Source organism: Bradyrhizobium erythrophlei, assembly GCF_900129425.1.
Classification (GTDB): Bacteria; Pseudomonadota; Alphaproteobacteria; order Rhizobiales; family Xanthobacteraceae; genus Bradyrhizobium; species Bradyrhizobium erythrophlei_C.
In genome coordinates, this window is the sequence record NZ_LT670817.1 from 3,368,294 (window position 1) to 3,478,325 (window position 110,032).

Sequence of the window (110,032 nt, forward strand, 5' to 3'; positions counted from 1 at the left end):
GGTCAGCACATCCGCGGTGATTTCGGCATCCCATTGCTTCAGACGGCGCATGCCGTCGGGGGCCAGATAGGCAGCGATAAAGGCAACCAGGATCGCCACCACCAGCGTGGCATAGAGAAACGGGCGGAACAGCCGGAGCGGCGAGAGGCCGGCGGCGTTCATGACGATGATCTCTGAGTCGGTGGCGAGCTTGTTGAGGGTGTGCGAGATCGCGATCATCAGCGCGATCGGCGAGATGACCAGCACCAGCGCCGGAATCACCAGACTGGTGACGCCGAGAAAGGTGATGATCGTCTGACCCTGGCTGGTCATCAGGTCGATGCCGCGCAACGCCTGCGTAATCCAGATCACCCCTGTGAGGCTAATCAGAACCAGCGCAAACGACGCCAGCGTCGTTCGAAAAATATACTTGTCGATCGACCCCATCGCTACCGCACGATCCCCGCCCCCCACGACCCGGAACTGCAGCCAGCGACCCATCCTGAAATCAGGATCCCCTTGGGTCGTGCTGCGGTCCGTCCAGGCCGCTCACTCTCTCAGTACCATCCCTTTGATCCGTCAACAAAATGGCTGAGCCATGGCACCCTTAGGATAGGGTTAATAATTCATCCGATGTGGCCCTTTTGGCACGCTAATGCTTGGCAGCGCAGCGGCTGACAGGCCATAGTACCCGGGAACGTGCTCTTGACGGAGGTGAGCTACCGCCGAAGAGAACATTCCGAAACCGCCCGGCGGGTTCCCGACCAGCGACAGCCCTGATTTTTGGAGGATTTGCCTATGCCCGACGCCGTCAAGGTCGGCTTCGTCCCGTTTTCCACCGCCCCGGGCGCCATTTTGGTGGTGTTCTGCGACGACACGTTGAAGTTCGGCGCGGCGACCCGCAAAGCGCTGGGCGCCGCGGCCAACATCGTCAAACGGGCGGCGGAAACCTACCAGTTCAAGGGCAAGAGCGGGTCCACGCTCGATATTCTGGAGCCCGAGGGTCTAAAGGCCTCGCGGCTGATCGTGGTCGGTGCCGGCAAGCTCTCGGCGATCAAGGACAACGATTTTTTCAAGCTTGGTGGCGTAGTGGCCGGCAAACTGCGTGCGGGCAACAATGCCGTGACCATCATCGCGGAATTACCCGACGGAGCTATCAAGCCCGATCAGGCGGCCGCGGTCGCGTCGGGGTTGCGGCTGCGCGCCTACAAGTTCGACCGTTACAAGACCAAAAAGAAGGACGGCGAGGACGCCGCACTGCGGGCCGATATTTCGCTCGCCGTCGATGATGTGACCGCTGTGCGAAAGGCCTTCGCCCCTGACGCTCACATCGTCGATGGCGTCATCACCGCGCGCGACCTCGTCAACGAGCCACCTAATGTGCTGTTTCCGGTGGAGTTTGCCCGCCGGGCCGCCCAACTGCGAAAGCTCGGCGTTGCCGTGGAGATTCTCGACGTCAAGGCCATGACGAAGCTCGGAATGGGCGCGCTGCTCGGTGTCGCCCAGGGATCGACGCAGCCCGGCCGCACCGTGATCATGCGCTGGAATGGCGGCAAGCGGGGCGAGCAGCCGGTTGCCTTTGTCGGCAAGGGCGTCTGTTTCGATACCGGCGGCATTTCCATCAAGGGTGCCGCCAGCATGGAGGACATGAAAGGCGACATGGGCGGCGCCGCCTGCGTCGTTGGGCTGATGCAGGCGCTGGCCGCGCGGAAGGCCAAAGCCAATGTGGTCGGCGCCATCGGCATTGTCGAGAACATGCCCGACGGCAACGCGCAACGCCCGGGCGATATCGTGACGTCAATGTCGGGGCAGACTATCGAGATCATCAACACCGACGCCGAGGGAAGGTTGGTGCTGGCCGACGTGCTCTGGTACGTGGCGAAGAAGTTCAAGCCGAAATTCATGGTCGATCTGGCGACGCTGACCGGCGCGATCATGGTGGCGCTCGGCACCGAATACGCCGGAATGTTTTCCAACAACGACGAATTGGCCGAACGGCTGACCAAGGTCGGGCTCGCGACGGGCGAGCGGGTCTGGCGCATGCCGCTCGGGCCGGAATACGACAAGCAGATCGACTCGCAGTTCGCGGACATGAAGAACACCGGGACCCGCAACGGCGGATCGATCACCGCCGCGCAGTTCCTGCAGCGCTTCGTCGACGACACGCCGTGGGCGCATCTCGATATCGCGGGAACGGCGATGGGCGCCCCGAAAACCGAAATCAATCAAAGCTGGGGTTCGGGCTTTGGCGTTCGCCTGCTGGAGCGGCTGGTCGCGGAGTATTACGAAGCCAAGCGATGACGGAAGTCCTTTTCTACCATCTGCAAAACATGGCGCTCGAAAACGTCTTGCCGCCGTTGCTTGAGAAATCGCTGGAGCGTGGCTGGCGGGTCGTGGTGCAGTCGACGTCGCAAGAGCGCGTCGACGCGCTCGATGCGCATTTGTGGACCTATCGCGACGATTCGTTTTTACCGCACGCCACTTGGCGCGCTGGCGACGTGTCACGCGCGGGCGCCGGCGATGCGCAGGACCAGCCGATCGTGCTGGCGGTGGAAGAGGGGAACCCGAACCGGGCCAATGTCAGGTTTCTGATCGACAATGCGGCCTTGCCGGCGGATTCGGACGCCTATGATCGGATGGTTCTGGTCTTTAATGGTGACGACGGCGAGGCGCTCGCGGCAGCCCGGGTCGCCTGGACCGACTGCAAGGCGCGGGGCTTCGAGGTCACCTATTGGCAGGCCGACGAGCGCGGCCGGTGGCAGCGACGGGAATAGCGATATCGGGCAATTAATGATAATCTGAAGTTTCGGCCGGCGAACTGTGCATAGTCACGGTCGTGCCGCAAAGTGATGGTGGGACAAGCGCTTAAGCGACCGGGTGGGAACCTAGTTCATCGTGCGAGACAAATACTCTCATCGAAAGCGACTGCTGGCGCTGCTGCTGTTCGCCCCTCTCGTCGCGGGCTGCTCGGGCGCGTCCGACATGTTTTCGTCGGATCTGCTGTCGAAGGATGCGGAATGGTTTTCGCGTCCCGGCAGGCTGTTCATCAGAAACATTGAAGCGCCGCCTCTCTCGCCCAACAAGCCGGTCACAGCCGAGGATTTGGTTACCGCGGAGGGCTATTGCGCGGGAATGGCGCCTCCCGGCAATCCCACAGATGCCAACGCCCTGACCGAGGGCGCCGCGGCCGCCCCCGTCGTCCCCTCGACCACCGGAACGGTGGCGCTGGGTCATACCGAATGCGACGTCGTGCGCGGCATCGGCGCGCCCGCCAGCGTCAATCTCTCCAACAACGGGCGCGGCGATCGGGTGGCGGTCGTCACCTATCTGCAGGGGCAGCGCGCCGGAATCTATACCTTCACCGCGGGACGCCTGACATCGATCGAGCGCGGACCTGAACCGGTGGAGCAGCCGAAGACGGCAAAGTCCAAGGCGAAGAAGAAGCCGGCCGCGACCTGAACGTTGCTCCGCGGTCTTGGTAAAATGCCTCAGCCGGTCGCTTCGTCATATTGCGAACTCGCCGCCAGCCATTCTTCCTCGGCGCGCAGCAGGGCGCTCGCTGCACCGGCCCGCGCCTTGCTGAGCTGGGCGGCCTGCTTCGGATCGCGCTTGAACAAGTCCGGCAGCGCCAGCGCGGTATCGATCTTGGCGATGATGCCGTTGATGCGCGCGATCTCGGCCTCGGCGTCTGAAATCTTCTGTTTCAGCGGTACGCGCTTTTCAGCCTTGTTGCGCTGAGGCTTGTCGCGGCCGTTGCCGCGTTCATCGCCGCCGCGATCGCGCGAATTGGTGCGCATGCCGCGCGCCGACAATACCATGCGCCGGTAATCGTCGAGGTCGCCGTCATAGGTCGTGACCGCATGATTGGCCACCACCCATAATTGATCGGCGCAGGCCTCGATCAGATAGCGATCATGCGAGACCATGATGACTGCGCCGGGAAATTCATTGATCGCCTCCGCAAGCGCGGCACGGCTGTCGATGTCCAGATGGTTGGTCGGCTCGTCGAGGATGATCATGTTGGGGCCGAAGAAAGTCGCAAGTCCCAGCAGCAGCCGGGCTTTTTCGCCACCCGACAGGCTCTTGACGAGGGTATCGCCGGCCTTGCCCGAGAAGCCGATCGCGCCGGTGCGCCCGCGCACCTTGGTTTCCGGGGCATCCGGCATCAGCTTGCGAACGTGATCGTAGGGCGAACCGTCGAGGTTGAGCTCATCGACCTGGTGCTGCGCGAAATATCCCACCGAGAGTTTCTCGGCACGGGTGACGTGACCGGAGAACGGCGGCAGTTTGTTGGCAAGCAGCTTTACCAGCGTCGACTTGCCGTTGCCGTTGGAGCCGAGCAAGGCGATGCGGTCGTCGGTGTCGATGCGCAAGGTGACGCGATTGAGCACGGGCTTTTTCGGATCGTAGCCGACCGAGACATCATCGACCGCGATGATCGGCGGCGACAGCATCTTTTCCGGGACGGGAAATGAAATTTCGCGCACATCCTGCGTCACCAGCGCGGTGATGGGCTTCATCCTTTCCAGCATCTTGACGCGAGACTGGGCTTGGCGGGCTTTGGAGGCCTTGGCCTTGAAGCGATCGACGAAGGCTTGCAGGCGTTTGCGCTCGTCGGCCTGCCGTTTTGCGTGCTTGGCATCGAGCATTTCGCGCGTGGCGCGCTGTTCTTCGAACGACGAGTAGGTCCCCTTATAGAGCGTCAACTTGTGGCGATCGAGGTGCAGGATCTGATCGACCGAGGTGTCGAGCAGGTCGCGATCATGGCTGATGACGATCACGGTGCGAGGATAATTTGCCAGATGATCTTCAAGCCACAGGGTGCCTTCGAGGTCGAGATAGTTGGTGGGCTCGTCCAGCAGCAGAAGATCGGGAGCCGCGAACAGCGTGGCGGCGAGCGCAACGCGCATCCGCCAGCCGCCGGAAAACTCCGAACAGGACCGCGCCTGATCGGCGGTGGAAAATCCGAGGCCGCTGAGGATCGCCGCGGCGCGGGCAGGGGCCGAATGGGCGTCGATGTCGACCAGCCTGGTCTGAATTTCCGCGATCCGGTGGGGATCATGGGCGGTCTCGGCTTCCCGCAGCAGGGCATCGCGCTCGAGGTCCGCCTTGAGCACAACTTCGATCAGGCTTTCCGGCCCGTCGGGTGCTTCCTGCGCCAGGCTTCCGATGCGCCAGCGTGGCGGAATGGCAATGGTGCCGGACTCGGTCGGCAGTTCACCGCGGATCGCGCCAAACAGCGTCGATTTGCCGACGCCGTTGCGGCCGACAAAGCCGACGCGTGCCCCCGGCACGATCTGTACCGAGCTATTGTCGATCAGAAGCCGTCCGGCAATCCGGACCGATATGTCGGTGATTGAAAGCATGCGGGGTTGTCACCGGAGCCGCCGCCAAACGCAACCCCGTTTGTGAACGAAATATCGCCTCCGCGATCACATATGCTGAAATACAGCCAGCTAATTCGCCGACCTCAGACGATCCTCGCCGTCGCGTTTGCGCAATTCATCCATCAGATGCTGGAGATGGGATGAAAGGCCCGAAGATACGGGACGAAGGTCCTTTTGCAGCCTTTCGCCCACGGCATCGCAGATCGACCGACTGGTCTTGCGATCGATTTCTTCGCTGTTGTCGGTGATTCGGCAGTTCATGACCTCGTTTCCGTTCCGCTTTATGTCCATTCAAGATGATGCCGGACCAAGTCGCAGGCACTGGAATTGTTTCCCGATTGGGACCGATTGCATGGCTTTCTAGTAAAGATTGCATGAATTTTGGGGGCGGTTCCACGGGATCGCCGTCAGATATAAGCCCCGGCACGACGGGGCCGGGGCTTTCGAGGCAGGGATCGGACGATTCAGATCAATAGCAGCGGTTGATCAGGCGCCAACGGGGTCCCCAAGGCGTCGGGACCAATCGGCGCACATAGCAGCCGCCGTAGCCATAGCCATAATAGGCCGGCCCGCCGACAAAGAAGCGGGGACCGCCCCAGCCGCCATGCCATCCACCGTGCCAGCCATGACCGCCATAGTGACCGCCGAAGGCGGAGGCTGAGGTCGGCGCCAGCGCGGTCGTGCCCAGCGAGGCCGCGGCAACCGCGATGAGCGAGAGTTTGCGTAACATGGTCTTCTCCTTTGAGGTTCGACGCCGTCGGCGCCACCGGTGAGGTTGGGCTCCTAATGCCCTGAACTCGGGGGCCGCTCGGTCGATCAAAACCTAGGCTCAAGAAACTGAACGAAGCCCGGACGGTCGTTTCAGGAAGGGTTCATGTTTGTGAAATTGCTGTAATTCCTGATATCAGTCGGCAGCGGACGCATTCCGTCGGATCGCTTGCCGTTCGCCGGCTGCGCCGATATAAGCGCCGCAACTCCCATCAGCGCTTCTCGAGGAAGAAATCATGGCGATTGAACGCACCTTTTCGATTATCAAGCCCGACGCCACCGCGCGCAATCTGACGGGCGCGATCAATGCCCTGATCGAAAAGGCCGGACTGCGGATCGTCGCCCAGAAGCGCATTCGCATGACGCGCGAGCAGGCCGAAACCTTCTACGCCGTGCACAAGGCACGCCCGTTCTTCGGCGAGCTGGTGGACTTCATGATTTCGGCTCCGGTGGTGGTCCAGGTTCTCGAAGGCGAGAACGCCGTGCTCAAGCACCGCGACGTCATGGGTGCGACCGATCCTTCCAAGGCGGCCGAGGGCACGATCCGCAAACTGCACGCCAAGTCGATCGGCGAAAACTCGGTGCATGGTTCCGATGCCCCGGAGACCGCGGCCATCGAGATCGCCCAGTTTTTCTCGGGCAACGAAATCGTCGGTTGATTGGCGCCGGCGTCGGCGCGCAATTTGGTCGATGATGCAGCGGGGAGGCCGCTTGCGCCAAAGGGGTAGGCTGTGAACTGGCTGCTGCAGGTCGTTGATCCCGCAAATACCGACGCGTTTTTCACGCAATTTCAGGCCGACATGCAGACGCCGGCGTTTTGGCTCGCGGTCGGCAAGATCATCTGGATCAACGTGTTGTTGTCCGGCGACAATGCGCTGGTGATTGCGCTTGCGTGCCGGGGACTGCACCCCAGGCAGCGGCTGTGGGGCATGATCATCGGCGCCGGCATCGCGGTGATCCTGTTGATCGTGTTCACCGGTATCGTCGCGACGTTGATGGTTTTGCCGTATCTGAAGTTGGCCGGCGGCCTCGCACTGCTGGCCATCGCTGCAAAGCTTCTGGTACCGGAAGATGAAGGCGACGACGTCACTGCGGGCACGAGTCTCTGGCACGCCGTTCGAATTGTCGTGATCGCAGATATCGTCATGAGTCTGGACAACGTCATTGCAGTCGCCGCTGCCGCGAACGGTCAGCTTCCGCTGTTGATCCTGGGCCTGGCTATCAGCATTCCCATGATCATTGCCGGCGCGGCATTGATCATGATGATACTCGACCGGATGCCAATTCTCGTTTGGCTGGGCGCGGCGTTGCTGGGCTGGATCGGAGGCGGCGTGATCGCGACCGATCCCGCCATTGGCCCGCGGCTGCACCAGTTGCTCGCCGGCGACGTCAGTCTGAATATCGACACCACTTCATCGCTATTCGGGTTTGCAGAGCATCTCCGGTTCGACGGCGAGATCGACGAATTTGTGCTCGCATTGTTTGGCGCGGCCATTGTGCTCATCGTCGGATCGATGTGGAGGCGCCGCAAGTTGCAAGAGACGGAAACGCCTGCGGCGGTATGAGACGGCACGTCGGGCCGTTCAAGGCCCGACGCGCTAATCTCCCACATGACTGCCTTCCAGATTCGCGACAAATAGCCGCCAGACGCCCCCGCTGTTTTGCGATAGCGAGGGGGAGTACAGCCGCTCGTGGAGGTCGGATTGAACTGGCTCTCGGAATTTTTCAATCCTTCCGCGATCAGCGCTGTATTCACGCAATTCAACGCTGAAATCCATCACCCGCAATTCTGGGTGGCCTTCGCTAAAATCATCTGGATCAATGTGCTGTTGTCCGGCGACAACGCGCTGGTGGTCGCGCTGGCGTGTCGTCGACTGGAACAGCGCCAGCGGCTGTGGGGCATGATTCTAGGCTCGGCTGCGGCGGTAGTATTGCGCATCATCTTTACCGCTGTTGTCGCGACGGTGATGGCACTGCCGTACCTCAAGCTCGCCGGCGGACTGGCGCTGATCGTGATTGCCGCAAAACTGCTGGTGCCCGAAAGCAGGGACGAGGACGGCGTCAAGTCAGCGTCGCATCTGTGGGCCGCGGTACAAATCGTGGTGGTCGCGGATATCGTCATGAGTCTTGACAACGTGATTGCGGTCGCCGCCGCCGCCAATGGCAGCATTTCGCTGCTGATCCTCGGACTAGCAAGCAGCATTCCATTGATCGTCGCCGGGGCGGCGCTGCTCATGGCGCTGCTCGATCGTCTGCCGGTTCTGGTATGGGCCGGCGCGGCCCTGCTGGGCTGGATCGCCGGCGACGTCATCGCGACCGATCCAGCGGTTCATCCGAGGCTGCAGAGTCTTTTGGATGGTTCGGTCGGCGTGGAACTCGACGCGTTGCTGGCGTTATTGGGAGTGGCACCGCTTTTTGTCGGCGGCGAAGGGGCGGGGGAAGTTGCTTGCGCCGTGTTGGGCGCTATCGTTGTACTGGTGGTGGGGTGGATCTGGCGAAGGCGCAGTCTCCAACGCATCGAACAGGGGATATAACGGCGCCGCTGCGTTAGCCAATCTTCAGGCGGCGGTCTCAGCGCCTCACGATCGATCCAGATCGCCCGACCAGCCGCGCCAGCTGCTTGAAACGGCTGCCGACGCGATCGGCGACGAGGTCGACCATTCGGTGCTCGAACACCAGCATCAGCTTGCGGCCCTGGCTTCGGAAGTGGGTTGCCGGCAATACGCCGGGCCGCGCCGCCGATATCAGATGGGCGACGCGAAAGGCCGCGCCGAGCAGGCGGGCACGCTCGACCATGGCCGGCGGCACCAACTCCCGAATGATCGCCGGCGGTTCATTTTGTTCGCCCAGGCCGGCATAGCGGTAGAACACCGACAGCGCGACAAACGCCCGGCCTTGATGGCTGATGCAGCCGAAATTTCCATTGGTGATGAGATTGAGCGTCTGCTCGCCGCGGTAATCCGGATGTACCCGCCATCCGATGTCGGACAGCAGGCAAGCGGCATGGCGCAGACGGCGATCTTCGTCGGTCTCCCGCAACTTGACGACCCGTGCCAGACGATCGGTCCATTCGATCAGTTCTTCGGCATGGCGCGCCGACCGCGACAACAACTCGTTCAGCTCCTGCGCGGCGCAGATCAGGCCGTCCTTGGAGCGTTCGTTCTGCGGCAGCATCTCGTAGAGCAGGCCCTCGCGCACCCCGAAGGTCGAAAAGACGATGGTCTTCGGTTTGGCGACCCGGATGATGTATTCGAGAACGAGCGCCGCATAGGTCAACAGCGGCCGTCGTGCGTCGGCGACGACTTCGATGTTGGCCAGCATGTTCGCCGAGGCCAGACGGCGCAGGCGCCGGGCGAAATCGAGCGCTTGCGGCGCCGATATCGAATAGCCGTGCATCACCCGCAGCGGATAACCGCTCTGGACGATATGGATGCGCGCCAGCGCCCGCCACGTTCCGCCGACCGCGTAAAACGCCCGGCCGCCGCCGGCCTTGAGCTGGGCCACGTCGGAAAGTTCGGTTTTGACGATACGTTCGGCGCGTTTCAGCGATTTGTGCGATAAATCCTGTAACGCCAGACTTCCAAGCGGCAGCGTCACCCCGCTGTGAACGCGGTTGCCTCGCACGTCGATCAGTTCCAGCGAACCGCCACCGAGATCGCCGACAATGCCGTCCGGCTTGTGAATGCCTGACACAACGCCGAGCGCCGACAATTTCGCTTCGCGCGGACCGGACAGGATTTCGATCGGGACGCCGCAGATGCTTTCGGCCTTGGCGATGAAGTCGGGGCCGTTGGTGGCGTCGCGGCAGGCAGCGGTGGCGATCGCGTGCACGCGGCCGACTTTCATCACCCGGCACAGCGCACGAAAGCGCCTTAGCGACGTCAGGGCCTTGGCGACGGCGTCCGGCGCCAGCAGCCCGGTGGTCTGGACCTCGCGGCCGAGGCCGCACAGGGCCTTCTCGTTGAAAATCGTGACGAGGCTGCGCGCCATCGATTCATAGACGACGAGACGCACCGAATTCGAGCCGATGTCGATGACCGCGACGCTGGGTGCGCGCTTGCGCGGTCGCTTCACCGGAAAGACCCCTTATGATGAATGCTGGCGTTCGGTACGGCGCGTGAGGCGGCGCGGCGAAGATTCCTTGAGCGACTTTCCACGGCCTGACAGACTCGGATTCGTCATGAAATAATTGTGCAGGTTGAAGGGCTCCTCGCCCTTGGCGGCCTTCATACGCGTTGACGATCCATCCGGCAACAACTGCCAGCTCTGTTCGTTATCCTTCAGATTCGCGACCATGATCTGCTCGAGAACCTGCTGATGCACCGTGGGATTTTGCAGCGGACAGAGGATTTCGACACGCCGGTCGAGGTTGCGCGGCATCATGTCGGCCGACGAGATATACACCGCCGCCTTGGCGCCGGGCAGCCCTTGTCCCATGCCGAAGCAGTAGATTCGGCCATGTTCGAGGAAACGGCCGATGATCGATTTGACGCGGATATTTTCTGACAGTCCGGGAATCCCGGGCCGCAGGCAGCAAATGCCGCGCACCACCAGTTCGATCGACACGCCGGCTTGCGACGCTTCGTAGAGCGCGTCGATGATATCGGGATCGACCAGCGAGTTCATCTTCATCCAGATCGCCGCCGGCCTGCCATGATGGGCATGGCTGGTCTCGCCGCGAATATGTTCGAGCATGCGCTTGCGCAGGGTGAGCGGCGATACCGCCATCTTCTCGATATCGCTCGGTTCCGCGTAGCCCGTGATGTAGTTGAAGACCCGCGCGGCGTCGCGCCCGATGATCGGATCGGACGTGAAATAGGACAGATCGGTGTAGATGCGCGCGGTGACCGGATGATAGTTCCCGGTGCCGGTATGGACGTAGGTCGTGAGGCTGCCGCCTTCGCGGCGCACGATCAGCGACAGCTTGGCGTGGGTTTTCAGTTCGAGAAATCCGTACACGACCTGTACGCCGGCGCGTTCGAGATCGCGCGCCCAGCGGATGTTGGCTTCCTCATCGAACCGCGCCTTGAGCTCGATCAGCGCGGTCACCGACTTTCCGGCCTCCGCGGCCTCCGCCAGCGCCCGCACGATCGGCGAGTTGTTCGAGGTGCGATAGAGCGTCTGCTTGATGGCGACCACGTCGGGGTCGCGGGCGGCCTGCTGCAGGAACTGCACCACGACATCGAACGATTCATAGGGATGATGGACGATCAGATCCTTTTGCCGGATCGCGGCGAAGATGTCGCCGCCATGATCGCGCACGCGTTCGGGATGACGCGGCACATAGGGAACGAATTCGAGATCGGGCCGGTCGAGCCGGGTCAGTTGCGACAACTCGTTCATCGCCAGCACGCCGTCGACCAGCAGCACCTCGTCGTCGGTGGTGGAAAGCGCGCGCTGCACGAAAGCGCGCAGTTCCTCCGGCATCTTGGCTTCGATTTCGAGCCGGATCACCGATCCCCGGCGCCGCCGCTTCAGCGCGGTTTCGAACAGCCGAACCAGATCTTCGGCCTCTTCCTCGATTTCGAGTTCGGAATCCCTGATGATGCGGAAAGCACCCTGGCCTTTGACGGTATAGCCGGGGAACAGCCGACCGATGAACAGTCCGGTGGCCTGTTCCAGTGTAATCAGCCGCACCGCGCCGTCCTTGCCCGAGGGCATACGAATGAAGCGATCGATCTTGCCCGGCATACGAATGAGCGCGTTCATCGGCTTGCCGTCGGAATCCCGTGCCAGATGCAGCGCGATGGTAAATCCAAGGCTCGGGATGAACGGAAATGGGTGCGCCGGATCGATCGCGAGCGGCGTCAGCAACGGGAAAATATTGCGGAGGAAATGATCCTCGATCCAGGATCGCTCGGTCTTGCTGACGTCGCGGCCATCGACGAGGATGATACCCACCTCGGCGAGGATGCCGCGCAGATCGCGCCAGATCGCCTGTTGATCGGTGGCGAGATGGGAAACCGCTTCGTTGATGAGGACGAGCTGCTCGGAGGGGGTGAGGCCGTCCGGACTGCGCTCGGCAATGCCCTCGCGCACCTGGGCCTTGATGCCGGCGACGCGGACCATGAAGAATTCATCAAGGTTATTGGCGGAAATCGACAGAAATCGCACCCGCTCGAGCGCGGGATGGCCGGGATTGACCGATTCCTCCAACACCCGGCGGTTGAAGTGGAGCCAGGAAAGCTCGCGATTGATGAAGCGTTCGGGGCTGGAACCCATCGCTGGGCCAACCTCTACATCCAGTTCTTTCTCTTTAATTACAATAGCTTGCGCGGATTCCATGAAGCTTTGATCCATCCAATGCAGACGGTAGCGCGATTCCGGACAACAACAGCGCAAACCATGTGTTATCGCGATGACGTTTCAATGACATTGATGTTCCCGCCGCCCGCGCCGTCAAGATGCGAGACAGCCTTGCAGATCAACTATTGCGCAGCAATTCAGCCGCCAGCGCCCGGGTCACCGGCCGGCCGAGCCGCAAGGCTTCGGTGTCGAGGAGTTCGACGGCCTGCCGCACGGCCGCATACGACCGCTCGATCCTGGTTGTGAGGTAACTCACCACGGTCTCATCGACGCTCAGTTGACGGTCTGCGCAGAACTTGACGATCAGCGCGCGAAACAGCTGATCGTCAGGCGGCAACAGCGATACCGTCGGCACGGCGCGCAGACGCGACCGCAGATCGCGCAGCTCAACCTGAAACGCCGACGGCGGCAGCCGCGCGGTGATCAGAACGAAGGCCTCTTCTTCCCGCGCCAGATTCAGCAGGTGGAACAGCGCCCGTTCATCGAAGTCCGAAGATTTCAAATCCTCCACGACCAGTGCCCCGGTCGCCAGCGCCCCGGGCACTGCGGTTGCGGTCAGCGCATGCGCCGATGTCGAGCGTCCGCCCGCTTGCTCGGCCCAAATGGCGGCGAGATGGCTCTTGCCGGAACCTTCCGGTCCAACCAGCAGCATGGTCCGGTTCGGCCAGTCGGGCCAGCTGTCGACCAGTGCCAGGCCTGCGGCGTTGGCCGGCCCTTCGAGAAAATTATCGCGCGTAAGGCTCTCGGCATGCGGCAGCGCGAACGCCAGCTGACGGGGTTGAACGCGGCCTGCCACGCAAGTCTCCATGCCGGAAATCGACCGGCGCACGGTTACACGGTCTAGGTTGCTTCGATCGTGCTCATGTGCCGCACCCACTCCACGAGATAGAGGGATACGGAAACCAAAGTAAACACCGTTACAAAGCCCATCAGGATCAGATCATACGGCGTCGGGTTGAAGCCGAAGCCGAGGGCTGCGAGCACCAATGCCGCGAATGCCACCTGTGCTGCCGTGTTGAGCTTGGACACCATCAACGGCTTCATCGGGATCGGCTTGCCGAACAACCATGACACAATCACGGCGGTGACGATCATGATGTCGCGCGAGACCACGAGGATGACGATCCAGCGCGGCACCGCGCCCCAGATTCCGAGCGCCACGTAGATCGAGACCAGGAGCGCCTTGTCCGCCAGCGGGTCGAGCAGCGCCCCCAGGTCGCTTGCCATATTGAAGCGTTTGGCGAGAAAGCCGTCGACCGCATCGCTCACTCCGGCGATAACGAAAATCGCGAATGCGATTTCCATCTGGCTGGAGGCGATGGCCCAGACGATGAACGGCACCAGCAGGATGCGGCCCAGGGTAATGATATTCGGAATACTCACTCGGCGCTTCCCGGCTACCGGCCCGACTTCGCGAAAGATCCGGCCCTTTGCAGCCCGAACCGGTTCCTGTCTACATAGTATAAGCGCGTGCCGCTTGCGAGCCATTGCGCATGAGCGGAATCCGACGTAACCAGCCGCCATCATCTGGAACAGGCCATGATCGACCGCAAAAACGGGCTCACTTACGCGGATTCGGGCGTCGATATTGATGCGGGCAATCGTCTGGTCGATCTCATCAAACCGATGGTTCGTGCCACCGCCCGCGCGGGTGCCGACGCCGAAATCGGCGGGTTCGGCGGGTTGTTCGATCTCAAGGCCGCGGGCTTCAAGGATCCGGTGCTGGTCGCCGCCACCGATGGCGTCGGCACCAAGGTCAAGATCGCCATCGAGACCGGCCTGCATGGCGGCATCGGGGTGGACCTGGTGGCGATGTCGGTCAATGACCTCGTGGTGCAGGGCGCCGAGCCGCTGTTTTTTCTGGATTATTTCGCGTGCGGCAAGCTCGATCCAGAGGCCGCCGCCGCCATCGTGGCAGGCGTAGCCGAGGGCTGCCGTGAATCCGGCTGCGCGCTGATCGGAGGCGAGACCGCAGAAATGCCCGGTCTCTACAAGGACGGCGACTACGATCTCGCAGGCTTTGCGGTCGGTGCGGCCGAACGCGGCACGCTGTTGCCGCGGCCCGATATCGCAGCCGGCGACGCGGTGATCGGTCTTGCCTCCTCGGGCGTTCACTCCAACGGATTTTCGCTGGTCCGCAAGATCGTCGAAACCTCCGGCCTTGGTTTTGGAGCGCAGGCGCCGTTTTCGCCGGTCATGACGCTGGGCGGCGCGCTGCTGGCGCCGACGCGGCTCTATGTGAGGTCGTGCCTGCGCGCGATCCGCGAGACCGACGCGGTCAAGGGTCTTGCGCATATCACCGGCGGCGGCTTCACCGACAATATTCCGCGCGTGCTGCCCAAGCATCTCGGCGTCGGGATCGACCTTGCGCGGCTTCCGGTGCTGCCGGTCTTCAAGTGGCTGGCAGAGCAGGGGGGCATCGCCGAACTCGAACTGCTGCGCACCTTCAATTGCGGCATCGGCATGATCGCGATCGTGAAACCGGACGCCATCGAACAGGTCAGCGACATTCTCACCGAGGCCGGCGAGAGCGTCGCGCTGCTCGGCGAGGTGATCCCCGCAGAGGGCGAGCATCGCGTGGTTTATAACGGTCATCTCGATTTGGCGTGGTGAGGCCATGAAGCGCCGTGTCGCAATCCTGATCTCCGGACGCGGATCGAATATGGTTGCCCTGATCGAGGCATCCAAAGAAGAAGCTTTTCCGGCCGAGATCGTCGTTGTGATTTCCAATCGCGCTGACGCCGGCGGTCTCGAGAAAGCAAAGTCGAGCGGCATCGCGACACTTACCATCGAGAGCAAGCCGTTCGGGGCGGATCGTGCGGCGTTCGAGGCGGTTCTGCAGTCGGCCCTGGACGAACACCGGGTCGACCTGATCTGCCTCGGCGGTTTCATGCGGTTGTTGACCGCCGCATTCGTGCAGCGCTGGTACGGCCGCATGCTCAACATCCATCCCTCGCTGCTGCCGTCGTTTCCCGGTCTCGAACCGCAGGCGCAGGCGTTGCGCGCCGGCGTGAAAATATCCGGCGCGACCGTGCATTTCGTCATTCCGGAAACCGACGCGGGTCCGATTCTGATGCAGGGCGCAGTCGCGGTGCGCGTTGACGATACGCCGGAGACGCTGGGTGCGCGGATCCTTGAGATCGAACATCGCATCTACCCCGACGCGCTACGGCTGGTCGCCAGCGGCCAGGTCCGGCTGGAAGGCGATATCTGCAAAACGACGGGCAGCGCTGGCTTTGATGATACGCTGATCTCGCCCGCCTCAGCCTAGGGCCGGTTGCGCTTCGGGCGCGGTATCATCCGGGCGCGCGCGGCGGCTGCTCGCATCATCTGTTACGAAATAAACGGCTGGCAAATAAAAACCCCCGGCGAGGGCCGGGGGTGCACTGACCGCTCGCGCGGATCGCAATGAAGTTTAAGAGACCTTCAGGTTTTCTGCGGAGCTCTTGCCGCGATTTTCCACAAGGTCATATTCAACAACCTGATTTTCGTTGAGGGTGGAGAGTCCGGCACGCTCGACCGCCGAGATATGGACAAATACGTCCTTGTCGCCGGCCATCGGCTTGATGAACCCATAACCCTTCGTCGGGTTGAACCACTTGACGGTGCCTTTTTGCATCGCCTGTCTCCTGGTCTAGACATAAAAAAGACGCGGCCACGCTTTTTGCGTGCCACGCCACAAGCGGGCTTCCGGGTGTCTGCTCAATTTCCTAGTCGCGAAACGCACAGTAGAACGGCCGCCTAGATCCGTTTGTACCCGATATTGCAACACGAAATTTGCTCGTTAGCAAGCTTCCGCCCCGGCTTGGCATATCGCGTCAGTGGTGCGATCGTCCCCTTACGACCTGTGGCGGCAGAACAACAACGTTCAGCAATCGCTGCTCGCGAAGGACCATGACCGATTGACGCTCCCGGAGAACTCAGGGCAAATCGGCGCCGGCCGCCGGGGATTTTTTTAGGTATTTGTCGCGTTGGCGCAGCTTTTGGGAATAGCATTGATGTGCTGCGCATCGCGGCCTTCGCGAGCAAGGAAGACCAGGATAGGCGGCAGCCTCGCGACGGCCATCGCCACGGTTTTGGTCCTCATCCTGGCCAATGCCGCTGCGTCGTCTTCGGCGCAAGCCCAAACGTCTTCGCCGGCTGCGACGCTCGCTGCTAGGCCAGCGCCGTCACCGACGGCCGTTCCAACACCAACGGCCGTCAATTCCGATCTCTCGGCCGGCGCCGCCGTGACCAACCTCGGCAGCAATTTCCTGGAGCGCCTTGGAGACCAGGCAACCAATGGTTTCGGCCGCGCCTCGCGAAACAATCCGGGCGGCGGCGGTGGCTCCGAAGCCACTGACGAACCGCGTTTCCGGACCTGGGGGGAAGCCTACGGAATTTCGGCGAGGGCCGGCGCGCAAGGCGATTTTGTCGGCGACCACCGCCAGACCTGGGGCGGCGTCGCAGGGCTCGGCGCGCTGGTTGCACCGGGCGTCAACGTCGGCTTTTCAGTTGACCAAAGCCGTACCGCGATCGACGTTCCCCTGGCGCTGCAGTCGGCGACGCTCGATCTCACCCAGTTCGGCTTCAACGCCTCGGTGGATAAGGGGCCGTGGACCTGGGCTATCGCGCTGGTCCATGGATTTGGCAACGTCAATTCGAGCCGCGACACCGGCTTCGGCATCGCCAGCGCCCGCTACAGCGCCCAGACCGACGGTGCGCTCACCGAGCTCAGCTACTACTGGAACATGGACCAGAGCCGCATCGTGCCGAAGGCGGCGTTCGAATATGTGCGCTCCGCGACCGGGTCGCTGCAGGAGGCCAGCGGTCTCGATCCGTTGACGGCGAGCGGTGCAACGGCCGAGCGCTCCCGCATCCTGATGGGCGCGGAGATCGGGCACTACTGGATTTTCGACCGAAAGATTTTCGACCTGTCGGCTTACGGCAAGTTCGTCGACAATGTCTCGCAGGATTTCAGCGCGATGACGGTCAGCCTCGGCACCGAGAGCATCATCGTGCAGGGTATCGGCGAAAGCCGGTATGGCGCGGATGCCGGCGCGTCAGCATCGCTCAACCTGAGCAACACCGCGCGCCTCTACATCAACTATGACGGCAAGTTCCGCACTGCGCTGCAGTCGCACCAGGGGACGCTAGGCGTCGAATTGAAGTGGTAGCGCGGCTGATCGGCGGCGTCCTGGATCAATCCAGGTCGCTTCTCCTGGCCAGCCCGGCGGCCGCGTATCCCTGAAGACCGAAGTTGCGTCTCTGCTCCGCCATCAGCGGTACGAGATCATTCGGATGAATAAACTCATCGCGGAAACACGGGTACGCCTTTGGATCGAATATCTTCTTGAGCCAATCAATTACGATCTTGTGTCGATCGGAGTTGCGAAACTCCTTGTGGTAGGTAAGCCACAAATCCATGTGATAATTGATTCCGAGATCGATCGGAACCAGAGGCGCGCCGAGCGCCATTACCGACGTCGGCAGAAATCCGATCCCGGCGCCTCGCTCGATAGCGTAGAGAACCGCGACACTGGAATTTGTCGATATGCCGACGATCCCTTCCAGCGATTCCAATCCCAAAATTCGCGCATAGCCGGTCTCGTCGAGTTGCACGCCATGTTGCTTGACGATCCGGTGATTCCTGAGTTCGGAAAGAGATTTTGGCAGCCCGAAGGCATCGCGGTATGCCTCGGACGCGAATGCATAAATGTGGAGCCTCCCGAGCCTCGTAACAATGAGGTCCGGATTTGTCGGTCGCGCGAGCTGGATGGAGATATCGGCCTCCAGGCGCGAGACGTCGGCCTGTTCCATCGCGCAGCGAAGATCGACCATGATATTTCGGTAGGTTTTCTGAAAATCGATCAGTCTGGGGAGGACCCAGGAAATGCCGGGTCCCTCTGTCACGGCGACACGGACCGAACCGTTTATCTCCGTCGACATCGATGCGCGACGAAAGATGTTGAAGCTGAGACGTTCCATCTGTTCAACATCGAACAGTAATGCCCGTCCTTCGTCGCTCAGCGACAGGCCCGATTGGTCGCGCAAGAAGAGTTTGAATCCCAGTTCTTCTTCGAGCCTGTCGATCTTGCGCATCAGCGTCGTCCCGGTCAGCCCGAGCACTTCGGCGGCATTCCTGAAACTTTGATGACGTGTGCAGAGAAGAAACGCCCGCAAATCTTCCCATGACGCGTTGAGATTTTCTTCGATTTTCCTGCGCTGCATTAGTGCAGCACCCCGCTGCAAACCTTGCTGCATACCCGTTGTCCCCGTCAGGTATGATAGTCGATACACGCATGGGACCATAGATGGATAGTGTTCTGCGAGGAAGTGGGGATTTTGTGCCTCGACATGAGTTGGACAGCCTGTCGCCAACCTCGTCGATCACCGTGCATCTGGCGACGGTTCCGCAACTGACCGATCTGGTCGCCATCGCCCATCGGGAGATTCCAGGGGTCAGCATTTCGGAAGCTGGGCTTGCTCAATTCCTGCACCGCGATCCGGAGGCGATTTTTGCCTTCGAACGGGCGGGAAAGCTGCTCGGCGGAATCGCGTTCCTGCATCTTAACGGCCGGGGCCTCGAAGCTCTTTTGCTCGGCGGCATCGATCTGAAGTTCCCAAGCCATGAATTTTTGGCGCGGCACGATGAAGACGTCTCGGCTATTTATGTCTGGGCCCTCGTATGCCACGGGCGTGCCGTTGCCGGATTGGCAAACGTCGCGCGACATCTGAGGAAACCGCGATTTATCAGCGCTGATCATTTCGCCCAGCCATCGACAACAGCGGGTCGCGATCTGCTGATCGCCATAGGCTTCGAGCCGATATCGAGCTTCCAGCCCGACCTCTGGCGTTACCAGCGGCCATGGAATCGTGGTTCGTCCGACGTGCGGGCGATCACATCAGCAAGGAGTTTTGGAGATGCACGGCACTAGACGTCCATTGTCGGCCAAACCGGATTCGCGCTCGATTTCGATCCGGATCGCGCGCGATCCCAACGACCTCATGCTAGTGGCCGCCATTCGCGCTGCCGTCTATCTGGCCGAACAGGATTGCCCGATCGACGAGGAATTCGACGGCAACGATCTGGTCGCGGCGCATTTCATCGGATTTATTGGAGCTGAACCGGCGGCCTGCCTTCGGGTGCGATTTTTTGGCGAGTTTGCGAAGATCGAACGTCTCGCGGTCCGTCATCAGTTCCGCCGGTCGCGCATATCGTTCAAGCTGGTGCAGGCGAGCTTCGAATACATCAAGCGCAAGGGGTTCAAGAAGGTCTATGGCCACGCGCAAGACCGTCTGGTCAACTTCTGGTCGCATTTCGGCGCCAAGCCGCTCGGCCACAACCGCAAGCTCACTTTTTCCGATTTTTCCTACACCGAAATGGTCCTTGATCTCGAACCGGTCGCCGATGCCATTACGCTCGATAGCGATCCCTACGTGATCATCCGGCCCGAGGGCGATTGGGACAGGCCCGGCGTTCTCGACGTCTCATCGGACCGCGGGGCGTCTTCTCCGCTGCGCACGGCGTGAATTTCGCGGGCACATGACCAGGAATCAAAAATGATGGCTTCCATGCATGACGATCCGCCGATCCTGGTCTGCGCCGATCTTCAGACCGAGTATCTTACCGAAGGCCGCAGCCACGTCATCTCGGACGCCGAGGCGATTACCTCGCGCTGCCTCGAATTGATGACGCTTTGGCGCGACAACCTCTGGCCGGTGCTGCATCTGAAACGGATCGCCCATGCCGCGTGGTTCAATCCGGCATCGAACCTGACGGATTGGATCGCGGAGCTTAAACCGAGACCGGGAGAACTCACCTTCGAGCATCCGCTGCCCTCGGCCTATAGTTCAACGCGGTTCGCCGAATACATGTCGAACATGAGAAACATTCGCTGCGTTGTGTCCGGATTTTCGCTGGATGAAACCATTCTGTCGACCGCCGTCGACGGGTTCCACCGCAGCCACCGTTATCAGATCGTCAGCGATGCCGTCGCCTGCAGGCGTCCCGGGGTCGGCGACGCCGCTTCATACAAGCAGGCGGTCGTCAAGGTGATCAGCAACTTCGCCGCGATTCAGGAAAGCGCCGAGTTGATCGGAGCCGGCGGCAAGATCGCGGTATGACGAAGTTTCGCGGGCGCCGGAGCAGGGACGTCAGTTTCGATCGACCCTGACAACCCGGCCCTTTTCGATCGCAAGCGCCAGCCGGCCATGTTTCAGCGACAGCGCCGCCTCGCCGAACAGTTCCCGGCGCCAGCCGCGCAGCGCGGCGACATCGGCATGATCGTCAGCCGCGATCTGTTCGAGATCGTCGACGGTGGCAATCACCTTGCTGGCGACGGCGTGGCGTTCCGACGTCATCCGCAGCAGAACCTTCAACAGTTCGACGATTGCCGCGCCGTTTGAATTGCCGCGCGGCTTTTCGATTTTCGGCAGGCCGGCGGGATCGCGGGCGACGCCGCGCTGCACGGCTGCGACGATATCGGCGCCCCATTTCGAGCGGTCAAAGCCCTTTGGCAGCGAGCGCAAATTGGCGAGCCGTTCGAGGCTGGTCGGCGCGTGGGTGGCGATGTCGCCGACCGCATCGTCCTTCAGAACGCGGCTGCGCGGCACGTCGCGGCTCTGCGCCTCCTGTTCGCGCCACGCCGCGACTTCCATCAGCACCGCAAGCTCCTTCGGCTTGCGGACGCGGGTCTTCAGCCGCTCCCATGCGCGTTCGGGGTGAAAGTCGTAGGTTCTCGGCGAAGTCAGAACCTCCATTTCCTCGCTGACCCAATCGCTGCGGCCGCGTTTTTTGAGATCGGCGTCCAGCGCCGCGAACACGTCGCGCAAGTGGGTGACGTCGGAGACCGCGTAATGCGTCTGCTCGTCGGTCAGCGGCCGGCGCGACCAGTCGGTGAAGCGGTGGGTCTTGTCCGGCCGATGGCCGGTGATGCGCTCGACCAGCTGGTCGTAGGCGATGGAGTCGCCGTAGCCGAGCACCATGGCCGCAACCTGGGTGTCGAAGATCGGGTGCGGAACGATCCCGGCCTGGTGCCAGACGATTTCGATATCCTGACGGGCGGCGTGGAAAACCTTCAGCACGTTCTCGTCGGCCATCAGGGCGAAGAACGGTTTGAGATCGATGTCTTTGGCGAGCGTATCGACCACGACCGCTTCGTCTGCGCTCGCCATCTGCACCACGCAGAGCAGGGGGTAATACGTCGTCTCACGCAGGAATTCGGTATCGACGGTGATGACCGGGTGTTTCGCGAGGCGGCTGCATGCCGCTGTCAGTTCCGAGGTAGTGGTAATCAGATCCATGAACGGTCCATTAACGCTTCTGAAAGGGCGTTCTGCCGAAAGCGCTTATATGTCAAGGGTCCTGCGACGAATTCGAGGCTTGCATTTGCGGCGGAACCCGGCTTTTTGCCGGGACTCAGGCCCGGAACGCGGCCGGCGACGGCCGGATCCTTGGTTCCGAAAATGGGGTTCGATCAGTAGTCGCTGACGCGCCGGCCACGCGGTCGCCGCGCGGGAACGGCAAGCACAACGAGGCAAAGCGCGAGCATCGCCACGCCCATGAATTCAAACACCAACGCGTCCACGACAATTCCCCCAACAAACCGGTAGATTTGTAAGGAAGCCATTGACCGTCTGTTAATTCCCGGCCCATGGGGCCGGAAACGGTGGCGAATGTTGGGCGGGAGGGTTAACGATTCACGTGCCGCAAAACGTTTGCAGCACGCGTTGATGCGGTTCGGGCGGGTCGCCATAACCTGACAATGCCGGCTGGTCTTCATACGGCTTGGACAGCACCGCCAGTAGCTCTTCGAACAGCGCAAAATCGTCCCGGTTCACCGCGGCTTCGATCACGGCCTCTACCCGGTGGTTTCTTGGAATGAAGGCGGGATTGACGGCGCGCATCGCCGCCCGCCGCGCGGCGGGATCTTGCGGCTCGTCGCCGATCCGCTGCCGCCAGCGCGCGGCCCATTCGTCATAGCCGGTGGGGTCGGCGAACAATTGCCGGACACCGCGACCGTCGGCTGGATCGAGCGCGGCGTCGCTCAAACGCCTGAACGTCAGCGTGAAGTCGGCCTGATTTTTGGCCATCGCGTCCAAGAGGTCTTGCGCCAGCGCCGGGTCACCGTCGCGCACGGTGAACAGTCCGAGCTTGCTTCGCAGGCCCGCCTGATAGGCGCTGCTGAACCTTTCGGCGAAGTCGGAGAGGGCCGACTGGGCCTCTGATATCGCCTTTTCCTGATCGTCGGAAAATAGTGGCAACAGGCATTCAGCAAGCCGCGTCAGGTTCCAGAGCGCGATCCGCGGCTGGTTGGCGTAGGCGTAGCGGCCCTGTTCGTCGATCGAGCTGAACACGGTTGCCGGATCGTAATGGTCCATGAAAGCGCATGGGCCGTAATCGATGGTCTCGCCGGAAATCGAGGTGTTGTCGGTATTCATGACGCCGTGGATGAAGCCAACCAGCAGCCAGCGTGCGACCAGTTCGGCCTGCCGTCCGATCACGGCCTCCAGCAGCGCATGATAGGGGCGGTCAACGTTCGCCAATTGCGGATAGTGCCGGCCGATGACGTGATCCGCCAGTCGCCGCACGCCCTCGGTGTCGCCGCGCGCCGCGAAATACTGGAACGTTCCGACCCGAATGTGGCTGGACGCGACGCGGGTGAGGACGGCACCGGGCAACGGCGTCTCGCGCAGCACGCTCTCGCCGGTCATGACGGCGGCGAGCGATCGCGTCGTGGGAATGCCGAGCGCGGCCATCGCCTCGCTGACGATGTATTCGCGCAGCACCGGGCCGAGCGCCGCGCGGCCGTCGCCGCGGCGTGAAAATGGGGTCGGGCCGGATCCCTTGAGTTGAATGTCACGGCGGACCCCATCCGCGTCGATGACCTCGCCGAGCAGGATGGCGCGACCGTCACCGAGTTGGGGCACGAAGTGACCGAACTGGTGCCCGGCATAGGCCATCGCGATCGGTTCGGCCCCATCGGGAACGCGCTTGCCGGCGAGGATTTCGGCTCCTTCCGGGCTCTCGAGCCAGTCCGGATCGAGGCCGAGGTGCTTCGCCAAAGGGCGGTTCAGCTTGATCAGCCTCGGCGACGCCACGGGTGTCGGTGCGACCCGCGCGAAAAAGCTCGCCGGCAGCGCCGCATAGGTATTTTGGAAGGGGAAATGGACCGTCATGGGCCTCAAGATAGGCATGGCCAGGAATTAGACAATCGGTTTGCCGGCCCGTCCAAGGGCGCTGTTGTTTTTCCGTCACTTTTCGACCTTCGGGCATTGGCGGAGGGCTTCGTTTTTGACCTGCAGTTGGTTGCCGCGCCGGTTCGCCTCGGGTAAACCCTGACGCGCTTCGCGGGCTAGGCCTTGGCCTCCCGATTCATCCTCCGACATCGGCTTCCAGGATTTCCATGCATCGTTACCGGTCCCATACCTGCGGCGCACTTCGCGAGAGCCATATCGACCAGACGGTTCGGCTGTCCGGCTGGTGCCATCGCATTCGCGACCATGGCGGCGTGCTGTTCATCGATCTGCGCGACCATTACGGCCTGACGCAATGCGTCGCCGACCCGGATTCGCCGGCCTTCAAGGATGCCGAGAAACTGCGCTCGGAATGGGTGGTGCGGATCGACGGCAAGGTGCGCCGCCGTCCCGCCGGGACCGAGAATCCCGATTTGCCGACCGGCGCGGTCGAGCTTTACGTCAGCGAAATCGAGGTGCTCGGGCCGGCCGGCGAACTGCCGCTGCCGGTGTTCGGCGAGCAGGAATATCCTGAGGACATAAGGCTTAAATACCGTTTCCTCGACCTGCGTCGCGAGAAGCTGCACCAGAACATCATGACCCGCGGCGCGATCGTCGATGCCATGCGGAAACGCATGAAGGATCAGGGCTTCTTCGAATTCCAGACCCCGATCCTGACGGCGTCGTCGCCGGAAGGGGCGCGCGACTTCCTGGTACCCTCACGAATCCACCCGGGGAAATTCTACGCGCTGCCGCAGGCGCCGCAGCAGTACAAGCAGCTTCTGATGATGTCCGGCTTCGATCGCTACTTCCAGATCGCGCCCTGTTTCCGCGACGAGGACCCGCGCGCCGACCGGTTGCCCGGCGAGTTTTATCAGCTCGACCTCGAGATGAGCTTCGTCGAGCAGGACGATGTTTTCGCAGCCGTCGAGCCGGTGATATCGGGCGTGTTCGAGGAGTTTGCCAAGGGCAAGCCCGTGACAAAGTCCTGGCCGCGGATTCCGTTCGCGGAAGCGTTGCGCAAATACGGCAGCGACAAGCCGGATTTGCGCAATCCGTTGGTGATCCAGGAGGTCTCCGAGCATTTCCGCGGCTCCGGCTTCAAGGTGTTCGCGCGGATGCTGGAAGATCCCAAGAATCAGGTCTGGGCCATTCCCGGACCCGGCGGCGGCAGCCGCGCGTTCTGCGACCGGATGAATTCCTGGGCGCAGGGCGAGGGCCAGCCCGGGCTCGGTTACATCATGTGGCGCGAGGGCGGCGAGGGCGCAGGTCCCCTTGCCAACAACATCGGCCCCGAGCGGACAGCGGCGATTCGCGCGCAACTCGGACTGAAAGAGGGCGATGCCGCGTTCTTTGTTGCCGGCGATCCCGACAAATTCTGGAAGTTTGCCGGATTGGCGAGAACCAAACTCGGCGAAGAGTTGAACCTGATCGACAAGGAGCGGTTCGAACTCGCCTGGATCGTCGACTTCCCGATGTACGAGTACAACGAGGAAGACAAGAAGGTCGACTTCTCGCACAATCCGTTTTCGATGCCGCAGGGCGGTCTGGATGCATTGAACGGGCAGGACCCGCTGACCATCAAGGCGTTTCAGTACGACATCACCTGCAACGGCTACGAGATCGCCTCCGGCGGCATCCGCAATCATCGGCCCGAGGCCATGGTGAAGGCGTTCGAGATCGCGGGCTATGGCGAGAAAGACGTCGTCGAGCGCTTCGGCGGCATGTACCGCGCGTTCCAGTATGGCGCGCCGCCGCATGGCGGCATGGCTGCCGGTGTCGATCGCATCGTCATGCTTCTGTGCGGCACCACGAACTTGCGCGAAATCTCGCTGTTTCCGATGAACCAGCGTGCCGAAGACCTGCTGATGGGCGCACCTTCAGAGGTGACGCCGAAGCAGTTGCGCGAGCTTCACATCCGACTCAATCTGCCGCAAAGCTGATCTCCCATGAGCCAGTCACCGAAGCCTGAGTCGGGGAAGCCGCGGAAGGAATCCATGGCGTCCTATTCTGAAGACCTCCATTCCGCGGCGCTCGCCTATCACCGGCTGCCGCGGCCGGGCAAGCTTGAGATTCAAGCCATCAAGCCGCTCGCCAACCAGCGCGACCTCGCGCTGGCCTATTCGCCGGGGGTGGCTGCGGCCTGCATGGCGATATCAGCCAATCCGGCGGAGGCCGCATCGCTCACCATCCGCGCCAATCTGGTCGCGGTGGTCTCCAACGGCACCGCGGTGCTTGGGCTCGGCAATATCGGACCCCTGGCATCGAAGCCGGTGATGGAGGGCAAGGCGGTTCTGTTCAAGAAGTTCGCCGGCATCGACGTGTTCGACATCGAGATCGCCGCCGACACCATCGAGCGCGTGGTCGAAACCGTAGCCGCGCTGGAGCCGACATTCGGCGGCATCAATCTGGAGGACATCAAGGGTCCGGAGTGTTTCGAGATCGAGGCGCAGCTCAAGGCGCGCATGAAGATCCCGGTATTCCACGACGATCAGCATGGCACCGCCATCATCGTCGGCGCCGCGATCACCAATGCTCTGTTGCTCAATGGCAAGAACCTCAAGGACGTCAAGATCGTGACGTCGGGGGCAGGGGCGGCGGCGATCGCCTGTCTCAATCTGCTGGTTTCGCTCGGCGCGCAGCGCAAGAATATCTGGGTCTGCGATATCGACGGCGTGGTGCACGAGGGCCGCAACACGCTGATGGACCGCTGGAAGTCCGTCTACGCGCAAAAGACCGACAAGCGCACGCTGGCGGAGGTGATCGGCGGCGCCGACATTTTCCTCGGTCTGTCGGCGCCAAATGTGTTGACGCCTGACATGGTCAAGCAGATGGCGGACAAGCCGCTGGTGATGGCGCTGGCCAATCCGACCCCGGAAATCATGCCGGATGAAGCCCGAAAAGCGCGCCCCGATGCGATGATCTGCACCGGCCGTTCCGACTTTCCCAATCAGGTCAACAACGTCCTGTGCTTTCCGTTCATCTTCCGCGGCGCGCTCGATGTCGGCGCCACCGCGATCAACGAAGACATGAAGCATGCCGCGGTCGAGGCGATCGCGCAGCTGGCGCGCGATCCGCCGTCGGATGCGATCGCGCCCGGCTTCGACAGCGGCGAAGTCCAGGGTTTCGGCCCGGGCTCGCTGATTCCGAGCCCGTTCGATCCGCGGCTGATCCTGCGCATCGCGCCGGCGGTCGCAAAAGCGGCGATGGAGTCGGGCGTCGCCACCCGGCCGATTGCCAACTTCGAGGACTATAGCGCGCAACTGGAGCGCCTCGTGTTCCGCTCCGGCCTTGTCATGAAGCCGGTATTCGCCAAGGCGAAGACCCAGCCGGTGCGGGTGATCTATGCCGAAGGCGAGGACGAGCGTGTCCTGCACGCGACCCAGGTCGTTCTGGAGGAAAAGCTGGCGCGGCCGATTCTGGTCGGACGTCCCTCGGTGGTCGAAGCGCGGATCAAGAAGTTCGGGCTCTCCATCAAGGCCGGCCAGGATTTCGACCTGATTAATCCCGAGGACGATCCGCGCTACCGATCCTACGTTCAATCCTATATCGATGTCGCCGGCCGGCATGGCGTCACCCCCGATGCCGCGCGCACGGTGGTGCGCACCAATGCCACCGTGATCGCAGCCCTCGCGGTGATCCGCGGCGAGGCCGATGCGATGATCTGCGGCGTCGAAGGCCGCTACATGAGCCATCTGCGCCATGTCCGCGAGATCATCGGCTTCCTGCCCGGCGTGAGCGATTTCGCGGCGCTGGCGTTGATGATCACCAGCAAGGGCGCCTACTTCATCGCGGATACCCAGGTGCGGCCGAACCCGAACGCCGAGGAGCTTGCGGAAATGGCGGCGCTGGCGGCGATCCACGTCCAGCGATTCAATCTCAAGCCCAAGATCGCCTTCGTCTCGCATTCCGATTTCGGCAGCTATGACACCGAATCCTCGCGCAAAATGCGCCGCGCCACCGCGCTTCTGAAGCAGAACCATCCGGAAATCGAGGCCGACGGGGAAATGCAGGGCGACACCGCGCTGTCGGAAGCCGCCCGGGCGCTGATCCTGCCGCATTCGAAGCTCGAAGGCGTCGCCAATATCCTGATCATGCCGAACCTCGATACCGCCAACGTCGCCTATCAGATGATCAAGTCGCTGGCCGACGCACTCCCGGTCGGGCCGATTCTCATCGGCCCGTCACGTCCGGCGCATATCCTCACCCCGTCGGTGACCGCGCGTGGCGTTCTCAACATGACCGCGGTCGCCGCCGTCGAGGCCCAGGAGCGAGCCAGCCGCCAGCAGCCGAGCCTGTTCGGCTAGATCGATGAGAGCGTTGTGAGTTCCGGTCGCGCGGGGTTGGCGCGCTGCGGTATCGATTTGACTGTTTGAAAAGCCGAAGCGGAACGCCCATAATCGTTCCATCGTATTGCGACTTTCGCATTTGCAGCATTCAGTGAGGCCGACCATGCCAGCGTTTATTACTTTCGGACGAATTTTGTTCGCGGTGCTGTTTATCTACTCGGGCGCAACCAAGCTTTTCGCCATTCAGGCCACTTCCGAGTTTATCTCCGCCAAGGTCGTCATTCCGGCACTGCTTGCTCCCTATGCGACGCAGCTGGAAACGATGACGGGAATGTCGACGCCGCAAATGCTCGCGATCGCCGTCGGAGCGTTCGAGATCATCAGCGGATTGATGATTGCGCTTAATTTCGGTGCGCGGTTCTTTGCCATTATTTTGATTTTCTTCGTGGCCGCGGCCACGTTCTACTTCCACGACTTCTGGAATCAGTCGCCGCCCGAAAACGCCAAGACCCTGATGGAGGCCTTGAAAAACCTGTCGATCATCGGCGCCTTGTTCATGATCGCAGGATACGGCCGGGTGTCGCGGGCGGTCGAACCGGCCTATGAGGTCTAAAGCAAGATGATTCTAATTTGAATCGGTGTGCCCTTCACCTCTCCCCAGCGGGGAGAGGTCGATTTGCGCAGCAAATCGGGTGAGGGGGGTGCTGCACCACCGATACACGGTAACCCCTCACCCGGCGCTACGCGCCGACCTCTCCCTATGGGCCCTATGGGAGAGGTAAAGTTCCGCTGCGTCGCAGCTCAATCTAACTTCCTCTCATCACGCTTAGGCTGCGCGCCGCCACGGCGTGACGCTGACGCCATGGGCGGCGTCGAGGATTTGGGCATCACCGGGGCTCATGCCGTGCGCGGCCAGAATTTCCTGCGGTGAATGCCGGGGCACACCGGGGAAGCATGGTTCACCGCCCGGCAACAGCACGAGCGGCGCCTGCGACAGCCAGAACGTGTCGTAGCGGTCCATAAACATTCCGAACACGGCCGGCCCGCCAATGATCGCGACGGTGCCGGAACGCACCCCAGCCAGCTCGCAGGCGAATTCAAACGATGTTCCCGCGGGATTCCACAGGGTGGCCCTGGGATTCGACGGGTCGGGCGCGATTGTGCCGATGCTCCGGGTCAGGACAACCCGCTTTCGCTGCGGTGAATTCGCCTGGCCTTCATGAGAATGCCGGCCGTGCACGATCAGGTCGGCGCGATCGAGGGCGGCCGTGAAGAACCGCTTGTCGCCCTCGAACTTCAATTCCTCCGGCATCACGCGATCGGCGTTCGCCAGCATGCCGTCCGCCGAGACGATGACGTAGCCTTCAATGCGCAAGCCCGGCATCGATATCGTCGCGCGCGGCGAATTCTATTCCGAAATCGTCTGCACGACGCTGGAAACCGGACGGCCGCTGACGGTGGGCAGCTTGGCTTCCTTCAAAAGCTCTTCGTCGTACTGCGGCAGCGTCTGCACGGGCGCCTTGGGGATCATTTTGACGACCTTGTAGCCGCCGGCTTTGAGTTGGCGCAGCAAGGCGGGCAAGGCTTCCGCGGTGTGCTTGTGGAAATCGTGCATCAGGATGATGCCCTTGCCCTTCTCATTGAGCTTCTTCATCGTGACATCGATCACCTGCTGCGCGTTGCGTGCCTTGAAATCGAACGAGTCGAGGTCGCAGGAGAACATCGCGATATTCCGGGTGCCAAGATAGGTCACCATTTCCGGCGGATGCTGCAGCGCCGGGAAGCGGAAGAACGGCGCCGGCGAAACGCCGCCGAGCGCCCATTTCACCGCGCTGAAGCCTTTTTCGATCTCGTCCTTGCGCTGGTCCTCGCTCAGCTTCTTGTTGGTGAGCGTCGCGTGCGACCAGGTATGGGATCCGATGGTGTGACCGGCTGCGAGGACCTGTTTCAGGATTTCCGGATAGTAAGTCGCGTGCTTACCGATCGGAAAGAAGATGCCGGTGGTGCATTCGTCCGCCAGGGTTTTCAGCACCGAGGGCGTATTGGCCAGCCATGGGCCGTCGTCGAAGGTCAGCACCACTTCGTGGTCGCGGAGGAAATCGAGTTGCTTGAAGTGTTCGAAACCGAATCCGGGTCCGCCGGTGGTGTCGATTTCAACGGTGCGGGCAATCCCGAGCGCGTCGGGATTTGCGCAAGCCGCTTTTGCCGGCGCTGGCGCCGCGGCGGGAATTGGCGCCGCTGCGGGAGCCGGCGAAGCCGCGGCCTGCGGCGTTGCCGCGCTTTTGGTAGCAGGGGTCTGCGACCATGCTACGCCTGATGCACACAGCGCAACCGCGCCAGCGAAGATCAAACCTGCCGCAATACGCATGTCGTTTCGTTCCCTAAGGTGATCCCTGCTCGAACCCGGCTTTTCGCCCTGGTGCCCGAGCGATTCCTGCCCCTGATCATATTAGCCTAGTCGCACCTGCGCCGCCACGGCAACGGCTTTTATACAGGCGGTCGATTTGCTTGTGGGGTGGGTCAATTCCCGCGCGTCAGGAGTCCGCGAGCGCCCGCGCGATTGCGGTTTTAATTCGTGTATCCGATGGTTCGACCGTCTCGGGAAATGCCTCGGCAATGTAGCCGTCGCGGCCGATCAGATATTTGTGAAAGTTCCAGTGCGGAACATCCTTCGGCCGGGCTTCCGCGGCCCATTTATAGAACGGGTGCGCATTCGGGCCCTTCACGATAACTTTTGCCGCAATCGGAAAAGTGACGCCATATTGGTGCTGCGCGGTCTCCGCGATCTCCGTGGCGCCGTTCGGCTCTTGCCCGAAATCGTTCGAGGGAACGCCGATGATCATCAAGCCTCGATCGTGAAACTGGGCCCACAATTCCTGCAATCCGGCGTATTGTGGCGTGTATCCGCACAACGACGCGGTGTTGACGACCAAAAATGGACGCCCGGCATAATCGGCGAGCCTGATTTCTCCGCCGGCCAACGCCGGAAACGAAAAGGCATAAGCGGTGATCCGGCTCATCGCACCCTGGGCGAGCGCCCTCCGCGCCGAGACCGGGCCGGCGATCACGGCCAGCGCCGTCGTGATGATGGTCCTGCGGTCGATCATGGCGGCCTCTGATGGTACGATGATAGCTGAACCGGCGAGCGACCGCTTCTCAACAAGCCGTTATGGTTGGGCCGGTGAAGGCGGACACCAGGGCAGCGGCAGTAGCGGCATGTAATACCGGTTCCATTCACATATGGATTCCGGCCCCCTGCGCATGAAGGCGTATTTTATCGGTTCGGCCTGACCGACAGCGATATGCAGTCCGAACAGAGCCATGGCGACCGGGTAGGTCCATTTGCGGAAACGCAAATCGGGCAAGGAATCCAGCAGGATCGCGCCTGCGAGGATAATCAGGGGGTCGGTGAAAATAAAATATTCGGATTTCAGCCCGCGCCGCACCCCGAGCGCATCGATCCCGATCGCGGCCAGCAGCAGCACGAGGGCCTGAATTGCCGCCTGCCTTTCGCCGCGCCGCCACGCGTAAACGATGCCGGGGACGATCAGCCAGGTGAGAAACACGGTCGGACGCGGCGAGGAGTGCAGCACGAAGCTGTAGCGCGCAAGCACCGATCCGACGCCATCGAGCAGGAGCAGCAAAATTCCGGAGAGGCCCGACCCGTGCGCGGCCGCGGCCGTGCTCGCGTCGGCAAAGGTCAGCATTTTCTCCAGCGGATTGAATACCGCGATCACGTTGCTGGCGTTGTATTCGAGGTCGAGCGCGAGCAATGCGATCAGGGCGCCGGCCGCGACGGCAAACATCGACGCCAGCGTCTCCGCCGCGCTGACGCGCCAGATCGCGGCATAGGCGATCATGCAGGCGCCGATCAGGAGCAGCAGCGCTATTTGATAGATGCCGAAGCGGCCGAGGACCAATGGATTGAAATGCGCGGCGGCGAGCAGGGCGCGGTCATAGCCGACGGCAAGGAGCGGTGAGGCGGCCCATGCCGCGGCGATGGCCGCAATGGCCGCGATAACAGCAGCCAGCCAGGCCGATCGGGTGTTGTTCCAGAATGCGACGCTCGCACTGGTCGTGCTTCCGAACGGGATCACCAGGAGCGGCAGGGCTGCGATCAGCAAAATCGCCTGGACCTTGTTTTCAAGACCCAGCACGCACAACGCCGCCGCGACCGCCATTCCGAGCGGACGGGCGACACCGGCGCTGCGGCCGACCACGATCAGGATCATCAGCGCAAAGATCAGGGGACAGGCGGCAACAAGCTCGCTGCGCAAAATGCGCGAGTGCACGGCGATGCCGCCGGAGAAAGCGAAGGCAAAGGTTGCGACCAGCGCGACGCGCCAGTCGCGCACGATGCGGCGAACAAGGGCCGCGAAAATCAGCACGCAACCAGTCGCGATCAGCCAGGCGAGGACGCGCCCGGCGCGGACGACGCCGGTCATGGCGGCATCGAATGCCGGGGCATCGGAAGCCGGTGGAATGGTCGATAACGAATAGGGGGCGAGCAGGCCGAGCGCGTGCAGCAGCCGGAACCAGGATTTCAGCGACAGGATGGTCAGATAGGCGGTGTGATCGAAGAACAGCTGCGGCTTGTCGTCGTTGAGGGCAAGGCCGTTGTAGATCACCATGAAATCCATGTCGGCGTTGCGCCAGTAAATCAGCGCATAGCCGAACAGGAAAAACGAGGCCGCCATGCCGGCGACGATCGCGATCAGCCCCCCGCGCCAGCCAAGGAAGGTGAGCCGGTCGAAGGCATCCTTGGCCGTGTCGATTGGCGGGTCGGTTGCTACCGCCGCGATTGGAAACTGTTTCATGCCGGCGGTCTTTTAGCCCAGCCGCCGCCCCAAAGCGACGGGCGGCCGATTGACCGGGGTTTCGGAGAACCGTTCAGCGCAGCGAAACGATGAAATCGGTGCCTTCGCCGGTTTCGCCGCCGCCGATGCCTTGATCGGAAACGATGATCGAGCCGCCGGTCGACAGTGCTTCGACAATGCGTGCCATTGCATCGGCAGGGATGGTGAGGCGGTCCAGCGCTTCAGCGGGGCTGTCCGGCAACGGCATCGCCTTGATCTCGACCGCACCCGCTATCTTCCGCCGTCGCGACACGCGCTCGTCCTCGTCGCGCCGCTCGGCGTGCCTCGCCGGCGCCGGGAGCGAGACCACCGACCAGTGCAGCACGTTGGCATCGTCCTTGTCGACCTGCGCCGTAAACACGTGCGTTCCCAGCGGCCGGTCGCTTGGCGCGATCGTCACGGGTGCCTCGAACAGCGGCGCGAAATTCTGCCGCACATAGAGCTTGGAATCCTTGCGGCTGATGAACACCGCGATTTGACCGCTGCGCTTTGGCGCCGCCGCCGCCGCCGGATCGGCTTTCGAGGGGGCTGCCTTGTCCGGCAGGCGCGTCTGGTCCTTTGTCACATCGGCAGCGCCGCTGCCGGCGTCCGTTACTGCCTCGACGGCGCCGTCAGGCTTTTCGCCGGATTTGGCCGCGTCGGGTTTCGGCACCTCTGCCGTGACGTCATCGGCCTTGACGTCACCGGCCTTGCCTTCGAGCTTGGTCGCGTCGGGCCTGTCTCCGTCCTTGTTGCTTTCGCTTGCAGACGTATCAACCCTGGCAGCGTCGCCGCTTGGTTGTGTGATATCGGCGGTCGCTGCTTCCGGTGATTTGCTCTCGGCCGGCTTTACGTCGGACGAAGCGATCTCGTCGTGCTTCGCGGCGGCCGGTTCGGATTCGGTGCTCGTCGTATCATCGGCCTTAACGGAAACGGCGTCCGCGGCCGCCGACGGCGCGGCGTCAGTTGCGGCCACCGTCTCATCGCGCGGCGGTGCATTGTTGCCGGAGGGAGTTGCGTCGGTCATCGTGACCGAGGTTTCGGTTGCCGGCAAAACGCCGGCATCCGCGGTATGGGTCTGTTCGCGCAACGGCGGCGAACCCGGCGGCCCGTCCAAGACAGCCTTCATGACAGCCTTCACGCCATTGTCGTGGCCGACGGCCGATCTCAGCTCAAGGTTCGTCTCTGCAATGGCGGGCATCGACGCTACGGCAGCGGCCATGGCCTTGTCGGCTTTGGCGGCAGGAGGGGTCTCCGCCGGCGGCTCGTTGGCGGCAACCGGCTGCGGCATCGCCTTCTGGGCCGCCAGCAGCGGATGCGAAAAACTGGCAGGGGTCATCTCGCCGGGGGTGACGACGACCCGCGCGCCCATCCTGGTCCAGTTCCACATCTTCATGGCAAAGGCCATCGGCATGCGGATGCAGCCGTGGGAAGCCGGATAGCCGGGCAGCACGCCGGCGTGGATGGCGATACCGGACCACGTGATCCGCTGCATATAGGGCATCGGCGCGCCGCTATAGATGTTGGAATGGTGGAGCTTCTGCTTCTGGATGACGCTGAACACGCCCATCGGCGTCGCGTGGCCGGCCATGCCGGTAGAGATCGGAGTTTCCGCAAAGAGTCCGTTGGCGTCGTAGATCCGCATCTTTTGCTTGTCGATCGAGATCGAAATGATCAGCGGTCCCTGCGGCTTGGCCGATTCCTTCTCGATCGCCCCGGTCTTTTTTCCCTGGTGACGGCGGGTTTGCCGCCGCTGCGGAACCGTCGGTCCGGGCTGCGAAACTCCGGGATCCGAATCCGACCAATAATAAAGCGCAGCCTCCGCTTGCGAGCCGGTTCCGATCGCGGCGGCGGCGGCTAAAACGGCCATTCGCCACAGCCGCCCGGTCGCAACAGAAGCCCCATGCCCGCCCACGCCTATCATTCTCGAATCCTTAGCCATTTGATATTTAGTGTTGCAGACGAGATACGCGTTCACCAGCGTATGGTTCATCTTCCCCGATGTTTTCACCCCAGCGTAGCAAAAAAGCCTCATATTCAGTTAAACGGGAGAGACTATCGGTTCCCGGCTGACTTTATGCGGGCTTTCTTCCCGCCTAAATGTGAAGGCCTAGCCGATGGAGATATGCATGACACCCCAATCCTTAAGCCAACATGACGTGAGGTGGCGATGCCGGGTTTTGCTGGTGCTTGCGTCGATACTGTGGCCGGCTTCGCCGGTGTTCGCCGCCGATGAACCGGACTTGATCTTCCGTCGCTCGACCGTGTTCAAATGGGTCAGCCCGAACGACAAGCTCGCGACCTATGGTGTCGACGACCCCGAGGTCGAGGGCGTGGCCTGTCACTTCACGGTGCCTGAGAAGGGCGGCTTCAAGGGCTGGCTGGGGCTCGCCGAGCAGGTCTCGGATATCTCGCTGGCGTGCCGCCAGATCGGTCCGATCCATTTCAAGAACAAGATGGAGCAGGGCGACGACATGTTCCGGCAGCGGCGCTCGCTGTTCTTCAAGAAGATGCAGATCGTCCGCGGATGCGACGCCAAGCGGAACGTGCTGGTCTACATGGTGTATTCGGACAAACTGATCGAGGGCTCGCCGAAGAATTCGACGTCCTCGGTGCCGATCATGCCCTGGGGCGCCACCGATACCGCGGTTCAGAAATGTGGGGAGTTTTTTCAGTGAGGGATTCCGGGTTTACCGCTTGACCGGCGCAGGGGCGCGCCCGCGCGCCGGTTCAGGCCGGGCTTTGAGGTCGCGGCAGCCCACCAATTGCACGAATTTTTGCGGGGCCGATTGGTTGCCCCGGCCGCTGTCGGCGCATTGCTGCAACATGGCGCGGCAAATTCTCGGACGCAGCGCGGAGGAGCTGTCCGGCTTCGCCAGACGTTCGATCGCCGGCGAGCCGGCTTTGCGGTTCCGGGTCTTATTGCCAACATCGATGTCGCCATCGCCCACGACTAAAATCCTTTGTTGAAATTGGGTCACGACGGGCAAATGCTGCGAAGCACCGTACGTGGTTTGATTAAGTCGGCCGCAACGGCGCTTTGGTTCACGCCCGCCGAGCCGTGCGGGCTTCTCACCAGAGACTCAAAAAACATGGCTTCAAAGAAAGCAAGGCTAGCATCGCGAACAAGCTAGCGAGAGCAACGATGCCAGCAACGTTCTTTCTGGCGTGCCTTGCGGCGATGGAATTGGAAGGTGTGGCGTTGGAAGAAATCTAAACCTACTTAGGTTGATTATACTGTGGCGGATCGATTCTGCTTCCCGGGTCAAGTTCGACGTTGACGTTGTTTGGGATGAGCCCGAAACCGCGCGCCCACATCAAGGCACCCGTGACCGCCTCATTATCGCTATCCATTCGGATCGAACCCCTTACAGTGTTCTCGCTGAATTGAAGGGGGGTTGTGCCGTTGTAAACAAAGGTCACGTTTTCAAACGTACACCGCTGAAAGTTCTTGCCGTCTAAAATGACCCTTTCGTTTCTAAAAGTTTTCCCAAATACCGACGTCGGACTGTAATTTTCTGGAAATTTTATAAGTTGGGATGTTGCCGGATTGCCGTCGCCTGACAGCCAGGGGAAAGCCGCTCTAGCAGCAAGGATCGCCGATCCAAGCGCGAAAAGCACTATTGGTGCATAAGCCCATTTTGGGCTGCTAAATATGGCTGGCAAATGCTCAAACATGGTGGGGCTGTCCTTGCCAACAGCGCCGATTGCCAAGCCAAAGGCCGCAATTCCTAAGCAGCCGTAACTGATCCAGTCCCAAAAGCCCCAATGTGACATAAGAAAATCCTCCCCCTGGGCACCGTACCCTAGGGGCGGCTGAGTCAGAACGGCTAGAGTTTACCGAATGGAGTTTTCCCGCTAGCGTTCGCCCCCTGGTTGAGGGGCCAATATTGCAGCGCCGTGAAAAGCTATTTTGGCTGGTGGCCGGTTTTCTGCTGATTCTCGGGGTCATATCACTGATCCCGACGCACTATGAGATATGCAAAGAAGGCGCAAAGACCGGCGAGGAAGCCTGCCCCTCCTATCGCTTTGCGCCATTCCTCGTCATTCAGATCGGCAAAGCTCTTGACGCCCTTAGTGTGGCTATCACGGCCCTCGCGACTATAGCCATCGCTTGGTTCACTTGGTCCCTTAGGCGCTCCACTGATAGACTCTGGGACGCTGGCGAGCGGCAATTGAAGTTGTTGGCCGAAACCTCCGCCGCTCAGTCCCGCGACATGCAGCATTCCATTAAGGCCGCGATCGATTCCGCCAAAGCCGCCAACAGGTCGGCGAAAGTCGCTGAGGAGGCATTGGTCGCAACTGATAGGGCTTGGATTTCGATTAAGGCCAAAGTTACTCAGCCACTCATTTTTAAGGGCGATAAGATCACTATTGGTGTTGATTTTGAGATGGTAAATGTCGGCAATTCGCCAGCAACCCACGCCCAGTTGTTTACTGAACTTTGCCGCGACATCATCCAAGCCAGACGCAAGGGTGAAGAAGCGGCAAGATTGTCTTCGAGTTCGATGCTCAATATGGGGGTCGTTCTGTTTCCAAAAGAAACCAGGGAAGAGGAGACGCGCGACCTCGGAACATCGCTCAGTGACTTTAAGGCCACTATCAGCGCTATGAATACAGAAGAAAATCCTTGCGACGCCGCGTGGCCCGCTATTATGGCGTGCGTCACCTATAGGCTGGCTGGCAGCTCTGATATACGTCACACAGTCATTTTGTTTGAGGTTACACATCGCGATCCCGTCCATCCTGGATGGGACGGAAGCGAGAGCGAGACTGACCCTTATTTCCTTAGGTTGATTCAAACCTTCATGAGCGGCCAAGTCACCTGAAAATAGGAAAAGCGCGGCCCAAAGCCCGGTGACTTTCGGACCCCGGTGGCGTTTGCGCCATAATACCGCGCCCCTGCGCCTCAGCTGACCACCTCGATCGGCCATTGAACGACCGCGACTGGCCCAATGACCGACAGGATTCGTCGTGCCGGGACCGATCTTGGACCTCCGGCTGGCCCAATCGGAAGCCCGATCGGCGCCGTTCTATGGGCTGTCCTCGATTGAAATCACCAGGCTTTCTTGAAAACTGTTTCGTCGGGTTTCGGCGATGAAACAATTCTCCCCGTCACGAAACCATTTTGCGCTTTTGGCGCAGGCAATTGGAAACAGCGGATGGTTATCAAGCTGACAACAACAACGGCGGACAGCGCCGGCGTCGATACCGGAGACAATCAAATGCGAACCCTCAGCTTTATGCTTGCCGTCGCGTTGGTCCTGGCCGGCCCTTCGATGGCCGGCTCATTGGATAGCAGCCTGCCGGGCATCGGCACCTTTGCCTATAACGGTTCGCCGATCGTTGCTTCAGCGCCAGGGGCTCTCGTGGTTGCGGCCCGTTGAGGCGCAGCCGAACCGATCATTGCCGGGAAGGCGCTCATGTTTTTTCGTATCGGCGTAGTCGCGATTGCCGCTTCCATTATTTCGGCTGGTTCTGCGCAGGCACAGGTTCGGTCGCCGATGAAGCTGCCCGATCCGCGCGCAGAATTCGTTCGGCTGTGCGCCCCCCATATGCTGGGACGCTGGGCGCATCCCGAAACGGTTTGCGGCTGCCTGCACGACCATGCCGCTGCCGCCGTCGAAGACAGCGACCTTCGCGAAGCCCTGCTGCGCGGTATCAGCGAGACCGGGGTGCCCACCATCGAAGCCGAATGGGTGCCGCCATCGAAACAATCCGAAATCGGCGCAACGTTCACGAAGATTGCCAGGCCGACGCTGCAATGCATGTTCGAGCCGCGCAATTAGGCTCGCTCCCCGAAACCGAATATTCGGGCACCGTGGGCTCATGCCTCAGCAATGACGACGTTCCGACCAGACGCGGTTATTTTGACTTGGGTCCCAGCCGAGGGATGCATTTTTCTGCGCGGACGATTCCCGTCGGGGACATCTTCGCACCCGAGATTTCCTTGATCTTGCCGGCCGGACAGGTTCCATCGTCGACTTTGATGCGCTGGCCCAGTTGCAAATTGACGATGTCCTGTTGCCGCGACACCTGACCTTCCATGGCAGAGGATGATCCGGGCGCGGATAGCGCGAAACCGGCCAGCGACAGGATCGAAAGAAGCTTGATGTGCGAGATCTTCATCATCGACGGCGCGCCCGGGTTCACTTGTTTTGTATCTTCAGTCCGTTCGGGCCGACATTGATCTGCAGGCCCTCCGGTTGCTTCTTGGTCTGGTAGAGATTGTAGCCGAGCACGCCTACCACGACGATCAGCGCACCGATGATGAGAAACATGATATTGCGATTGCCGGGCATCGGTGTCTCCGTGGGTCGCTGATTTCACCGTGGATTGTATTGGCGCGCTTGCGATTCTGAAAGCGATCTAAACCCCTGCAAATCCCCGAAAACTGTGGTTTGATCCGAACGCGTCCGCGTCTTGAGGCGTGCGCCAACGGGGAACCACCACGCAATGAGTGCCAGCGACGCAGAACAGAGAATCCTCGACGCGGTCGACGCCGGTTTCGACGCGCAACTTGCCACCACAAGGGATTTTGTCGCGATTCCCTCTACCCGCGGCGCGGAAGGGCCGTGCCAGGACATGATCGGTGATCTCCTGCGCCAGCGCGGCTACGAGGTCGACGACTGGCACATCGATGTTAGGGAACTCAGGGATCTGCGTGGCTTCGGCCCGATCGAGCATGATTTTTCGAAGGCACGCACGGTGGTCGGCACCTACCGTCCCTCCAGCAACGCCGGAAAATCCCTGATCCTGCAGGGACATTGCGATGTGGTGCCGGCCGGACCGCTCGAGATGTGGGAGACGCCGCCGTTTTCGCCTGTCGTGAAGGACGGCAGGATGTATGGCCGCGGCGCCTGCGACATGAAATCCGGCACCATCGGCGCGCTCCATGCGCTCGACGCGATCAAGGCCGCGGGCCTCAAGCCGACCGCGCGGATTCATTTTCAGTCCGTGATCGAGGAAGAGAGCACCGGCGTCGGCGCGCTCTCAACCTTGCAGCGCGGCTATCGCGCCGACGCCTGTTTCATTCCGGAGCCGACCTCCGGCAAGATGGTGCGCTCGCAGGTCGGCGTGATCTGGTTTCGCCTGAAGGTGCGCGGTCATCCCGTGCATGTGTTCGAGGCCGGCGCCGGCTCCAACGCGATCACGGCGGCCTACCACCTGATCCAGTCGCTGGAAAAACTCGAGGCCGAGTGGAACCAGCGCGCCAAAGTCGATCGCCATTTCAAGGCGGTGACGCATCCGATCAACTTCAATCCCGGCATCATCAAGGGTGGCGACTGGGCCTCCAGCGTGCCGGCCTGGTGCGACGTCGATTGCCGGATCGCGATCCTGCCGGGCTGGTCGGTTGCCGACCACCAGGCCGAGATTCTTAGCTGCGTGTCCGCGGCGGCACGCGATCATCGCTTCCTCTCGAACAATCCGCCCGAGGTGGAATGGTCCGGGTTTCTGTCGGAAGGCTATGAGCTGAAGGAATCCGCTGCCGCGGAAGCCGCGTTCGGCAACGCCTACGACGCGGTCTATGGCGGCGCCGTGAGCGATCTCGTGTTCACCGCGCTCACCGACACCCGCTTCTACGGGCTGAATTACAACATTCCGAGCCTGTGCTTTGGCGCCAGCGGCGCGGCGATGCACGGCTTCAATGAATATGTCGATCTGGATTCCCTGCGTAAATCGACCAAGGCCACCGCATTGTTCGTCGCGCAATGGTGCGGTGTGGAGAAGATGTGAAACCTCGTGGTGAGGAGGCGCTCTTGCGCCGTCTCGAACCAAGCGGCCACGGAGCTATCTTCATCCTTCGAGACGCGGTCAGATGGCCGCTCTTCAGAATGAGGGGAGTGGCCGCAGCGCCTTCACAATCGCATCCAGCCCGTCGGTGAGGGCGGCGGGATCGGGCTGCAGGATGATCGTCTGGGCGAGGGCCGGGCGGCCGACGCGATCGCTGCCAGACGGCGAGTTGATCGGCCCGCCCCGCCACAGCGCCTACCGCGCGAGCGGTTTAGTCCCTTGGCACTTTTCGGACCTGGCGATTACGTCTCGCGATGTCCGCTCATCAAGGGATGAACGGACGTAGCTCAGACGCTGCCCGAGGTCCGAGTTTGGACCCAAAGCGGTCATCAGCCGCCGTATTCGGGAACAAGGTTGATATAGATCAACACTTGATGAAGTGCATCGAAAATGATGCTCGCAGTCTCTTCGCTAGAAATAAGCTTCAGCAAAGTTAGTCAGTCGTTCAATCACTGATATCATATGGAGACGCGCAAATGAGTAAGCTTGTCTCGGTAGGACTGATCGCCGCGGCCATGTTCGCTAATCCGGCCATGGCGGCGTGGTACGACAAAAACGGCGCAGCCGTCCATCCCTCCCGCGTCGTTCACTGCATCCGGGCCCCAGACGTTGGCCAGTTTGCCGGAGGTCCGTGGAATAGTCCTCCCTGCGAACCGGCAACCCGGGGCTCAGGCACCAGGGCGGCGTGGCACGACAGAAACGGCGCAGTCATCCCTGCCTCCAGCGTCGTTCACTGCATCCGGGCTCCAGACGTTGGCCAGTTTGCCGGAGGTCCGTACAATAAGCCTCCCTGCGAACCGGCAACCTGGCGCTAAGGCGCGCCAGGTAACACTAAAAAGCGCGTATGGGTGGGCGAAAAGCCCGGTCTGTCCGGCGCTGCCTTCTTCGACCTCTACACCGACCCGTGCGAAGAGAGCGGCAAGATGCTGCCAACGTTCCCTGAAGGGAATGTTCAACGTCAGGACGGTTCGCTGACGCTGTACGGCGGCGCCAAATCGCCGGGCGTAGACAGGGAGAGCAACTGGCTGCCCGCGAGTGGCCCGTTCTCGCTTTACATTCGCGCCTACTGGGCCGGGGAGCCCCATCCTCGATGGTCGGTGGAGACCGCCGCTTGTCAAGCGAGTACAATAGGCAGTTCACTACGGCGTGCGCGACGTGGTTCCGAGATGCGAACGAGGACGATATATCGAACGTCGGTTGTTGGCACTTTTCGGACATGCCCTGGTGGTCTGACGACGTCTGCTCCTGCGGTGCAAGCGGACCTCGCAGAATCCACGATCGGCGCGGGATGGCGGCACCGCTTGCTCGCATAATGGGCGGGTTTCGTGGCGCAAAGCGGCCCTAGAATTCCACACGCAAGACCTTCGCCGGTCGAACGATCCCGTCTGGTGGCGGCGACGTGGTCCCTCCGTCGGTTGTAAAATAAGCCACTCGGCCGTACTGTTTAGGGCCTCGACCCCAGGCGCCACTTGATGGCCCTAGTAGTTGCTCGTTTAGAGGCTCACCCGCCACGCTGTGCCTCACGTTGCCGTTATCACTCGTTTCTAATGACACGCGATCAATTGTATTCTCTCGATGCGTCGTCACATATGCGACGCCGGCATCTTCTTCGATGCAGAAGTCATCAAACATCCCGCCACCCGCAATGAGTTCAGGCTCACCAACGGGATCGTGCGTATCTGGATCGACACGTACGCGCATGAAAAGCTTCTTCGCTGTCGAGGTATAATAGAGATAGTTAGTCCTCGAGGCATAGCGCACGCCGTTGACGCCCGGTTGTTCGGGTTTCATGCTCCCCGGATAGTAAGCCATGCTCTCATGCTTGAGCCAAGGGCGGGCAGTGACCTTGGCGCTATCGGTGGTCAGGTCGACACGCCAGATCAGGCTTGCAAAACAATCGGCGACAAGCATGACGTCGGCGGCAATCATGCAACCACCGTTGAGCGCGCGACGCGGTTCGGGAAACTCGAGAATAACCCGTGGGTCGACGGTCATGCCCGGGCTCCACCCGCGCATATCAATGCGATTCAGGTATGACAGGTGAGAGGCATAAATATCCGAAGTGCCGACATGGAATATATCGGGCTCGGCCTCGACAATGCACATCGGAGACTGAGTGAACGTATGCATTAGCACCGGTTCGACCGGCAGATCTCCGGTCGGCGGCGGAATGTACCACAGCTCCTTGCGATTGAGCACGCTGACGAGAATGGAATTATCAGCCCGCACCGCAAGGTTCTCGAGGAAATAGTGATTCGGGAAGCAGGCGACGGTGGTGAGCCTCGCCTGTGACGCATACTTCGTCAGCATGGCCGTTCTCCATGGATGAACTACCAAGGCTTCAAGCGCTTCCTCATGAGGGTCGTTGGGCTTGCGAGCCAGGAGCCGGGATTTCGAATGCATTCAACAGCGCGCAGACGGTGTGGTAGATACCGATGAGATATGTGATTTCCACTAATCCACGCTGTCCGAAAGCATGCTCGGCTGCACTGTAAAGAGCCGCGTCAACATGGTGCCCGGCTGAAAGGTGCAGCGCATAACGTTGCGCGATCTTCTCCTGTTCGCTCAGTTCATCCGGTAGGCCACCGCTCGTCAGCGTTCGGATTGCGTCCTCCGAGATGCCGGCCCTTCGGGCTGCCGCGGCATGAGCGTAAAGCTCGTAGTTCGATTTCCACACCGCGCCGACGGCGAGGATCACCACTTGGCGGACTCGCTGGTTCAGCGACGTGTTGTTTTGCTCGGTTTCCTGTAAATCCAAAAAGCTTGAGGAAATGGCGGGGCTGAAGAGTATCGGATTGAACGGACCTATAAGTCTCCCGTCCTCAAGCTTACTCTGGAAAGGAACGGCGCTGGCCCATGGAATCCATGTCCCATTTAGCCGCTCATAGGTTTCTTTTTGCGCTGTCGACAGCGTCGAGGGATCTAACAAGGGCAGGCGACCGCCCAACGTTTCGGTTTGAACTGACATAGTGGTTTCTCCTTTTGTCGACGAACCGGTGGCTGCGGCTCGAAAGTGAAGTCGACTTCAACGTTTCAAACCAATGGCGCTGGAGGGAACGTCGTAGGCCGCGAGAGTCAACGATACGGAGGTGAAGTACCCGATGAGTACCGTCAGATCCGTAAGACCCGCGTGTCCCAATAGCTTTACCGCGCGTCTGTAGAGACCTGTGGGCACGACCCGCGGCGCTATCAACGCGCAGGTCATTTCGTAGGCGACCTGCTGTCGGGGATTTTCAAAGGACGTGGGCAACCCGGCTATCAGAGCTTGCACCTTTTCTGGGGCAAGCCGGCCCTTTCCCCAATCATTTCGTGTTCATAATTCGAATAGGCTGCGTGCCACTTACCATTGATCAAATTGACGACAATCTCCCGTTCAGCATCCGACAGCGAGGAGTGACTCTGTTGGAAGTACTTCCCCACGGGGATCATGATCTCCAACAGCTTAGGATTTTGGACCCAGATCTTGTGTGGGCCGGGCACCTCGCCGCGCTCTTCGACTTCAAGGTCATAACCCGTTCTTTGTTCGGGGCTCATTTGATCAAGTGGAATCTCTGTGTATCGGCCGAACGTACCGAACGTTGAAGCCGTCCGTTCGACTTCCTGCAAATTGCCGACGTTCTGCGGATCGTCCTGCGCTGGTCGTGTCATCGTCTGTGCCATAGCCGGTGCCTTTCTTCTCAAGCCCTGATCTTCGAGCGGTTAGCGGTCACTCGTTCCTCGGATTCAAAGCGGAGGCGAGATGACCGGGCTTCGCGCTCTCGCGCACTTTCCAAGGTGTTGACCGAAGTCCAATACACAAATAAAATATTTCGATGATGTTCATATCAGTTTGTTATCGGGAATTGGGCTGAAGCCGTGGATTTTCGGCAGCTTCGTTATTTTGCTGTCGTCGCCCAACACGGCCATTTTGGACGGGCAGCATCTACGCTGCATGTCGCTCAACCCGCCCTAAGTCGTCAAATCAGGCTTCTTGAAGAAGAACTCGGTGTTCAACTCTTTGAGCGGCATCCGCGGGGAGCCTCCCCCACTGAAGCAGGCCTTGTGTTGTTGGATCGTGCGACGTTCATCTTGCGCTACCTCGAGCAAGTGCGAAACGACGTGACCGCAACCCAGCGCGATCCACGCGGTGCTGTGGCACTCGGCATGTCGCCGGGTCTTGCACTCACGCTGGCGCTTCCGCTCTTCGAGGAGATCAGCTCGCGTTTTCCTGGCGTCCAATTGCAAATCGTCGAGGACTACACGGAAGCCCTACACGATCGTCTCCTCCAAGGGACGGTGGATCTGGCGATCCTCAATGGGCCGCATCTGGAAACACCCAATCTCGTGACCACGGCGCTGATGGAAGAGCAGATCTGCCTGATTGGCCTCGCGACAAATCCGCACCTACCCAAGCATTCGATTGACGTTCGTGCGCTGTCAAAGATTCCTCTTGTTCTCGCGGGCGTCGCCAAGGCCGGCGTCAGGGAAGTCGTCGAAACGGCTGCCGCGCGTGCAGGCGTAAAGCTTGAGCCAAAGCTCGAGGTACAGTCCCTGGAGGTAGCAAAGAGAATTATTTCTCAGGGCAAGTTGTGCACGGCGCATTTCGCCGCGCCGACCAAGGCTGATATTGATAGTGGCCACCTTCGGGCAGTGCCGATCAAGGGGATGTTTCTCCCCAGGTTCATCGCGCGTGCTTCGGATCGTCCACCGTCGCGCGCAACCATAGTCCTCGCCGAGATTATCCAGGCGGTGTCGCGCGAACTGGTTGCCAGTGCGCGATGGCCGCATGCGAAGCTCACTATCGAATTGTAAGATCGCGCAATGGTGTATTCTGTCGCAATGGTGCCGGCTCGGCGTTCATTTCTGAATTGGTGCGGGCAACACTTCGATGTGCAACAGGCAACGAGCATAAAGGGCGCGGTGAGGATGCCTACTATCGCCGAATAGTCCGCGATGCACGCCCGGTTGAATTCGCAGAACTTCGCGATGAATGGTCAGAGCGGCTCAACTAATTTGTCAATGACGGACGCGTCATCCGCTAGCCTCATTGAAAATAATTCAACAATTACTGCCGTTCACCAAAACGAATAACCATTGACGTGTTAGGACGCTTCTCTCAAGGAGCAATGGAACGGCCAGGGCAGGGGCAATCGCCGCTGCCCCGGGCTAAATCACGTCCAAACCGTCGGCCTCCAATCGCCGAAACCGGACAACCGGGCATTTCCGAAATTGCCCCGTAAGCGGACATGCTCCGAAATGCCAAAATCGACGCGAATGACCCAAAGCGGTCATGTTGCAGAAAGGTGTTCGCGAAGCCCACAAATGCCCGCGTTTCAGCGGCGTCGCCCGCGCATTGTGAGGAGTCGCAGGATCACTTCTGCTCCCGCATGATCGATGCGGCGCGCACGCCTGATGGCGTCTCGCCGAAGCGCCGGCGGAACATGCGATTGAAATGGGAAACATCACCAAAGCCGACCGCAAACGCGATATCGATGATCGCCAAATGCAGATGGTGCGGGTCAGTCAACATCGCGAAGGCACGTTCAAGCCGGCATCCTGCAAGGTGCTCGGTGAACGACTTTCCGGTCCCCTCTAACAGTTTTTGCACGTATCGCCGCGACATACCGAGCGCCCCGGCGACATTGTCCAGATCGAAATTGGGATCGCTGAAGCATCGCGCGACCTCCGCCAGGATCGCCTGCAGCCTGGCTGCCTTCACACCACGCTCCATAACGAGGTTTGCGGCTCCGGCGGTCGGCCCGAGCGTCGCGGCCACGAGATCGAGGAGATGTACGGCGATGGCGGAGGCCAGTTCAGATGACGGAGGTTCTTCGAGGGATGCGAGCGACCGCAGGTAGCCGTCGAGGAGGCTAAGCGCCGGTCCGGGATGCACCGCCCGACCTGATAGATCTTCCGGATGCGCAACCAAAGACTTAAGGGCGGCAGCCTGCACAGTCACGTATTTGACGCTGGCGCCACGCGGCGCAAATACTCGCAGCGGCCTTCCCCGGTCAATCAAACAAGCGGCGCCGGCATCATAGACACGTTCGTGGCCAGCATTTGCAAATTGGACCGGTCCAGTCTCGACGATGTTCAGTCCGAATTGGTCACGGCTATTCTTGAGGTGGTGTTTGTGACGGATAAACTCCGCCGGCGTGGCGACAAGGCTACAAACGCCAACCGCGCCGAGCGGCAAGTAAGTGACGTTGATGTGCGGGCGGCCGCCGCTGTGATCGATCACGTCCAACGCGAGGTTCTGCCGCGCAAACTCCTCACGGAACGTGGAGAACCGCGCGCGCTCCGGCAGCATCTCAGTCGACCATCGCAAAAGGTGAGATGACGTTGCCATCTCGGCCTCCGTTTCGGTGCCCCACCACGTAAGAAGCGACTGAGCCGCTCGAACGAAATCTGCAAATTCCTCGCATAACGGCGAGACGTGCAACACACAGTATATCGCATCGCGCTTCGCTGCATATATGAGGTGGATTACAGAGGGGGAGGTAGGTCCTCAAAAAAAATGGCGAGGAATTTCCCGCCGAGCTTTCGATTTCACCGATTGAAGATGGCGAGAGCATTCCCTTCGTGGGTCGCCTGCGCGACATGACCGAGCGCGACGGGTTGCGCGCTGCACGGGGTGAGTTGGCACGCACCCCGCGCAGATTGTGGCGGCCAACGAGATCGCAGCTTCACTCACGAGAACAACCAGCCTTTAGGAGCAATCGTCGCAAATGGCGGTGTCGGCTTGTTGTGCGCAGGAATCGATCAGCGGTTGGAAGCGGCATAGTCGGCATGGCCCTTCTCGACCGCCCACGACACTTGCTCCGACGTCGGCTGTCAGGGGTAACCCCGACATGGACGGCAACGGTGCCAAATCGCCGCTCGTGACGCGACTCGGACATCGCCAGCTACAGGACGGCGGCCCATCTCCGAGTTTGGAGATTATTCTCCCGGCAATCCTACTCGTTTGAGAATGTCGCGGTAACGGGCTCAGTCGGCTGAGACCACCGGGGCTGCCGCCCGGGTTTGATGCTGATCAACTTCAGCAGCGTCGCGGCGACGATCATCAACAGGATTCCACCAAGACTGAGCACGACCTGCATCGCAAGCCGATCCGAGATGTCGAGCAGGTGGCTGGCGAGCGCAAAGAGAACGCCGAGGCAATAGATTGGCAGCGAGTTCTCGCCACAGCACCTCGCGCAGCGCATCACCGGCGACGATAGCCCTCGCCAATCGCGAGGAACGAACCATATCGCCACAATTGCAAGACCCAAAAAATGCAGCAGTCGCAACGGACCGAGATTCGATTTGTCCAGCGGGAAAAGGAGCTTCGTCAGAGTCTGCGGGACCAGCGGTTCCAGCGGCTTGATGCTCCAACTCAATGCGATGATTAGGCTGAAAGCCAGATAGAGAACCGCAAGGACCAGCGACGTGCGCGAGGTCACCCATGGCCGGAATTTCTTCCCCTCGACGACATACCACGCGCCCAGCACAATCAGAAGCTGCCAAGCCAAGGGATTGAAGAACCAGACGTTGTTGGGCCAGGCGGGAACGCTCCAGCCGAAGACGTGCACGAGCGAATAAAGTAACAGCGAGGCGCCAAGCGTCACGTTTGGTGCTCGCAGCAGCAGCCACAGCAGCGGCGCGAACAAAACGTGATAGATCACAAAAACCGGCAAGACGTCGGTGTTCACAGGACGGTATTGCAGGATCGCAGCATGCACGAGCGTCGCGCCCGGATGTTCCAACAGAATCCGCGTATTGCTCTCGTCGGCAAGATGATCGCGGCCTGCGAGGTAAACCATGATGACGCAAGCCAGCGTGAGCAGCAGAAATGCGGCATAGATGTCCCATCCTCGCCGCAGCGAACGGCTGATCATGCCGCTCCAGCCCTCGTGCTGACGTGCCCTGCCGTAGGCCAGCGCGCAGGTCACGCCCGAGATGAACATGAATACTTCCGCGGCATCGCTGAAGCCGTAGTTTCGCAGTGTCAGCCAGCTTCCGATGCTATTGGGGACATGGTCAAGAAAGATCCACCATAGCGCGATCCCGCGGCAGGCATCGATGCGCACGTCGCGGCCAGACCCCTTGAGTTCGGGCGGTGTCTCGCCGACCAATGGGTTGTGAGTTCGATCATGCATCTGGTTGCCCTGTCCGGCGTGCGCGCACGCGCTCTCGGTCTGGTCGATGAGACGCTCGCGATGCTCCGGGACGGCGCGGGTACCGAGCGGGTCGCCGACCGAGCGATGCGGTTACGAGTCCCGGCTACCCTATGGTTGGGGCTTCTTTCGTCGCGGTTGCATCGCCCCAACCGCTACCCCGATCACCGGGGCCGGCAGGATCGCCGCCATCCCAATGCGCTTCCAGGATTTCGTCGCCAGCAACCGGGATCAGAAGCTGCTTTCGCATTTCGGCGAGGCGGGCACGGCAGTACTCGCGGTAAAGCAGGTCGAATATGGTGGACATGATCGAACCCTCGCTTGATCATCATCGTTGACGTCCCACGCGATAGATTTCGGCCATTTCACCCGCGGCGGAAAATGAATTGTGCCGGAGGGAGTTTGTGTCCGACGAAATCTGATGACGATTTCGCGCCCAGAGCAGGAAACGAAATCGGTATCAGAGGACATCCAAGTGCTGCAGATCAATCTGCACCGCGGATCGTTGAGTTCGATCAATCGCGAACCAGGTCGTAAAGCTGGCTTGTGCTTGCGGCCGCCAGCGATATTAAAATGGACCCGATGGCAGCAACGAGAAATTGAGCCATCACGGCCATCTCCTCTTAAAGGAGATTTTTAGCGTCACGACTTCCGCAATCACTATAGGTCTGATTTTCTGGCCGCCACGTGAGCCAGTTCACGTCAGCATCGATCACTGGTAAGTGAGACTAGCAGGCAGACGGTGTAGCTTCTTGGACTTATGCGTACCGCTCAAGGGGAAGGTCGGTGCGCGAACTGCAAATTAAATTACGGATATGCTGCAGCTCGATGAAGGCACGACGGACCCCTGTCGAAAGCACCGCCAGCGTCAAGACCGCAAATATAAGGCGAAGTGAACCGCTAAACATGGGCAGAGTCCGCCTTTGGCACTTTTCAGACGTGCCGTAATGTCCGAGTTGAGTCCGGTATGAGCGTCAAAGCGGACATCGGCCGATCACACTTAATTTCTAGCCTCGCACGGTGCGACGGACCCATACTCCGCCATTTTCGTTGAAATGATTCCTGAATTTCGGTCACTCACAAAAACGATCTACCATTAGGTGTTAAGGGACGCTTCTCCGCCGTTGCGCCTCAGCCGCATCTGCAACGGTGTTGCGCCGAATCTCAGCATCGTTTTGCGCGAAGTGCGGCGCAACATCGCTAGGAAAAGCGCGGACCAAAGGCAGAATTATCACTTTTGACTGCCCATGAAAGGCGGTTTACATACCCCAGGACTACAACCTATGCGGTTCAGGGGAGGACAATGGCTTGGCAGAGGTGGTCAATCTTGATGCGCTCATTCCGAGGGAGGATTTCATCGCCCCTCCGGACAACGCCAGCAGCAGTGCTGGCGAACTCGGCAAACCTTCTGCGTCGGCAACTGACTTAACGGCCAGGGAATCGTTTTTTGAAACATTAAGAAAGCCGGATTTTCAAAGGGAAACGGCAGCGTGGACGCCGGGGGCCGTCTGCGACTTCATCGAAGCTTTCGTGAGTAATGATCTTATCCCATCGGTGATTTGTTGGCAGTCGCCACTGTCGAATTCACCAACTTACTAGCCAATAATCTCACGCGCGTTTGGGGGTACAAGCTATTCGACGGAGCGCTTGATGGCTTCCAACTTGCTTCGATTCGTCCTCAACGCAATTCTGACCAATCCGCAATATCAAGATCCAGCGAAAATCGATATGGGCCTTCTTCTTAGGGGTGATGAAACACTTGCCGTTCCCATCGAACCAACCCACGCAGCGCCGGACGGCGAAGTGGAAAACACCATAGGGTAGCCTTTTGATCTTCGCCGGCATGCTGTGGCAATCAACCGACAAGCGTGGAGCGCCGGGGAGCGCCAATTGATGGTGCTATCCGATACCGCCAAGAGGCAATTGCGGAGCTATGTTACGGTCGACGGGGTAATCAGGACGAAAGACCCAGGCGATCTAAAGGGCGAGGGGTTTGCGGTCCTGATTGACGTTAAAAATAGTGGTCAAGGTTATCCGATGGGCATGTTCAAAACTGATGGCGAGGGGAATCTGGCTACCTAAGATTAGCCCGCTTTCCTGGTTGGTCAGTCGCATTTGGTGAGCGAAAATAGCCAAGCCCTGAAAATACTTGGCTTTTTGCCCTTGACTGGCGGAAGGGGTGGGTTTCGAACCGACGGTAGAATTGTGCCTGCGACAAAACAACCCGGCGGGCAATTTTCATTTTCGCCGTCGCGCAAATCACCTTTACGACTCACGCCATCCTGTCCCCGAGGAAGGGGCGTTGGCCATCGTCACCGAACGTTGGGATGGGATGTGGTGGACGCGGCGGTGTCGGGCGTGAAGTTTGTCCGCAGGGCGGGTTTCCGTGAGCGGACGACGGAGCGCAGGACGTACGATGCTGAAGCGTACGGTGAAGTCGTGTGGTCCTGACGCCTCAGTGGTTGGCGTCAAGTCTTGCGGAGGTGCGAAAGCCCGACCGGGCCGAGTGCCAGATTCCGTGGGGCGACGGAGACAACAAAGCCCGATTCTCCGGGGAGAGCGCGAAATAAGCCGTAAAGCCATTGCGCAGGGAATGTCGGATCGCCTCCGCTGCCCTGTATGCTCGTGTGCATTTTCTTCTACCTTTTGCACACGGGACCGCGGGTGCAGCGCGCATCCGGCATTCCCTGCTCCCTCTTTTTCGAGGGACAACGAAACGCAAGCCTCGGGCAAAACCGTGCCGCGAGAATGCGGAGGTGTATCCGCTGTTTGACATTCGAATCGAATTTCCGCCTCGATGTTCAGGCGCTTTGTGGTGCGGGCCACAGCGCCTTCACAATCGCATCCAGCCCGTCGGTCAGCGCCGCGGGACCGGGCTGCAGGATGATCGTCGATTTGATCTCGATGATGCGGTCGTTGCGGACAGCCGGAATATCGCTCCAGCCCGGCCGCTTTCTGATTTTGTCCGGAACCACTTTCTTGCCGCACCACGACGCCAGGATCACATCCGGCGCGGCGGCGCGCACGACATCGGGAGCAATGATCCGGTCTTTCGCGGCCTGTTGAAAGCGCAGCTTTGGCAGCACGTCTTCGCCGCCGGCGATCTCGATCAGTTCGGAAACCCAGCCGATGCCGCTGATCAAGGGATCGTCCCATTCCTCAAAATAGACTTTCGGTCTGCGCAAGGGCCGGGCGGCCGACTCGATCGTTGCCAGACGCCGCTCATAGCTGGCGGCGAGTTGATCGGCCCGCTCCGCCGCATCGACCAGCGCGCCTACGGTGCGGATCATCGCCAGGATGCCCGCGAGGTCGCGCTGGTTGAAGGCATGGACGGCGACACCGGCGCGGATCAACCCGGAGACGATGTCGGCCTGCAAATCCGAGAAGGTGAGAACGAGATCCGGCTCGAGCGCCAGGATCTTCGGAATGTCGGCCGAGATGAACGCAGCGACCCGCGGCTTCTCTCGTCTGACCTGCGCCGGCCGCACCGCGTAGCCGGACACGCCGACGATCCGCTCCTGCTCGCCGAGCAGATACAGCGTCTCCACGGTTTCTTCCGTGAGACAGACAATCCGGCGGGGAGGGAATTGGCGCATGACGGACGATATGCAGAATAATCATTCGCTTGTCACGGCGGCCATTACCCACAACGTCATTGCCGGGCTCGACCCGGCAATCCATCATCTCAAAAAGTTCTGGTGATTAGTGGATACGCGGGTCAAGCCCGCGTATGACAATTTGAACAGATGGGAGAACCACCGACTATGACGCCGCTGGAAAAAGTCAATTCGATGAAGATGCCTTTCGCGGAACTGAAGGGCGTGACGTTCACCGAAGCCGAGCGCGATCGCGTGGTGGCGCGAATGCTGGTGCGGCCGGACCTCTGCACCCTCGGTCACGTCATTCACGGCGGCGCGATCATGGCGTTCGCGGATTCGGTCGGCGCTGCGGCGACCGTGATCAATTTGCCGGATGACGCCAAGGGAACCACCACGATCGAGAGCAAGACCAATTTCATTGGTGGCGCGAAGGAGGGAACGATTGTTATCGCGACCGCGACGCCGGTGCATCGGGGACGGCGCACCCAGGTCTGGCAAACCCGCCTGGAGACCGAGGATGGAAAACTTGTCGCGGTGGTGACCCAGACGCAGATGGTACTGCTGTGATCGATGCCCGTATGATTACGGATATGCCATGTTGTTAACCACGCGGTCGTGACCTTCTGCCGTTATTTGCGGCAGGAAGCGATCTTGAATTTTATGCTGCGATGCACAATATCCTTGTTCTAGGGATTCGACGCCTCCTCGAGGGCTTCCAAGAGGAGTTGATACGTGAACCACGAAGACATTTCCCGCTCATTGGCCGCCAGGGGCACCGTCCGGACGTTACGCCAGCCGGAAGAATTGCCGTTGCTGCGCGATCATCTGTTGCGGCTCGATCGGGACAGCCGTTACGACCGCTTCCATGGCTTCATGGATGATAGCTTCATCGAACGCTATGCCGAGAAATGCGCCGACGATGGCACGGTGGTCATCGCCTACATCGAGGGCGGCGTGGTGCGTGGCGCGGCCGAACTGCATCCGCCGGATCAATCGCCTGACTCGTTACCGGAGATCGCGTTCAGCGTGGAGGCGTGCGTACGACGGCAGGGCGTCGGCAGCATCCTGTTTCGAAAACTGATCGCGGAAGCGCGTTCCAAGGGCTACCACTCGCTGCGGATTACCACCGGCGTACAGAACCAGGCGATGCGGGCGCTCGCCAACAAGTTCGGCGCGCATCTGACGTTCCGCCACGGCGAATCCACCGGAAATATCGATCTGACGGCGCAACCGCAGCCCGAACCCGTAAAGCCTGCGATCGTGACGCCTGCCGATTTGGCGCGTGCCATGATCGGCTTCAACCGGGCGTACTGGAAGCTGCTTTTGCGAATGTACGGCTGGGGCCGGACCGCCTGATAACGGCGCCGGCAAGCGGCCATTCACTCGATTTTCGATCGAGCGAATTGCCACGGGGCGCTACTTAAGTGCCGGTGCGCTTGTCGTTGCCGAATTTCCTGACGACCCGGCGTTCGACCACGACCGAGCGCTGCGCGCCTTGTTCGCCCGCAATCACCCGCGTCGAAGACCGCGCGGAAAGCCGGCCGGCCTTCTTCACTTCGGCAATGACGGATTCGATCGGCAGCCCCATCAGCGAAGCGGCGATTTCGGCCTGCGCTTCCTGATCGTCGGTGATCCCGATCGCGGCGAAAATGGCTTCATCCAGCGTCGGTGGATCGCGCCGGACGCGCCGCGGTCCATATTTCGTATTCCAGTCTTCACTCATTGGGGCCTCTCGTCTGATCCGGAATACCTAGAGCCCGCTATGTTGCATTGCAATATGAATTTGGTGTGGCAATCCAGCTATGCGCCGAACTGTTTCAGAGATTTTCCAACCTTTCGGCATCGTAAATCTCGATCGTCGTGTTGCCGGCGGCAGCCGACTGCAGCGCGCGAACAAAATTGCGGGACGCCGGCACAGCGAAATGGGCCAGCAGGGCGGCGCGATCGACCCATTGTTCGACAAATACGAGCCGCAACGGATTCTCGCAATCGGTGTGCACGGCGTGGGAGATACAGCCGGGCTCTTTGCGCGAGCGATGAACATGATCGAGACAGAGTTCGAGAGCTTCATCGATCGAGTCTTCCCGTGCGGTCACGCTGCCTGTCACCAGGATCATGCTGTCTCTCCGCCGCTTTTGATGTTCGTCATCCTCAGGAGATTGTATCGCTGGCGCCGGCAAAGTCGATCGGCTGTTGCGGCCAGCGCTTCAGCGCGGCGCGTCCCGCATCGGTCAGGACATAGATGCCGCGCTCGGCGCGGTCGAACCAGCCATAGACGTTGTGCAGCAGAATTTTCGGTGCGTCGGGAATCTCTGGCTTGAGATCCCGCACGCGCCGCGGGCCCTCCGACAGCGCCGATGCGCAGGCTAACGCCTGCTGGCGATACGCGGTCATGATCGGTGAACGCGTGCTTCCGCCCAGCGCCGGGTCGCCCTTGCGGCGCCGATGTTCGGCGACCAGGCGCGAGCGCTTCTTCGGGTTGCGGCGCGGGCTTGTCGTGGCCGGCTTGACGAGCACCTCGACGTCGCCGGTATTGGTGACCGCGAGCATGCCGAAGCCGAGCCGGCGACAGAGATTGCGATAGCGCGCGTCGCTCTCGCGTCCCTTGCCGCGCGCGGACATTTTTGCGGCGAGCCAAACCTCATCACAGGCGCCGGCGCGATCGACCGCCTGCAAAACCAGTTCAAGATTGAATGTCAGCTTCAACTCGCCGATCACGACGACCGGCGGATCGCCGCCGCTCAGCGCCACGAGATCACAGCCGCCGACTTCGCCCTTGACCGTGAAGCCGAGCTTTTCGAGGAAGCGTTTGACGGGCAGATAAAGCGCAGTTTCCAAGGGTCCAAGCTCCGGTGTCGCCTGCGCGACTCAGTGCCAGAGTCTAGCCTGATTTGCATGAGAGGATTTGATCAAAGGGTAGGGAAGCGGTTACCATGCGTCCCGGGACCAGGCAGATAACGTAGGACTGATTTCACTGCGAAATCCGAGGATTCGCAGGTCGCGCCGCAATTCGTCGATGCCGGAGCGGCTTCAGATGCTGCGGGGACTTTACAAGATCGAGATGCACACGGTGCATGGTTCGCGCCGCGGCGTTGTTTATGTATATGACGGCAAGATGATGGGCGGTAATTCGGCCTTCGCCTTCATCGGCAGCTACCGGGATTCTGGTAACGGCGATGTATTGGCCGACATATCGACATTGCGCCACAACGACGATCCGAATTTCCAGCCCTTGTTCAAGACCGATAAGATCAGCCTGACACTCAAAGGCAGGCAGCAAGGCCAGCAATATCATTTCGAGGGTGGTACGACGCAAATGCCCCGCATTGCCGTCACCTCGGTGATGACCCCCATTAGCGAAGAGGCCGCGCCTCCCGTACTTTCGGCCGGAACCGGTGGCATCAAGAACGGCCTTTATTCAATTCACATCCGGATGCTGGACGGCATCGACGGCGGCAACACCGGCGTGATGGTGCTGCACGATGGCGCGATCCGCGGCGGCGATGGCTTCTTCGATTATATGGGGTCCTACACCAGCGCGAACGGCAGATGGAAAGGCGAAATCGTCAACCACGAGCACACGCCGAGCCAGGGTGAGCGCCCGGTGTTTGGCGGCTATGAGGTCGGCATCGGCTTTTCCGGCACCTACACCGATGAAGGTGCGGTCGCGGAAGCCACGGCGCTCGCGGGCAAACGCAGCATTCGCTTCAGCGCGGTGCTGAAGAGGCTAGCGGAGGCGTGAGGCCTAAACCCGCCCGGTCACCGGGAGCAGCGCGCCGGTAACGGCGCTGGCCGCATCGCTTGCCAGAAACAGCATCACCTCAGCCAGTTCTTCCGGTCTTACCCATTTTGTGAAATCAGCCGTCGGCATGCTGGCGCGGTTGACTGGGGTGTCGATGATTGACGGCAGAACGGCGTTGGCGGTGAGCTTGCCTTTCCATTCCGCCGCGAGCGCCTCGGTGAGACGATGCACGCCGGCTTTGGACGCGGCGTAGGGCCCCATGCCGATGCCGGCCTGCAGCGCGCCCATCGCGCCGACGTTGACGATCCGCCCGGCGGGGGAGGCGACGAGGTAGGGGAGTGCCGAGCGAGACGCGTTCAGCGCGGTCAGGACATTGAGTGCATACATGCGCTGCCAGGTTCCGGTCTCGCCCTCGGCGATCGCCTCAAACGCAAAGCCGCCCGCAATATTGATCAGCACGTCGAGCCTGCCAAAAAGCGCGGCGACGGTGTCGATGGCATTTTTGGCTTGCGCCGGATCCGAAAGATCGACGCCGCCGAGTTCGATCCGATTTTCCGTCGCCGCGACTTGCGTCGGCGCGTGATCCACCCCGGCCACGCGCGCGCCCCGGGCCAGCGCCGCTTCCGCGACCACCTTGCCCAGTGCGCCCGAGGCGCCGGTGACGACAACGACTTTTCGGTCCATGATTGGATCTCCGGGGCAAAGGCGCCAAGGGCGAGGGTGTTACACTATCGCCATGCGAAATTCATTTGCAATGCTGTAGAAATTTGCGGCCAAATGCAGGTTCGCGAGGGATCGCACTGCGCAAGCGGATACTTGGGATATTCAGATGTCTGACGCGCCACGGCCTTGCGACACTCACCCCGATATTGTCGAATTCAAATATCCGCTTCCGCGCCTCGCGCAGAGTCTCAAAAGCCAGCGTAAGGTCAAGATCGTGGCGATCGGGTCGTCATCGACGGCGGGCGAGGGCAACATCGTGCCTTTTCCTTGCCGGCTTGAGCTCGCCTTGAGGGGGCAGTTTCACGGCCGGATGATCGACGTGCTCAACCGCGGGATCGGCGGCCAGGAGGCGCTGGACGAACTGTCGCGCTTTGATCCGGACGTAATCGGCGAGGCACCTGCGCTGGTGATCTGGCAGGTCGGCACCAATGCGGTGTTTCGTTTGGGACAATACAGTTTCGACGACGTTGCCGCGTCGATCGCGACAGGACTCGACCGGATCGCGGGTTTCGGCATGGATGTGGTGCTGATGGATCTGCAATACACCACGGCCATCGTGGGTCCCGACAAGATCAAGGCCGCCGAGCAGATGGTATCGTTGATATCGGCCGCCGCCGAGAAGGCAAACATCAACGTGTTTCGGCGCTTCGCCCTGATGCGGCGCTGGTGTTGCGGCGACGGGATCCCGATTGCCGAACTGATCGATCCAACCGACCCCGATAAGCTTCATATGAGCGATTGGGCTACCAATTGTGTTACCCAGGCGCTCTACGGCGCGATCGCCGCTGCGCTTCGGGCGACTGCCTGAGACGCTGCGGCCGCGCGTGATCGTTAAAATTTGCCGGAGTTTTGTAAGCGAACGGCAGAACCATCCCGCTATACGTCGGGGGCGCTCGATCCAGGGACTGGGAGACACCCACGATGAGATATCTGCCTGACCACGGTTTGCCGCTGATTCAGCTGAAGGAGCAGCGCCGGGATTTGATTGTCGCGCTGCAGAACCGCAATGGCCCGGTCAGCGGCTGGGAGTTGATGCAGATCGCCGCGGTTCAACAGGCGATCTCGGCATTCGAAGACGTCATCGCTGACCTCGACGCGGAAATGGAAGCGGCGGCGTAAGGCAGTTCTTGCCTTTGTCTTGTCGCTTGTCCTGACCGGACGAGCAGGGTCAGGACTCCAGATAGCGCGCCTCTAATCTGGCGCGTTCTCCCGGCATGAGGCCCAGCCCGTCCCGCAAATAATTTTCGAGATTGCCGTAGTCGGCGCCGATGGCATCGAACGCGGCGGCAAGGAACGAGGCTTCCACCGATCCGAGCACCTGACGGACATCATCGGGCAGATCGCTGCTGGCGGAGGGATCGCGCCGGTAGAAGCGATTGGTGAGCAGATAATCCTGCGCAATCAGATCGTCCGGCACGCCGAGCGCATGCAGGATCAGCGCGCAGGCGAAACCGGTTCGATCCTTGCCGGCGGTGCAATGAATCACCAGCGGCGCGCGGTCCTCCAGCAGATGAGCGAACAGGGCGCGGAAGCTGGACGTGTTCTGACGCACATAGTTGCGGTAGGAATCGCGCATCACATCCAGTGCATCGGCCGATGACAGCGCGGCGCCGGCGGCGAGCCGCGCGTGCAGCGCCGCCACCACGGTCGGCTCGATCGGCAGCGAATGGACTGCAATCTCCGTTAATCCGCACATCGCCGCAAGACGCTCCTCGGTGCCGCGGAAATCGAACGCGCTTTTCAGGCCCAGGCCACGCAAAATCGCAATATCGGCTTCGGTGACGTGGCCGAGATGGTTGGAACGAAAGATCTGCCGCCAGCGCAACCGGCGGCCGTCTTTGCCGGGATAGCCCCCGAGATCACGGAAATTGCTGGCGCCGGCAAGATTGAAATGGCGGACGGGAGGATCTGACATGGGACCAGCTTAAGCGACCTTCTGCGGCGGAGAAATGACTGACAGGCGTATCGCTTGCTTTGCTCGCTCTGGTCTATACTTGACCCTCAAACGGGGGCAAACATGAATCGCAAAGCTGTCATCATTCTCCGCGCGGCATTATTCGCCACGGCAATTGCGACCGGTTCATCGCCCGCGTCAGCACAGACGTTCCAGAGTTATCGCTGCAGTGACGGCACCCGGTTCCTGGTCGGATTCTTCGAATACGATAAACGCGCGTTTCTGCAGATCGATGGAAGGGCGGTGACGCTTGCCCGGCGCCTGGCTTTGTCAGGCTCGCGCTATTCGGGTGGCGGCGTCACGTTGAAAATCACCGGCGCAGGCACCACGATCAGGCACGCCAAACGGCCGGCGACGGCGTGCGAGCTGACATGAAAAAAGGCCGAAACATTTGTTTCGACCCTTTCAGCATCCTTGATCTTCCACCAGACACCAGCGACAGATCGGCAGCGGCCTTGCGCTTGGCGTCAACGTTCACGCACCGGCTTGGACTCCTCGATCGCCGCCTCGTGATACCAGCTGCTGCTGGACGCGGCGTCGTAGATGCGTGATGGAGTCAGATCGGTCGCGGTCTTGGCCTCTTCGCGCCGACGCCCGCCGCGGCCCCCGGGAGGGAATTGGTAGATCGTTGCCGACCCGTGATTCAAATTCGTATTCATCTGTTGTGCTCCTTAGGTCGCGGTACATCAACTGATGCTGCGCCCGACTCGTTCTCTTGCGGTTACTGAAATTGATATCGTCCCTGCACTTCGCTGGTGCAACCTGATCAAAACGAAATCATTCGCTGTGCAAATTATAGGCATTTCCCGGTTTGCATCCTGGAAAGCAACCATGCACTGGCTAACGCTTGGGCCATAGCCAAGGTTGCGGGATCGCCCGGCTTTCTGGACAAATGTTGCGAACGAACGGCGCGGCTTTAATCGGACCGCCAAAACAGGCTGCGGACTGCTGGATAATCAGGCGTAAATCTGTTCCGAGCCGCTCTCCTTCGGTCCCGCCGACGGCCGGTCCCGCGCGGCTTTGCCGCACCCCGAATGCTGGCTTTGGGCGGGTCGGGACGCCGGATCGTTTTCCTGTGGGGCGCCGTCCCGCACTGCAGCGACTGGCACTTTTATTGCTTGGCAAGGACTGGCCGATGGTGGCCGGGTACGTCTGTGGTGACCAATAGGCTTCGGATTCCCACCTTTTGCATCATCAACTCATGAGAGAACTCAATGACAAAGTATAAGCTCGAGTATATCTGGCTCGACGGATACACGCCGACGCCGAATCTGCGCGGCAAAACACAGATCAAGGAATTCGATTCGTTTCCGACGCTGGAACAGCTTCCTCTCTGGGGCTTCGACGGAAGCTCGACCATGCAGGCCGAGGGTCACAATTCGGATTGCGTTCTCAAGCCGGTCGCGATTTATCCGGACGGCGCGCGCCCCAACGGCGCGCTGGTGATGTGCGAAGTCATGATGCCCGACGGCAAGACCCCGCATGCCTCGAACACGCGCGCGACCATTCTGGATGATGAAGGGGCCTGGTTCGGCTACGAGCAGGAATACTTCTTCTATAAGGACGGCCGTCCGCTCGGCTTCCCGTCAAGCGGCTATCCTGCACCGCAGGGGCCATATTACACCGGCGTCGGCTACAAGAACGTCGGCGACGTCGCGCGCAAAATGGTGGAAGAGCATCTCGACCTCTGCCTCGCCGCCGGCATCAACCATGAAGGCATCAACGCCGAAGTGGCGAAGGGCCAGTGGGAATTCCAGATCTTCGGCAAGGGTTCCAAGAAGGCCGCCGACGAAATGTGGATGGCCCGCTATCTGATGCTGCGCCTCACCGAGAAATACGGCGTCGACATCGAATTCCATTGCAAACCGCTCGGCGACACCGACTGGAACGGCTCCGGCATGCACGCCAACTTTTCCACCACCTATATGCGCGAAGTCGGCGGCAAGGAATATTTCGAGAAGCTGATGGAAGCGTTCAAGGCGAACCGCGCCGATCACATCGCAGTCTACGGTCCGGACAACCACATGCGTCTGACCGGCAAGCATGAGACCGCGTCGATCGACAGCTTCAGCTATGGTATCGCGGACCGCGGCGCCTCGATCCGCGTCCCCCACTCCTTCGTCAACAATGGCTACAAGGGCTATCTGGAAGATCGCCGACCGAACTCGCAAGGCGACCCCTACCAGATCGCTTCCCAGATTCTCAAGACGATCGCTTCGGTTCCGACCGCCTCGAAGGCGGCCGCGGCCTAAGCCGGCCCCACGGCCTCCACGAGGCGTCGGGGCTGCAACCCGATCCGCCGGAACGCCCAGGCGTTTTGGCGGATCATTGCGTTTAAGCGTCCAAGATTTACGTTTCGCGCATCACGTCCAGTGCGACCTCGACCAGCCCTGCGGATGGCTTCAGGCTCATCCGGGCTGGTCTTTTTTTGCCGCTGATTGGTCGCGCGAGGCGCAGCGGGCTGCTAGAAGCGGCCGCGAGCGCGGGCCAAACCAGCCTGCAACGGCAAGCCCGTGAGGAAAGGCTCTTGATGCAGAATGTGGTTCGCGTGCTGTCGACGCTGGCCTTGATGGGCGCGGTCCGCAGCCTCGCCGGACGATATGAAGCGGCCGGCGGCGCGCGCATCGATGCCGATTTCGCGCCGACGCTTGCGTTGCTGGATCGCCTGCGTCGCGGCGAAGGCGCCGACGTCGTCATTCTCACCAAGCAGGCGCTCGACGATCTCGCCGCTCAGGAAGCCGTCGCAGCGGGCAGCTGCGTCGACCTCGCGCGCTCCTATGTCGGCATTGCGGTCAGGGCCGGCGCTGCGCATCCCGACATCGCCACCGAGTCGGCGCTGCGCGCCACGTTGCTCGGCGCCCGTGCGGTGGCGTATTCGCGTCTGGGCGCCAGCGGCATCTTCTTCGCGCAACTGATCGAGCGGATGGGGATTGCATCCGAGATTAACGCCCGCGCCTGTATCGTTCCCCAGGGCTTTACCGCCGAGCGGCTGGTCACCGGCGAGGCCGAGCTGGCGGTGCAGCAGCTCAGCGAGCTGAAGCAGGTCAAGGGTATCGAAGTGGTCGGACCGATCCCGCTTGATCTGCAAAGCCCCGCGGTGTTCTCCGCCGGGCGCTTGGCGGCGTCGAAAAGGGTGGTTCAATCCGATGCCCTGTTGAAATATCTCGCCTCGCCCGAGGTGGCCCCGGCGCTGCACGAGTCCGGGCTCGAGCCCTAGATTCGCCGCAGCTTCAAAGCTAACCTTTTCCACCGGAATGGGCACCATGATCAGACTATCCCGCGCGCTTTTATCGGTTGCGGCAGGTCGCGCCGCCATGACGGCGATCGCGATCGCGGCGGCGGCATGGGCCGATCCATCTCGGGTGAAGGCGCAATCGGCCGATCTCGTGCTGTGCGACCGGCTCGCCGCCGACCCCGCCGATCCCGACAAGCCGGCCGACGTCAAGGGCGTCCCCGACGTCGCGCCATCGGATGTCGCGACCGCGATCAAATATTGCAAGGTCGCCGCCGGCTCGTCGCGGCGGGCGCTGTATCAGCTCGGCCGCGCCTACGCCGCCAACGGGCAAACCCCGGAAGCGATCGGCGCCTGGCGCAAGGCCGCCGACAAGGGCTCGACCTCGGCAATGGTCGAACTCGGCGTGCTCTACGGCAGCGGCGCCGGCGTTGCGAAGGACGAGGCGCAGGCGCGGAAACTGTTCGAGCGCGCCGCCGAAGCCGGCAATCCGCGCGGCGTCACCAATCTCACGGCGCTGTCCGGCGGCGGCGCGCCGTCGGATCCGGCGAGGGCCAGAGAGCTGCTGGCAAAGGCCGCCGAGACCAATGCGGAAGCGCAGTACCAGCTCGGGCTGATGCTGGCGGACGGTACCGGCGGCGCCAGGGACGATGCCGGCGCGCGCAGCCTGTTCGAGAAGGCGGCGGCGCAAAATCATCCCGGCGCGCTGGAACGAATGGGCGCGTTCACGCAGGAAGGACGCGGCGGGCCGAAGGATTCGAGCGCCGCCAAAGCCTATTACGAACGGGCCGCGGCGCTCGGCGACGAAGACGCCAGGAAGGCGCTTGACCGCCTGCGATGTCCCTATGCGATCAAGGACAAGCGCGGAAATCTTGTGACCAATCTTTGCTTTTGACGCGGGCCCTCCCGGATCACTTGGGTCTCACATCCCTCGCCATTTCGAGGCAGGTCAGCAGTTCGACATAGCTCGGACTGCCGTCGATGCTGGTTTCCTCGGTGCACTGCCTGACATCGCTCGCGGCAAATTGCGTCCATTCCGCTCGCAGCTGGTTGAGCGCCTGCTTCTCATCATCGGAGCATCTGTCCAGCATGGCCTTGGTGCCGCCTTCGGACTGGCATTCCAGCGTGATATTGAATTTCGGCACGGTGTTGGCGCCAGCGATGGGGTGCAGCGAAGTCAGGAAAATAATCGGCAGGTGAATCAACATTTTTGCTCTCCGGGCGGCGTGGCTTGACCCAGTCTGCTACGCCGGTTCGGCGGGCGTATTGACGGTATCAAGCGGAGGGGCGCTAACGCAAAGCGTCTGTCAGGCGGAGGAACCCGCTTTAGAACGTTATCAAGAAAGCCATCATTCCATCATGCGGCAAGCCGGTTCACGCAACCGTTACAGTCAGAAAGGCCTCCTCGATAACGAGAACCCGCCGGAACAAGACAGCCGCGATTGCAATTGAGGCAAAGGGGCACGCTGAAGGAGGTCCTGTCCCATGATCCGTAAACTGCAGTCGGGCGAATAGCGGCTCTATTCCCGCAAGGCGAATCCGAAAACCGGCAAGCGCCGCAATCTCGGCACCTTCAAGTCGCGCGCGGCGGCAGAAAAACACGAGCGTGCCGTGCAGTATTTCAAGCGGCATTGAAGGCTCGCTGGCACGACCGCGCCGCGCCGAATGGCGATTCCCATTTCACGGTATGTTCAACGCGACCGGCGGGAACGCGATGTCGGCATCGGGAGTTAGGGGCGCATCGACAACCCCGCATATGAACAGTGGACATGGCGACGACAACCAGCAAGGCCGGCGCGGCCATCGGCTTTCTTCTCGCGGCGGGCGTGCTTGCGGCAGCGCCCGCCGTGGCGCAAGGTTTCGCTGACATACAGAATCCCGGCAAAGTCGGTCCGCCCCTGGAAACCGTCAAAACGTTCGGCGACGATTTCCGGCTGGTCGGCATCGGCGTCTCGCGCGAGGGCAGGGTGTTCGCGACCGCACCGGCCTCCCAGGTCCGTTCGCACTTCAGCATGATCGAGGTCGATCCCAAAACCGGCGCGGTCACGCCATATCCCGATGCCGCCTGGAACACTTTCAACGCGCAGGGCGACGGCAAGTCGCAATGGATTTCGGTGCAGGCGCTGTGGGTCGACAAGTCGGACCATCTCTGGGCGCTCGACTCCTCGCTGCCGAAGCTCGATCAGGATCGCCTGCCGCCGAAGCTGGTCGAGTTCGACCTCGCGAGCAACAAGGTGATCCGGCAATATGATTTCAACGGCGTGGTCTCGGCGAAGGATGCGCTGAACGATCTGCGGATCGATACCGTGCACGATTATGCCTATCTCACCAATGCCGGCAACAAGGGCAGCCTGGTCGTGCTCGATCTCAAGACCGGGAAAGCCCGGCAGGTGCTGGTCGGCGACCGCTCGACCTTTGCCGAACCCAGCCAGCATCTGATGATCGGCAAAGAGATCGCGCTGCGGCCGGACGGCTCAGTGGTGGCGATCCACGCCGACGGCATCGCACTTTCTCCGGACGCGCAGTGGCTCTATTACCGGCCGCTGACAGACCACAATTACTGGCGCGTGCCGACGTCGGCCTTGCGCGACACGAAGCTTTCCGATGCCGAGCTTGCCAAAAAGGTCGAGTTTCTCGGCACCTCCGTGCTGAGCGGCGGGCTGATCATGGATTCCAGCGGCACGCTGTATGGCGGCGATCTCGAACATCGCACCGTGGCGGCGATGACGCTGACACCGGATAAAAAGCTGGACACCAAGGTTTTCGTCAGCGACCCCACAAAGCTTTCCTGGGCGGACGGTTTTGCGATCAGCGGCGGCTATCTCTACATCTCCGATTCCCATTTGTGGGAAATCGCGTTCAAGAACAACCTGCCGCGCTCGGGACCGTTCACGATCTTCAAGGTGAAGCTGCTGCACTGAGCGTTGCGACTTTTTCTGCGTCGTCCCCGCGCACCCGGACGTGTCGCAGACGCAAATTCGCGACCCCGCGGCGCGATGCGCTCGAGGTTGCAACTAATCTCCGCCCCGAAAACAAAGGGCGCCCCTTTGGGGACAGGACGGCGGGGATATAGAAGCGATTTGGGTCGGGCGCCAAGTGAAATTCTGAAAATCAGAAATTGATCGATGGGCGGTTGGCGTGGACGTGACCGGCAAAATCGTCGAGACGGCCTTTGCGATGGTCCTGAACATCGGCGGCAACGGTCAGATCACCCCGCTTCCAGGTGCCGGAAGACAGCTTTGCCGTCTCCCGGGCGGCGCAATACGTTCGCACGTGCATCATGACGGGATCGGTACCATCGGATGAATGGAGAGCGCCCAATGACCTGGATTTTGTTCGTCGGTCTGGAACCGGAAGCGGTCGATTTCTCCGATCCCGCGCTGCCGCCCGGCTTCAACGCGGAAAAGATTCATGCCGGGATAGCGGTGGCCATGCGGCAAATAGGGGAACGCGGATGGCACGCCGATCTTTGCCTGATCCGTCCCGACGAGACCGCCGGGCCCGCGCTCGAGAGCCGGCTCGGAGCCAAGGTTTACGATTGCGTCGTGATCGGCGCCGGCGTGCGGCTGCCGCCCAGAAACCTGCTGCTGCTGGAGGTGCTGGTCAACGCCGTGATCAAGGCGGGGCCGGGTACGGCGATCGCATTCAATACCCGGCCGGAAGACAGTGCCGATGCCGCGGCGCGCTGGCTGAAGGTCGGTTAGTTTCGCAAAGCCGGTGCTCCCCGGGCGGCGATTACTTTCGCGCTCGTTCAGTGGCCCACTGTCTCCGCGCTGCGGCCCGGCGGCCTGGGCCGCGCCGGTGCCGGCGAACCCACTTCCTGACAGGGGATCTCGATCCATGCGCCGCCGGGACCCTGCTGGAGCGAGTGGCATTGCGATGGCGCGGATTTATCTTCGGCTGGCGGGGCTGCTGTCGAACTCTTTGCCAGCACCGGCGCCGTCATGATGGCGAGGGCGGCGAGCGAACCGAGAAACGCGCCGACTTTCCGCATGTGAAACCCTCCGTCTCGCAGATGAATTTCCTGGCGGCCAATTTCGCGGGGAATGTGGATGAATTTTGGCGCGATCCGACGCGGCCGGATTTTGCTTAATGTTCGGCAAAGGCCGAGCGGCGCCGGCCTACGCTTGCTCGGTTTCCGCGAACGGCAGGCCGGGGCGATACAGCAAAACCGGGCGGATTTCATACATCGCGCCGGGATTGACCTGGCGCAGGTCGCGCGCGGCGGCGATGGCGGCGTCGCGATCGGCGCAATCGACGAGGTAGAAGCCCAGCAGCTGTTCCTTGGTCTCGGTAAAGGGACCATCGATCACCACGCCGGCGCCGGGGCCACGCAACACGCAGGCGCCTTTGGTTGCCCCAAGGCGCGCCGACGGCCCCATGCTCCCTTGCTGTGTGAGGCGGTCGTGAACCCTGCTCAGATCGAGCATCAGCGCCGCGTCTTCGGCCGGAGTCCACGAGGTGACTTCCTCTTCGACGTGATAGGCCAGGATGGCGTAGAGCATGGGTTGCCTCGTTCGGGTTGGATGGGCGGATGATCTGAGGACGTTTCAGCACGCCCGATCCCGACATCGTTACAGGCCCACGTCGTTAGACGGCAACGGCCCTTTCGGCCGGACTTTGTCCGCTCTATGAATTAGGCTGGCCGTTTCCGGCAGTTGCGCGCGCAAGGGCGACGCGCCCGCGGATTTCATCGCCAGGGAGAGCCGACCCATGAGCCTGCTGGATCAGCCTTTCGACCCGGCGCGCGAGGCGGCGCTAGTCACCGGCGCGGGAAACGGCATCGGTCGCGCGATCGCGCAGGCCCTGGTCGGCGAGGGGGTGCGAACCGTGTTCGCCGACCTCAACCCCGACACGGTTGCTGCCGCGATCAAGACTTCGCCCCGGCCGGAACTGGCGGTTCCCTGGGTCGGCGATCTCGCCAGGCCCGCCGCATGCGATGCGCTGCTGGCCGATGCCCGGTCCGCGGTCGGGCTGGTGACGCACTTCGTTCACAGCGCGTCGCCGCCGCGGCGCGAGGCCGATCATGCCTTCGCCGTCAGCCAGCAGATCTGGGCGCAGATGCACGCGGTCAACGTCGATGCGGGCTTTCACCTTGCGCGCGAACTCGCGCGCCAGCTGATCGCGGCGCAGGCGCCCGGCTCGTTCCTGTTCCTGACCTCGCTTCATTCGGGTACGCCGCGCAACCTGCCGCATTATTCGACCGCCAAGGCGGCACTGGCGATGCTGGTGAAGGAACTTGCAAGGACCCTTGGCCGCTTTGGAATCCGGGTCAATGCGCTGGTGCCCGGCGCCATCGCCGCGGGCGGCTTCAATGCCGATCCGGCGCTGGCGCGGCACATCCCGCTCGGCCGCCTCGGCCAGGCTGAAGACCTTGCGTCGATGGCGCTGGCGGTGCTGTCGAACCGGTTGTCGGCCTATGTCACGGGCGCCGCGATCGTGGTCGACGGCGGCCTGTCGCTGATGAACTGGTTCGAGCCGCCGGCGCTGGATGACCTCTAAGAGCGGGTGATCTCGGGGGTGTGGGGGCGGCACACCGCTTGCCACCACGCGGCCCCGCGGTTTGCGGGCCGCTGCTGTCATTCCGACCCGGACATGCCGGACGGTTTTAGTAGGCGAGCGCGACGATGATGATGAGGCTGATCAGCAGAAGCGCGACCAGATTTCCATCAAGCCCATCAAGCTGTTTCCTGTCGAGGTGGATACGCATCGAACGGTACTCCTCTTTACGGAAGCTTCCCTGACAACCTGACAATACGCCTAGACGGTTTCCGTTCCAACACGCGATTTCCGATCGAGCGGTCCGACAGCAATGCGCGGAGCACAGCAGCACGGTTGGGTGCGCCGCACTCGCGTGATGGCAAGCGGCGATCAATCGGTCCTGGCGGCGGCGGCGCGCACGAAGGCGGCGAGTTCGGCGTTGAAGCGGGGGGCGTCCTCGTAGAACGGGGAATGGCCGACCCCCTCATAGACCGAGAGTTTGGCGCCCGGGATTGCTTCGCTTCGCTCGCAATGACGGCGTGCTCAGCGCTTAGGGCGCGATAGAGCGGTAGCCCGCATGAGCCAACGGGTCGGCGCGAAGCGCCGCCCGATGGCGACATGCGGGGGCCACGCCGAATGCGAAGACCCGGATATCGCTTGCGCTCATCCGGGCTGCGCTGGCTGGCTTTTTTCTTGCTGGCTTTGTCCCGGGTTTAAGCTGTCTTGGCGAACAGCGTCAGGACACCGTCGGCGATGTTGATCGCAACGACTTGTGCCGAACTCAGGCCCTTGGCCTTGAGCGCGGATGCCGCCTCCGGCGTCGCGTCGATGGACTTGCGAAGTGACTGTATGTCCTCGTCGCTTGTGTGCGCGACGATGTCATCGACCTTCGAGCGCACTGACGGTTTCAGGTCCTTGATGTCGACGACCTGTATGCGCTTGATGACCGTGCTGGACTGAGCAGGCGGTGTCTGTGCCTCTGGTTGCGAGGGCGCCCCTTGCGGTTGCGAGGGTGTTCCTTGTGCCTGCACGAAAGCCGGCGTCCCGAGGGAGAGGGCTGCAACAATGACGGATGCCGTAAAAATGCGCATGGTCATTCCTTTCAGTTTTGAAAAACTGCGGAAAAACCTATCAAGCAAGTTTGGTTAGGGTCTGATTCCCGTGTGGCCATTCAGTGAAACAAATGCGGCTGCACGTTGTGCGCGGGCAGGGCTGATCCGCGGGATTCTTCGCCGATAGTGACGGCGAAAAAATCGCAGACGCCGGGAACAAGGAACTCGCGGGGAACCTGGATCACGGTGTCGGCCCGGGACGACGTGGCTGTGAATTTCCAATTCAATTGTCATGCCGCGAGAGGGTGTGCGTCCGCAATCTCGCGGCGCGATGCGCCCGAGCTTTGCGTTGGTTGCCGCCCTCGATAACAACAAGAGGGCGCAGGGAAAGCCGGGTGCGCGCTGCACCCGCGGTCTCGCGTGCAATAGTGCATAAGGAACGCACACGAGCATACAGGTTCAGCGGAGGCAATCCGGCCTTCCCTGCGCGATGGTTTACGGCTTATTCCGCGCTCTCCCCGGTGACCGGCTTTCTTGCCACCGTCATCCCTGAGAAACTTGTTTCTCAAGAACTTGACACCAGCGTCGGGGTGTCAGGACCACACGGCTTCACTGTCCGCCACGGCAGCATTCGTCATTCGCCGCCATCGCGTCCACCGCATCCCACCGCACGTTCGTGACGATCGCGAGCCGCCCCTCTCATCGGGTGAGACGGGCGGAATGTAGACTGATTTGTGAGTTCGGAAAATCAGAATATTTTTACCCAGCGGGCTTGACCGACTTTTGGGTGATTTGCCCGTCGTGTTGATGTGTCGCGGTTCGGGTCGGAAGATTTCGCTTGCGCGCGTGGCGAAGCAGGACCTCATCCTGAGGAGCGGCCACTTGGCCGCGTCTCGAAGGATGGCCGCGAGTCCGTACGTTACATCCATCCTTCGAGACGCTTGCGGAGTTTATCATCGGGCCGCGCTTCGCGCGGACCCGGTGGCAAGCTCCTCAGGATGAGGTCAGCAAGTAGCCCGCATGAGATCCCGGATATCGCTGCGCTCATCCGGGCTACGCCTGCATCGGTGAGACGAAATGCGACGCGGTTCTCTCATTCGGAAAGCGTGCGCTGTGCGCGCGTGGTGAGAAACATCTCCTATAATTCCCAAATCTTACGACTGTTATATTTCCGTGCGCGAATGAACGACCAGAAGCGACTGAATGTTTGAAGCGAGATTCTCCTCCGCTTCGCACATTCGGAAATTCATTCCGTTGACCTCCTCGATTCCTGGCTTCAAGACTCGCGGTGGGGCCACACGGAAATCGATTGGCGATGATGGCAAAGCGCCGCTGCGCAGTCCGCGCACGGTGAGTCACGCCTATGACGGAGGACCCATGTCGTCGGGAGATCGAAGCTTCATTACGGAAAATTCCGACGATGATGATGAAAATGCCGTATCTGCTGGCTCGTACCGCGCGACACGCCGCCTGGTGCTCGCCGCTGTCGCCGACCGTGCTTCCGAATCATGGTTCGAGCGGCACGATGGGCCGACGCTTCTGGTAACGCTGGCGATCTACACGAGCTGGCTGTTTCTGCTCGTTTTGCATCGCTACGTCCCGTGGTGGATCACGGTGCCGCTCGCGGGTTACGTCGTACAATGGCATTTCTCGTTGCAGCACGAAGCGATTCATGGCCTGCGGGGCATACCGGGCTGGCTGCGTCGCGCGCTCGTCTGGCCACCGCTTGGCGTCTGGTTCCCCTTCGAGCTGTATCGCCGGTCGCATTCGCGGCACCATCGCAACCACCATCTCACCTATCCGGGGGAAGATACGGAATCGTACTATCATGAGGAGGAGGATTGGGAGGACTACGGCGATCTGTCGAGATGGCTCCTCATCGTCAATCAGACATTCCTGGGCCGCCTCCTTATTGGCCCGTTCCTGCTCACACCGCACTTCTTTATCAAGGAAGTCGGTAAGATAGTCGCCGGGGACCTGGCAGATCTCGGCATCTGGGTTCGCCACATCATCGCAGTGGCCTTGATCCTGCTGCTCGCGGCCGAAGCCTTCGAGGTGTCTGCTTTGCAGTACCTGGCGGAGTTCGTCTACCCCGGTCTTGTGCTGGGCATGATGCGTAGCTTCACGGAGCATCGTTGGGGCGAGCGACCGAGCGAACGCACGGCGGTTGTCGAATCGAACTGGGTCTTTGGTTTGCTGTTTCTCTGGAATAATCTTCACGTTGTTCATCACGCCTTCCCGACGCTGTCCTGGTGGAAGGTCCCTCGCGTCTGGCGGCAACATCGCGAGCAAATCCAGGCCTATAACGGAGGATTTGTGTTTCGGGGCTACGGAGAGATCGCGAAACGATGGCTCCTGACGCCGAATTTCATTCCGGTTCATCCACCCAGTTCCGTCAGCAGGAATTCGGCGTCATGACGCGAATCCATTCCAACCTCACTGGCCGCTGCGATGCTTGATCGATCGAAAACGGGCGTGAATGACCAGATAACGCGGACGGCAAGTCTGCCGATGTACTGTCTTCCCGAGATGCAACCAGCAAATTCCGCTCTCCTGGCGGCATTGCAGCGCCGGCTTCGTGCCAAGGGCATCGAAGCGGCGGGAACAAGTTTCAACAGCAGCCACGGCGCGGTGTCCGATGGTATCGGCCCGGGAATTCTCTTTACCCAGATTTGCGGTTATCCGCTGTTCAAGCATTACCGCAACCAGTACCGCGTACTTGCGACGCCTCACTACGCAATGCCTGGATGCGTGGGGTCCAGCCATCGGGCTTTCTTCATGGTGCGCGCCGACGATCCAGCCGGGCGCCTGGAAGATCTGCGCGGGCGGGTATTCGGCTGCAACAGCTTGTTCTCGAACTCCGGAATGAATCTTCCGCGGTTATCACTGGCGCGGATCGCCGGCGGCATGCCCTTCTTTTCCTCCGTCGTGATGACGGGCGCGCATGTCACAAGTCTCGATCGGCTTGATGCTGAGAACATCGATATTTGCGCGATCGACAACGTGACCTGGGGGTTTTTCAGGAAATTCCGGCCCAGTGCCGCCAAACGATACCGAATACTCGACGAAACCGTATCCAGCCCGTCTCTGCCTTTTGTTACCTCGGTGAATACGAGCGAATCCGATGCTGTCGCTCTTGCCGAGGCACTGTACGAGATCATGAATGATCCGCAGATCGCTCACATACGCGAGGCGCTGGAGCTCACCGGTCTTTCTGTACCCGATGTTGCCGCCTACGAACGTTTGGCTGATTATGAGCGGGAAGCCACCGACCTTGGTTTCCCCGAAATAAAATAGCGCGCAGCTGCGCTATTCCGCCCTACGAGCTGGACAGGTTTTGATGATTTGCCTGTCGGGTTGTTATGCCGCCGTTCGGGTCGGAAGATTTCGCTTGCGCGCGAGGCGAAGCAGGACCTCATCCTGAGGAGCGGCTACTTGGCCGCGTCTCGAAGGATGGCCGCGAGTCCCTGCGTCGTGTCCATCCTTCGAGACGCTTGCGGAGTTTATCATCGGGCCGCGCTTTGCGCGGACCCGGTGGCAAGCTCCTCAGGATGAGGTCAGCGCATAGGGCGCGATAGCAAGTAGCCCGCATGAGCCAACGGGTCGGCGCAAAGCGCCGCCCGATGACAGGCTCCGCGATATGCGGGAGCCACGTCGATGCAAAAGACCCGGATATCGCTCCGCTCATCCGGGCTACGACTCGCTGAGTCGATCTTCCAAGACGAGTTGCAGGGGACCGCAGGACGCGCGATGGCCACCGGGTCGCGCGAACGCGCGCGCGATGACAGGTTCCGCGTATTGCGCCGCTCGGCGTGCGTTATTCTGTGGCACAAGAAACACACTCAGCACCAAATCGCACTGACGAAGCCGTGCCGACCTCGTCCGGCCACGGTTCCGCCCCGATTAGACTGCGACCCTGACGGCATGTTGATTTTCGACTTGGGCTGGGGCGCGAGTTGGGGATGCAACATGATGTCCATCGGCTGTGGAAGTACGTCAGGGATCGATACCACAACAGGCGGCAAGATTGTTCGGCTGTTTGCACTCGCTCTGGGAGCCGCTTCGCTGGCGGCCTGCGCCCAGTCCTCCGTTGTCAGCCAGAGATCCGAACTTCGTCAAACCAGAGTGGCGTCGATCGAACGCGATCGATCGGCATCGTACATGATGAGGCGGCGCGTAGCCTCGGTGAGAAAGCATACTCCGTTCGCGTCGCACCGGCATGCACCCGGCACCAAGACAGCCTCGCAGGGGATTGCCAGCTTCTACACCGAGGGAACGGAGACCGCGAGCGGCGAAAAGTTCGACACCAACGACTTGACCGCGGCGCATCCGACGTTGCCGTTCGGCACACGATTGCGCGTGACCAACGTCTCCTCCGGCCAGTCCGTGACGGTGCGGGTCAACGACCGCGGTCCTTATGTTCATGGGCGGGTTGTCGACGTTTCCCATTCCGCGGCGGATGCGCTCGGCATGGTCGGAAAGGGCCTTGCCAACGTCAAACTCGAAGTCGTGCAGTAGAAGGCAGAGCTGGTTTAAGCCGCAGGGCGCAAAGCGCGATCCGATGGGCGTAACCCTCCTTCGGATTTCGGCAGATAGCGGATTACGCGGAGCCTGTCATCGGGCGCGCGTTCGCGCGACCCGGTGGCTAATCTGCCCTCCGACCTCATCCTGAGGAGCGCGCCCTTGCGCGCGTCTCGAAGGATGGCCGCGAGTCCCTGCGTCGTGTCCATCCTTCGAGACGCTTGCGGAGTTTATCATCGGGCCGCGCTTCGCGCGGACCCGGTGGCAAGCTCCTCCAGCGATAACGGCGGAGCCGTTACGCGGGGATGAGGTCAGTGTCCTTTGCCCCTCTGGCCACGAACCTCCGTACTGGCGATCACCAGCGCATCGAGCGAATACCACCCGACAGTAACCTCGCCGATCGCATCGCGATAAGCTGTAGCGGACGACTCGTCCGCCTCGCGGGCTATTCAATCTGTCTATGGTGGAAGTAGTACAGCGTCGCAGCAAGGATTGCCGACGCGAGCACGTAGAAAACCATCACGTCGACGTTCGGGTGTCCTTCCACCAAAGCAATCATCGTCTCCACTCCCTGACAGGTGTGGCTTCTTGTTCTCCTTGGGCGAGCCTTGATCGTGAAAACCTACGCGTGAGCCCTGTGCTCCGGTAGTCTACTTTGTGCGAACGGAAGTCCGCGCCCGCGAGTGCCAGCTCGCAATACGAAAAGCGTGTTGCGCCGCCGGCACCCGTAAATTTTGGCGGAATAGGCTGTGCTATTCCGTCCTCCGGGCTGCTATAAGGGATTCGGCAGCTTTGGGGTGACGAAGCCACCCATAACTTCGGTGGGGGTGATGCGACCGGTAACGCCGCATTCGCGCCAAAGCTGCCGACCAAACCTTGCACCGTCACAGCGACCCGATGCGTTGCGCGATCGCATCCGATGACAGGGCTCCGCGACATGCGGGAGCCATCGCCCATACGAAGACCCCGGATATCGCTGCGCTCATCCGGGCTACGCTTGCTCGAGCCCGCGCATAAGTTTTCAGCACACACAGCGCATGACCACGCTCCCAATCCGGGACTTTACAGTGAGTGTGGCCCGCAAAACACAAGCGCGGGCGGTCTTCAAGGAGTTATGACCGCGCAGTTGCCGTGGAATCAACGAATCAACTAGACCCCTAATGGGGCTGGGAAGCGGAGAGTAAAATGAGAGTCGCTTCCTTAGAAAGTGTCTTGACGGCGGCCACGCTGATATCGGCCATCGTCGTCGTGCTGTGGGGATTGAAGATTTTCCACGGCACGTAAACAGGCAGGAAGCTGGCGTCGAACAAGAGACCTCCGGCCAAGAAGAGGTTCGCGACAAAGGCATCACTTCCGCGGCGGCGGAGGTCCTTCTGTTCCAATTGCTGACGAAGAATTCGCGGCGCTCGGTTTCAAGTCCCTCATCATTTCGGCTTTTATCCAATGATCGTAGCCGACCGACATGCAAGCGTGGCGGAATACGCTTCGCTATTCCGTCCTACGTGCTTATTTTTTTCTCGGGAAAGTTTGAGCTTTTTTGATACGATCAAGCATTATCTTTTTGTATTTTGAATTGCTGGCCGGCCAATTCATCTCAATATAGTCGAGATGCTCAACGACCCCGGGCGAGACTAAGAACTCAACGCCGTTGCCGATGAGCCCCGCCACAAGATAAGTGTACGGCTCATTGTCTTCGTTGTAGTCAACTGCGAAAAGCTCCCAACATTGATTTATGAACGGATCTATGACGCCGTAGATGAATTCAATCGACCTCTTGGATACATCATTCTGCGGTGAGGCAAAATGCTGAATTGTATTTCGCAGCAAACCGAAGGATTTGTAGAGTTGAGGATTTGGAATTTGAATTCCGGTTGTGGCCCAAAGGCGATCAGGAAGTTCCGAGTATTGATATGTGCGACCCTGTTGCAATAAGTGTTCTAGCGTCAGCTTTGTCTTTGTCGCTGGTGGTTTCGGCAAGTGCTCGAAGATCAGCAATGGATGTTGTTGAGCTATTCTTGCCTTGATGAGAATCTCGGCTGCATGTGCCGCTTGCAGGACCGAAAGCTCAGACCACCAATCATTATCCATGCTGTGAAAATTAGCGTAATCGCTTGTTCAACTGTAGCCCAATCCAGACGGCTAGGAGAACGCGAACTGCCATTAATAACCTTCAGGTTTGGACGACTCATAAACCTCCTAGCCAACAATCCGCGTCAAATGCCCGCGCGATCGCCGCCAATGGTCTGTTGCGTGCTAATGCATTCCGCGGCCCCGAATCAGCTAGTTCCACGGTACTGAAATATAGAGGTACCGGAGTCCGCTATTCGCAGTTTTCCGTCGGGCTTCGGCGAGAAACGTCTAATGTTCGTGATATGTTCTATCTTACTCCCAAGAAATTTAGCGGATCGAGAAGTTGCTGAACAAAAAAGGCCGCTGATAAGAGCGGCCTTTATCGTGGATGGCCGGGTCAAGCCCGGCCATGACGATCAGTGAAAGTTCACGAACACCCCGTCGTGCTTCCGCACGTATCGCACTTCATGCAGGTGCCATTCCGCACCAGCGAGAAATGCCCGCATTCGCCGCACATCTCGCCCTCATAGCCCTTTGCCTTGGCTTCGGCCCGACGCTCGGCCTTGGACGGCGCGGCCTGGGCCGCGGCTCCCGCCTTGCTCCACTGCAGCGCTTCCAGCTTTTCGGTCGGCGACAGATCGTGCTGGGCTTCCTGCTTGAACGCGACGGCGCCTTCGACCGCGTCGGCGGCACGCGCCGTGGAGCCGTGCTGGGACATCGAGGTGACGTTTGGCGCCGCCCCTCCCGGCGCACTGCGTGCGCCACCCTCTCCACCAACGGGGGAGGGTGAAGGGCTGCGCATGACCACGAGATTGTCGGTGCGCGAGCGGGTCAGGCCCTTCGACAGGTACTTGCTGCTGGGATGCTCCGGCTGCTTGCCTTCCTCGACGCCCTTGCCCATGGCGTCGAAGTTGGACTCGGAGGGATCGACATGGGCGAGGTCGAAGCGACCCATGTAGCTGACCGCGAGTTCGCGGAACACATAGTCCAGGATCGAGGTCGCGTACTTGATGCTGTCGTTGCCCTGCACGGGCCCGGCGGGCTCGAAGCGGGTGAAGGTGAAGGCGTCGACATATTCCTCCAGCGGCACGCCGTATTGCAGGCCGAGCGAGACCGCGATGGCGAAGTTGTTGATGAAGGAGCGCAGCGCCGCGCCTTCCTTGTGCATGTCGATGAAGATCTCGCCGATCCGGCCGTCATCATATTCGCCGGTGCGCAGGTAAACCTTGTGCCCGCCGACCACGGCCTTCTGGGTGTAGCCCTTGCGGCGGTCCGGCATCTTCTCGCGTTCGCGCATGACGACAATGCGCTCGACCAGCCGCTCCACGACCTTCTCCGAAAGGGCCGCGGTCCGCGCGGCCATCGGCTTGTCGTAGAACGCCTCGACCGCATCCTCTTCCTCGTCGTCGTCGCTGATCAGCTGCGAGTTCAGCGGCTGCGACAGTTTTGAGCCGTCGCGGTAGAGCGCGTTGGCCTTCAGCGCGAGCTTCCAGGACAACAGATAGGCGGACTTGCAGTCCTCCACCGTGGCGTCGTTGGGCATGTTGATGGTTTTGCTGATCGCGCCGGAGATGAACGGCTGCGACGCCGCCATCATGCGGATGTGGCTTTCCACGGACAGATAGCGCTTGCCGATCTTGCCGCAGGGGTTGGCGCAGTCGAACACGCTGTAGTGCTCGGCCTTCAGATGCGGCGCGCCTTCCACCGTCATCGCGCCGCAGATGTGGACGTTGGCGGCCTCGATCTCGCGCTTGGAGAAACCGACCGCTGACAACAGGTCGAAATTCGCTGCGGCAATGGCTTCCGGCTCGATCTTCAAGGTGTCGCGCAGGAAATCCTCGCCAAAGGTCCATTTGTTGAAGGCGAATTTGATGTCGAACGCGGTGGGCAGCGCAGCCTCCACCTTTGCGAGAGCTTCGTCGGTAAAACCCTTGGCTTTCAAGGTGGAAACGTTGATCGCCGGGGCGTTGGAAAGCGAGCCGTGGCCGACGGCATAGGCCTCGATCTCCGCGATGTCGCTTTCGCGGTAGCCGAGCGCGCGCAGTGCCTCAGGCACGGCGCGGTTGATGATCTTCCAGTAGCCGCCGCCGGCGAGCTTCTTGAATTTCACCAGCGCGAAATCCGGCTCGATGCCGGTGGTGTCGCAATCCATCACCAGACCGATGGTGCCGGTCGGCGCCACCACGGTGGTCTGCGCGTTGCGGTAGCCATGGAGTTCGCCGAGTTCGAGCGCCTTGTCCCAGGCGGCCTTGGCGTGCTCGATGATCTCGGTCTGCGGCACGCTGGCGTAATCCAGCGGCACCGGCGAGACCGCGAGCGCCTCATAGCCCCTGCTTTCGCCGTGCGCGGCGCGGCGGTGGTTGCGGATCACCCGCAGCATGTGGGCGGCGTTCTTCTTGTAGCCGGGGAAGGGGCCGAGTTCCTTCGCCATCTCCGCCGAGGTGGCGTAGCTGATGCCGGTCATGATGGCGGTCAGCGCGCCGCACAGCGCGCGGCCTTCCTTTGAGTCATAGGACAGGCCCATGGTCATCAGGAGACCGCCGATATTGGCAAAGCCGAGGCCCAGCGTGCGGAACTCGTAGGACAGTTCCGCGATCGCCTTCGACGGAAACTGCGCCATCATCACGGAGATTTCGAGCACGACCGTCCAGAGACGGCAGAGATGCTCGTAGGCGTCGACGTCGAACAGTTTTGTCGTGGTGTTGTAGAAGGTGATGAGGTTCGCCGAGGCCAGGTTGCAGGCGGTGTCGTCCAGGAACATGTATTCCGAGCACGGATTGGAGGCGCGGATGTCGCCCGACGCCTTGCAGGTGTGCCAGTCGTTCATGGTGGTGTTGAAGTGCAGGCCGGGATCGGCCGAGGCCCAGGCGGCGTGGCCGATCTTTTCCCAGAGGTCGCGCGCTTTAAGGGTTTTTGTCACTTTCTTGTTGGTGCGGCCGATCAGATTCCAGTCGCCATCGGTTTCCACCGCGCGCAAAAAGTCGTCCTTCAGCGAGACCGAATTGTTGGAGTTCTGGCCGGATACCGTGAGGTAGGCCTCCGAATCCCAGTCGGTGTCGTAGATCGGAAAGTCGATGTCCTTGTAGCCCTGCCGGGCGAACTGGATGACGCGCTTGATCATGCCGTCGGCGACCATGGCGCGGCGCGCGAGCTTGATTTCACGGCGCAGCGCCGGGTTCTTCTCGGGATCGAAGCAGTCGTCGCCCGAGCCTTCGCAGTTGACGCAAGCCTTTAAGACCGCCTTGAGGTGGCGCTGGTTGAGCTTGGAGCCGGTGACGAGGGCGGCGACCTTCTGCTCCTCCTTCACCTTCCAGTCGATATAGGTCTCGATGTCAGGATGATCGGCGTCGACCACCACCATCTTGGCGGCGCGGCGCGTGGTGCCGCCGGACTTGATCGCGCCGGCGGCGCGGTCGCCGATCTTGAGGAAGCTCATCAGGCCCGACGAGCGGCCGCCGCCCGACAACTTTTCGCCTTCGCCGCGCAAACGTGAAAAATTCGAGCCGGTGCCGGAGCCGTATTTGAACAGGCGGGCTTCACGCACCCAGAGGTCCATGATGCCGCCCTCGTTGACGAGGTCGTCATTGACGCCCTGGATGAAGCAGGCGTGCGGCTGCGGATGCTCGTAGGCCGACTTCGACTTGGTCAGTTTGCCGGTGAAGGGATCGACGTAATAGTGGCCCTGGCCGGGGCCGTCGACGCCGTAGGCCCAGTGCAGTCCGGTGTTGAACCACTGCGGCGAATTCGGCGCCACCATCTGCTTCGCCAGCATGTAGCGCAGCTCGTCATAGAAGGCGCGGGCGTCTTCTTCCGATGAGAAGTAGCTGCCCTTCCAGCCCCAATAGGTCCAGCAGCCGGCGAGGCGGTCGAACACCTGCTTGGCCGAGAGTTCGCTGACATAGCGCTCGGATTCGGGCAGGTCGGCGAGCGCCGCGGTGTCCGGCACCGAGCGCCACAGCCAGGACGGCACGGTCTCTTCCTCGACCTTCCTCAGGCGCGCGGCGACGCCCGCTTTACGAAAATACTTCTGGGCCAGCACGTCGGAAGCGACCTGCGACCAGAATTCGGGCACTTCGACGTTTTCGAGGCGAAACACCACCGAGCCGTCAGGGTTGCGGATCTCAGATGTCGTCAATCTGAAATCAATTCCTGCGTAAGGTGACTGGCCGTCTGTGGTGTTGCGCCGTTCGATTCGCATGGTCGTGCCCCGTTCTTTTTGACCGGACCGCATCGCGCGGCGCCGGGTGTTGTTCCTTGAGCGAGCCGTCGGTCCCACACAAATAGTGCCGGCCTCCGTGCTTCGCAGTGCAGCCGGTGGACCGGCCTGTTTCTCTGTGCGCAAATCGATGCATCGATTTGCGCTCTCAACGCCCCAACTCGAAACCTGAGCCATTTGGCCCGTTTTTGGCGCTCCGAAAGCCCGGGATTCCGGGCAAACAAGCCCGTCACCCCTGCCTCTTCAGGCAGTCGGAGTGGTCATTTTGGAACCCTGTCAGGGAGCGTTCAGCGGGACTGAAAACTACCCGACACCGAACGATCCAAAACTAGGACGACTCCCTTGCGCCCGTCAAGGATTAGTACGAGTTCCTGAATCAAATACTAAATATGGTGGAAACAGGGGAAAACCAGGGGGGTGAGCCGCCTCCTGACAGCGCCAAGTATCAGTGAGTCCTCAGGGAATCCCAAGCAGAAAAAATCTCGCCGAGCGTGCGAAATCGAGCTTCGCCCGCTGTTCACAGGGCAACTATTTATTGTGCCCGAGGGGTTGCTCTGGCGAGACTCACGTGAAGCTACGGGGGAGTCCGGGCTGCATGCCCGGCGGCCGATCGTATTCGGCCTCGATACGCGGCGAGATGGCGCCGATTCCCACCGGTTGTTTCAACCGACTCAAAGCCACGGTGGCCGGCGTCGCGCCGGTGAGCCGATCGTGACCACGAAAAAACGGCGCACCGGAGTGCGCCGTCTTTCAATCCAGGATCTCACGTGCGGTTACGGGCAGGGGTGCCGGTAGCCGTCATTGCCCAAATACGTTCCGGACTGCGGATCGTAGGAGCGGTAGGTCTGCATGCAGTAGGTGACCGAATCATCACCGCCATCCGGCATGACCGCGACCGGGCCACCATCATAATACTGGTCGTCATAGTAACCCGGCCCGTAGTCCGGTGCGCCATAATAGCCGTAGGCACCGGACGCGAGCGCGCCGCCGACCACTGCACCGGCCACTGCGCCGGGGATAAAGCCGCCGCCGCCGTCGCGGCGATAGCCGCCGCCGCCATCGTGGCGATAGCCGCCCGCGTAGCCGCCGCGATAGACGCCACCGCCGCCGCCGCCGCTAAAACGCGCCCCAGGAGCGCCGCCGCCACTAAAACGCGCCGCCGGTGCGCCGCCGCCCATGCGCGGGCCACCGCCGCCGGCGTGGAAGCTGCCTCCGCCGCCAGGAGCCCGGGCGCCAGCGCCCGCACGTGCGTGTGGGGTCTGGGCGAAACTTGCGGATGGCACCGCCATCGGCAAAACCAGCGCCATGATGGCGGCGGTACTTAAAACTTTAAGACTGATCATCGTCGGCTCCATATGCGAGACCCAGTCCAACCCCTATCCGGGGTGGACGTTCCCGCGCCTTGCACGTATTTGTGCATGCAGGTCAGACTGTGGGACCGGAACTGTACGCGGAATGAACGGATTGCGCCGATTCCGCGACGGAACGCGCTGACGCCGTGGGCGGGCGGACTTCGCCCGAACCGCCTGAAAACCGGACTTAACTGGACAATTCGGCCGGCTGATGGCATCAGACGGCCAGCGCTTCTCGAACCGGCCGGCCCCGATGAAACTGTTTCTTCTCAAGATGTTCACATGGTGGAACGGCCAGACCTTCGGCACGCAATTGTGGACGTGGCGGTTCGGCGAACTGGTCGGCGAGGACGAGCAGGGCAACCGCTACTTTCGCACCAGGGGCCGCAAGATCGATCCGGCGCTCGGCTTCGAGCGGCGCTGGGTGGTGTACAACGGCTATGCCGAGGCGACGCGGATCCCGCCGTCGTGGCATGGCTGGATTCATCACACCGTCGACGTCGCGCCGACCGAGGAAAGCTACAAGCCGCATGAATGGGAAAAGCCGCACATTCCCAACATGACGGGAACGCCGGCGGCCTATCGTCCGCCAGGCTCGACGCTGGCCAGCGGGCGCCGCCCTAAGGCCACCGGCGACTACCAGCCCTGGACGCCGGGGAACTGAACTTCCACTGCCGTCATTCCGGGGCAGCCCGCAGGGCTGAACCCGGAATCTCGAGATTCCCCGATGTGCAATTGCACATCTGAGGTTCGCTCGCTTTGCTCGCGCCCCGAATGACGGTGTTCACGCCTGTGAACAGCGGGGAGAGCGGGGATATATGTCGCCGCGTTCTTGCCGCCTCCACGCGATCATGGCCCAATGGCTCACCCTACGGAGGTGGGAAACCATCGCGTCGGTTCGGGCCACAGTTCGCGACTGCCCCGATTTGCAGCGGCACCCGATGAGGACAACGGCTGGGAGATAGGCCCCTGGTGCAGACATCCTGAAATCGCCCGTTAATGTGGAGCCGCCGTAGGAAAGGAAAGGCCGTCTGGGAAATCCCAGGCGGCCTTTTTCTTTGCATCGATCCCAATGGAAGTATTTTACGCCAGCCGCGCGGCGGCGCGATGCACGGCCTCGCCGCGGCGTTTTTTGGACGGCGCGATTTTCTCCTTGGTCAGCGCAAGAACTTCCGGCGGCGCGGTATCGGGCGAGCCGGCGTTGAACGGCGGCGCCGGGTTGTATTCGATCCGAAGCTGGATCGCTTCCGCGGTTGGCCGGTCGACCATGATCGATACCAGGGTCAGCGCGAAATCGATCCCCGCGGTGACGCCGCCGCCGGTGATGCGGTTGCGGTCGACGCAGACGCGGGTGTTGGTCGGTATCGCGCCGAACGACTCAAGAAATTCCATCGCCGTCCAGTGCGTGGCGGCGCGGTAGCCCCGGAGCAGGCCGGCGGCGCCCAGCACCAGCGATCCCGTGCAGACCGAGGTGATGTATTTGGCGCCGACCGCCTGCCGGCGCAAGAAGTCCAGCATCTCCTCGTCATTGACCATGTCATCGCTGCCGGCCCCGCCGGGGACGCAGATCACGTCGAGCTGCGGGCAATCCGCGAAGGTAACGGTGGGCGTCAGCACCATCACGGAATCGCTCGGCACCGGCTCCATCCGTTTCCAGATCAGATGCACGTTGGCGCCGGGCACGCTCGAGAACACCTGCAGTGGTCCGGTGAAGTCGAGCTGGGTCACCTTGGGAAAGATCACGAGACCAATCTGGAGCGGCGCGGACATATTGAAGGCCTTTCGAGGTTTGCGATTTTGCGGCCAGCACCTACGCCCGTCATTGCCGGGCAAAAGCGCGAAGCGCGTCTTCGCGCTGGATGACCCGGCAATCCATCACCTTCGCGATGAGTCTTGCGAAGATGATGGATGCCCGGGTCAAGCCCGGGCATGACGACCTCATGTGTGAAGGCCGAGCCGCCACTTGACCCCTCGATCCTGCCATGATGAGCTCTTGTCTGAAATGCCATATTTCCCTCATTTTCAGACACGGCCTCAATCATGATCGGCATCCTCGTATTTCCCGATTTCCAGCTGCTCGACGCCGCCGGTCCGATTTCGGTGTTCGAGATCGCAACGCGCTTGAGTGGCGCAAGCCCCTCGATCAGGGTGTTGGCGGCGAACCCGGGGCCGGTGCGCAGCACCTCCGGCGTCGAGATGGTCGCGCGCGGCTTTAAGCGCTCCGGCGCGATCAGCACCCTGGTCGTGGCCGGAGGCGAGGGAGTCGACGCGGTGGCGAGATGCGACAGGACTCTGACCTTCGTGCGGGGAATGGCCAAACGCGGCGTCCGCCTCGCCAGCGTCTGCTCCGGCGCCTTCATCCTGGCCGAAGCCGGCGTGCTCGACGGCCGTCAGGCCACCACGCACTGGCAGCGCACCCGGCAATTTCTCGCCAGCTATCCCAGGGTGAAACTGGAGCCCGACCGGATTTTCGTCCGCGACGGCAATATCTGGAGTTCGGCCGGCATCAGCGCCGGCATCGATCTGGCGCTGGCGATGGCGGCGGAGGATTTCGGTGACGACGTCGCGCAAAAGACCGCGCGCCAGCTCGTGCTCTATCACCGCCGCAGCGGCGGGCAGTCGCAATTCTCGTCGCTGCTGGAACTGAAGGCGCCCTCGGGGCGGTTCGGACCGCTGCTGAGCTGGGCGCGCGAACATCTCGATGCGCCGCTGACGGTGGAGGATCTGGCCGAGCAGGCCGGCATGAGCTCGCGGCATTTTGCCCGCGCCTTCATTGCGGAGACCGGCACCACGCCGTCGAAGGCGGTGGAGCGGCTGCGGATCGAGGTGGCGCGGCAGCGCGTGCAATCCTCCAGCGAGGCGATCGAACGCGTCGCGCAGTCGACCGGCTTTCGCGATCCGGAGCGGATGCGCCGCGCCTTCATCCGCGCCTTCGGCCAGCCGCCGCAATCGCTCCGCCGCGCGGCGCGGGCGGGGTAGGGCGGAACCCGTCCATCGGCGCGGGAACAGGAGATTGAATGCCGCGTTTAGCCAGCACGCCTACGGTTGCAGCGGCAAAAGCGCGTTCTGCAGCGTCGCGCTTGAAATCCCCATCAGTCCCGTGAACGGGTTATCCAGTTCCAAAATCAGAAAAATCGCGCCGGAAAACGAGAGCGCGCATACCAACAGAGAAGCCATCACGACCAGATTGGCTCGCGCAAATAAAGTGAAGCTCACGAAAATCGCGCTAAGCCAAAAAACCAGAATGATCAAAAATGGAACCGGAATTGACCCGCCGGTCTGCGTGAACAACTGCAACCGGATCTGCGCGCCTTCCGTGAGAGCCTGAATGGCGCGAGATTGCAGCGAACGTTGCGCATCACTGTTAGGCGACAGCCGCTCCAGTTCATTTTCGAATGCCGACGATTCGGCCGTCGACTCGAAACGAGCGGGTTTGCCGGCCGGAATCCCTTCCTCATGCCAGATCCGATGGGCCAGCGGCTGAATGCTCTGCCGCAGAAGATTTCTGAGAGGAGTTCCCTCCGGACCATATTGCGCAAGCAAATCGTCCAGAAGGATTATGGTCGAGGTCAGTTGTCTGACCTGGTTGGTTTTCTGATCGAATGAACTTTTCGCGGATGCGATCAGCAGACCCAGCACCAGCGCGGTTAATGTGCCAATCAGGCCCGTTGCCATTTTTACAACGTCCCTGGAGTCCGGATGCAGGTGATGCTCCGACAACAAAGGTCGAACAATCACCCCAACCAGGGCGCCGCCAAATATCAACGCGAACACAAGCAGCGAGATCAGCAGATAGTTCATAGCTGAGATCTCTCTGCCATCTTGGTGGCGATCAGAGCCAACGGCGTGAGCATCGATACCTCAGCGTGGGCGCTCTGGTACATTTACTGGGCCGTCAGGCTCGGCGGCCCCTGGACTTTCGTCACCGGCGGCGGGGACCATCTGCCGGTGAGCGCTTCCGACTTCGGGCCATAGAGACGCATGGTCAGGTTGAAGGCTCCCTTCGGCGCGGGCAGCCAGTTGGCTTCCTTTTCTTTTCCCGGACTCTCGTTTTGGAAATAGAGGTCGAGAGAGCCGTCGGCGTTGGTCTTGAACGGCATCCAGCTGCTGACTGCGAACCGGTTGAGCACGTTTGCCACCTGGAAACCTTCGGCATCGTAAAGCGTGATCGACCAGAAGGCATTCACCGGCGGCGTGGCACCCCTCTCGAAGTGCAGCGTGTATTTGTTCGCGCCGTCGAGCGGTTTGCCGGTGTCGTCGAAGAGGTTCAGTGGATAGATGGCATCCTCCGGCAGATTGGCGCCGAGTCCGAACTGCGTGACCATGGCGCGCTTCAGATAGTAATTGCCGTAGACGCCCATGGTATCGGTGTTCATCGACCATCCGTTCACGACTCGGGCGAGCGTGGGCATTTTCCACTTCATGAGCTGCTGCGCGGCCTCGGGGACGCTTTCCAGCGCCTTCTTCACGGCGGGGTCGAGTTTGTCGAAGTCGAAGCTTTTGCCGGGTTCGATGCCGATGAGCTTCATCTGCGCGATGATCGGCTGATCCGTGATGTGGGGAGGGTGCAGCTTGAGCAGTTCGGCGGCGTAGGCGAAGTATTTAGCCGCCGGCATGGTGTCGACCTGAATCTTCGGCGGCGTCTTCATGTCCACGCCTGGATCGATCGTCACCGTCACCGGCTCCGGTGCCTTGCCCCAGCCCGAGAGCGGCGTGACCTTGTAGCCGGCCTGAATCTTGTGCACGGCGTCGTAATCGGCCGGGCCGTCAGTCTTGGTGCGGCCGATGATCCAAACATAGGGGGTCGGCGCGTTGATGCGCGTAAATCCCTCCGGAACGGCTCCGCTCCATCCGGGCGGGGTGAGAAGGAAAGTGCCCGCCTGGGTGCCGGTCGTCCGCCAGCCCGGCGACGCGAAGACATCCGTCCACATGTCGAGCATCGGCAGCAGGTAATACCGCCCATCCGTATCCGGCACGGAGACGATTTGTGGCTCCCTGGTGAGATCCAGCCATGCGATGGAGTAGAGCGTGTCGAAGTTGATCCGCACGACCACCTTCAAATCAGCGGGGGGAAACGCCGGGACGTTCACGAACATGTTCATAGGGCCTTTGCCGAGTTCCTTCCCGGCCTCGATGTTCGTTGACTGCTTCCGGGTGATGTCCATGGAGATGAGCGGGTAGAAATATAGGTAGGCATCGACGCCGATGGCGTGCGCGGCCTCCTCGGTGATCAACGGCGAAGCGCTCTGCGCCATCGCCGATACTGTAAGTGCGGGGCCGGCAAGAAGTCCCAAAATGAGTGCAATCGTTCTTCTGTTCATATTGCCCTCCTGCCACAAACGTTCTGCCGCGTCGTCGCCGACGCGGCATGTTCGGTGCATCGCAGAATCGTCAGTACACCCTGCGGCGAACAACGACGGCACGCCGTGGCGCGACAACAACCGCGCGTCTGGCGACCACAGCGCCGCCTGCGCCAACGCAGCCTGCGCGATAGACGCCGCGAGCGCACACAACGGCGCTTGCTCCCACCGTGCTCAATGCGACGAAGCTGCCTGCCAGAAGTAGAGTGACAATCAGATGTGCTTTCATGACGGTTCTCCTTGGGTTGAAGTCCTGCTTCGGTCAATCGCAATTCCGAGTCGTTTGGCAACCACGTGCTGCGTCGCTTAGGCCGCGGAGACAATTGCCGGTTTCTTCGCCAACATCGCTCGTCGATCGTGAATCAGGCTCTCCAGCCGGTGGGCTGCCACGTTCAACGTGGCGTCATCCACCGCGCTTTCGTCCCCGCTTGCGGATTTCATGCGTTGCGTTTTGAGAATGTCGTCGATTTCCTCTTCGATATCCGAAAGCTCAGCCTCGGTGCCGGCCTTCCGGATCCGGCGTCCCAAGGCATAAAGAGAATCAAGCGGGCCTTGTCCGGTGGCGGGCCCGCCCAGGCCAAGAAATTTCCAGGCGGCGGCAAGTACGGTCGCCGCGCCACCCAGCGCCATTGGCGTCAGGTAAATCCAGTTGCCGTATTCATCCATGAAGCTCTGCTGGGTGCCGTTGTAGAAGGCGGCAGCTCCGGGGTGCAGCGGAAGGTAGGCATCCGCGTCGGTGCTGGGTGCGGTTATCTGGGCAAAAAGCGGCTGCTCGGCCAAAAGCTCCCTGCGCACGCGCATGATCGTCTGCGTGAGGCTGGTTATCAAATCAGTGCCGAGCTTCCCGTTCGCAACCAGATATAACGTAGCCCTCAAGGTCGTCAGGTCATCTTCCGGAATCGGCGGCGATCCTCGCAGCGTGCCCTTGGGCACGTCGAAGCTTTCATAAGCGCGTTCGGCTTGTGCGATCGCCCCGGCAGATTCGATCGGGATCAGTACCGGCAAGGCTTTGGAGCCCTGCGCAAATACGTCCCGTACCAGCGACAGATATTTTTCAGTCAGAGGGATCACAACAAGCAGCGCATTCACCTCCTTGGATTGAACAGCGCGCCGCGCATCCGGCAAAGCGATATCCTTGAACACCTTGGCGCGATCGAGCCCATATTCCTTGCTCAGGACGTCGACAATCCTGGTATTGGCGTCCCCGCCAAGCACACCCACGCGACGGCCTTTCAGTTTGTCGATACTGTCGATGCTCGAACCCGGCGGCGCGACGAGGAGCACGGCCATATGGCTGACAACGACGACGGCTCGCGCTTGCGACAGGTCACCGACATCGCCGCGAACCACCGCGAGATCCACTTTGCCTGCCGAAAACGCATTGGCCGCTTCAAGCACCGTGCCGCTGTCGATAACCTTGAGCCGCACCGGCGCGTTCGTCGCTACGAGCTGGCTCGCGATTGCCGACATGGCCTTGGCAGCTTCGCCGTCGATCGACCCCACCGCCACGCTCAGCGTTGCCGGGCGCGTATAGTACCGATAGGCAAGAAGGCCTGCGCCGAACACAAGGCCAACGACTCCGAGAAGCAGCACGAAACGAAGCCAGAGCGGCAAATTTGGCGATACCATGCCCGTTACTCCTGACGCGGCGATTGATTGCCGCTACTGAATGCGCCTGATCAAGCGCTACGTGGCGGCAAGGCCTGCCGGTACCACACGCGGCAGGATGATCTGGATTTTCGTCCCCTCGCCGGGTTTGCTATCGAGGTTGAGCCGCCCACCCAGACAATTCGTGACGATGCTGTAGACGACATGCAGGCCGAGGCCTGTGCTGCCTTGATCGCGGCGCGTCGTGAAAAACGGATCGAACGCTTTGCGCAGGACACCACGACTCATGCCGCAGCCATCGTCGGAAAAAAGAATTTCGACATGGTCACTTCCGGACGCCAGCACCTTGATGCTGACGGTACCTTCCTTGTCGTCGGGAAACGCGTGCGCGACCGCATTGAGGAAGAGGTTGGTCAGCACCTGCCCGTACGGTCCCGGATAGCTGTTCATCGTCAGATCGGGTTGGCACTCGACGTTGAGGGTGAGATTTTGCTTTCCCAGGCCCGGCCGCAAACTCGTGGCGACCTGCTCGGTCAGCTCGCCGAGATCGAAGATGCGTGGATTCGAGACGTTTCGGTCGGCCGCCACTTGCTTGAACGACTGGATCAGCTCGGCCGCGCGCGTGAGATTGGCGACCAGTTGCGCTGACGCCTGACGGCTGCTCTCAATGAAATCGTTCAGACTTGATCGCCCAAGATTGCCTTGCGCGACTTTCGCCGCGAACGTGGCCGTCTTGCGTTCCAGCGCGGAGGCTACCGTCAGGCTGGTGCCCACGGGATTATTGACCTCGTGCGCAATACCCGCCACCAGCCGCCCGAGGGCTGCGAGTTTTTCCGCTTCGATCAGGGAGTTTTGGGTCTCCCGCAGATTTTGCAACGCTGCTTCGGCCGCATCCCTGGCGTGGCGGGTCTCCTGTTCGCTGGCCTGCAGCGCCGCTTCCGCGCGCTTGCGCTCGGTGATCTCCTCCGCAGCGACGTTGATGCCGACGATTTCGCCGCTTGGGCTGCGCAGCGGATGCCAGTAGGTGATCCAAAACCGTTCGCCGATTTGGTCGGCGCGCTGGCCGGCGACCTCGATGCCCGTCACCGGCTCGCCGGTATCCATGATCGAGCGGACGATGTCTTCGACCGCCTCGGCCAGAGCCGGTACGCAGTCCCTGACCGAGCGCCCCAGATGATCCTCGACGGAGATGCCGCATATCTCGGTAAGGCGCTGGTTGATCTGCAGATAACGGCAGTCCGGAGAGAGGCAGGCGAGACCGATCGGCGCCGTGTCGTAGATCAGTTGCAGGGCAGGTTGCTGAGGAAACAGCACGACGGACGATGATTTCACCGCCGCGGCACCACGATCGAGATGCTTTGACATCGAATGCCTCCCTAGCGAACAACGGACTGTCTGGAAGAGCGGATGCGGCCTCAATGCGTCGATTGGTTGCAGCCGCCGCTGCGCGGCTGGCTTTCTTCGTCATGTCCTTTCATGGCCGTGTCGTTCGGGCCATTTGGCGTTTCATTTTCCTTCGAACGCGAATATGCGCTTCCGGTCAACCGGTGCTTCCTCAGGGTAAGGCCTGTCCGATTCCAAGCGGAATGTGCCGCCGGGAACGACGAGCATGTCGGTATGCTGCTGGGGTCGGGCCGATGATGAGTCCGTGTCAACAAGGCTCATGAGAACCTCAATCGCGTGGGGATTGCGCACTTCCGGCTTATCGAATTGTGCATCGGGCACGATGCGGGAGCAAGCACAATCATCACCGCCATCGCGCGAGGCGGATCGAGGCACGATTTCAAGGGCGACTTCTGCTGTCTTCAAAACCTGGGTCATTTAGCGCAAGCGCGATGTCCGCCTTACTTCGTTCGGCTGACAACGCGTCGCGCAATCGACGGGCTTTCGCGATCCGGAGCGGATGCGCCGCGCCTTCATCCGCGCCTTCATCCGCTCTTTGGCGAGCCGCAGCGCAAGGCTGACCGTTGCTAGCGCTGCAGTTCCTGTCCAAACACGATCCGATGACCATCCGGGGTCGTTACGACGATCTCCCGCATCCCATATGTCCTGTCGGTTGGCGTCGTACATGCAGCTCCGCGCGCCATCAACTCGGCGTACAGCGCATCGACGTTGTCGACACTCAGATAGCCGAACCAGTTATGAGATCCGAGTTCGGAGGCTGGCATGTCGCGAGGACAGTGCCCCAACATGATGCGCACTCCAGTACGCTCGACCAACCGCCAGTCCGACGCTTCCTCCCAAAGAACGCGAACTCCCAGGACATCGCGGAAGTAGTCAGCACTACGCCTGGCGTCCGGAACCGCGAGCACAAAGGCCCATGGGGCAATGGTTGGCATGTGAGTTCCTCGTTGTACGTGGGGAGTCAGCCGAACGGCTTTCACCATTACCCCCGGAACGCGGGTGGGACAGGAAAGTTTCGGAAGCGGCTTGGCTTTTGAGACCTGGCTTTTTAGGATTCGGCCCTTTAGGACTTGGCCTTTGAAATACGTCCATCGTGATCGACGATAGACAGCGCCCACCGCTTCCTATTCTCGTTCTTCCCGTCGCCAGGACAGCTAAGACCCGGCTTTCATCTCCAATAGTCCCAGCCGGCGTCCAAGCCATTGTGTTGTCGGCGCCTGGATCAGGATCGTCATCAGGATGGCGATGAAGGTGACCGAGGCGATCATCTGCGCGCCGGGCGCCTTGATGCCGAGCAACAACCCGGCCAGCGCCGCTGGAATCACGCCGGTCTCGCGGGTCCAGCACATGAACAGCATTTCGGCAAAGCTCCAGCGCGCGCGGCGATCCGGGAGCGCGCACAGGAAAACCGTCGCTGGCCGCGCCACCAGCATCAGCACGGCGACGACGGCGATGCCGCCGAGCCAGTATTGGCCCATCAACGCGAAATCGACCTGCGCGCCGAGCAGGATGAAAATGAACAGACGCATGATGAATGCGGTGGTCAATACGAACTCGTCGAGCTTTTGCGCGCCGCCGGCCTCCATCTGAAAGCCGAACTCTTCCTTGTTGCCGAGCACGATGCCGAACACGAACACCGCCATGAAGCCGCTGGCCTGCAGGCCGCTGGCCGCGAAATAGGCGCCGATCACGGCGACCAGCGTGACCACGGGCGCATATTCCGCGAGGAAGGCCCATCGCTCATGCGCGATCAGGAAGGCGGCTGCGTATCCCAGCGCGACGCCGGCGACGATGCCGATGACGGATTGCCTGAGCAGGTCGAACGCCGCGTTCGTCAGCGAGAATTCGCCGGTCCCCGTCGCCACCGCCAGCACGCCGAAGGTGACGATCGCAGCCATGGCGTCGTTGAAAGCGGACTCGCTCATGACGGTTTGCGCCACCCGGTCGCGAATATGAATCTGGCGGAAGATCGGCACCAGCGTCGCCGGATCGGTCGAGGCCAGCGTCGCGCCCAGCAGCAGCGCCACGAGGGTTGGGATACCGAGGATGTAGTGGGCGGCGAGGCCGGTAATCCCCGCGGTAATCAGCACGCCGACGGTGGCGATGACGACGATGGTGATCCAGACCTGCTTCAGGACATGAAAGCGCAGCGAAGCGCCGCCATCGAACAGAATATAGCTGGCGCCGAACAAAAGGATGATCTGGTTCAGCGCCGAACCCGCCTGGATGTCGATCAGTCGCAGCGCCTGCGGGCCGATCGCGATCCCGACCACGAGAAATACCGCGACGTCGGGAATCCTGATCTTCTGCGCCAGCAGCGCGGCGACGGTGCCGACAGCGAGAATGAGCCCGCACGACAGCAGCGTGTGCCTGGCGATTTCGAGGGAGGCAGAGGCTTCCAATGGGTTTCTCTCTGGTGGTTATTCCGTGGCCTGCCGGGTCGAGACGCGCGCAAGCGCGCTCCTCACCCCCGAAGACCTCATCCCGAGGAGCGGCGTCTTCGCCGCGTCAGAACGGCGCGTTTGATCTAAACGGATTTGCCCGCGCCTTTCAAAACATCTCGAAACTGACAATGCCGCTTCACTGAGGCGCGTCCGGCGCAGGTTTTTCGATCACCTCTGCCAGGCATCGATTGATGTAGGCAGGCCAATCTCTCGGCAGGACCTTCGCAACATCGGCCTTTTGACGGCATTCGCGCTGCTCGGTTTGCCTGGCGCGGCGTTTTTCGGAGACCAGCGGGGATTGCCTGAGCCTCCGCACTTTAATCGGTGAACCATCGGAATCGAACTGCAGTTCGTATTTTTTGCCGTTCTTATCCGTCGCACTGCAGGAAATACTGGAAATTTGTTTCGTCGAGACGTTTCCAAACTGCCGGCATAGTCCGGTCGCCAATTCGGCTGATGGTACCGGCAGGCCATCGACCTTCGGCCTGTTCTTGGAGTTCAGCAGCATCTGGTCAATCTGCAGTTCGTACAGATCATCCTGTTCCCTCCGGCTGTTTTCACCCGAGAACGAGATGACGTGGCTATCGTCAGAGGGGTCGTCGAGCGCAATCGTAAAATTGGCCCGGCCTTGCTCGCTGTGAAAAAATGCAACGGCCCGGCACGCGAAATCGCGTCCCGCGATTCTAAGCGTGCTGCACTTGCCCGACATCAACACGAATATATCGGTGTCCGGTTCCTGTCGTTTGATCTCGGCAACGGACGGAGTTGCCAACAAAATAATGGCAACGGTGAAAACCTGTCGGCAGAGTCGCATCGTAATGCTCGGTGAATTAGACATAAGATCGAACAGCCCGTGTCATATCAATCGGGTCGCAAGTTACATGAAATTTGCAGGTGTGCTAGGCGGAACCCGCGGAAATTGCGTTCGCGTCCGTCAGCGCGCAATCGATGCTGTCACGTTCTAATTCAGCGCCTTCAGCCAGGCGCCGATTTCGCTCGCCGCTACGTTGGCCTGCTGCAGCAATTTGCCCATGGTGAAGAAGCCGTGGAATTGGCCGGGAAAAGTCCGGTGCGTCACGGCAACCCCGGCTTCCTTCAGTCGGCCCGCGTATTCGTCGCCTTCGTCGCGCAGGGGATCGGCGCCCGCGGTCAGCACGTAAGCCGGCGGCAGCCCGATCAGGGTGTTGGCGCGTGCCGGCGATGCCCGCCAGTCACCGGCGTCGGCGGCGTCGTTGAGATAGTGGTCGCGAAACCATTTGACCACGGAATGCGTGAGCAGGAGGCTGGTCTCGGGCTCGCTGTGCGAGGGATGCGTCATCGCGAAATCGGTGGCCGGATAGATCAGCACCTGTCCTGCGATGGCGGGGCCGTTGCCGTCGCGCGCCGAGATCGCAACCACCGCGGCGAGGTTGCCGCCGGCGCTGTCGCCGCCGACCGTCAGCCGCGACGCATCGACGCCGAGTTGCCGCGCATGGTCGGCGATCCATTTGGTGGCGGCGATGGCGTCATCGACGGCGGCGGGAAATTTGTGCTCCGGCGCGAGCCGGTAGTCGACGGCGATGACGATGAGCTGACCTTCGTCGGCCAGCTTTCGGCACACCACGTCGTGGGAGTCGAGATCTCCGATCACCCAGCCGCCGCCGTGAAAGAATACCAGGCACGGCGCGAGATCGTTGGCCTTCCTGAGTTTTAGGGGCGTGTAGATGCGCGCGGGAATGGATCCCGCAGGCGAGGGGATCGCGAGCGGCCGCACCGAGTCGAGCGCGGGCGGCTCGGGATTGGTGACGACCCGGCCCTTCAGATAGAGCTCGCGCGCTTCGGCAGGTGAAACCGTTTCGTAAGGCGGCCGGCCGGATTCCTGAAACGCCTTGAAGACGGCGGCGGCGTCGGGATCGAGGGTGACGGGCATGGGGAGGGACCTGTTGATCTTGAATCCTGTCATTCCGGGTCTGGTCCTTCGGACCATCCCGGAATGACAATCGTTTTAGCTCGCCCCGAGCGCACAGCGCGCTTGCGCCGGGAGTGACGATCTCTACCCCGCGATCCGGCCGCCGTCGACGGTGTAGGCGGAGCCCGAGACATAGCTGGCTTCGTCGGAGCCGAGGAACGCCACGATCGAGGCGACTTCGGAAGCCTGTCCGAGCCGGCGCGCCGGAATCCGCTCCACGATGCGTTCATTGGGAACCGGTGTGTTGCCGGGATTGCGGCCTTCGACGATCGCGCTCAGCATGCGGCTGTCGATCAGGCCGGGACAGACGCAGTTCACGCGCACGCCGGTCGTGCTGCATTCCACCGCGGCGGTTTTGGTGAGCCCGATCACCGCATGCTTGCTGGCGGTATAGACCGCGATGTCCGGGGAGCCGATCAGGCCGGCGATCGAGGCGGTATTGATGATGCTGCCTTTGTTCTGCTTGAGCATGACCGGCAGCACATGCTTCATTCCCAGGAATACGCCGACCACATTGACGTCGAGCACCCGGCGGAACGTCTCAAGCGAATATTTTGTGATCGGCGCGATATCGCCCTCGATGCCGGCATTGTTGTGAAAGACGTCGATGGTACCGAACTTGTCGACGGCGGCGCGGACATAGTCTGCAACCTCGTCCTCGCTGGTGACATCGGCGGACACGGCCAGCGCCTGCGCCGAGGCCGGCAAATCCCCGATCGCGTTCTGCAGCTCCTGCTCGCTGCGGTCGACCGCGACGATGCGCGCGCCGCGCTCGGCCAACAGGTGCATGGTCGCGCGTCCGATGACACCGGCAGCCCCGGTGACGACGGCGGCCTTGCCGTCCAGACGGATTCGATCGGGCATGGGTGGGATTCCTCTGGGCTCGTCCGGTTGTCCCGGATTTCTGGTGGTCCGGCGCCGGACGCGCGAACGTCGATCAGGCGGACTATTTCACTTGCGCCTTGGGCTGGCCAGTGGCGCAAGGCGCCGGTACCCGCCCTTTCCCCGCCGTATGCGGAGTGCTAGGTAGATTCCTTTGTTATTTCAATAACTTATAGAAGTTGTGATTTGATCCGTACCAGATTGCGTACCAGTTACTCAGGTTGCTGATCCTGAGGCGGGTTCGACCCAGCATCCTTAGCCTGAACACAGATCATAGTGATTACTGGTCTGATGCGCTGGTTAGGATTTAGAACGGGGTATGTCGCGCTCATTGCAAAGTTTTGACAGTTAGTCAGTGATGTATAGTTTCCGATGTGCTTTATGACTGGATCGTACCCGTTTGCACCAGTAACTATCAGAAGAAGCCAAAAGACCATTTGCAGCCTCCGATATTCAATTGTGGTAGGTAGTCGCCAGGGCATCCAGGGTATCCAAGCATATCCGACTTCCGTCCCGGTTATTACAGTTTTGATACCTCCAACAGTTCAGTGAACGTCTCTGGAGTCTCGTGCCGGTAGGTCTTGCGGATCGTCTCGACCGAGACACCGCAATAGAGGCTCACGGTTTCAATGTCGACCTTCTTCCCTGTCCGTCGATCTGGCGTCAGATACCAGGTGATCGCTGTATGCCGCAGCGTGTGACGCAAGACCTTGCGTTCCTTTTCCTCAGTTGCGAGGCCGGCCCGCTCAACGACAGTTTCCCAACCATCGTGGATGCGGCGGACGCGCTTGCCCATGAACTCGATCACCGAGTGGTTCGAAACCCCGACCCGCGCCCATCGCCGCATGTGTGCCAGCAACCGGGGTGGCAGGGGGATGGTAGGCTGCCGCTTGCTAGTAGCCTCCTTGTTGTCAGGCTTCCGCTTGAAGATGCCACGCTCGAGGTCGACGTAACCACGATCGATCGCCGGAACGAGTGACGCGTTGCAGATGTCGCCATTGCGACTGCCGGTGTAGATGCCGATCAGGATATAGCGGGCGATGTGGCGCAACGTGTGTCGACCCTTGCTGGTGGACAGCTTGGTCTTCTTGCGCTCACGCCAGGCGGCCCACAACATTGCCGCCGCCTCATCACGGGTCAGGTATCGAATGCGAGATTTCGGAGCGTCCGGCAATGTCGCGCTGAATTTTGGTTGGATCCCGCCCTTCGTCTTCTTGACGCATCGGTTTATCGCGGCCTGCAACAATTTCAGATCGCGATGTGCCGATGGTTGTAGGACTCGCTCCTCGGCGTAACGTTCCTGCAAGTCGGCGGTGAGGTTGCCGATGGTGTAATCTTTGAACCAGTCCCCGATACGGGCGATCGCCGATAGCAGCTGGTTCTTGTAGGTCTGGTCTATCTTCCTTTTGTTGATGTGCTGCGCCTCCAGCATGATCACATCGACTATGCGGATCGAGTTGACGTCCGAGGTTGTAAGCGCCTTTTTTGGGTCGTGCTTTTTCGCGATGTACCGGGCGAGGGCTTTTTCAGCTCCGACAGCATCAGCCTCATGGCATCCTGTGCCACGAGTAAGCTGTCCGTCTCGGATGACCCAGGTTGGGGCACGACCGTCTTTGTATTTTTTAAGGGTGACGTATGGGGCTTTGCGGCGACGCGGCATGATGCTCTGTATTCCTCAATTGCGGCAAGTGTCACAAAATACTTTCCGGCGACAAACTCGTAGGTGATCTTTCCTGCGACCACCAGCCTCCGCAAAGCCGAGACGGACATCGATCCGTCTGGCCATGCGAGGCGGGCGGCAACATCCAGTCTCAGAGGGGTGGTGGGCGTGACGATGCCATCGGACGTCAGGGCGCTGAGGTCCGTCGTTCTCGCCCTTGCAGCCAAACTCATTTGCCAGTCTTTCCGAATACGCTGTCGATGGTGGGTTCTGCAGTCCGTGGTGTCGCGGACCAACTCTTGATCGGCCAGCGACCATCTCGCCACCGGGTTCGGCAAACCCGTTTCCGGGTTGTATTGTTAGTCAGGACGGCGGGAGAGCCGGGTCAGATCCTCGCCGTTCATCGCCAGCCGCTTCATCTCTTGGATCAGGAAGGTGACCGCGACACCGATGTTCGGGAAGTCTGCGCCGTAGCTGCGGAAGCCGCTCCAGCCCTCGGGATAGATCATCGGCGATTCCTCGAAAGCGTCCTCCTCGCCATTGCGGCGGTCGAAGACTGCATCGAGCTGTCCGACACCAGCCTGGAACAGCTCGCCCTTCGAGGCGTCGACGCGCTCGTTGGCCGGGCCCCACATCTCGTTCTGCCGCTCCAGCTCCTTCGCGATGAAGTCGAGGGCGGCTCTTTCTGCTTGTTTAGCGTCCAAGTTCAGTTCCTTATTTGCAGCAAAAATTTGCATTCAAGCGCACCAATCGTCAAGCAAAATCTAGTATTTCTTGCCCCCTTTCTTCACCCGGTTCTCGTGCGTGTGATCCGGTCTCACGAGGTTGAAGGCGGACTTCTCGCGGGCAGCGGCACCGAGGTTCAGTTTCAGCGCGCCGCCGAGATCTTCGATGCGGATCAGGGCGTCGGCCAACTCAACCTCGAGTCCGAGGCGGTGAGGCAGCTTGTCATCCATCAGGTCCTTGCGATCGGCCTCCATGGCCTCACAGATCTCGCTGACGGTCAGCAGCAGCTTGGTCGGTACGATCAGCGGCTTCTTCGTCAGGTCTTCTCCGGTGGCCGGATCGGTCCACCAATGGGCATTCATCTTGTGGCAGATTGCCACGAGAGCGTTCACGGCTCTTTCCAGTTCGAGCAGGTCCGCTTCGGTGAAGTTGTCGTTTGCGACGATCATTCTCACTCCTTAAATCGCAGCTCGTCGGCGAGGTCCTCGAACATCCTGATGACGTCCTTCTGGCAGCGACCCTTCTTGTCGTTCCAGTCAAACGGATGTTCTGTGACCTGGCCCTTGATCAGGGAAACGAAGCGCGCGTACGCGCCTTGGTCTTCTTTGCCTGCGGCGCGGCGGATGCATCCTTCGATATCGAAGCATCGTGCCGTGTCACTGAATACCGGGACCGACTTACCATGCCGGTCCCTTGCGAGGGTCTTCTGTGTCCAGCGTCCTGGCTTGGAGAACATCAGAAGACAGCGCTCCACGATCTCCAGCTCGGTTAACATCAGATCGCAAGGTCCGTCAGCTCATCGAGCCAGCAAAAGCCCCGCAGCCAATTTGCCGGATGCTTGGTGATCCTCCCGGTGACCTGCATCAGCCGCCGCGCTTCGTGGAGCGGTAGGGATAGGCCTTGGAGTAATCGATGTGGTGCTCGCGCTTCACCGGCACGAACTTGATCGGCTTGCCCGCGATCTCCTTCATCAGGGCGTCGACGCTTTCCTTGTGCTTCCGCGGATGGAGAACGGCGAGTGCTTCAACGAGCGTCGTGACTTCAGCACGTTCCTTGCCGGTCAGGCAGCGAGTGGCTTGCGCCCGGCTTCCGGCCGGCTGGTAGTAGAGCTTCTTCTTGACCTTGCGTCTTTGATGCTGAGACGTAAGGAAGTGCATGGCCTTCAGCAGGCCCATCTGCGTGTCGTCGAGTGTTGCAGTCGCGTCCATTTGGTCCTCTCTTTGTGAACTCATGAGCCATGCAGCGAGCGAATGCGCCGCCTGACCTGCTGCCGGGTAAAATTGTTTGCGTAGGGGGTGCGCGGAGATGAAGCGAAGGGGACCGAATGCCAGGCGCCTCTGAATTTGAAGCGGACCAGGTGGTGTCTCTTCTTGTCGTGATCGACAATGAAGTCTTCGATCTCTCCGTTATCCTTCAGTGCCTGAATCTCTTTCTGCACCTCGCGCACGTGACTTTTCATCTTTGCCCCTCTTTGAAAACGGCCGGTATGGCCACTTCTTCTTCGGGCGTTTCGGAGTCGCATCGACCTCCGCGTCGGGGTCGACCTTGGCCAGCATCCGACGCCTGAACTCTTCCGTTTCTCTCGCTATCCGCTTGGTGCGGGCGATCTCGGTGACGTCACCGCGCGTCAGCTCGTCCTTCGAGCCGAAGGTTTTCTGCGCGTGACAGTCGATGTGTTTTGCGAAGATGAACTCCGGATCGTTGGATCTCGGAGTGGTGTCCTTCGCTTCGGGATCCCAGCAGCGCAGCTGCACTGCGGGGAAGTGATCAAATTGCGTGTCGTCCAGCTTCCCAAGACGCTCCCCGCAGGTGGCGCACAGACTGTGCTGCCTGATCACGACCTTGAGCTTTACGGTGACCGGAATGGCCTTTCTGAAGCCTGGAGGCGGAGCTGCGGGGAGCGTCGTTTGCATTTGCTCTAATCTATTTGCATTCAAGCAAAAGATCAAGCAAATTTTCGAGCCGATCCCTTCGGGTGATGGCCCTAATCCAGGCCTGCTTTCCTCCTTCGGTGACCTGTCCGTCCTCGGTCAGAAAGCCGCTACGGATCATCGCCTCGATCGTGCGGCGCTGCCACGGCTGGACCTTGATGCCGACCGCATGGCCGAGCGCTTCCACCCAGGCGAGATATGCCGGGGCGTGCTCGTCCATGACGCGGACCTGGGCCTTAGACATTCTGGGACGTCTCGGCATGTTCGTCGCTCTCGAACTTGATATTGACGAGTCCGTTTCCGCCCAGCCACGCCAGTAGCTTCAGCGATGGAACATAGCGGATGCGTCTTCCGTCCTCCTTGACCTGGACGATGGTGCCTCGCGGCCACCGCGGCGGAGCCTTCCAACCCTTCGGCGTGGTCACCAGGATCTGGGCTTCCTCAAGCGGCATGCCCAAACTCCTGGCCGACCGCAGCGATGCTACGCAGGATTTCCCGAGGTCTGATGGCGTCATGCCGGCACCAGATCGGCCAGAGTTGACTTCACGCGCTCGATGACGCGAGCCGAGAAGTTGTCCGGGTGACGTGGGTCGGTGATGATGCCGTCCTCGATGACGAGGTTGTCGCCGTCATCCTTGGCTGTATGCGGGTTGCTCGCATGCCACATGCCGTAGAAGTTCCGGATCGACATGCCTGCGAACATCAGGCAGCCAGCGTGGCCCGGAGCGTCCGGATCGATGCGCCCGCCACCCATCTTGAGCAGGGGCAAGTGCCAGCTCACTGGATCGAGCCAGCGCTTCATCCCCTCGGCATCAGCCTGCACGCGCTTGAGCACGTCGGCGACCACGCCTTCCTCGTCCAGGTACTGGCCAAGCCATTCCTGGCTGTTGCGCGGCTCAGCTTTAACAACGTCCGACATTATGCGGCTTCCTTCTCTTCCTTGTAGTTGGCCTCGGCCCTGGCTTCCTTGAGCAGGAGCGACAGGTCGACGCCGGGGATGATGTTGGTCTCGATGATCTCCATGGCCTTGTCGAAGTAGGCCTTGAAGGTTTCCTCGTTCATTGCGTCGAACGCGGTGGAGGAGGGGATCATGATGATCTCGCCGGCCGTGGTCATGATCGGCTCGACCACGCCGCAGCCGAGCAGCAACGTCTTGTGCAGGCTGTCCTCGGACACGAACAGGTCGGTGTTCTTCACCACCAAGCGCAGCACGACGCGATACAGCCGGTGCCGCGGCGCGCTCCGCTGCTGGGCGAGGTTGACACGGAGAACCTTGTTGAAGGGCAGCTCCTCGAACATGTCGCGGTCGTAATTCGCATACGGCACGAGATGTCCATCTTCGTTCTTGATGACGAAGATCCATGGGTTCTTGGACTTGCTGGTCGCTTTGCTCATCGGTGCAGTCTCAGGCTCATGTCATTCCCGTATCTGTTCGCCGAGACTCCGAAGGTGCTCCTTGCAGGCCTCGATCAGTTGCTGGATCTGGGACTCGGAGAGACCGTATTCATCTCTCCTCTTGCGCTCACCGTCCCACCAGGCCCGGAGGTCCTCCGCACTCTTGGCGAGTGGGATGACCTCCAGTGCGAGGTTGACGTAGACGCGGGCCTTAAGCCGCATCGTCCTGGGTCTTCGCCTGCTTCAGCTCCTGCGACTTTTTGCTGGCGAGGTCGCGGATGAACTTCTCGTCAGCCTCGTGGAGCTTCTCCATATCCGGCGCGAACTCCGGATCGGCGATCGCCTCCATGACCGCTTTCACGGTCTTGGCGGACTTGATGGTCGCCTCCCACTTGTCGAGGATGGCGTCCTGCTCCTTCTCGTCGATGGAGGACTTGCGCACGGCCTTGTCGTCCTTCTTCGACGATCCGCCCTTGTCGGACGACTTGCCGCTGTCGCGGTTGTTGTCGTTGTCGAACTCGTCGGCGTTCCGGAAGTCCTGCTTCAGGTCGCTGACATAGCGGTTGTCGTCGTACATGCCGAGGTGGATGTCAGCCGCGAAGCCGAGCGTGCTGAGGCACTTGCTCAGTGCGTCGGTCAGCGACTTCTTCGGCGCCTCTTCATCGGTGAACCAGCCGTTCTTGTTCTTGCCGACGAAGGTGGTCTGACCGAAATGCTCGATCTCACCACGCTCGCTGTTCCACTTGTACCAGAGCCTGAGCCGCAGGACGTGTACGACATCCTTGTCCTGGCCGGGTTGATATTTCTCCTCGACGATGTTCCAGCCCCAACCGATACCGATCGGGCCGAACATCTTGGTCGCCTTCTTGATGAGATATGTGGCGTTGGTGGCGGTACCCTTGAAACCGCCACCACGGTTGAACTGCTTTGTGTAGTTCGGATCAGTCTGCTCGACCTCATTCCAGATCGCGAGATTGTCTTGCTGATTGCTCATCTTCTTCCTCGTTGGTGAATGGTGAAGGGCAGGGGCATCACGCCGCCTCTGCCGCCTCGGTGTTGTCGTTGTCGGCCGCCTTCTTCTTGGTGGCGCGCTTCTTCTTCGGAGCTGGGGGGAACCAGGCCTGCTGCTCGTCGATCTTCGCGACCTCGTCCTTGTCGCAATCGATCAGCAGCTTGCCGTCCTTGGACAGCTTGATGGTCACGCCCTTGCCGGCCGCCTGCATCGCGTCTTCCGGCATCAGTTTCTTGATGGCCTTCTTCGCGGCATCGTGCTTCTTGGAGGCAGTCAGCGTCTGGAGCAGGACGGCGGCTTGCTCGCCCCACTCGTTGCTCTCGTTCATGTCGATGACCTTGACGCGCTCGATGAGCGGGACCTCGATCGTCGGGTTGCCCGGAGTCTTGCCGGTCTCGACGCAGTCCCAGAACGCCTTCTCGGCCTTGAGCAGCTCGACCTGGTAGAAGATGTCGGCCTCGATCTCGACGCGGTACCACTGCGCGGCGCCGGTCAGGATCGACAGGTACGATGACGGAAGACCGGTCACCATCATGTTGTGCTGACACTGCGGGAAGTATTTCGTAACCGCGTTGTCGATCGAGAACCCGAACGGGAACATGAACTTGAACTCGACCATGGCGAACGGCTTGCCGGACTCAGTCGTCCGAACCAACCCGTCCAGCGTGGCGTGAGCCTTGTCCCAGTCCTCGTAGAAGACCTTGTCCTGCTCGTTGGTGACCCACCAGCCGGTGTCCTTTTCGAACAGGTCGGCGTTCAGCGGCTCGGTCAGGTTGCCGAGGTTGATCAGGATCACCTCGCTAAGATCCTCCGGCGCAATCTCGCCACGCTTCTCGGCCCACAAGCGCTCGATTGCGTCCTGGTCGCCGGACATGATGATCTTGGCATCGGATCCGCCAATGGATGCGCGGCGGGCGTTGCGGGCCTCTGCGGACATTCCGATGTGCCCGGTGCGGCGGTAGAGAGACGGTTGCATTTCAGTACTCCTTTTGCATTCAAGCAAATCAATTGGCGCAGTAATCCAGCCAGATGGACTTATCACCCATGGTTTCGACGAAGGCCTTGTGCGCAGCCCGGTCTTCGTCGGTTACTCTCGACGGCAGCGGGACAGGTCTCTGTCTCGCCGGAACTAATGTTTCATCCTTCTGCTCGGCAAAGAGATCGAGGGTCATGCCGAACTGGCGACCGCCTCGAAGCTCGATGTACACTTCCGTCAGCAGCTCGGCGTCGAGCAGAGCGCCGTGCTTGGTGCGTTTGCTGATGTCGATCTTGAACGCCCGGCACAGCGAATCCAGCGTGTGCCGAGAGCCAGGTCTCTGTTCCCTCGCGAGCGCCAGGCTGTCGACCACCTCGTTCTCAAGAGGCGGAAGGTTGAGCCTGTCCAGCTCGGCGTTCAGCATCCCGATGTCGAAGGACGCATTGTGGGCGACCAGCGTGGCACCTTCGATGAAGGTCAGGAACGAGTTGACCGTTCGTCTGAACGTTGGCTTCGTCTTCAGGAACTCGTTGCTGAGTCCATGGACCTTGAAGGCTTCCCGGTGAACCGGGTGCGTTGGGTTGATGTATTTGTGGTAGGTTGTCCCGGTCACCTTGAGATCAATGATCTCGACACAGCCGATTTCGACGAAGCGATCTACCTTCCGATCGAGCCCCGTCGTCTCCGTGTCGATGATGATCTCTCGTTTCAACGCAGCTTCCGTGATATGGGGTCAATTCCGTCCAGCTCCATCTGCGTCCAGATCAGCTGGTCTATTCGGTCGATGTAGGCCTCACAGGCAGACATGACGGCTGCCCGGTATCTGATGATGTCGTCTGCTGAGCCGTGGAGGAGCATCGCCTCGTAAGCCTTCACGCAGGAGTCCATGATCTTCTTGGAGGACTCCAGCGCGAGGTACGCATCGGTGACCGCCTGGCGTCTTTGCTCAAGAGCCATAGGTTTCCTCGAACTTGAGGCCGGCGGCCGGCACGATGTGAAGGTCCGTCTTCAACCCGACCAGGATGAAGCCGATCGCGCGGGTACGGATCTCGAGAGCGATCTGCCGGTGGGTCGGCTTGCGCGTCGGGCAATAGAGCCGATGCACAATCTCCTGATCTCCGCCACGGGCGAGCGCGATTGCTGCCTTGGTGAGGCGATCAGGCAGGCGGGCGACGTTGCACCAACGCATCCAGGATAGGACGCCAAGCGCCCTGTCGAGGTCGTCACGTTGGGGAGCAGTCTTGGTCTGGCCGTCATAGGGCTTCATCGCACTGAGGATGCGGTTCAGCTCGATTTCGGTCAGCTCGGCACGCGACATGCCGATCATGTTCCAGCCACCAGAACGGTTGCCGGAGGTCAGCCACCTGCGCTCCTGATCTGGGATCTTGTCGACAACTTCGACAGCTTCCGTCAGCAGCGACCAGATGACATCGCTATGCCTTGCACGATCGCCCTTTAAGGCAACGGCCAGCTCACCACCATGGGAGAGCCAGCCGATTGCTTTCGTGCGATCCTCAAGCGAGGATGAGATCGTCATTCGAGATCTTTGGTTTGGCGCTGCCGTAATCGATCCGGCGGCGGGTTGCGCGGTACTCGAAGACGTTCGTGGCGATACGCTTCTGCGTCAGGTGAAGATTACCTTCAGCAGCATCCTCACGGATGCGGTCGGCCAGAACGTTTAGGGTTGCGATACGCAGGCGATCATTCCCGCGCAGCACATCGTTGTCCGGGATCACGACCTGCCGGTCGAACTGGAGGTCGCCCTGCCAGTAGACCAGGAGGTCGCCTTCCGACGACGCCTTGAGCCAATCGTAATAGTCGGAGAGGGCGCCTGGAGCGACCTCAAGGACTGTGCGCTCCATGGTCAGATCTCGCTGCGTTCCTGGTCGACCAGGCTGGCGTACAGGCCGGCGAGGGCCGTCACACCTTCCACGATCGCGCCGAGCTGATCGAGCTGCTCAGCGGGGTTGAGGACGTCCGGAACTTCGGACAGCTCGAAGTCCGGCTCGAAGTCGATGTCGAACTCGAAGTCGTCATCGTCAGCGAACTCGTCGTCTTCGCTCTCGACGCAGTTGAACAGGTCGTTGACCATTACCATGGCGACGTGATCGAGCAGCTCGTCGAGCGAGCCAACAGGGGTTGCCTCATCCATGCAGATGCCTGGCGGACAGGAGCACACACCGTGCTCTGCGGCTTCCTGAGCATGGTGGGCTTCGAACATCGAAGCCAGACCGCCCTGGTCAACTTGGAAAACTCTCATTTGATCTCCGTGTGAAAAAACAATAGGGGCGCCTCCTGCACGCCAACCAAGAAAGGAGGCGCCCCCGATATTCCCCGCTCAACGGGGAAGCTCTGATGGATTAGGCCGCTCGACGCTCCTCCCACATCTTCAAGCTCAGCTCCGAACGGAGACGCTTGAAGCCTGGGAAGTTGAGGTTCTGCTTCTGTGTGCCCCATTCGAGGTTGCTCGGTTTGTTGTTCGAGCTATCCTCGTCCAGGTGCATCACCACAGCCTCTTCGAACGGCTTTGCCCCGTGGAAGGCCTCGCACACCAGGACATGAACCTTGTGGGTCTTGCCCTTGTAGACGAGGACGAAGCGCAGCTCTTCCGGATCCCAAGTGCCGGTGGTCGGCACTCCGCCGTAGACCCTGAACCCGCCCTTAGGGAGCGGAGCCAGGTGGGGCAACCTCATCACTCTTCCGAGTGCAGAGGCGAGGTACTCTGGAAGCCGGGGGATCGGCCTCCAGATCTCGTTGTTGTCGTTCATTACGCGGCTCGGCGACGTCGACTAGAATGGAATTTCGTCGTCGAGGTCCGCGTTGCTGCGCGACGGGGCGCTGCGGCGTCCGCCACCTCTGTCATCGCTCCGGTCATCGTCACGGCGCGAGCTGCGCCCTTCCGAACGACCACCGCGGTCGCCACCACGATCATCACCGTCGTCGCGGGAACGGCGGCTGCTGCCGCGGCTGCCACGATCGTCAGCACCGCGATTATCGTCACGGCTGCTGCGCGAACCACGGTCATCGCCACCACGATCATCGTCGCGGTCACGGCTGCCGCCGCTATCGCCCTTCGTGGAGATCAGGTCGATCGACTGAACGACGATCTCGGTCTTGTACCGATCCTTGCCGTCCTGATCTTCCCACTTCGTGGTCTGCAGCTTGCCCTCGACATATACCTTGTCGCCCTTGCTGAGGTACTGGTCGACGACCTTGATGAGTCCTTCGAGCCAGACGACGCAGTTGTGCCACTCCGTCTTCTCTTTGCGTTCGCCGTCACGGTCACGCCACTTCTCGGTGGTGGCGATGCTGAAGTTCGCCACCTTGGTTCCGTTCTGCGTTGAACGGATCTCCGGATCCTTGCCGAGGTTGCCGACCAGGATCACCTTGTTAACTGCCATGTGCTCTCTCTCCTTCTCCGATTTGCATTAGCACAGCATTTGCATTCAAGCAAATACTTTCTCAAAAATCTGGCTTACGAAATAGCGACGCCTTGTCGTCGAAGCTCAGATCCACGATCCCGGTGAGGCCGGCGATCCGCTTGAGGCGGACCTTGGCGATGATCACCTGTCGTTCGTTCGGCGCCTCCGCGATCCGCTCCTGGTCCGCATGGACCACGATGCCGAGGTCGGCCTTGTTGTACCAGTGCGCCGAGTCCGAGATGTTGTAGAGGGTCGGAACCGACTTCAGGTCCAACTTGGTCGGATGGGCCACGACGATGACACAGACACCAAACTGCTTGGCGAACCGCTTCATCTTCTTGATCGCCTTTCCGACGTACTCGGTCAGCGAGATGTTCATCGGCCGGTTGTGCTCCAACTCGTTCCACGGGTCGATGAGTAATACCTTGACGCCGTCCCGGAAGACGGCGGCTGCCGCTCTGTCCAGGATGAAGTCCAGGTCGATGTCCTGGTCGAGGGACTCATCGTAGTCGATGAACTGGAAGTAGCGCTGTACGAAAGCCTCGGCGCGCTTCTTCTCTTCGAGAGACCATTCATCCTTCGCCTTGTCCAGGAAGGCCGTCATCAGCTCGTTCGCCAGGAACGGCTTGACGTCCTTCTCGCCCGAGAAGACAGCGACCGGCCACTTATGGCGCTTCGCCGCCAGCGTGACGATTTGGTTGATGAGGGTCGACTTACCGACGTTCGGGATACCAGTCGCGACCACGAACTGCCCCTGGTAGAGCTTCATGTGGTCGTCGAGCTTCTTCGAGATCCCAAGCTCGATCATCATCGGGATATCGAGATCTGGATAATCCGATAGGCGGAACAGTCCCTTTACCGGCCATGGCTTGGCATTCTCGATGATCTCGCGAACCTTCTCGGGACCGAAGTACTTCTTGACCTCGTTCATGTCCTTGCAGGGACGGAGCTTGCCTCGCTTCTTCTTGTCGGGCACGACATCGTCCTTCGGATATTCTATCCAGAAGCACTTGGCCGCGCCGATGCGTCTGACCAGCTCCTTGGCGAGCCGGCCACCGGGTTCGTCGCCATCGACGGCGATGATGTGATATTTGACCCGCATGATCTGGTCCATCAGGCGAGCCATGAAGGCGAACTTGTCGTCGTCCTCAGGGTCGATATCCCGATCGTCGTCCGGGACGTGGATCAGCTTGCCGTTCTTGTCTCGCGCAGGGGGGGCTCCGTCCGGCACGGAGATGCAGGTGTCGTAGCCAGACAGCAGAACCGCGTGGCAGTCGGGCTCGCCCTCCACCCAGATCAGGGAGTCGGTACCAACCTCAAGCCGCGTCATCGTCTCCTCGTTGAGGAGGACGTTAGCGTTGTAGACCGTCTTGGTCGCACCGCGCTTCTGCATGAAGCGGCGCTCGCCGTCCTGAACCCAGCGGTACTTGCAGTTGACCTCGATATCGCCTTCCCAGTAGGGCCAGCACAGGACGTTCCCATTGGGATCGCGTTCAACTATGACGTTGTCCTGCGAACCTCGCGAGAGACGCCCGCTGTAGAGCCCCATATCCGCCGCCAGCTCGACGCTCAGCTCGCGGTCCTCCAGTCCTCTCGCGTGTCTCTCGTTTAGCATTCTCTGAACCACTCCATGTGCAATGGTGGCAATTCCAAACCACCCCTTTGTCATCGATCTTCACGCTGAGGCACCGGATCTTCTTGTGCGACCCCTTGCGGGTGTGCGAGCAGTGCGGGCACAGCGTGTACTGGTTTCCGAACTTGAGGGACTTAACCTTGATGCCCTCTTCACCCAGGACCTTCCCGACGTCGATCGCCATCAGACGAACACGCCGGCATTGCGGATGCGGGACCGTGCAGCGTCCGAGCTTCCGCCCTTCTCACCCGGTTCCTCTGTCTCCCACCGTTCCTGGTTGAGCCAGGTGGTGGCGTGAGCGATGAACTGTTCGTTCTTCCGGTCCTTCTTGACCGCATCGCCCATCCGTTCCGCATAGATGCGGAGGCCGGCCATGATCGCTTCGAAGGTGACCCGATCCTCGCGCTCAAGCTTTTCGAGCTTGTCCAGCGCTGCCTTCTTGCTGGTGTTCTTCCGGCGCGGATACAGATTCCAGAACTGCTCCCGATAATCCTCAGGCCACGGCGCAGTCTTGCGCCGCTTCTTCGGTTTGGGTTTGGGTTCAGAGTCTGGTTCTTGAGATGGTTCTAGTATACGGCTCTTCATGTCGGGCTCGCCGACATCGGTTGTCGCCGTGTTTGACATCCCTCGTCGCGGACGCTGACAACCCTCGTTGTTGTCGTTGTCGTAGGATGTCGCCGCTTTTGACATCCCCCCTGTCGGCTTATTTGACATGGGTCCGTCGTCGTTGATGCTCGGCTCTTGGGGCAGGTTCACCATCAGCCGGTACACCGACGATCGCTTGCCGCCGTTCTCGTGGAAGCGACGGGTCACCTCGATCAGGCCGATGGACTCCAGTGTCATCAGGCTGGTGTTCACCGTCTGCCGGGAGAGCATGGTCTTCGCGGCGATCGTGTTCTGCTTGGGATAGGTCTCGTTCTGCTCGTTGGCGTAGTTGGCCAGCGTGATCAGGACCAGCTTCAGGGTAGGCGTGATTTTTTCGTGATCCAGGTCGAACGCCCAGGTCAGTGCTCTCAGGCTCATTTTTTGTTCTCAGGGTTGGCGCCGGTCGGTTTGACAACCTTCCGGGGGTGGTGTATTTGCACGAATGCAAAAGCAAATGCAAGCCACGAGATGTGGTGATGCAAATTTGTCACGGACACTAGGGAACGATGGGCTCCATCCTCGTAGCCGGACTTGACCCGGCACTGGCGAACTTCGGCATCGCTCGGATGTGGCTCGACCTGGAGACGCTCAACCTGCGCCTCGACCGGTTCCGCACTATCGTGACCGAGAAGCTGGCCGGCAAGAAGAAGGTCATCCGTCAGAACTCCGACGACCTGCGCCGTAGCCGAGAGCTGCACGAGGGAATGCACCAGGAGCTACACGGCTGCACCGCGGTGTTCGCCGAGATCCCGTCAGGCGCTCAGCATGCCCGTGCGGCGCTGGGCTTCGGCATCGCGATCGGCGTGCTTGCATCGTGCAAGATCCCGATGTTCGAAGTAATGCCCCTGGAAACGAAACTGGGCTCCGTGGGGAGCAAGACAGCCGGCAAGCCGGAAGTAATAGCCTGGGCTGCAAACCGATATCCTGAGGCTTCCTGGCAGCGCTACGAGGCCGACACGCGAGGCAAATCGCCCCACAAAAAAGGCGACCTTCACGATGACAACGAGCACGTCGCTGACGCCATCGCGATCGTCCACGCAGGGATTTGTTTGCCTGACTTCAAAAATTTGCTGACCTTTCTGAAGGCAACTGCAACTGCAAATACACAGTAAAATCAAGCGTTTTCAGTGTTTTCACCCCGCTTTTGCGAACGAAGCGGGAACTATTTTTTTCTTGATACTGCTACGAACCTGGGGTAGTAGCCGTCGTTAGCATTGACGCAAATGGGTTGGAGAAGCATATGCAAACGCGGATTCAGAACGTTGAAAGATCGTATTAATTGTTATTCGAACCCGGGTTCCCGGGCACCAACTGTGGTTTTGTATTAAGCAAATCGTGCTAAAGGAAGGGCGCATCACATGGAACTGGCGCTACAAATGAAATCCCCAAAGGCTCAGACGCCCAAGCAGGTCGTCATTGAGTGGATCGATCACATCCTCGACCGCAAGCGGTGGAACGGTACCGAGCTTGCCAGGAAGTCGGGATTGGCTCCATCAACGCTTCTTCGGTTACTCAATGATCCTGATCACCCGTTCGTTCCTTCGATGAAGACGCTTCAGAAGGTCGCTGACGGGTCGGGCATCCCGATTACCAAGAAGGTTCTGGAAGCAATTGGAGCCGACGCTGAGGAGGCCGCAGACCTTACTACCGAAGGTGCGGCCCGCCGCAGCTCAGCACGACCCGCTGCTCGAACCGCAACCGTCGAGTTAAAGCATGTGTCGGCTTTGCCTGCATCTCTTCAGGCGGCTGCCGGATCGAGGCGAGACGGATATGTCCCGGCTCCTCCGCAGCTCGATGGAGACGAGACGGCATTCGCGTTCCATATGCCTGACGACTCTCTTTCCGACTGGTTCAAGGCCGGATCGCTGATGTTTGCCACTAAGCGCCGCGATCCGATCGCGGGCGACATGGTCCTCATTATCACGAAGGACGGCAAGAGCCGGGTTCGGATTATGACCGGCATCGACGAGAACGGCCTGAGGATATCCAAGGGAATGTCGGCCGGTAATGAGGAGACGATCGCGTTCAATGACATCCAGGATATCGCGATCGTCGCCGTCATAGTTCGGAACATTTGATCAGTTAAGCGGTCCGAACATCTCCTCGACCCGATCGACCATCGATCGGATGATTGTGATCGGAGAGGTCATCACGTCGAGGTCGAAGTCTTTCCGGAGAGCTGAGAGCTTGGCAAGCCACCGCTTGTCAGCCTCCAGCTTCTTCGGATTGCACTGAGCCTTCCATTCCTCCTGCGAGATATCGAGTTGCGTCTTCGCGATCTCGAAGTCCAGATATTCCCTGAACTCCTTCAGTTGAGTTGCGACCTCCGTCATC

At 60.9% G+C, this 110,032-nt stretch carries 119 protein-coding genes and 2 pseudogenes (2 of these 121 cut by a window edge); 45 read left to right on the top strand and 76 right to left on the bottom strand.

Going from position 1 to position 110,032, the window contains the following annotated elements:
- Positions 1 to 426, bottom strand: partial view of an LPS export ABC transporter permease LptF gene (gene lptF, locus B5527_RS15885; protein ID WP_079607308.1) — the start only. It extends 744 nt beyond the left edge of the window; 426 of the gene's 1,170 nt are visible here — the first part of the coding sequence; its start codon is at positions 424 to 426; the stop codon falls past the left edge of the window.
- 351 nt (positions 427 to 777) lie between these two features.
- Between lptF and B5527_RS15890 the strand changes: the two genes are divergently transcribed.
- From B5527_RS15890 to B5527_RS15900, 3 genes are all read left to right on the top strand, one after another.
- Entirely contained in the window at positions 778 to 2,280 is a 1,503-nt protein-coding gene (locus B5527_RS15890) for a leucyl aminopeptidase (RefSeq protein ID WP_079602343.1), read from the top strand.
- Positions 2,277 to 2,753 (top strand): DNA polymerase III subunit chi, encoded by a 477-nt coding sequence (locus B5527_RS15895; protein ID WP_079602344.1) that lies wholly within the window; start codon positions 2,277 to 2,279, stop codon positions 2,751 to 2,753. Before B5527_RS15890 ends, B5527_RS15895 begins: the two co-directional genes overlap by 4 nt.
- Positions 2,754 to 2,874: 121 nt before the next feature.
- On the top strand, positions 2,875 to 3,438 hold the full coding sequence (locus B5527_RS15900) for a hypothetical protein (RefSeq protein ID WP_425305075.1): 564 nt from the start codon (positions 2,875 to 2,877) through the stop codon (positions 3,436 to 3,438).
- 29 nt (positions 3,439 to 3,467) lie between these two features.
- On the opposite strand, the gene B5527_RS15905 is transcribed toward B5527_RS15900, so the two are convergent.
- From B5527_RS15905 to B5527_RS15915, 3 genes are all read right to left on the bottom strand, one after another.
- Positions 3,468 to 5,345 (bottom strand): ABC-F family ATP-binding cassette domain-containing protein, encoded by a 1,878-nt coding sequence (locus B5527_RS15905; protein ID WP_079602346.1) that lies wholly within the window; start codon positions 5,343 to 5,345, stop codon positions 3,468 to 3,470.
- Positions 5,346 to 5,435: 90 nt separating this feature from the next.
- A complete protein-coding gene (locus B5527_RS15910) occupies positions 5,436 to 5,627 on the bottom strand; it encodes a hypothetical protein (protein WP_079607310.1) in 192 nt (63 codons plus the stop codon).
- Between the two features lie 208 nt (positions 5,628 to 5,835).
- Complete coding sequence (locus tag B5527_RS15915) at positions 5,836 to 6,096, bottom strand: sulfur globule protein precursor (protein ID WP_079602347.1); 261 nt, start codon at positions 6,094 to 6,096, stop codon at positions 5,836 to 5,838.
- Between the two features lie 274 nt (positions 6,097 to 6,370).
- Here B5527_RS15915 and ndk point away from each other — a divergent pair, with 274 nt between their 5' ends.
- The 3 genes from ndk (at position 6,371) to B5527_RS15930 (ending at position 8,668) form a co-directional block, all read left to right on the top strand.
- A complete protein-coding gene (ndk, locus tag B5527_RS15920; RefSeq protein WP_079602349.1) occupies positions 6,371 to 6,793 on the top strand; it encodes a nucleoside-diphosphate kinase in 423 nt (140 codons plus the stop codon).
- Between the two features lie 72 nt (positions 6,794 to 6,865).
- Positions 6,866 to 7,699, top strand: coding sequence for a YjbE family putative metal transport protein (locus B5527_RS15925; RefSeq protein WP_079602350.1), 834 nt, complete (start codon positions 6,866 to 6,868; stop codon positions 7,697 to 7,699).
- A 138-nt stretch (positions 7,700 to 7,837) separates the two neighbouring features.
- Complete coding sequence (locus tag B5527_RS15930) at positions 7,838 to 8,668, top strand: TerC family protein (protein ID WP_079607311.1); 831 nt, start codon at positions 7,838 to 7,840, stop codon at positions 8,666 to 8,668.
- Positions 8,669 to 8,705: 37 nt separating this feature from the next.
- On the opposite strand, the gene ppx is transcribed toward B5527_RS15930, so the two are convergent.
- From ppx to B5527_RS15950, 4 genes are all read right to left on the bottom strand, one after another.
- A complete protein-coding gene (gene ppx / locus B5527_RS15935) occupies positions 8,706 to 10,208 on the bottom strand; it encodes an exopolyphosphatase (RefSeq protein ID WP_079602352.1) in 1,503 nt (500 codons plus the stop codon).
- Between the two features lie 12 nt (positions 10,209 to 10,220).
- On the bottom strand, positions 10,221 to 12,419 hold the full coding sequence (locus B5527_RS15940; protein WP_079607312.1) for an RNA degradosome polyphosphate kinase: 2,199 nt from the start codon (positions 12,417 to 12,419) through the stop codon (positions 10,221 to 10,223).
- A gap of 139 nt (positions 12,420 to 12,558) precedes the next feature.
- Positions 12,559 to 13,236: a DnaA ATPase domain-containing protein gene (locus B5527_RS15945; RefSeq protein ID WP_079607313.1), complete on the bottom strand. Its 678-nt coding sequence runs from the start codon at positions 13,234 to 13,236 to the stop codon at positions 12,559 to 12,561.
- 44 nt (positions 13,237 to 13,280) lie between these two features.
- Positions 13,281 to 13,823, bottom strand: coding sequence for a CDP-alcohol phosphatidyltransferase family protein (locus B5527_RS15950; RefSeq protein WP_079602353.1), 543 nt, complete (start codon positions 13,821 to 13,823; stop codon positions 13,281 to 13,283).
- 156 nt (positions 13,824 to 13,979) lie between these two features.
- On the opposite strand from B5527_RS15950, the gene purM reads away from it, so the two are divergent.
- A complete protein-coding gene (gene purM / locus B5527_RS15955) occupies positions 13,980 to 15,053 on the top strand; it encodes a phosphoribosylformylglycinamidine cyclo-ligase (RefSeq protein WP_079602355.1) in 1,074 nt (357 codons plus the stop codon).
- Positions 15,054 to 15,057: 4 nt separating this feature from the next.
- A complete protein-coding gene (purN, locus tag B5527_RS15960; protein ID WP_079602356.1) occupies positions 15,058 to 15,711 on the top strand; it encodes a phosphoribosylglycinamide formyltransferase in 654 nt (217 codons plus the stop codon).
- A 144-nt stretch (positions 15,712 to 15,855) separates the two neighbouring features.
- Here the strand turns inward: purN and B5527_RS15965 are convergent, their stop codons facing one another.
- On the bottom strand, positions 15,856 to 16,059 hold the full coding sequence (locus B5527_RS15965) for a cold-shock protein (RefSeq protein ID WP_079602358.1): 204 nt from the start codon (positions 16,057 to 16,059) through the stop codon (positions 15,856 to 15,858).
- A 379-nt stretch (positions 16,060 to 16,438) separates the two neighbouring features.
- On the opposite strand from B5527_RS15965, the gene B5527_RS15970 reads away from it, so the two are divergent.
- A complete protein-coding gene (locus B5527_RS15970) occupies positions 16,439 to 17,596 on the top strand; it encodes an autotransporter outer membrane beta-barrel domain-containing protein (protein ID WP_079602359.1) in 1,158 nt (385 codons plus the stop codon).
- A 25-nt stretch (positions 17,597 to 17,621) separates the two neighbouring features.
- Here the strand turns inward: B5527_RS15970 and B5527_RS15975 are convergent, their stop codons facing one another.
- Complete coding sequence (locus tag B5527_RS15975; protein ID WP_079602361.1) at positions 17,622 to 18,683, bottom strand: LysR family transcriptional regulator; 1,062 nt, start codon at positions 18,681 to 18,683, stop codon at positions 17,622 to 17,624.
- 98 nt (positions 18,684 to 18,781) lie between these two features.
- Between B5527_RS15975 and B5527_RS15980 the strand changes: the two genes are divergently transcribed.
- The 3 genes from B5527_RS15980 to B5527_RS15990 are packed head-to-tail and all read left to right on the top strand — an operon-like array spanning position 18,782 to position 20,546.
- The gene (locus B5527_RS15980) at positions 18,782 to 19,357 is read left to right on the top strand and encodes a hypothetical protein (RefSeq protein WP_245332619.1); all 576 of its coding nucleotides are present in this window, start codon (positions 18,782 to 18,784) and stop codon (positions 19,355 to 19,357) included.
- Positions 19,344 to 19,952: a GNAT family N-acetyltransferase gene (locus tag B5527_RS15985; RefSeq protein WP_079602364.1), complete on the top strand. Its 609-nt coding sequence runs from the start codon at positions 19,344 to 19,346 to the stop codon at positions 19,950 to 19,952. Before B5527_RS15980 ends, B5527_RS15985 begins: the two co-directional genes overlap by 14 nt.
- A 30-nt stretch (positions 19,953 to 19,982) precedes the next feature.
- The gene (locus B5527_RS15990; protein WP_079602365.1) at positions 19,983 to 20,546 is read left to right on the top strand and encodes a cysteine hydrolase family protein; all 564 of its coding nucleotides are present in this window, start codon (positions 19,983 to 19,985) and stop codon (positions 20,544 to 20,546) included.
- Between the two features lie 30 nt (positions 20,547 to 20,576).
- Here B5527_RS15990 and rnd read toward each other — a convergent pair whose 3' ends face one another.
- Both rnd and B5527_RS16000 read right to left on the bottom strand, forming a co-directional pair.
- Positions 20,577 to 21,725, bottom strand: coding sequence for a ribonuclease D (rnd, locus tag B5527_RS15995; protein WP_079602367.1), 1,149 nt, complete (start codon positions 21,723 to 21,725; stop codon positions 20,577 to 20,579).
- A gap of 396 nt (positions 21,726 to 22,121) precedes the next feature.
- Positions 22,122 to 23,600 (bottom strand): protein adenylyltransferase SelO, encoded by a 1,479-nt coding sequence (locus tag B5527_RS16000; RefSeq protein ID WP_079602368.1) that lies wholly within the window; start codon positions 23,598 to 23,600, stop codon positions 22,122 to 22,124.
- Positions 23,601 to 23,827: 227 nt separating this feature from the next.
- On the opposite strand from B5527_RS16000, the gene aspS reads away from it, so the two are divergent.
- The 3 genes from aspS (at position 23,828) to B5527_RS16015 (ending at position 28,559) form a co-directional block, all read left to right on the top strand.
- The gene (gene aspS / locus B5527_RS16005; protein WP_079602370.1) at positions 23,828 to 25,600 is read left to right on the top strand and encodes an aspartate--tRNA ligase; all 1,773 of its coding nucleotides are present in this window, start codon (positions 23,828 to 23,830) and stop codon (positions 25,598 to 25,600) included.
- Positions 25,601 to 25,654: 54 nt separating this feature from the next.
- Positions 25,655 to 27,964: an NADP-dependent malic enzyme gene (locus B5527_RS16010; protein WP_079607314.1), complete on the top strand. Its 2,310-nt coding sequence runs from the start codon at positions 25,655 to 25,657 to the stop codon at positions 27,962 to 27,964.
- Between the two features lie 145 nt (positions 27,965 to 28,109).
- Positions 28,110 to 28,559, top strand: a complete 450-nt coding sequence (locus B5527_RS16015; protein ID WP_079602371.1) for a DoxX family protein — start codon at positions 28,110 to 28,112, stop codon at positions 28,557 to 28,559.
- Between the two features lie 213 nt (positions 28,560 to 28,772).
- On the opposite strand, the gene B5527_RS16020 is transcribed toward B5527_RS16015, so the two are convergent.
- The 5 genes from B5527_RS16020 to B5527_RS16040 all read right to left on the bottom strand — a co-directional run bounded on the left by B5527_RS16020 (position 28,773) and on the right by B5527_RS16040 (position 34,651).
- Complete coding sequence (locus B5527_RS16020) at positions 28,773 to 29,330, bottom strand: dihydrofolate reductase (RefSeq protein WP_079602373.1); 558 nt, start codon at positions 29,328 to 29,330, stop codon at positions 28,773 to 28,775.
- Positions 29,331 to 29,354: 24 nt separating this feature from the next.
- Positions 29,355 to 30,314: a polysaccharide deacetylase family protein gene (locus tag B5527_RS16025; RefSeq protein WP_079602374.1), complete on the bottom strand. Its 960-nt coding sequence runs from the start codon at positions 30,312 to 30,314 to the stop codon at positions 29,355 to 29,357.
- A gap of 166 nt (positions 30,315 to 30,480) precedes the next feature.
- Complete coding sequence (locus B5527_RS16030) at positions 30,481 to 31,053, bottom strand: glutathione peroxidase (protein WP_079602376.1); 573 nt, start codon at positions 31,051 to 31,053, stop codon at positions 30,481 to 30,483.
- Between the two features lie 60 nt (positions 31,054 to 31,113).
- Entirely contained in the window at positions 31,114 to 32,763 is a 1,650-nt protein-coding gene (locus B5527_RS16035) for a hypothetical protein (RefSeq protein WP_079602377.1), read from the bottom strand.
- A gap of 73 nt (positions 32,764 to 32,836) precedes the next feature.
- On the bottom strand, positions 32,837 to 34,651 hold the full coding sequence (locus B5527_RS16040) for a L,D-transpeptidase family protein (protein ID WP_245332620.1): 1,815 nt from the start codon (positions 34,649 to 34,651) through the stop codon (positions 32,837 to 32,839).
- Positions 34,652 to 34,910: 259 nt separating this feature from the next.
- Here B5527_RS16040 and B5527_RS16045 point away from each other — a divergent pair, with 259 nt between their 5' ends.
- A complete protein-coding gene (locus B5527_RS16045; RefSeq protein WP_079607316.1) occupies positions 34,911 to 35,459 on the top strand; it encodes a CreA family protein in 549 nt (182 codons plus the stop codon).
- A 12-nt stretch (positions 35,460 to 35,471) separates the two neighbouring features.
- On the opposite strand, the gene B5527_RS16050 is transcribed toward B5527_RS16045, so the two are convergent.
- Complete coding sequence (locus B5527_RS16050; protein ID WP_079602379.1) at positions 35,472 to 35,732, bottom strand: hypothetical protein; 261 nt, start codon at positions 35,730 to 35,732, stop codon at positions 35,472 to 35,474.
- 110 nt (positions 35,733 to 35,842) lie between these two features.
- On the opposite strand from B5527_RS16050, the gene B5527_RS46300 reads away from it, so the two are divergent.
- Positions 35,843 to 35,998, top strand: coding sequence for a DUF6471 domain-containing protein (locus tag B5527_RS46300; RefSeq protein ID WP_245332730.1), 156 nt, complete (start codon positions 35,843 to 35,845; stop codon positions 35,996 to 35,998).
- 2 nt (positions 35,999 to 36,000) lie between these two features.
- Here the strand turns inward: B5527_RS46300 and B5527_RS16055 are convergent, their stop codons facing one another.
- Entirely contained in the window at positions 36,001 to 36,558 is a 558-nt protein-coding gene (locus tag B5527_RS16055) for a hypothetical protein (RefSeq protein ID WP_079602381.1), read from the bottom strand.
- A 113-nt stretch (positions 36,559 to 36,671) separates the two neighbouring features.
- Between B5527_RS16055 and B5527_RS16060 the strand changes: the two genes are divergently transcribed.
- The 3 genes from B5527_RS16060 to B5527_RS16070 all read left to right on the top strand — a co-directional run bounded on the left by B5527_RS16060 (position 36,672) and on the right by B5527_RS16070 (position 38,570).
- Positions 36,672 to 37,610, top strand: coding sequence for a hypothetical protein (locus tag B5527_RS16060; RefSeq protein WP_079602382.1), 939 nt, complete (start codon positions 36,672 to 36,674; stop codon positions 37,608 to 37,610).
- Positions 37,611 to 37,850: 240 nt separating this feature from the next.
- Positions 37,851 to 38,168, top strand: coding sequence for a hypothetical protein (locus tag B5527_RS16065; RefSeq protein WP_154072279.1), 318 nt, complete (start codon positions 37,851 to 37,853; stop codon positions 38,166 to 38,168).
- 36 nt (positions 38,169 to 38,204) lie between these two features.
- A complete protein-coding gene (locus B5527_RS16070; protein ID WP_079602385.1) occupies positions 38,205 to 38,570 on the top strand; it encodes a hypothetical protein in 366 nt (121 codons plus the stop codon).
- A 76-nt stretch (positions 38,571 to 38,646) separates the two neighbouring features.
- Here the strand turns inward: B5527_RS16070 and B5527_RS16075 are convergent, their stop codons facing one another.
- Together B5527_RS16075 and B5527_RS45335 are read right to left on the bottom strand one after the other, a co-directional pair.
- On the bottom strand, positions 38,647 to 38,910 hold the full coding sequence (locus B5527_RS16075) for a DUF6719 family protein (RefSeq protein WP_425305100.1): 264 nt from the start codon (positions 38,908 to 38,910) through the stop codon (positions 38,647 to 38,649).
- 20 nt (positions 38,911 to 38,930) lie between these two features.
- Positions 38,931 to 39,083 (bottom strand): hypothetical protein, encoded by a 153-nt coding sequence (locus B5527_RS45335; protein WP_172842570.1) that lies wholly within the window; start codon positions 39,081 to 39,083, stop codon positions 38,931 to 38,933.
- A 154-nt stretch (positions 39,084 to 39,237) separates the two neighbouring features.
- Between B5527_RS45335 and B5527_RS16080 the strand changes: the two genes are divergently transcribed.
- Positions 39,238 to 40,518 carry an ArgE/DapE family deacylase gene (locus B5527_RS16080; protein ID WP_079602387.1) on the top strand — a complete coding sequence of 427 codons (1,281 nt, stop codon included), beginning with the start codon at positions 39,238 to 39,240 and terminating at the stop codon, positions 40,516 to 40,518.
- A 980-nt stretch (positions 40,519 to 41,498) separates the two neighbouring features.
- Positions 41,499 to 41,888, top strand: a complete 390-nt coding sequence (locus B5527_RS46305) for a DUF1214 domain-containing protein (RefSeq protein WP_245332731.1) — start codon at positions 41,499 to 41,501, stop codon at positions 41,886 to 41,888.
- Between the two features lie 28 nt (positions 41,889 to 41,916).
- On the opposite strand, the gene B5527_RS16095 is transcribed toward B5527_RS46305, so the two are convergent.
- The 3 genes from B5527_RS16095 to B5527_RS45720 form a co-directional block, all read right to left on the bottom strand.
- On the bottom strand, positions 41,917 to 42,885 hold the full coding sequence (locus B5527_RS16095) for a hypothetical protein (protein WP_079602388.1): 969 nt from the start codon (positions 42,883 to 42,885) through the stop codon (positions 41,917 to 41,919).
- Between the two features lie 43 nt (positions 42,886 to 42,928).
- Positions 42,929 to 43,543: a carboxymuconolactone decarboxylase family protein gene (locus tag B5527_RS16100; RefSeq protein ID WP_079602389.1), complete on the bottom strand. Its 615-nt coding sequence runs from the start codon at positions 43,541 to 43,543 to the stop codon at positions 42,929 to 42,931.
- Positions 43,544 to 43,833: 290 nt separating this feature from the next.
- Positions 43,834 to 44,235 (bottom strand): hypothetical protein, encoded by a 402-nt coding sequence (locus B5527_RS45720; protein ID WP_197689307.1) that lies wholly within the window; start codon positions 44,233 to 44,235, stop codon positions 43,834 to 43,836.
- 195 nt (positions 44,236 to 44,430) lie between these two features.
- Between B5527_RS45720 and B5527_RS16110 the strand changes: the two genes are divergently transcribed.
- Entirely contained in the window at positions 44,431 to 45,366 is a 936-nt protein-coding gene (locus B5527_RS16110; RefSeq protein ID WP_079602391.1) for a LysR family transcriptional regulator, read from the top strand.
- A gap of 559 nt (positions 45,367 to 45,925) precedes the next feature.
- Here the strand turns inward: B5527_RS16110 and B5527_RS16115 are convergent.
- On the bottom strand, positions 45,926 to 46,864 hold the full coding sequence (locus B5527_RS16115; protein WP_172842571.1) for a helix-turn-helix transcriptional regulator: 939 nt from the start codon (positions 46,862 to 46,864) through the stop codon (positions 45,926 to 45,928).
- Positions 46,865 to 47,073: 209 nt separating this feature from the next.
- On the opposite strand from B5527_RS16115, the pseudogene B5527_RS47620 reads away from it, so the two are divergent.
- Positions 47,074 to 47,439 (top strand): annotated as a pseudogene (locus B5527_RS47620) (hypothetical protein); the annotation flags it as partial.
- A gap of 71 nt (positions 47,440 to 47,510) precedes the next feature.
- On the opposite strand, the gene B5527_RS16120 reads toward B5527_RS47620, so the two are convergent.
- Positions 47,511 to 48,692, bottom strand: coding sequence for an OpgC domain-containing protein (locus B5527_RS16120; RefSeq protein ID WP_079602393.1), 1,182 nt, complete (start codon positions 48,690 to 48,692; stop codon positions 47,511 to 47,513).
- Between the two features lie 124 nt (positions 48,693 to 48,816).
- Positions 48,817 to 49,017 (bottom strand): hypothetical protein, encoded by a 201-nt coding sequence (locus tag B5527_RS16125; protein WP_079602395.1) that lies wholly within the window; start codon positions 49,015 to 49,017, stop codon positions 48,817 to 48,819.
- A 1,001-nt stretch (positions 49,018 to 50,018) separates the two neighbouring features.
- Here B5527_RS16125 and B5527_RS43965 point away from each other — a divergent pair.
- The gene (locus B5527_RS43965; RefSeq protein ID WP_154072280.1) at positions 50,019 to 50,309 is read left to right on the top strand and encodes a hypothetical protein; all 291 of its coding nucleotides are present in this window, start codon (positions 50,019 to 50,021) and stop codon (positions 50,307 to 50,309) included.
- A gap of 51 nt (positions 50,310 to 50,360) precedes the next feature.
- Positions 50,361 to 50,534 carry a hypothetical protein gene (locus B5527_RS43970; protein ID WP_154072281.1) on the top strand — a complete coding sequence of 58 codons (174 nt, stop codon included), beginning with the start codon at positions 50,361 to 50,363 and terminating at the stop codon, positions 50,532 to 50,534.
- A 977-nt stretch (positions 50,535 to 51,511) separates the two neighbouring features.
- Here the strand turns inward: B5527_RS43970 and B5527_RS16140 are convergent.
- Positions 51,512 to 52,306 (bottom strand): cobalamin-binding protein, encoded by a 795-nt coding sequence (locus B5527_RS16140; protein ID WP_079602398.1) that lies wholly within the window; start codon positions 52,304 to 52,306, stop codon positions 51,512 to 51,514.
- Positions 52,307 to 52,474: 168 nt separating this feature from the next.
- Between B5527_RS16140 and B5527_RS16145 the strand changes: the two genes are divergently transcribed.
- Both B5527_RS16145 and B5527_RS16150 read left to right on the top strand, forming a co-directional pair.
- On the top strand, positions 52,475 to 52,876 hold the full coding sequence (locus tag B5527_RS16145) for a PaaI family thioesterase (RefSeq protein WP_079602399.1): 402 nt from the start codon (positions 52,475 to 52,477) through the stop codon (positions 52,874 to 52,876).
- A gap of 165 nt (positions 52,877 to 53,041) precedes the next feature.
- A complete protein-coding gene (locus B5527_RS16150) occupies positions 53,042 to 53,665 on the top strand; it encodes a GNAT family N-acetyltransferase (protein ID WP_079602400.1) in 624 nt (207 codons plus the stop codon).
- A 64-nt stretch (positions 53,666 to 53,729) separates the two neighbouring features.
- Here B5527_RS16150 and B5527_RS16155 read toward each other — a convergent pair whose 3' ends face one another.
- From B5527_RS16155 to B5527_RS16165, 3 genes are all read right to left on the bottom strand, one after another.
- Positions 53,730 to 54,032, bottom strand: coding sequence for a hypothetical protein (locus tag B5527_RS16155; RefSeq protein ID WP_079602401.1), 303 nt, complete (start codon positions 54,030 to 54,032; stop codon positions 53,730 to 53,732).
- Between the two features lie 94 nt (positions 54,033 to 54,126).
- Positions 54,127 to 54,426, bottom strand: coding sequence for a putative quinol monooxygenase (locus tag B5527_RS16160; RefSeq protein ID WP_079602402.1), 300 nt, complete (start codon positions 54,424 to 54,426; stop codon positions 54,127 to 54,129).
- A 34-nt stretch (positions 54,427 to 54,460) separates the two neighbouring features.
- Positions 54,461 to 55,147, bottom strand: a complete 687-nt coding sequence (locus tag B5527_RS16165; RefSeq protein WP_079602403.1) for a DUF2161 domain-containing phosphodiesterase — start codon at positions 55,145 to 55,147, stop codon at positions 54,461 to 54,463.
- Between the two features lie 196 nt (positions 55,148 to 55,343).
- Here B5527_RS16165 and B5527_RS16170 point away from each other — a divergent pair, with 196 nt between their 5' ends.
- Positions 55,344 to 56,051 carry a hypothetical protein gene (locus B5527_RS16170; protein ID WP_079607318.1) on the top strand — a complete coding sequence of 236 codons (708 nt, stop codon included), beginning with the start codon at positions 55,344 to 55,346 and terminating at the stop codon, positions 56,049 to 56,051.
- A gap of 3 nt (positions 56,052 to 56,054) precedes the next feature.
- On the opposite strand, the gene B5527_RS16175 is transcribed toward B5527_RS16170, so the two are convergent.
- Positions 56,055 to 56,735 (bottom strand): SDR family oxidoreductase, encoded by a 681-nt coding sequence (locus tag B5527_RS16175; RefSeq protein ID WP_079602404.1) that lies wholly within the window; start codon positions 56,733 to 56,735, stop codon positions 56,055 to 56,057.
- A gap of 145 nt (positions 56,736 to 56,880) precedes the next feature.
- Here B5527_RS16175 and B5527_RS16180 point away from each other — a divergent pair, with 145 nt between their 5' ends.
- Both B5527_RS16180 and B5527_RS16185 read left to right on the top strand, forming a co-directional pair.
- Positions 56,881 to 57,582: an SGNH/GDSL hydrolase family protein gene (locus B5527_RS16180; protein WP_079602405.1), complete on the top strand. Its 702-nt coding sequence runs from the start codon at positions 56,881 to 56,883 to the stop codon at positions 57,580 to 57,582.
- A gap of 113 nt (positions 57,583 to 57,695) precedes the next feature.
- Positions 57,696 to 57,893, top strand: a complete 198-nt coding sequence (locus B5527_RS16185) for a hypothetical protein (protein ID WP_079602406.1) — start codon at positions 57,696 to 57,698, stop codon at positions 57,891 to 57,893.
- A gap of 49 nt (positions 57,894 to 57,942) precedes the next feature.
- Here B5527_RS16185 and B5527_RS16190 read toward each other — a convergent pair whose 3' ends face one another.
- Positions 57,943 to 58,689: a tyrosine-protein phosphatase gene (locus tag B5527_RS16190; RefSeq protein WP_079602407.1), complete on the bottom strand. Its 747-nt coding sequence runs from the start codon at positions 58,687 to 58,689 to the stop codon at positions 57,943 to 57,945.
- A gap of 102 nt (positions 58,690 to 58,791) precedes the next feature.
- On the opposite strand from B5527_RS16190, the gene B5527_RS16195 reads away from it, so the two are divergent.
- The gene (locus B5527_RS16195; protein ID WP_079602408.1) at positions 58,792 to 59,103 is read left to right on the top strand and encodes an MliC family protein; all 312 of its coding nucleotides are present in this window, start codon (positions 58,792 to 58,794) and stop codon (positions 59,101 to 59,103) included.
- A 92-nt stretch (positions 59,104 to 59,195) separates the two neighbouring features.
- On the opposite strand, the gene B5527_RS16200 is transcribed toward B5527_RS16195, so the two are convergent.
- Entirely contained in the window at positions 59,196 to 59,387 is a 192-nt protein-coding gene (locus B5527_RS16200) for a DUF2735 domain-containing protein (protein WP_079602409.1), read from the bottom strand.
- A 555-nt stretch (positions 59,388 to 59,942) separates the two neighbouring features.
- On the opposite strand from B5527_RS16200, the gene B5527_RS16205 reads away from it, so the two are divergent.
- The 3 genes from B5527_RS16205 to B5527_RS16215 all read left to right on the top strand — a co-directional run bounded on the left by B5527_RS16205 (position 59,943) and on the right by B5527_RS16215 (position 62,855).
- Positions 59,943 to 60,980: a glutamine synthetase beta-grasp domain-containing protein gene (locus tag B5527_RS16205; protein WP_079602410.1), complete on the top strand. Its 1,038-nt coding sequence runs from the start codon at positions 59,943 to 59,945 to the stop codon at positions 60,978 to 60,980.
- Positions 60,981 to 61,258: 278 nt separating this feature from the next.
- Positions 61,259 to 61,945, top strand: a complete 687-nt coding sequence (locus B5527_RS16210; RefSeq protein ID WP_079607319.1) for a substrate-binding domain-containing protein — start codon at positions 61,259 to 61,261, stop codon at positions 61,943 to 61,945.
- 97 nt (positions 61,946 to 62,042) lie between these two features.
- Positions 62,043 to 62,855 carry a tetratricopeptide repeat protein gene (locus B5527_RS16215; RefSeq protein ID WP_079607320.1) on the top strand — a complete coding sequence of 271 codons (813 nt, stop codon included), beginning with the start codon at positions 62,043 to 62,045 and terminating at the stop codon, positions 62,853 to 62,855.
- Between the two features lie 16 nt (positions 62,856 to 62,871).
- Here B5527_RS16215 and B5527_RS16220 read toward each other — a convergent pair whose 3' ends face one another.
- On the bottom strand, positions 62,872 to 63,168 hold the full coding sequence (locus B5527_RS16220) for a hypothetical protein (RefSeq protein WP_079602411.1): 297 nt from the start codon (positions 63,166 to 63,168) through the stop codon (positions 62,872 to 62,874).
- Positions 63,169 to 63,729: 561 nt separating this feature from the next.
- On the opposite strand from B5527_RS16220, the gene B5527_RS16225 reads away from it, so the two are divergent.
- Positions 63,730 to 64,881 carry an L-dopachrome tautomerase-related protein gene (locus B5527_RS16225; RefSeq protein WP_079602412.1) on the top strand — a complete coding sequence of 384 codons (1,152 nt, stop codon included), beginning with the start codon at positions 63,730 to 63,732 and terminating at the stop codon, positions 64,879 to 64,881.
- A 190-nt stretch (positions 64,882 to 65,071) separates the two neighbouring features.
- Here B5527_RS16225 and B5527_RS43980 read toward each other — a convergent pair whose 3' ends face one another.
- Complete coding sequence (locus tag B5527_RS43980; RefSeq protein ID WP_154072282.1) at positions 65,072 to 65,242, bottom strand: hypothetical protein; 171 nt, start codon at positions 65,240 to 65,242, stop codon at positions 65,072 to 65,074.
- 38 nt (positions 65,243 to 65,280) lie between these two features.
- Here B5527_RS43980 and B5527_RS16230 point away from each other — a divergent pair, with 38 nt between their 5' ends.
- Positions 65,281 to 65,664 (top strand): hypothetical protein, encoded by a 384-nt coding sequence (locus B5527_RS16230; protein ID WP_154072283.1) that lies wholly within the window; start codon positions 65,281 to 65,283, stop codon positions 65,662 to 65,664.
- A gap of 47 nt (positions 65,665 to 65,711) precedes the next feature.
- Here the strand turns inward: B5527_RS16230 and B5527_RS16235 are convergent, their stop codons facing one another.
- Positions 65,712 to 65,954: a hypothetical protein gene (locus B5527_RS16235; RefSeq protein WP_079602414.1), complete on the bottom strand. Its 243-nt coding sequence runs from the start codon at positions 65,952 to 65,954 to the stop codon at positions 65,712 to 65,714.
- 127 nt (positions 65,955 to 66,081) lie between these two features.
- Complete coding sequence (locus B5527_RS16240) at positions 66,082 to 66,465, bottom strand: YciI family protein (RefSeq protein WP_079602415.1); 384 nt, start codon at positions 66,463 to 66,465, stop codon at positions 66,082 to 66,084.
- 208 nt (positions 66,466 to 66,673) lie between these two features.
- On the opposite strand from B5527_RS16240, the gene B5527_RS16245 reads away from it, so the two are divergent.
- Positions 66,674 to 67,462, top strand: a complete 789-nt coding sequence (locus tag B5527_RS16245) for an SDR family NAD(P)-dependent oxidoreductase (RefSeq protein WP_079602416.1) — start codon at positions 66,674 to 66,676, stop codon at positions 67,460 to 67,462.
- 692 nt (positions 67,463 to 68,154) lie between these two features.
- On the opposite strand, the gene B5527_RS16250 is transcribed toward B5527_RS16245, so the two are convergent.
- Positions 68,155 to 68,532 (bottom strand): hypothetical protein, encoded by a 378-nt coding sequence (locus tag B5527_RS16250; RefSeq protein WP_245332622.1) that lies wholly within the window; start codon positions 68,530 to 68,532, stop codon positions 68,155 to 68,157.
- 1,164 nt (positions 68,533 to 69,696) lie between these two features.
- On the opposite strand from B5527_RS16250, the gene B5527_RS16255 reads away from it, so the two are divergent.
- From B5527_RS16255 to B5527_RS47625, 3 genes are all read left to right on the top strand, one after another.
- Positions 69,697 to 70,911, top strand: coding sequence for a fatty acid desaturase (locus B5527_RS16255; RefSeq protein ID WP_245332623.1), 1,215 nt, complete (start codon positions 69,697 to 69,699; stop codon positions 70,909 to 70,911).
- 57 nt (positions 70,912 to 70,968) lie between these two features.
- Positions 70,969 to 71,790, top strand: a complete 822-nt coding sequence (locus B5527_RS16260) for a phosphate/phosphite/phosphonate ABC transporter substrate-binding protein (RefSeq protein WP_245332624.1) — start codon at positions 70,969 to 70,971, stop codon at positions 71,788 to 71,790.
- A 672-nt stretch (positions 71,791 to 72,462) separates the two neighbouring features.
- The gene (locus B5527_RS47625) at positions 72,463 to 73,011 is read left to right on the top strand and encodes a septal ring lytic transglycosylase RlpA family protein (RefSeq protein WP_079607323.1); all 549 of its coding nucleotides are present in this window, start codon (positions 72,463 to 72,465) and stop codon (positions 73,009 to 73,011) included.
- Between the two features lie 1,509 nt (positions 73,012 to 74,520).
- Here B5527_RS47625 and B5527_RS16275 read toward each other — a convergent pair.
- The 3 genes from B5527_RS16275 to B5527_RS16285 all read right to left on the bottom strand — a co-directional run bounded on the left by B5527_RS16275 (position 74,521) and on the right by B5527_RS16285 (position 80,643).
- On the bottom strand, positions 74,521 to 75,102 hold the full coding sequence (locus B5527_RS16275) for a hypothetical protein (RefSeq protein ID WP_079602419.1): 582 nt from the start codon (positions 75,100 to 75,102) through the stop codon (positions 74,521 to 74,523).
- 409 nt (positions 75,103 to 75,511) lie between these two features.
- The gene (locus B5527_RS16280; RefSeq protein WP_079602420.1) at positions 75,512 to 79,282 is read right to left on the bottom strand and encodes a vitamin B12-dependent ribonucleotide reductase; all 3,771 of its coding nucleotides are present in this window, start codon (positions 79,280 to 79,282) and stop codon (positions 75,512 to 75,514) included.
- Positions 79,283 to 80,073: 791 nt separating this feature from the next.
- Complete coding sequence (locus B5527_RS16285; protein ID WP_079607324.1) at positions 80,074 to 80,643, bottom strand: BA14K family protein; 570 nt, start codon at positions 80,641 to 80,643, stop codon at positions 80,074 to 80,076.
- Positions 80,644 to 80,905: 262 nt separating this feature from the next.
- Here B5527_RS16285 and B5527_RS16290 point away from each other — a divergent pair, with 262 nt between their 5' ends.
- Positions 80,906 to 81,316: an NADH:ubiquinone oxidoreductase subunit NDUFA12 gene (locus B5527_RS16290; RefSeq protein ID WP_079607325.1), complete on the top strand. Its 411-nt coding sequence runs from the start codon at positions 80,906 to 80,908 to the stop codon at positions 81,314 to 81,316.
- A 419-nt stretch (positions 81,317 to 81,735) separates the two neighbouring features.
- On the opposite strand, the gene B5527_RS16295 is transcribed toward B5527_RS16290, so the two are convergent.
- Positions 81,736 to 82,422, bottom strand: coding sequence for a DJ-1/PfpI family protein (locus B5527_RS16295; RefSeq protein ID WP_079602421.1), 687 nt, complete (start codon positions 82,420 to 82,422; stop codon positions 81,736 to 81,738).
- A 270-nt stretch (positions 82,423 to 82,692) separates the two neighbouring features.
- On the opposite strand from B5527_RS16295, the gene B5527_RS16300 reads away from it, so the two are divergent.
- Positions 82,693 to 83,631: a GlxA family transcriptional regulator gene (locus B5527_RS16300; RefSeq protein WP_079602422.1), complete on the top strand. Its 939-nt coding sequence runs from the start codon at positions 82,693 to 82,695 to the stop codon at positions 83,629 to 83,631.
- A gap of 60 nt (positions 83,632 to 83,691) precedes the next feature.
- Here B5527_RS16300 and B5527_RS16305 read toward each other — a convergent pair whose 3' ends face one another.
- The 32 genes and pseudogenes from B5527_RS16305 to B5527_RS16465 form a co-directional block, all read right to left on the bottom strand.
- Positions 83,692 to 84,453, bottom strand: a complete 762-nt coding sequence (locus B5527_RS16305; protein ID WP_079602423.1) for a DUF4239 domain-containing protein — start codon at positions 84,451 to 84,453, stop codon at positions 83,692 to 83,694.
- An 83-nt stretch (positions 84,454 to 84,536) separates the two neighbouring features.
- A complete protein-coding gene (locus B5527_RS16310; RefSeq protein WP_079607326.1) occupies positions 84,537 to 85,973 on the bottom strand; it encodes a DUF1254 domain-containing protein in 1,437 nt (478 codons plus the stop codon).
- 345 nt (positions 85,974 to 86,318) lie between these two features.
- The gene (locus tag B5527_RS16320) at positions 86,319 to 87,641 is read right to left on the bottom strand and encodes a TAXI family TRAP transporter solute-binding subunit (protein ID WP_079602425.1); all 1,323 of its coding nucleotides are present in this window, start codon (positions 87,639 to 87,641) and stop codon (positions 86,319 to 86,321) included.
- Between the two features lie 57 nt (positions 87,642 to 87,698).
- Positions 87,699 to 88,910: pseudogene (locus tag B5527_RS16325) on the bottom strand (ATP-binding protein); the annotation flags it as partial.
- 216 nt (positions 88,911 to 89,126) lie between these two features.
- Entirely contained in the window at positions 89,127 to 89,441 is a 315-nt protein-coding gene (locus B5527_RS46310; RefSeq protein ID WP_245332625.1) for a hypothetical protein, read from the bottom strand.
- Between the two features lie 149 nt (positions 89,442 to 89,590).
- Positions 89,591 to 89,959: a VOC family protein gene (locus tag B5527_RS16335; protein ID WP_079602428.1), complete on the bottom strand. Its 369-nt coding sequence runs from the start codon at positions 89,957 to 89,959 to the stop codon at positions 89,591 to 89,593.
- A 219-nt stretch (positions 89,960 to 90,178) separates the two neighbouring features.
- Complete coding sequence (locus B5527_RS16340; protein ID WP_079602429.1) at positions 90,179 to 91,426, bottom strand: cation:proton antiporter; 1,248 nt, start codon at positions 91,424 to 91,426, stop codon at positions 90,179 to 90,181.
- Between the two features lie 178 nt (positions 91,427 to 91,604).
- The gene (locus tag B5527_RS16345) at positions 91,605 to 92,177 is read right to left on the bottom strand and encodes a hypothetical protein (RefSeq protein ID WP_245332732.1); all 573 of its coding nucleotides are present in this window, start codon (positions 92,175 to 92,177) and stop codon (positions 91,605 to 91,607) included.
- A gap of 252 nt (positions 92,178 to 92,429) precedes the next feature.
- Positions 92,430 to 93,377, bottom strand: coding sequence for an alpha/beta hydrolase (locus B5527_RS16350; protein ID WP_079607327.1), 948 nt, complete (start codon positions 93,375 to 93,377; stop codon positions 92,430 to 92,432).
- Positions 93,378 to 93,500: 123 nt separating this feature from the next.
- Positions 93,501 to 94,280 (bottom strand): SDR family NAD(P)-dependent oxidoreductase, encoded by a 780-nt coding sequence (locus B5527_RS16355; protein ID WP_079602431.1) that lies wholly within the window; start codon positions 94,278 to 94,280, stop codon positions 93,501 to 93,503.
- Between the two features lie 538 nt (positions 94,281 to 94,818).
- Positions 94,819 to 95,958 (bottom strand): hypothetical protein, encoded by a 1,140-nt coding sequence (locus B5527_RS16360; RefSeq protein WP_079602432.1) that lies wholly within the window; start codon positions 95,956 to 95,958, stop codon positions 94,819 to 94,821.
- Between the two features lie 359 nt (positions 95,959 to 96,317).
- Entirely contained in the window at positions 96,318 to 96,695 is a 378-nt protein-coding gene (locus B5527_RS16365) for a hypothetical protein (protein ID WP_079602433.1), read from the bottom strand.
- A 27-nt stretch (positions 96,696 to 96,722) separates the two neighbouring features.
- Positions 96,723 to 97,133 (bottom strand): hypothetical protein, encoded by a 411-nt coding sequence (locus tag B5527_RS16370; protein ID WP_197689308.1) that lies wholly within the window; start codon positions 97,131 to 97,133, stop codon positions 96,723 to 96,725.
- A gap of 2 nt (positions 97,134 to 97,135) precedes the next feature.
- The gene (locus tag B5527_RS16375) at positions 97,136 to 97,459 is read right to left on the bottom strand and encodes a DUF6197 family protein (protein ID WP_079602434.1); all 324 of its coding nucleotides are present in this window, start codon (positions 97,457 to 97,459) and stop codon (positions 97,136 to 97,138) included.
- A gap of 88 nt (positions 97,460 to 97,547) precedes the next feature.
- The gene (locus tag B5527_RS16380; protein ID WP_079602435.1) at positions 97,548 to 97,892 is read right to left on the bottom strand and encodes a hypothetical protein; all 345 of its coding nucleotides are present in this window, start codon (positions 97,890 to 97,892) and stop codon (positions 97,548 to 97,550) included.
- A gap of 198 nt (positions 97,893 to 98,090) precedes the next feature.
- On the bottom strand, positions 98,091 to 98,597 hold the full coding sequence (locus tag B5527_RS16385) for a hypothetical protein (RefSeq protein ID WP_079602436.1): 507 nt from the start codon (positions 98,595 to 98,597) through the stop codon (positions 98,091 to 98,093).
- A gap of 10 nt (positions 98,598 to 98,607) precedes the next feature.
- A complete protein-coding gene (locus B5527_RS16390; RefSeq protein ID WP_154072286.1) occupies positions 98,608 to 98,859 on the bottom strand; it encodes a hypothetical protein in 252 nt (83 codons plus the stop codon).
- Positions 98,852 to 99,067: a hypothetical protein gene (locus B5527_RS16395; protein WP_079602438.1), complete on the bottom strand. Its 216-nt coding sequence runs from the start codon at positions 99,065 to 99,067 to the stop codon at positions 98,852 to 98,854. Before B5527_RS16395 ends, B5527_RS16390 begins: the two co-directional genes overlap by 8 nt.
- A 59-nt stretch (positions 99,068 to 99,126) precedes the next feature.
- Positions 99,127 to 99,534 (bottom strand): hypothetical protein, encoded by a 408-nt coding sequence (locus tag B5527_RS16400; RefSeq protein ID WP_079602439.1) that lies wholly within the window; start codon positions 99,532 to 99,534, stop codon positions 99,127 to 99,129.
- Positions 99,534 to 100,010 (bottom strand): hypothetical protein, encoded by a 477-nt coding sequence (locus B5527_RS16405; RefSeq protein WP_079602440.1) that lies wholly within the window; start codon positions 100,008 to 100,010, stop codon positions 99,534 to 99,536. Before B5527_RS16405 ends, B5527_RS16400 begins: the two co-directional genes overlap by 1 nt.
- A 21-nt stretch (positions 100,011 to 100,031) precedes the next feature.
- Positions 100,032 to 100,232, bottom strand: a complete 201-nt coding sequence (locus tag B5527_RS16410; RefSeq protein WP_079602441.1) for a hypothetical protein — start codon at positions 100,230 to 100,232, stop codon at positions 100,032 to 100,034.
- Entirely contained in the window at positions 100,222 to 101,004 is a 783-nt protein-coding gene (locus B5527_RS16415) for a hypothetical protein (protein WP_079602442.1), read from the bottom strand. The genes B5527_RS16410 and B5527_RS16415 overlap by 11 nt, the downstream gene beginning before the upstream one ends.
- A gap of 37 nt (positions 101,005 to 101,041) precedes the next feature.
- Positions 101,042 to 101,998 carry a YqaJ viral recombinase family protein gene (locus tag B5527_RS16420; protein ID WP_079602443.1) on the bottom strand — a complete coding sequence of 319 codons (957 nt, stop codon included), beginning with the start codon at positions 101,996 to 101,998 and terminating at the stop codon, positions 101,042 to 101,044.
- Positions 101,999 to 102,026: 28 nt separating this feature from the next.
- Positions 102,027 to 102,710 (bottom strand): DNA polymerase III subunit epsilon, encoded by a 684-nt coding sequence (gene dnaQ, locus B5527_RS16425; protein WP_079602444.1) that lies wholly within the window; start codon positions 102,708 to 102,710, stop codon positions 102,027 to 102,029.
- Positions 102,707 to 102,955, bottom strand: a complete 249-nt coding sequence (locus B5527_RS16430) for a hypothetical protein (protein WP_079602445.1) — start codon at positions 102,953 to 102,955, stop codon at positions 102,707 to 102,709. The genes dnaQ and B5527_RS16430 overlap by 4 nt, the downstream gene beginning before the upstream one ends.
- On the bottom strand, positions 102,945 to 103,535 hold the full coding sequence (locus B5527_RS16435; protein WP_079602446.1) for a hypothetical protein: 591 nt from the start codon (positions 103,533 to 103,535) through the stop codon (positions 102,945 to 102,947). Before B5527_RS16435 ends, B5527_RS16430 begins: the two co-directional genes overlap by 11 nt.
- Complete coding sequence (locus B5527_RS16440) at positions 103,513 to 103,860, bottom strand: hypothetical protein (protein WP_079602447.1); 348 nt, start codon at positions 103,858 to 103,860, stop codon at positions 103,513 to 103,515. The genes B5527_RS16435 and B5527_RS16440 overlap by 23 nt, the downstream gene beginning before the upstream one ends.
- 2 nt (positions 103,861 to 103,862) lie before the next feature.
- On the bottom strand, positions 103,863 to 104,150 hold the full coding sequence (locus B5527_RS16445) for a hypothetical protein (protein ID WP_079602448.1): 288 nt from the start codon (positions 104,148 to 104,150) through the stop codon (positions 103,863 to 103,865).
- A 208-nt stretch (positions 104,151 to 104,358) separates the two neighbouring features.
- Positions 104,359 to 104,766, bottom strand: a complete 408-nt coding sequence (locus B5527_RS16450) for an HNH endonuclease (protein WP_079602449.1) — start codon at positions 104,764 to 104,766, stop codon at positions 104,359 to 104,361.
- 21 nt (positions 104,767 to 104,787) lie between these two features.
- Positions 104,788 to 105,399, bottom strand: coding sequence for a single-stranded DNA-binding protein (gene ssb / locus B5527_RS16455; RefSeq protein ID WP_079602450.1), 612 nt, complete (start codon positions 105,397 to 105,399; stop codon positions 104,788 to 104,790).
- 61 nt (positions 105,400 to 105,460) lie between these two features.
- Positions 105,461 to 107,035, bottom strand: a complete 1,575-nt coding sequence (locus B5527_RS16460) for a DnaB-like helicase C-terminal domain-containing protein (RefSeq protein WP_172842572.1) — start codon at positions 107,033 to 107,035, stop codon at positions 105,461 to 105,463.
- Between the two features lie 201 nt (positions 107,036 to 107,236).
- Positions 107,237 to 108,076 (bottom strand): helix-turn-helix domain-containing protein, encoded by an 840-nt coding sequence (locus tag B5527_RS16465; RefSeq protein WP_079602452.1) that lies wholly within the window; start codon positions 108,074 to 108,076, stop codon positions 107,237 to 107,239.
- A 128-nt stretch (positions 108,077 to 108,204) separates the two neighbouring features.
- Here B5527_RS16465 and B5527_RS16470 point away from each other — a divergent pair, with 128 nt between their 5' ends.
- Positions 108,205 to 108,810: a hypothetical protein gene (locus B5527_RS16470; protein WP_079602453.1), complete on the top strand. Its 606-nt coding sequence runs from the start codon at positions 108,205 to 108,207 to the stop codon at positions 108,808 to 108,810.
- A gap of 246 nt (positions 108,811 to 109,056) precedes the next feature.
- Positions 109,057 to 109,776 carry a helix-turn-helix transcriptional regulator gene (locus tag B5527_RS16475; protein WP_079602454.1) on the top strand — a complete coding sequence of 240 codons (720 nt, stop codon included), beginning with the start codon at positions 109,057 to 109,059 and terminating at the stop codon, positions 109,774 to 109,776.
- Here B5527_RS16475 and B5527_RS16480 read toward each other — a convergent pair whose 3' ends face one another.
- On the bottom strand, positions 109,777 to 110,032 hold the 3' portion of the coding sequence (locus B5527_RS16480; RefSeq protein ID WP_079602455.1) for a hypothetical protein. 122 nt of this gene lie beyond the right edge of the window; only the last 256 of its 378 coding nucleotides appear in the window; the start codon falls outside the window, past its right edge; its stop codon occupies positions 109,777 to 109,779.

Bases quoted from the DNA above. Each gene is read 5' to 3' on its own strand.
- B5527_RS15890 (WP_079602343.1), top strand. From the start codon at position 778: ATGCCCGACGCCGTCAAGGTCGGCTTCGTCCCGTTTTCCACCGCCCCG.
- B5527_RS15895 (WP_079602344.1), top strand. From the start codon at position 2,277: ATGACGGAAGTCCTTTTCTACCATCTGCAAAACATGGCGCTCGAAAAC.
- B5527_RS15905 (WP_079602346.1), bottom strand. From the start codon at position 5,345: ATGCTTTCAATCACCGACATATCGGTCCGGATTGCCGGACGGCTTCTG.
- B5527_RS15910 (WP_079607310.1), bottom strand. From the start codon at position 5,627: ATGAACTGCCGAATCACCGACAACAGCGAAGAAATCGATCGCAAGACC.
- B5527_RS15915 (WP_079602347.1), bottom strand. From the start codon at position 6,096: ATGTTACGCAAACTCTCGCTCATCGCGGTTGCCGCGGCCTCGCTGGGC.
- ndk (WP_079602349.1), top strand. From the start codon at position 6,371: ATGGCGATTGAACGCACCTTTTCGATTATCAAGCCCGACGCCACCGCG.
- B5527_RS15940 (WP_079607312.1), bottom strand. From the start codon at position 12,419: ATGGAATCCGCGCAAGCTATTGTAATTAAAGAGAAAGAACTGGATGTA.
- purM (WP_079602355.1), top strand. From the start codon at position 13,980: ATGATCGACCGCAAAAACGGGCTCACTTACGCGGATTCGGGCGTCGAT.
- purN (WP_079602356.1), top strand. From the start codon at position 15,058: ATGAAGCGCCGTGTCGCAATCCTGATCTCCGGACGCGGATCGAATATG.
- B5527_RS15965 (WP_079602358.1), bottom strand. From the start codon at position 16,059: ATGCAAAAAGGCACCGTCAAGTGGTTCAACCCGACGAAGGGTTATGGG.
- B5527_RS15970 (WP_079602359.1), top strand. From the start codon at position 16,439: ATGTGCTGCGCATCGCGGCCTTCGCGAGCAAGGAAGACCAGGATAGGC.
- B5527_RS15975 (WP_079602361.1), bottom strand. From the start codon at position 18,683: ATGCAGCAAGGTTTGCAGCGGGGTGCTGCACTAATGCAGCGCAGGAAA.
- B5527_RS15985 (WP_079602364.1), top strand. From the start codon at position 19,344: ATGCACGGCACTAGACGTCCATTGTCGGCCAAACCGGATTCGCGCTCG.
- B5527_RS15990 (WP_079602365.1), top strand. From the start codon at position 19,983: ATGATGGCTTCCATGCATGACGATCCGCCGATCCTGGTCTGCGCCGAT.
- rnd (WP_079602367.1), bottom strand. From the start codon at position 21,725: ATGGATCTGATTACCACTACCTCGGAACTGACAGCGGCATGCAGCCGC.
- B5527_RS16000 (WP_079602368.1), bottom strand. From the start codon at position 23,600: ATGACGGTCCATTTCCCCTTCCAAAATACCTATGCGGCGCTGCCGGCG.
- aspS (WP_079602370.1), top strand. From the start codon at position 23,828: ATGCATCGTTACCGGTCCCATACCTGCGGCGCACTTCGCGAGAGCCAT.
- B5527_RS16010 (WP_079607314.1), top strand. From the start codon at position 25,655: ATGGCGTCCTATTCTGAAGACCTCCATTCCGCGGCGCTCGCCTATCAC.
- B5527_RS16015 (WP_079602371.1), top strand. From the start codon at position 28,110: ATGCCAGCGTTTATTACTTTCGGACGAATTTTGTTCGCGGTGCTGTTT.
- B5527_RS16020 (WP_079602373.1), bottom strand. From the start codon at position 29,330: ATGCCGGGCTTGCGCATTGAAGGCTACGTCATCGTCTCGGCGGACGGC.
- B5527_RS16025 (WP_079602374.1), bottom strand. From the start codon at position 30,314: ATGCGTATTGCGGCAGGTTTGATCTTCGCTGGCGCGGTTGCGCTGTGT.
- B5527_RS16030 (WP_079602376.1), bottom strand. From the start codon at position 31,053: ATGATCGACCGCAGGACCATCATCACGACGGCGCTGGCCGTGATCGCC.
- B5527_RS16035 (WP_079602377.1), bottom strand. From the start codon at position 32,763: ATGAAACAGTTTCCAATCGCGGCGGTAGCAACCGACCCGCCAATCGAC.
- B5527_RS16040 (WP_245332620.1), bottom strand. From the start codon at position 34,651: ATGGCCGTTTTAGCCGCCGCCGCCGCGATCGGAACCGGCTCGCAAGCG.
- B5527_RS16045 (WP_079607316.1), top strand. From the start codon at position 34,911: ATGACACCCCAATCCTTAAGCCAACATGACGTGAGGTGGCGATGCCGG.
- B5527_RS16055 (WP_079602381.1), bottom strand. From the start codon at position 36,558: ATGTCACATTGGGGCTTTTGGGACTGGATCAGTTACGGCTGCTTAGGA.
- B5527_RS16070 (WP_079602385.1), top strand. From the start codon at position 38,205: ATGTTTTTTCGTATCGGCGTAGTCGCGATTGCCGCTTCCATTATTTCG.
- B5527_RS16075 (WP_425305100.1), bottom strand. From the start codon at position 38,910: ATGAAGATCTCGCACATCAAGCTTCTTTCGATCCTGTCGCTGGCCGGT.
- B5527_RS45335 (WP_172842570.1), bottom strand. From the start codon at position 39,083: ATGCCCGGCAATCGCAATATCATGTTTCTCATCATCGGTGCGCTGATC.
- B5527_RS16080 (WP_079602387.1), top strand. From the start codon at position 39,238: ATGAGTGCCAGCGACGCAGAACAGAGAATCCTCGACGCGGTCGACGCC.
- B5527_RS46305 (WP_245332731.1), top strand. From the start codon at position 41,499: ATGCTGCCAACGTTCCCTGAAGGGAATGTTCAACGTCAGGACGGTTCG.
- B5527_RS16095 (WP_079602388.1), bottom strand. From the start codon at position 42,885: ATGCTGACGAAGTATGCGTCACAGGCGAGGCTCACCACCGTCGCCTGC.
- B5527_RS16100 (WP_079602389.1), bottom strand. From the start codon at position 43,543: ATGTCAGTTCAAACCGAAACGTTGGGCGGTCGCCTGCCCTTGTTAGAT.
- B5527_RS45720 (WP_197689307.1), bottom strand. From the start codon at position 44,235: ATGGCACAGACGATGACACGACCAGCGCAGGACGATCCGCAGAACGTC.
- B5527_RS16115 (WP_172842571.1), bottom strand. From the start codon at position 46,864: ATGCTGCCGGAGCGCGCGCGGTTCTCCACGTTCCGTGAGGAGTTTGCG.
- B5527_RS16120 (WP_079602393.1), bottom strand. From the start codon at position 48,692: ATGCATGATCGAACTCACAACCCATTGGTCGGCGAGACACCGCCCGAA.
- B5527_RS16125 (WP_079602395.1), bottom strand. From the start codon at position 49,017: ATGTCCACCATATTCGACCTGCTTTACCGCGAGTACTGCCGTGCCCGC.
- B5527_RS43970 (WP_154072281.1), top strand. From the start codon at position 50,361: ATGGCTTCCAACTTGCTTCGATTCGTCCTCAACGCAATTCTGACCAAT.
- B5527_RS16140 (WP_079602398.1), bottom strand. From the start codon at position 52,306: ATGCGCCAATTCCCTCCCCGCCGGATTGTCTGTCTCACGGAAGAAACC.
- B5527_RS16145 (WP_079602399.1), top strand. From the start codon at position 52,475: ATGACGCCGCTGGAAAAAGTCAATTCGATGAAGATGCCTTTCGCGGAA.
- B5527_RS16155 (WP_079602401.1), bottom strand. From the start codon at position 54,032: ATGAGTGAAGACTGGAATACGAAATATGGACCGCGGCGCGTCCGGCGC.
- B5527_RS16160 (WP_079602402.1), bottom strand. From the start codon at position 54,426: ATGATCCTGGTGACAGGCAGCGTGACCGCACGGGAAGACTCGATCGAT.
- B5527_RS16170 (WP_079607318.1), top strand. From the start codon at position 55,344: ATGCTGCGGGGACTTTACAAGATCGAGATGCACACGGTGCATGGTTCG.
- B5527_RS16175 (WP_079602404.1), bottom strand. From the start codon at position 56,735: ATGGACCGAAAAGTCGTTGTCGTCACCGGCGCCTCGGGCGCACTGGGC.
- B5527_RS16180 (WP_079602405.1), top strand. From the start codon at position 56,881: ATGTCTGACGCGCCACGGCCTTGCGACACTCACCCCGATATTGTCGAA.
- B5527_RS16185 (WP_079602406.1), top strand. From the start codon at position 57,696: ATGAGATATCTGCCTGACCACGGTTTGCCGCTGATTCAGCTGAAGGAG.
- B5527_RS16190 (WP_079602407.1), bottom strand. From the start codon at position 58,689: ATGTCAGATCCTCCCGTCCGCCATTTCAATCTTGCCGGCGCCAGCAAT.
- B5527_RS16195 (WP_079602408.1), top strand. From the start codon at position 58,792: ATGAATCGCAAAGCTGTCATCATTCTCCGCGCGGCATTATTCGCCACG.
- B5527_RS16200 (WP_079602409.1), bottom strand. From the start codon at position 59,387: ATGAATACGAATTTGAATCACGGGTCGGCAACGATCTACCAATTCCCT.
- B5527_RS16205 (WP_079602410.1), top strand. From the start codon at position 59,943: ATGACAAAGTATAAGCTCGAGTATATCTGGCTCGACGGATACACGCCG.
- B5527_RS16210 (WP_079607319.1), top strand. From the start codon at position 61,259: ATGCAGAATGTGGTTCGCGTGCTGTCGACGCTGGCCTTGATGGGCGCG.
- B5527_RS16215 (WP_079607320.1), top strand. From the start codon at position 62,043: ATGACGGCGATCGCGATCGCGGCGGCGGCATGGGCCGATCCATCTCGG.
- B5527_RS16220 (WP_079602411.1), bottom strand. From the start codon at position 63,168: ATGTTGATTCACCTGCCGATTATTTTCCTGACTTCGCTGCACCCCATC.
- B5527_RS16225 (WP_079602412.1), top strand. From the start codon at position 63,730: ATGGCGACGACAACCAGCAAGGCCGGCGCGGCCATCGGCTTTCTTCTC.
- B5527_RS43980 (WP_154072282.1), bottom strand. From the start codon at position 65,242: ATGATGCACGTGCGAACGTATTGCGCCGCCCGGGAGACGGCAAAGCTG.
- B5527_RS16230 (WP_154072283.1), top strand. From the start codon at position 65,281: ATGACCTGGATTTTGTTCGTCGGTCTGGAACCGGAAGCGGTCGATTTC.
- B5527_RS16235 (WP_079602414.1), bottom strand. From the start codon at position 65,954: ATGCGGAAAGTCGGCGCGTTTCTCGGTTCGCTCGCCGCCCTCGCCATC.
- B5527_RS16240 (WP_079602415.1), bottom strand. From the start codon at position 66,465: ATGCTCTACGCCATCCTGGCCTATCACGTCGAAGAGGAAGTCACCTCG.
- B5527_RS16245 (WP_079602416.1), top strand. From the start codon at position 66,674: ATGAGCCTGCTGGATCAGCCTTTCGACCCGGCGCGCGAGGCGGCGCTA.
- B5527_RS16250 (WP_245332622.1), bottom strand. From the start codon at position 68,532: ATGCGCATTTTTACGGCATCCGTCATTGTTGCAGCCCTCTCCCTCGGG.
- B5527_RS16255 (WP_245332623.1), top strand. From the start codon at position 69,697: ATGTTTGAAGCGAGATTCTCCTCCGCTTCGCACATTCGGAAATTCATT.
- B5527_RS47625 (WP_079607323.1), top strand. From the start codon at position 72,463: ATGATGTCCATCGGCTGTGGAAGTACGTCAGGGATCGATACCACAACA.
- B5527_RS16275 (WP_079602419.1), bottom strand. From the start codon at position 75,102: ATGGATAATGATTGGTGGTCTGAGCTTTCGGTCCTGCAAGCGGCACAT.
- B5527_RS16280 (WP_079602420.1), bottom strand. From the start codon at position 79,282: ATGCGAATCGAACGGCGCAACACCACAGACGGCCAGTCACCTTACGCA.
- B5527_RS16285 (WP_079607324.1), bottom strand. From the start codon at position 80,643: ATGATCAGTCTTAAAGTTTTAAGTACCGCCGCCATCATGGCGCTGGTT.
- B5527_RS16290 (WP_079607325.1), top strand. From the start codon at position 80,906: ATGAAACTGTTTCTTCTCAAGATGTTCACATGGTGGAACGGCCAGACC.
- B5527_RS16295 (WP_079602421.1), bottom strand. From the start codon at position 82,422: ATGTCCGCGCCGCTCCAGATTGGTCTCGTGATCTTTCCCAAGGTGACC.
- B5527_RS16300 (WP_079602422.1), top strand. From the start codon at position 82,693: ATGATCGGCATCCTCGTATTTCCCGATTTCCAGCTGCTCGACGCCGCC.
- B5527_RS16305 (WP_079602423.1), bottom strand. From the start codon at position 84,453: ATGAACTATCTGCTGATCTCGCTGCTTGTGTTCGCGTTGATATTTGGC.
- B5527_RS16310 (WP_079607326.1), bottom strand. From the start codon at position 85,973: ATGAACAGAAGAACGATTGCACTCATTTTGGGACTTCTTGCCGGCCCC.
- B5527_RS16320 (WP_079602425.1), bottom strand. From the start codon at position 87,641: ATGGTATCGCCAAATTTGCCGCTCTGGCTTCGTTTCGTGCTGCTTCTC.
- B5527_RS46310 (WP_245332625.1), bottom strand. From the start codon at position 89,441: ATGACCCAGGTTTTGAAGACAGCAGAAGTCGCCCTTGAAATCGTGCCT.
- B5527_RS16335 (WP_079602428.1), bottom strand. From the start codon at position 89,959: ATGCCAACCATTGCCCCATGGGCCTTTGTGCTCGCGGTTCCGGACGCC.
- B5527_RS16345 (WP_245332732.1), bottom strand. From the start codon at position 92,177: ATGTCGGGCAAGTGCAGCACGCTTAGAATCGCGGGACGCGATTTCGCG.
- B5527_RS16350 (WP_079607327.1), bottom strand. From the start codon at position 93,377: ATGCCCGTCACCCTCGATCCCGACGCCGCCGCCGTCTTCAAGGCGTTT.
- B5527_RS16355 (WP_079602431.1), bottom strand. From the start codon at position 94,280: ATGCCCGATCGAATCCGTCTGGACGGCAAGGCCGCCGTCGTCACCGGG.
- B5527_RS16360 (WP_079602432.1), bottom strand. From the start codon at position 95,958: ATGCCGCGTCGCCGCAAAGCCCCATACGTCACCCTTAAAAAATACAAA.
- B5527_RS16365 (WP_079602433.1), bottom strand. From the start codon at position 96,695: ATGCAAATTTTTGCTGCAAATAAGGAACTGAACTTGGACGCTAAACAA.
- B5527_RS16370 (WP_197689308.1), bottom strand. From the start codon at position 97,133: ATGATCGTCGCAAACGACAACTTCACCGAAGCGGACCTGCTCGAACTG.
- B5527_RS16375 (WP_079602434.1), bottom strand. From the start codon at position 97,459: ATGTTAACCGAGCTGGAGATCGTGGAGCGCTGTCTTCTGATGTTCTCC.
- B5527_RS16380 (WP_079602435.1), bottom strand. From the start codon at position 97,892: ATGGACGCGACTGCAACACTCGACGACACGCAGATGGGCCTGCTGAAG.
- B5527_RS16385 (WP_079602436.1), bottom strand. From the start codon at position 98,597: ATGCAAACGACGCTCCCCGCAGCTCCGCCTCCAGGCTTCAGAAAGGCC.
- B5527_RS16390 (WP_154072286.1), bottom strand. From the start codon at position 98,859: ATGTCTAAGGCCCAGGTCCGCGTCATGGACGAGCACGCCCCGGCATAT.
- B5527_RS16395 (WP_079602438.1), bottom strand. From the start codon at position 99,067: ATGCCGCTTGAGGAAGCCCAGATCCTGGTGACCACGCCGAAGGGTTGG.
- B5527_RS16400 (WP_079602439.1), bottom strand. From the start codon at position 99,534: ATGTCGGACGTTGTTAAAGCTGAGCCGCGCAACAGCCAGGAATGGCTT.
- B5527_RS16405 (WP_079602440.1), bottom strand. From the start codon at position 100,010: ATGAGCAAAGCGACCAGCAAGTCCAAGAACCCATGGATCTTCGTCATC.
- B5527_RS16410 (WP_079602441.1), bottom strand. From the start codon at position 100,232: ATGCGGCTTAAGGCCCGCGTCTACGTCAACCTCGCACTGGAGGTCATC.
- B5527_RS16415 (WP_079602442.1), bottom strand. From the start codon at position 101,004: ATGAGCAATCAGCAAGACAATCTCGCGATCTGGAATGAGGTCGAGCAG.
- B5527_RS16420 (WP_079602443.1), bottom strand. From the start codon at position 101,998: ATGCAACCGTCTCTCTACCGCCGCACCGGGCACATCGGAATGTCCGCA.
- B5527_RS16430 (WP_079602445.1), bottom strand. From the start codon at position 102,955: ATGGCTCTTGAGCAAAGACGCCAGGCGGTCACCGATGCGTACCTCGCG.
- B5527_RS16435 (WP_079602446.1), bottom strand. From the start codon at position 103,535: ATGACGATCTCATCCTCGCTTGAGGATCGCACGAAAGCAATCGGCTGG.
- B5527_RS16440 (WP_079602447.1), bottom strand. From the start codon at position 103,860: ATGGAGCGCACAGTCCTTGAGGTCGCTCCAGGCGCCCTCTCCGACTAT.
- B5527_RS16445 (WP_079602448.1), bottom strand. From the start codon at position 104,150: ATGGATGAGGCAACCCCTGTTGGCTCGCTCGACGAGCTGCTCGATCAC.
- B5527_RS16450 (WP_079602449.1), bottom strand. From the start codon at position 104,766: ATGAACGACAACAACGAGATCTGGAGGCCGATCCCCCGGCTTCCAGAG.
- ssb (WP_079602450.1), bottom strand. From the start codon at position 105,399: ATGGCAGTTAACAAGGTGATCCTGGTCGGCAACCTCGGCAAGGATCCG.
- B5527_RS16460 (WP_172842572.1), bottom strand. From the start codon at position 107,035: ATGCTAAACGAGAGACACGCGAGAGGACTGGAGGACCGCGAGCTGAGC.
- B5527_RS16465 (WP_079602452.1), bottom strand. From the start codon at position 108,076: ATGAGCCTGAGAGCACTGACCTGGGCGTTCGACCTGGATCACGAAAAA.
- B5527_RS16470 (WP_079602453.1), top strand. From the start codon at position 108,205: ATGGGCTCCATCCTCGTAGCCGGACTTGACCCGGCACTGGCGAACTTC.
- B5527_RS16475 (WP_079602454.1), top strand. From the start codon at position 109,057: ATGGAACTGGCGCTACAAATGAAATCCCCAAAGGCTCAGACGCCCAAG.